89 protein-coding genes and 6 tRNA genes (1 of these 95 running past the window's edge) are annotated in these 115,343 nt (G+C 64.9%); 19 read left to right on the top strand and 76 right to left on the bottom strand.

Annotation, left to right across the window (positions count from 1 at the left end; all coding sequences use genetic code 11):
- From VIN30_RS05530 to VIN30_RS05450, 17 genes are all read right to left on the bottom strand, one after another.
- On the bottom strand, positions 1–304 hold the 5' portion of the coding sequence (locus VIN30_RS05530; protein ID WP_326424648.1) for an indolepyruvate oxidoreductase subunit beta. It extends 290 nt beyond the left edge of the window; only the first 304 of its 594 coding nucleotides appear in the window; it begins with the start codon at positions 302–304; its stop codon lies off the left edge, out of view.
- Positions 305–315: 11 nt separating this feature from the next.
- Positions 316–2,040 (bottom strand): thiamine pyrophosphate-dependent enzyme, encoded by a 1,725-nt coding sequence (locus VIN30_RS05525; protein WP_338209954.1) that lies wholly within the window; start codon positions 2,038–2,040, stop codon positions 316–318.
- 69 nt (positions 2,041–2,109) lie between these two features.
- The gene (locus VIN30_RS05520; RefSeq protein WP_338209952.1) at positions 2,110–2,550 is read right to left on the bottom strand and encodes an FHA domain-containing protein; all 441 of its coding nucleotides are present in this window, start codon (positions 2,548–2,550) and stop codon (positions 2,110–2,112) included.
- Between the two features lie 2 nt (positions 2,551–2,552).
- Entirely contained in the window at positions 2,553–4,046 is a 1,494-nt protein-coding gene (locus tag VIN30_RS05515) for a D-alanyl-D-alanine carboxypeptidase family protein (RefSeq protein WP_338209950.1), read from the bottom strand.
- Positions 4,030–4,461 carry an amino acid-binding protein gene (locus VIN30_RS05510; RefSeq protein ID WP_338209948.1) on the bottom strand — a complete coding sequence of 144 codons (432 nt, stop codon included), beginning with the start codon at positions 4,459–4,461 and terminating at the stop codon, positions 4,030–4,032. The genes VIN30_RS05515 and VIN30_RS05510 overlap by 17 nt, the downstream gene beginning before the upstream one ends.
- The gene (locus VIN30_RS05505; protein ID WP_326424679.1) at positions 4,461–5,741 is read right to left on the bottom strand and encodes a phenylacetate--CoA ligase family protein; all 1,281 of its coding nucleotides are present in this window, start codon (positions 5,739–5,741) and stop codon (positions 4,461–4,463) included. Before VIN30_RS05505 ends, VIN30_RS05510 begins: the two co-directional genes overlap by 1 nt.
- Before the next feature lie 4 nt (positions 5,742–5,745).
- Positions 5,746–7,719, bottom strand: coding sequence for a VanW family protein (locus tag VIN30_RS05500; protein WP_338209946.1), 1,974 nt, complete (start codon positions 7,717–7,719; stop codon positions 5,746–5,748).
- A 397-nt stretch (positions 7,720–8,116) separates the two neighbouring features.
- Positions 8,117–8,788, bottom strand: a complete 672-nt coding sequence (locus VIN30_RS05495) for a CDP-alcohol phosphatidyltransferase family protein (RefSeq protein WP_326424654.1) — start codon at positions 8,786–8,788, stop codon at positions 8,117–8,119.
- Positions 8,789–8,921: 133 nt separating this feature from the next.
- Positions 8,922–9,287 carry a 4Fe-4S dicluster domain-containing protein gene (locus VIN30_RS05490; protein ID WP_326424655.1) on the bottom strand — a complete coding sequence of 122 codons (366 nt, stop codon included), beginning with the start codon at positions 9,285–9,287 and terminating at the stop codon, positions 8,922–8,924.
- Positions 9,288–9,293: 6 nt separating this feature from the next.
- Entirely contained in the window at positions 9,294–10,382 is a 1,089-nt protein-coding gene (locus tag VIN30_RS05485; RefSeq protein ID WP_338209944.1) for a hydrogenase large subunit, read from the bottom strand.
- A 1-nt stretch (position 10,383) separates the two neighbouring features.
- The gene (locus VIN30_RS05480; RefSeq protein WP_338209942.1) at positions 10,384–11,109 is read right to left on the bottom strand and encodes an NADH-quinone oxidoreductase subunit C; all 726 of its coding nucleotides are present in this window, start codon (positions 11,107–11,109) and stop codon (positions 10,384–10,386) included.
- A 7-nt stretch (positions 11,110–11,116) separates the two neighbouring features.
- Positions 11,117–11,560 (bottom strand): NADH-quinone oxidoreductase subunit B family protein, encoded by a 444-nt coding sequence (locus VIN30_RS05475; protein ID WP_326424658.1) that lies wholly within the window; start codon positions 11,558–11,560, stop codon positions 11,117–11,119.
- 12 nt (positions 11,561–11,572) lie between these two features.
- Positions 11,573–12,442: an NADH-quinone oxidoreductase subunit H gene (locus VIN30_RS05470; RefSeq protein WP_326424659.1), complete on the bottom strand. Its 870-nt coding sequence runs from the start codon at positions 12,440–12,442 to the stop codon at positions 11,573–11,575.
- 15 nt (positions 12,443–12,457) lie between these two features.
- Positions 12,458–14,392, bottom strand: coding sequence for an NADH-quinone oxidoreductase subunit 5 family protein (locus VIN30_RS05465; protein WP_338209938.1), 1,935 nt, complete (start codon positions 14,390–14,392; stop codon positions 12,458–12,460).
- Between the two features lie 157 nt (positions 14,393–14,549).
- The gene (gene brnQ / locus VIN30_RS05460; RefSeq protein ID WP_338209936.1) at positions 14,550–15,836 is read right to left on the bottom strand and encodes a branched-chain amino acid transport system II carrier protein; all 1,287 of its coding nucleotides are present in this window, start codon (positions 15,834–15,836) and stop codon (positions 14,550–14,552) included.
- Between the two features lie 198 nt (positions 15,837–16,034).
- Positions 16,035–16,928 carry a coproporphyrinogen III oxidase gene (locus tag VIN30_RS05455; RefSeq protein ID WP_338209934.1) on the bottom strand — a complete coding sequence of 298 codons (894 nt, stop codon included), beginning with the start codon at positions 16,926–16,928 and terminating at the stop codon, positions 16,035–16,037.
- A gap of 116 nt (positions 16,929–17,044) precedes the next feature.
- The gene (locus tag VIN30_RS05450) at positions 17,045–18,991 is read right to left on the bottom strand and encodes an FAD-binding protein (protein ID WP_338209932.1); all 1,947 of its coding nucleotides are present in this window, start codon (positions 18,989–18,991) and stop codon (positions 17,045–17,047) included.
- A 238-nt stretch (positions 18,992–19,229) separates the two neighbouring features.
- On the opposite strand from VIN30_RS05450, the gene VIN30_RS05445 reads away from it, so the two are divergent.
- Positions 19,230–20,696, top strand: a complete 1,467-nt coding sequence (locus VIN30_RS05445) for a helix-turn-helix transcriptional regulator (protein ID WP_338209930.1) — start codon at positions 19,230–19,232, stop codon at positions 20,694–20,696.
- Between the two features lie 11 nt (positions 20,697–20,707).
- Here VIN30_RS05445 and VIN30_RS05440 read toward each other — a convergent pair whose 3' ends face one another.
- On the bottom strand, positions 20,708–21,139 hold the full coding sequence (locus VIN30_RS05440) for a hypothetical protein (RefSeq protein WP_338209929.1): 432 nt from the start codon (positions 21,137–21,139) through the stop codon (positions 20,708–20,710).
- A 203-nt stretch (positions 21,140–21,342) separates the two neighbouring features.
- Here VIN30_RS05440 and VIN30_RS05435 point away from each other — a divergent pair, with 203 nt between their 5' ends.
- Together VIN30_RS05435 and VIN30_RS05430 are read left to right on the top strand one after the other, a co-directional pair.
- The gene (locus VIN30_RS05435; protein WP_338209927.1) at positions 21,343–22,824 is read left to right on the top strand and encodes a helix-turn-helix transcriptional regulator; all 1,482 of its coding nucleotides are present in this window, start codon (positions 21,343–21,345) and stop codon (positions 22,822–22,824) included.
- A gap of 119 nt (positions 22,825–22,943) precedes the next feature.
- Positions 22,944–24,722, top strand: a complete 1,779-nt coding sequence (locus VIN30_RS05430) for an FAD-binding protein (protein ID WP_338209925.1) — start codon at positions 22,944–22,946, stop codon at positions 24,720–24,722.
- Between the two features lie 111 nt (positions 24,723–24,833).
- Here VIN30_RS05430 and VIN30_RS05425 read toward each other — a convergent pair.
- From VIN30_RS05425 to VIN30_RS05415, 3 genes are all read right to left on the bottom strand, one after another.
- Positions 24,834–24,910: transfer RNA gene (locus tag VIN30_RS05425), tRNA-Pro, on the bottom strand.
- A 143-nt stretch (positions 24,911–25,053) separates the two neighbouring features.
- A complete protein-coding gene (locus tag VIN30_RS05420; protein WP_338209923.1) occupies positions 25,054–26,382 on the bottom strand; it encodes a coproporphyrinogen III oxidase family protein in 1,329 nt (442 codons plus the stop codon).
- A 187-nt stretch (positions 26,383–26,569) separates the two neighbouring features.
- Positions 26,570–28,006 carry a helix-turn-helix transcriptional regulator gene (locus VIN30_RS05415; RefSeq protein ID WP_338209921.1) on the bottom strand — a complete coding sequence of 479 codons (1,437 nt, stop codon included), beginning with the start codon at positions 28,004–28,006 and terminating at the stop codon, positions 26,570–26,572.
- Positions 28,007–28,270: 264 nt separating this feature from the next.
- On the opposite strand from VIN30_RS05415, the gene VIN30_RS05410 reads away from it, so the two are divergent.
- Positions 28,271–29,932 carry an FAD-dependent oxidoreductase gene (locus VIN30_RS05410; RefSeq protein WP_326424670.1) on the top strand — a complete coding sequence of 554 codons (1,662 nt, stop codon included), beginning with the start codon at positions 28,271–28,273 and terminating at the stop codon, positions 29,930–29,932.
- Positions 29,933–30,140: 208 nt separating this feature from the next.
- On the opposite strand, the gene VIN30_RS05405 is transcribed toward VIN30_RS05410, so the two are convergent.
- Positions 30,141–31,829: an FAD-dependent oxidoreductase gene (locus VIN30_RS05405; RefSeq protein ID WP_338209919.1), complete on the bottom strand. Its 1,689-nt coding sequence runs from the start codon at positions 31,827–31,829 to the stop codon at positions 30,141–30,143.
- A 204-nt stretch (positions 31,830–32,033) separates the two neighbouring features.
- Here VIN30_RS05405 and VIN30_RS05400 point away from each other — a divergent pair, with 204 nt between their 5' ends.
- Positions 32,034–33,581 (top strand): LuxR C-terminal-related transcriptional regulator, encoded by a 1,548-nt coding sequence (locus tag VIN30_RS05400; protein ID WP_338209916.1) that lies wholly within the window; start codon positions 32,034–32,036, stop codon positions 33,579–33,581.
- Here VIN30_RS05400 and VIN30_RS05395 read toward each other — a convergent pair.
- Positions 33,532–35,016 (bottom strand): response regulator transcription factor, encoded by a 1,485-nt coding sequence (locus tag VIN30_RS05395; protein WP_338209914.1) that lies wholly within the window; start codon positions 35,014–35,016, stop codon positions 33,532–33,534. The two genes, VIN30_RS05400 and VIN30_RS05395, sit on opposite strands and share 50 nt — an antisense overlap.
- Before the next feature lie 199 nt (positions 35,017–35,215).
- On the opposite strand from VIN30_RS05395, the gene VIN30_RS05390 reads away from it, so the two are divergent.
- Positions 35,216–36,880 carry an FAD-dependent oxidoreductase gene (locus tag VIN30_RS05390; RefSeq protein ID WP_338209913.1) on the top strand — a complete coding sequence of 555 codons (1,665 nt, stop codon included), beginning with the start codon at positions 35,216–35,218 and terminating at the stop codon, positions 36,878–36,880.
- Positions 36,881–37,006: 126 nt separating this feature from the next.
- Here VIN30_RS05390 and hemH read toward each other — a convergent pair whose 3' ends face one another.
- From hemH to ileS, 4 genes are read right to left on the bottom strand one after another with little or no spacing between them, the layout of a single operon-like run.
- A complete protein-coding gene (gene hemH, locus VIN30_RS05385) occupies positions 37,007–38,194 on the bottom strand; it encodes a ferrochelatase (RefSeq protein WP_338209911.1) in 1,188 nt (395 codons plus the stop codon).
- Positions 38,187–39,245, bottom strand: coding sequence for an RluA family pseudouridine synthase (locus VIN30_RS05380; RefSeq protein ID WP_338209909.1), 1,059 nt, complete (start codon positions 39,243–39,245; stop codon positions 38,187–38,189). The genes hemH and VIN30_RS05380 overlap by 8 nt, the downstream gene beginning before the upstream one ends.
- Complete coding sequence (lspA, locus tag VIN30_RS05375; protein WP_326424682.1) at positions 39,246–39,791, bottom strand: signal peptidase II; 546 nt, start codon at positions 39,789–39,791, stop codon at positions 39,246–39,248.
- A 3-nt stretch (positions 39,792–39,794) separates the two neighbouring features.
- On the bottom strand, positions 39,795–42,635 hold the full coding sequence (gene ileS, locus VIN30_RS05370; protein ID WP_338209906.1) for an isoleucine--tRNA ligase: 2,841 nt from the start codon (positions 42,633–42,635) through the stop codon (positions 39,795–39,797).
- Positions 42,636–42,965: 330 nt separating this feature from the next.
- On the opposite strand from ileS, the gene VIN30_RS05365 reads away from it, so the two are divergent.
- Together VIN30_RS05365 and dinB are read left to right on the top strand one after the other, a co-directional pair.
- Positions 42,966–43,838 (top strand): DegV family protein, encoded by an 873-nt coding sequence (locus VIN30_RS05365; protein WP_338209905.1) that lies wholly within the window; start codon positions 42,966–42,968, stop codon positions 43,836–43,838.
- 103 nt (positions 43,839–43,941) lie between these two features.
- Positions 43,942–45,240 (top strand): DNA polymerase IV, encoded by a 1,299-nt coding sequence (gene dinB / locus VIN30_RS05360; RefSeq protein ID WP_338209903.1) that lies wholly within the window; start codon positions 43,942–43,944, stop codon positions 45,238–45,240.
- Between the two features lie 210 nt (positions 45,241–45,450).
- Here dinB and VIN30_RS05355 read toward each other — a convergent pair whose 3' ends face one another.
- The 3 genes from VIN30_RS05355 to glf are packed head-to-tail and all read right to left on the bottom strand — an operon-like array spanning position 45,451 to position 48,618.
- Positions 45,451–46,287 carry a type III pantothenate kinase gene (locus VIN30_RS05355; protein WP_338209901.1) on the bottom strand — a complete coding sequence of 279 codons (837 nt, stop codon included), beginning with the start codon at positions 46,285–46,287 and terminating at the stop codon, positions 45,451–45,453.
- A gap of 54 nt (positions 46,288–46,341) precedes the next feature.
- A complete protein-coding gene (locus VIN30_RS05350; RefSeq protein WP_338209900.1) occupies positions 46,342–47,361 on the bottom strand; it encodes a glycosyltransferase family 2 protein in 1,020 nt (339 codons plus the stop codon).
- Between the two features lie 9 nt (positions 47,362–47,370).
- Positions 47,371–48,618, bottom strand: a complete 1,248-nt coding sequence (gene glf / locus VIN30_RS05345) for a UDP-galactopyranose mutase (protein WP_338209898.1) — start codon at positions 48,616–48,618, stop codon at positions 47,371–47,373.
- A 225-nt stretch (positions 48,619–48,843) separates the two neighbouring features.
- Here glf and pta point away from each other — a divergent pair, with 225 nt between their 5' ends.
- The gene (gene pta, locus VIN30_RS05340) at positions 48,844–49,836 is read left to right on the top strand and encodes a phosphate acetyltransferase (RefSeq protein WP_338209896.1); all 993 of its coding nucleotides are present in this window, start codon (positions 48,844–48,846) and stop codon (positions 49,834–49,836) included.
- A 40-nt stretch (positions 49,837–49,876) separates the two neighbouring features.
- Here pta and VIN30_RS05335 read toward each other — a convergent pair whose 3' ends face one another.
- Positions 49,877–51,340, bottom strand: coding sequence for a response regulator transcription factor (locus tag VIN30_RS05335; RefSeq protein WP_338209894.1), 1,464 nt, complete (start codon positions 51,338–51,340; stop codon positions 49,877–49,879).
- Between the two features lie 266 nt (positions 51,341–51,606).
- Here VIN30_RS05335 and VIN30_RS05330 point away from each other — a divergent pair, with 266 nt between their 5' ends.
- Entirely contained in the window at positions 51,607–53,559 is a 1,953-nt protein-coding gene (locus VIN30_RS05330; RefSeq protein WP_338209892.1) for an FAD-dependent oxidoreductase, read from the top strand.
- 108 nt (positions 53,560–53,667) lie between these two features.
- Here VIN30_RS05330 and VIN30_RS05325 read toward each other — a convergent pair whose 3' ends face one another.
- The 5 genes from VIN30_RS05325 to rnd all read right to left on the bottom strand — a co-directional run bounded on the left by VIN30_RS05325 (position 53,668) and on the right by rnd (position 58,716).
- Positions 53,668–54,888 (bottom strand): acetate/propionate family kinase, encoded by a 1,221-nt coding sequence (locus tag VIN30_RS05325; protein ID WP_338209890.1) that lies wholly within the window; start codon positions 54,886–54,888, stop codon positions 53,668–53,670.
- A 139-nt stretch (positions 54,889–55,027) separates the two neighbouring features.
- Positions 55,028–55,291, bottom strand: a complete 264-nt coding sequence (gene xseB, locus VIN30_RS05320) for an exodeoxyribonuclease VII small subunit (protein WP_326423550.1) — start codon at positions 55,289–55,291, stop codon at positions 55,028–55,030.
- Entirely contained in the window at positions 55,288–56,754 is a 1,467-nt protein-coding gene (xseA, locus tag VIN30_RS05315) for an exodeoxyribonuclease VII large subunit (protein WP_338209887.1), read from the bottom strand. Before xseA ends, xseB begins: the two co-directional genes overlap by 4 nt.
- A 15-nt stretch (positions 56,755–56,769) precedes the next feature.
- Positions 56,770–57,435, bottom strand: a complete 666-nt coding sequence (locus tag VIN30_RS05310; RefSeq protein WP_338209885.1) for a zinc metallopeptidase — start codon at positions 57,433–57,435, stop codon at positions 56,770–56,772.
- Positions 57,436–57,564: 129 nt separating this feature from the next.
- The gene (rnd, locus tag VIN30_RS05305) at positions 57,565–58,716 is read right to left on the bottom strand and encodes a ribonuclease D (RefSeq protein ID WP_338209883.1); all 1,152 of its coding nucleotides are present in this window, start codon (positions 58,714–58,716) and stop codon (positions 57,565–57,567) included.
- A 67-nt stretch (positions 58,717–58,783) separates the two neighbouring features.
- Here rnd and VIN30_RS05300 point away from each other — a divergent pair, with 67 nt between their 5' ends.
- Positions 58,784–59,722 carry a diacylglycerol/lipid kinase family protein gene (locus VIN30_RS05300; protein ID WP_338209881.1) on the top strand — a complete coding sequence of 313 codons (939 nt, stop codon included), beginning with the start codon at positions 58,784–58,786 and terminating at the stop codon, positions 59,720–59,722.
- A 110-nt stretch (positions 59,723–59,832) separates the two neighbouring features.
- On the opposite strand, the gene VIN30_RS05295 is transcribed toward VIN30_RS05300, so the two are convergent.
- From VIN30_RS05295 to VIN30_RS05265, 7 genes are all read right to left on the bottom strand, one after another.
- Positions 59,833–61,317, bottom strand: a complete 1,485-nt coding sequence (locus VIN30_RS05295) for a basic amino acid/polyamine antiporter (protein ID WP_420915318.1) — start codon at positions 61,315–61,317, stop codon at positions 59,833–59,835.
- Positions 61,318–61,558: 241 nt separating this feature from the next.
- Positions 61,559–61,633: transfer RNA gene (locus tag VIN30_RS05290), tRNA-Val, on the bottom strand.
- Positions 61,634–61,722: 89 nt separating this feature from the next.
- Positions 61,723–62,136 (bottom strand): hypothetical protein, encoded by a 414-nt coding sequence (locus VIN30_RS05285; RefSeq protein WP_326423556.1) that lies wholly within the window; start codon positions 62,134–62,136, stop codon positions 61,723–61,725.
- 139 nt (positions 62,137–62,275) lie between these two features.
- Positions 62,276–62,351, bottom strand: a tRNA-Gly gene (locus VIN30_RS05280).
- 15 nt (positions 62,352–62,366) lie between these two features.
- Positions 62,367–62,440: transfer RNA gene (locus VIN30_RS05275), tRNA-Cys, on the bottom strand.
- Positions 62,441–62,505: 65 nt separating this feature from the next.
- Positions 62,506–62,581, bottom strand: a tRNA-Gly gene (locus tag VIN30_RS05270).
- A gap of 106 nt (positions 62,582–62,687) precedes the next feature.
- Positions 62,688–63,611: a TerC family protein gene (locus VIN30_RS05265; RefSeq protein ID WP_338209877.1), complete on the bottom strand. Its 924-nt coding sequence runs from the start codon at positions 63,609–63,611 to the stop codon at positions 62,688–62,690.
- A 292-nt stretch (positions 63,612–63,903) separates the two neighbouring features.
- Here VIN30_RS05265 and VIN30_RS05260 point away from each other — a divergent pair, with 292 nt between their 5' ends.
- Positions 63,904–64,812 (top strand): teichoic acid transporter, encoded by a 909-nt coding sequence (locus VIN30_RS05260; RefSeq protein ID WP_326423558.1) that lies wholly within the window; start codon positions 63,904–63,906, stop codon positions 64,810–64,812.
- Here the strand turns inward: VIN30_RS05260 and VIN30_RS05255 are convergent.
- The 11 genes from VIN30_RS05255 to uvrC form a co-directional block, all read right to left on the bottom strand.
- The gene (locus tag VIN30_RS05255) at positions 64,809–65,717 is read right to left on the bottom strand and encodes a cation diffusion facilitator family transporter (RefSeq protein WP_338209874.1); all 909 of its coding nucleotides are present in this window, start codon (positions 65,715–65,717) and stop codon (positions 64,809–64,811) included. The two genes, VIN30_RS05260 and VIN30_RS05255, sit on opposite strands and share 4 nt — an antisense overlap.
- Positions 65,718–65,827: 110 nt before the next feature.
- Positions 65,828–65,916: transfer RNA gene (locus VIN30_RS05250), tRNA-Leu, on the bottom strand.
- 64 nt (positions 65,917–65,980) lie between these two features.
- Positions 65,981–66,235 (bottom strand): preprotein translocase subunit SecG, encoded by a 255-nt coding sequence (gene secG, locus VIN30_RS05245; protein ID WP_326423560.1) that lies wholly within the window; start codon positions 66,233–66,235, stop codon positions 65,981–65,983.
- Positions 66,236–66,295: 60 nt separating this feature from the next.
- Positions 66,296–67,861 carry a 2,3-bisphosphoglycerate-independent phosphoglycerate mutase gene (gene gpmI / locus VIN30_RS05240; RefSeq protein ID WP_338209872.1) on the bottom strand — a complete coding sequence of 522 codons (1,566 nt, stop codon included), beginning with the start codon at positions 67,859–67,861 and terminating at the stop codon, positions 66,296–66,298.
- Position 67,862: 1 nt separating this feature from the next.
- The gene (gene tpiA, locus VIN30_RS05235; protein WP_338209870.1) at positions 67,863–68,633 is read right to left on the bottom strand and encodes a triose-phosphate isomerase; all 771 of its coding nucleotides are present in this window, start codon (positions 68,631–68,633) and stop codon (positions 67,863–67,865) included.
- A 69-nt stretch (positions 68,634–68,702) separates the two neighbouring features.
- A complete protein-coding gene (locus VIN30_RS05230; protein ID WP_338209868.1) occupies positions 68,703–69,890 on the bottom strand; it encodes a phosphoglycerate kinase in 1,188 nt (395 codons plus the stop codon).
- A 235-nt stretch (positions 69,891–70,125) separates the two neighbouring features.
- Complete coding sequence (gene gap / locus VIN30_RS05225) at positions 70,126–71,130, bottom strand: type I glyceraldehyde-3-phosphate dehydrogenase (protein WP_326423564.1); 1,005 nt, start codon at positions 71,128–71,130, stop codon at positions 70,126–70,128.
- Positions 71,131–71,437: 307 nt separating this feature from the next.
- Positions 71,438–72,376, bottom strand: coding sequence for a DNA-binding protein WhiA (whiA, locus tag VIN30_RS05220; RefSeq protein ID WP_338209865.1), 939 nt, complete (start codon positions 72,374–72,376; stop codon positions 71,438–71,440).
- A gap of 2 nt (positions 72,377–72,378) precedes the next feature.
- The gene (locus VIN30_RS05215) at positions 72,379–73,530 is read right to left on the bottom strand and encodes a gluconeogenesis factor YvcK family protein (RefSeq protein WP_338209863.1); all 1,152 of its coding nucleotides are present in this window, start codon (positions 73,528–73,530) and stop codon (positions 72,379–72,381) included.
- A 4-nt stretch (positions 73,531–73,534) separates the two neighbouring features.
- Positions 73,535–74,506, bottom strand: a complete 972-nt coding sequence (gene rapZ / locus VIN30_RS05210) for an RNase adapter RapZ (protein WP_326423567.1) — start codon at positions 74,504–74,506, stop codon at positions 73,535–73,537.
- Positions 74,499–76,445, bottom strand: coding sequence for an excinuclease ABC subunit UvrC (gene uvrC, locus VIN30_RS05205; RefSeq protein ID WP_338209860.1), 1,947 nt, complete (start codon positions 76,443–76,445; stop codon positions 74,499–74,501). Before uvrC ends, rapZ begins: the two co-directional genes overlap by 8 nt.
- A gap of 242 nt (positions 76,446–76,687) precedes the next feature.
- Between uvrC and VIN30_RS05200 the strand changes: the two genes are divergently transcribed.
- Complete coding sequence (locus tag VIN30_RS05200; protein WP_338209858.1) at positions 76,688–78,574, top strand: LTA synthase family protein; 1,887 nt, start codon at positions 76,688–76,690, stop codon at positions 78,572–78,574.
- A gap of 361 nt (positions 78,575–78,935) precedes the next feature.
- On the opposite strand, the gene ribF is transcribed toward VIN30_RS05200, so the two are convergent.
- From ribF to VIN30_RS05145, 11 genes are all read right to left on the bottom strand, one after another.
- The gene (ribF, locus tag VIN30_RS05195) at positions 78,936–79,862 is read right to left on the bottom strand and encodes a riboflavin biosynthesis protein RibF (protein WP_326423570.1); all 927 of its coding nucleotides are present in this window, start codon (positions 79,860–79,862) and stop codon (positions 78,936–78,938) included.
- Positions 79,843–80,865 (bottom strand): tRNA pseudouridine(55) synthase TruB, encoded by a 1,023-nt coding sequence (gene truB / locus VIN30_RS05190; protein ID WP_338209856.1) that lies wholly within the window; start codon positions 80,863–80,865, stop codon positions 79,843–79,845. Before truB ends, ribF begins: the two co-directional genes overlap by 20 nt.
- Positions 80,865–81,875 (bottom strand): DHH family phosphoesterase, encoded by a 1,011-nt coding sequence (locus VIN30_RS05185; RefSeq protein WP_338209854.1) that lies wholly within the window; start codon positions 81,873–81,875, stop codon positions 80,865–80,867. The genes truB and VIN30_RS05185 overlap by 1 nt, the downstream gene beginning before the upstream one ends.
- Before the next feature lie 4 nt (positions 81,876–81,879).
- Positions 81,880–82,269, bottom strand: coding sequence for a 30S ribosome-binding factor RbfA (gene rbfA, locus VIN30_RS05180; RefSeq protein WP_338209852.1), 390 nt, complete (start codon positions 82,267–82,269; stop codon positions 81,880–81,882).
- A 228-nt stretch (positions 82,270–82,497) separates the two neighbouring features.
- Complete coding sequence (infB, locus tag VIN30_RS05175) at positions 82,498–85,242, bottom strand: translation initiation factor IF-2 (RefSeq protein WP_338209850.1); 2,745 nt, start codon at positions 85,240–85,242, stop codon at positions 82,498–82,500.
- Positions 85,243–85,245: 3 nt separating this feature from the next.
- Complete coding sequence (rnpM, locus tag VIN30_RS05170; protein WP_326423575.1) at positions 85,246–85,536, bottom strand: RNase P modulator RnpM; 291 nt, start codon at positions 85,534–85,536, stop codon at positions 85,246–85,248.
- A gap of 28 nt (positions 85,537–85,564) precedes the next feature.
- Complete coding sequence (gene nusA / locus VIN30_RS05165) at positions 85,565–86,761, bottom strand: transcription termination factor NusA (RefSeq protein ID WP_326423576.1); 1,197 nt, start codon at positions 86,759–86,761, stop codon at positions 85,565–85,567.
- Between the two features lie 18 nt (positions 86,762–86,779).
- Positions 86,780–87,250, bottom strand: coding sequence for a ribosome maturation factor RimP (locus tag VIN30_RS05160; protein WP_326423578.1), 471 nt, complete (start codon positions 87,248–87,250; stop codon positions 86,780–86,782).
- Between the two features lie 217 nt (positions 87,251–87,467).
- On the bottom strand, positions 87,468–88,382 hold the full coding sequence (locus tag VIN30_RS05155; RefSeq protein WP_326423580.1) for a LysR family transcriptional regulator: 915 nt from the start codon (positions 88,380–88,382) through the stop codon (positions 87,468–87,470).
- A gap of 213 nt (positions 88,383–88,595) precedes the next feature.
- A complete protein-coding gene (locus VIN30_RS05150) occupies positions 88,596–89,846 on the bottom strand; it encodes an MFS transporter (protein WP_338209845.1) in 1,251 nt (416 codons plus the stop codon).
- A 477-nt stretch (positions 89,847–90,323) separates the two neighbouring features.
- Positions 90,324–91,484: an acyl-CoA dehydrogenase family protein gene (locus tag VIN30_RS05145; RefSeq protein WP_326423583.1), complete on the bottom strand. Its 1,161-nt coding sequence runs from the start codon at positions 91,482–91,484 to the stop codon at positions 90,324–90,326.
- 336 nt (positions 91,485–91,820) lie between these two features.
- Here VIN30_RS05145 and VIN30_RS05140 point away from each other — a divergent pair, with 336 nt between their 5' ends.
- Together VIN30_RS05140 and VIN30_RS05135 are read left to right on the top strand one after the other, a co-directional pair.
- On the top strand, positions 91,821–93,131 hold the full coding sequence (locus VIN30_RS05140) for a CaiB/BaiF CoA transferase family protein (RefSeq protein WP_326423584.1): 1,311 nt from the start codon (positions 91,821–91,823) through the stop codon (positions 93,129–93,131).
- A 998-nt stretch (positions 93,132–94,129) separates the two neighbouring features.
- Complete coding sequence (locus VIN30_RS05135; RefSeq protein WP_338209843.1) at positions 94,130–96,001, top strand: flavocytochrome c; 1,872 nt, start codon at positions 94,130–94,132, stop codon at positions 95,999–96,001.
- A gap of 148 nt (positions 96,002–96,149) precedes the next feature.
- On the opposite strand, the gene VIN30_RS05130 is transcribed toward VIN30_RS05135, so the two are convergent.
- Positions 96,150–96,767 (bottom strand): flavodoxin family protein, encoded by a 618-nt coding sequence (locus VIN30_RS05130; RefSeq protein ID WP_338209841.1) that lies wholly within the window; start codon positions 96,765–96,767, stop codon positions 96,150–96,152.
- Between the two features lie 242 nt (positions 96,768–97,009).
- A complete protein-coding gene (locus VIN30_RS05125; RefSeq protein WP_326423588.1) occupies positions 97,010–97,888 on the bottom strand; it encodes an enoyl-CoA hydratase/isomerase family protein in 879 nt (292 codons plus the stop codon).
- Positions 97,889–98,441: 553 nt separating this feature from the next.
- On the opposite strand from VIN30_RS05125, the gene fadK reads away from it, so the two are divergent.
- On the top strand, positions 98,442–100,079 hold the full coding sequence (gene fadK, locus VIN30_RS05120) for a medium-chain fatty-acid--CoA ligase (protein ID WP_326423589.1): 1,638 nt from the start codon (positions 98,442–98,444) through the stop codon (positions 100,077–100,079).
- Positions 100,080–100,213: 134 nt separating this feature from the next.
- Here the strand turns inward: fadK and VIN30_RS05115 are convergent, their stop codons facing one another.
- From VIN30_RS05115 to coaD, 7 genes are all read right to left on the bottom strand, one after another.
- A complete protein-coding gene (locus VIN30_RS05115) occupies positions 100,214–101,356 on the bottom strand; it encodes an acyl-CoA dehydrogenase family protein (RefSeq protein WP_326423590.1) in 1,143 nt (380 codons plus the stop codon).
- A gap of 84 nt (positions 101,357–101,440) precedes the next feature.
- A complete protein-coding gene (locus VIN30_RS05110; protein ID WP_326423591.1) occupies positions 101,441–102,262 on the bottom strand; it encodes an MBL fold metallo-hydrolase in 822 nt (273 codons plus the stop codon).
- Positions 102,262–103,218 (bottom strand): NUDIX hydrolase, encoded by a 957-nt coding sequence (locus VIN30_RS05105; RefSeq protein ID WP_338209837.1) that lies wholly within the window; start codon positions 103,216–103,218, stop codon positions 102,262–102,264. The genes VIN30_RS05110 and VIN30_RS05105 overlap by 1 nt, the downstream gene beginning before the upstream one ends.
- On the bottom strand, positions 103,211–105,304 hold the full coding sequence (locus VIN30_RS05100) for a heterodisulfide reductase-related iron-sulfur binding cluster (protein WP_338209835.1): 2,094 nt from the start codon (positions 105,302–105,304) through the stop codon (positions 103,211–103,213). The genes VIN30_RS05105 and VIN30_RS05100 overlap by 8 nt, the downstream gene beginning before the upstream one ends.
- A 24-nt stretch (positions 105,305–105,328) precedes the next feature.
- The gene (locus VIN30_RS05095; protein WP_338209833.1) at positions 105,329–106,312 is read right to left on the bottom strand and encodes an electron transfer flavoprotein subunit alpha/FixB family protein; all 984 of its coding nucleotides are present in this window, start codon (positions 106,310–106,312) and stop codon (positions 105,329–105,331) included.
- Positions 106,313–106,342: 30 nt separating this feature from the next.
- Positions 106,343–107,098, bottom strand: a complete 756-nt coding sequence (locus tag VIN30_RS05090; RefSeq protein WP_326423597.1) for an electron transfer flavoprotein subunit beta/FixA family protein — start codon at positions 107,096–107,098, stop codon at positions 106,343–106,345.
- 216 nt (positions 107,099–107,314) lie between these two features.
- Complete coding sequence (gene coaD / locus VIN30_RS05085) at positions 107,315–107,809, bottom strand: pantetheine-phosphate adenylyltransferase (protein ID WP_326423599.1); 495 nt, start codon at positions 107,807–107,809, stop codon at positions 107,315–107,317.
- Between the two features lie 294 nt (positions 107,810–108,103).
- Here coaD and VIN30_RS05080 point away from each other — a divergent pair, with 294 nt between their 5' ends.
- Entirely contained in the window at positions 108,104–108,880 is a 777-nt protein-coding gene (locus VIN30_RS05080) for a phage tail protein (protein WP_338209831.1), read from the top strand.
- A 343-nt stretch (positions 108,881–109,223) separates the two neighbouring features.
- On the opposite strand, the gene VIN30_RS05075 is transcribed toward VIN30_RS05080, so the two are convergent.
- Both VIN30_RS05075 and VIN30_RS05070 read right to left on the bottom strand, forming a co-directional pair.
- Positions 109,224–110,408, bottom strand: coding sequence for an acyl-CoA dehydrogenase family protein (locus VIN30_RS05075; RefSeq protein ID WP_326423602.1), 1,185 nt, complete (start codon positions 110,406–110,408; stop codon positions 109,224–109,226).
- A 120-nt stretch (positions 110,409–110,528) separates the two neighbouring features.
- Positions 110,529–112,610 carry an oxidoreductase gene (locus VIN30_RS05070; RefSeq protein WP_326423603.1) on the bottom strand — a complete coding sequence of 694 codons (2,082 nt, stop codon included), beginning with the start codon at positions 112,608–112,610 and terminating at the stop codon, positions 110,529–110,531.
- Between the two features lie 462 nt (positions 112,611–113,072).
- Here VIN30_RS05070 and VIN30_RS05065 point away from each other — a divergent pair, with 462 nt between their 5' ends.
- Both VIN30_RS05065 and VIN30_RS05060 read left to right on the top strand, forming a co-directional pair.
- Positions 113,073–113,726, top strand: a complete 654-nt coding sequence (locus VIN30_RS05065; RefSeq protein WP_326423604.1) for a TetR/AcrR family transcriptional regulator — start codon at positions 113,073–113,075, stop codon at positions 113,724–113,726.
- Positions 113,727–113,861: 135 nt separating this feature from the next.
- Positions 113,862–115,076 (top strand): acyl-CoA dehydrogenase family protein, encoded by a 1,215-nt coding sequence (locus tag VIN30_RS05060; protein WP_338209826.1) that lies wholly within the window; start codon positions 113,862–113,864, stop codon positions 115,074–115,076.
- Positions 115,077–115,343: the final 267 nt, after the last annotated feature.

Genomic DNA, 115,343 nt, shown 5'->3' with positions numbered 1-115,343 from the left:
TGGCCTCGTCGTTCACGATGAGCGCCCCGCCCTCGGCCAGCTGGGGCAGGTTGCGCAGGGCCTCGGTGGTCTCGAAGGCCACCACGATGTCGGCACAGCCCAAATCGGACACCATGGACTCCACTTTCTCGCCGATGCGCACCACCGTGGTCACGGCGCCGCCGCGTTGGGCCATGCCGTGGATTTCCGACACCTTCACATCCAGGCCGGCCTCCAGGCACCCGAAGGCCAGAAGATCGGCGGCGAGGATGGTGCCCTGGCCGCCGACGCCGCACAGCAGCACGGTTTTAGTTGCTTGCTCCATATTCGCCTCCCCTATTCCGGAACGATCGCGTTGAAACGGCAGTACTGGGTGCACTGGCCGCAGCCGATGCACAGGGCCGCGTCGATGGCGGCCACGCCCGACTCGTCCCGGGAGATGGCCGGGCAGCCGAGGGTCGCGCAGGAGCCGCAGGCCGTGCACGAGGCGTTCACCCACAGCGGGCGCGTCTTCTTCCGCTCCAGCAGCACGCAGGGCGAGCGGAACACGATAACCGAGATGTCGTCGAGCGCCGTGGTCTCCTTCAGGGCGGCACGTACGGCGGCGGCATCGTTGGGATCCACCGTGCGCACGTCCTCCACGCCGATGGCCCGCACCACCGCCTCGATGTTCAGCTCGCGGCTGGGGCGGTTCTGCAGGGTGACGCCGTTGAAGGGGTTGCCCTGGCGTCCCGTCATGGCCGTGGTGCGGTTGTCCAGCACGCACACGGTGCCGGCTCCGCGGTTGTACACGGTGGAGATGAGCGAGGAGAGGCCCGAATGGGCGAAGGTGGAGTCGCCGATGACGGCCACCACCGGCTTGTGATCGGTGCCGGAAAGCGCCAGTTCGAAGCCGTGGGCCATGGACACCGACGCGCCCATGTCCACTGTGGTGTCCATGGCGGAAAGGGGCGGCAGAGCGCCCAGGGTGTAGCAGCCGATGTCGCCGGTGACGATGGCCTTCATGCGGGCCAGCTCCTTGAACACCAGACGGTGCGGGCAGCCCGGGCATAGCGCCGGCGGGCGGCCCGGCAGCGTCTCGGACAGCTCGGTGTAGGGCGGCACGGGCAGCCCGAAGGCCTCGCGCACCAGCCGCGGCGAGAGCTCTCCGGCCCGCGGCAGGGGCGCCGGCGGCTCGCTCACGGCGATTCCGCAGGCGCGCACGGCGGCGCTCAGGTACTCCGAGCCCTCCTCCATCACGTACAGGCGCTCGACGCTGGCGGCGAATTCCCGCAGCTTGCGGGCCGGCAGGGGCCAGGTGACGCCCAGTTTCAGCACCGATGCCTCGGGCAGCGCCTCCGCCACATGCTGGTAGACGGCCCCGGCGCACACGACGCCGATGTCGCCGCCGCGGCGCACCACCTCATTGTAGGGGCATGTCTCCACCCATTCCCGCAAAGCGTCGATGCGCTGCAGCTGAACGGCGCGCCGCGGCTTCGCGAAGGCGGGCATCATCACCCACTTCGCGGGATCCTTCCGATAGGGAACGAGCTCGTGCTCGGTGCGCTCACCGGGTTCCACGGGGGTTTTCGTGTGCGAGACGCGCACCGAGGAGCGCAGCATCACCGGCACGTCGAAGCGCTCGGAGATGGCGAAGGCGTCGCGCGTGAAGCTCAGCGCCTCGGCCGAGTCGGCCGGATCGAGGCAGGGCACCGCGGCGGCCTGGGCGTAGTAGCGGGAATCCTGCTCGTTCTGGGACGAGTACATGCCCGGGTCGTCGGCCGCCAGAATGACGAAGCCGCCGCCCACGCCGGTGTAGGCGGCCGTGAACAGCGGATCGGCCGCCACGTTCACGCCTACGTGCTTCATGGTGGCGAGCACCCGGGCGCCTGCGGCCGAGGCCCCGGTGCCCACCTCCACCGCCACCTTCTCGTTGACGCACCACTCGGCGTACACGCCGTCCTTGCGCGCGAACGCCTCCAACGTCTCAGTGGAGGGCGTGCCCGGATAGGCCACGCCGATGGTGCAACCGGCCTCCCAGGCGCCCTGGGCGATGGCCTCGTTTCCCGACATCAGTTCCATAGATGATCTTATCCTCTCTCCCCGCTCGTATCCCCTCTGCCTCTGCTCGCCCGATGGCGCGGGCGGTTTCTAGCTCTCCTCGTAGCGCATGCAGAACGTGCCGATTTGGATGAGGTCGCCCGGTCGCAGCGCGCGAGCCTCGACGACCTCGTTGTTCACCCACACGCCGTTGAACGAGTTCTGGTCGCGGATGACGTAGCAGCCAGCTTCAGGTTCGATGACCGCGTGCATGCGCGAGACGGTCATGTCGTTCAGGAAGATGGAGCACTGCGGGCTGCGTCCCACGGTCAGCGGCTCGCCTCCCAGCTGGAAGGTGATGCCCACCTGGGGGCCGCGCACCACGTTCAAGGTGGCGCAGGTGGGGGCAGCCTCGGGGACCGCCGCCGCGGCGCCGTCCAGGGCCACCGGCTTGAAGGCCTGGGTGGTGCCCAGCAGCTTGAACCCGCAGGTGGGGCAAGCGGTATCGGCGGGCGATACGGGATGGGAGCAAACGGGACAGGTTTCGCTCATGGTTATTCCTCCTCGTCGGCGCCGTCGGACGCCGAATCGTCGTCAGGTACAACGTCATCGCCGGCGGCAATGGCGCGGATATCCTCGATGCTCTGGCCGGTGGACGCCTTGCTGTAGATGAGCGGCGTCTGGTTCACCACCACGGGGGCGGCCACCAGTTCCCGGCCGCCGAAGCCGGCCCACAGGCGCTCCCACCAAAAGCCGATCCCCTGCAGGAAGTCGGGCGCGGGAGAATCTTCCACGGCCACCAGGTCCTGAGAGGCGATCAGCTCGTTGCCCTGGTAGAAGTTCATGGTGCCCACCACGTCGCCCGCATGCACGGCGCCGGGCAGGTCGCGGGTTACCAGTTCCTGGCTCACGTTGCCCTCAGGGGCGAACACCTCAACCGAGGCGCCGGGGTCGGCGAAAGTCGCCTTCACGCGCTTGTCGAGCCAAGCGGTATGGGGCACCTCGGCGATCAGGGGCACCTTGGCGGAGGTGCCGTCCTCATCGGCGGTCACCCATTGGTCGCTGTGGGCGAGCGCGTAGGTCATGCGGTTGTCGTACACCCAGTTGAACAGGGCCTTCGCATCTTCGAAACGGGCGCTTTCGGAGGGCGCGCCGAGCACGATGGCGTACAGGTCGCCGTCGCCCCGGTTGCAGGCACCCGCAAAGGAGTTGCCGGCGGCCTCGGTGTAGCCGGTCTTGATGCCGCAAGCGCCCTCGTAGACGCCCAGCAGCAAATCGGTGGAGGTCAGCTCGATGGTGGCCGTGGAGCCGTCGGGTTTCGTGACCGCCAGCTGCGCCTTGTCCTGAGCCACGATGGAGCGGAACGTCTCGTTCTTCATGGCGTAGGCGCACATGAGGCCCACGTCGTGGGCCGTGGAGTACATCTCGTTGTCGTACTCGCCGATATCCAGCCCGTGGGGATTGGCGAACAGCGAGTCGTTCATGCCCAGCTCGGCCGCCTTCGCGTTCATGGCCGCCACGAAGGCCTCGTTGGCGTCCTGCCCGTCGGCGGCCAAGGTGGCGCCCACGGTTTCGGCGATGGCGATGGCGGCGTCGTTGCCCGACGACACCATGAGGCCGGTCAGCGCCGCCTTCAGCGACAGCTTGTCGCCCATGCGCAGATCGGCCGACGACTCGCCGACGGTGGCAGCCTTCTCGCCCACGGTTATAACGGTGTCCATGGGCATCCCCGAATCCAGGGCCACGATGGCTGTCATCACCTTGGTGATAGAGGCGATGTGGCTCTGCACGTCGGCTTCGCGGGAAAAGTAGACGGTGCCCGCCGCGTCCATGACGAAGGCGTAGCGCGCCGTGACGTTCGGGCAGGCCACGGCCGGCAGCCCGCGTTCCGCCACTGTGGTGCCCAGCAGCTGGTCGGTGCCGCGCACGTCGGCAAACGCCGGGGCGGGCAGCAGCACCGACGCCGCGAGCGCGGCGGCCAGCAGGGCGCGCAGGGCGCGGCGGCCGGTGCCGCGCCCTGCGGCGGTGAAGTTAGCTCGGATCGACAACGTAGACCTCTTCAGGTGCGAGAATCTTGAATCCGGCGTCGGCCAGGGCTGTCTCGGCACCGTCGCCCTCGATCTTCAGCACGTCGATGGCGGTGCCTCCGGCCGTGGAGAAACAGTAGCCGTACTCCACGTTCATGGCCTCCTCGTTGCAGAATTCCAGAAGGCGCGCCAGGGTGCCGGGCTCGTCGGCCACCGACACGGCGATAACCGGCGTCAGCGTGGCGCGGAAGTTCGCCTCGGCCAGCACGGCGGCGGCGCGGGCGGGCGTGTCGCAGAAGATGCGCACGATGCCGAAATCGGCGGTGTCGGCGATGAACAGCGCCTGCATGTTGATGTCGGCGTCGGCCAGCGTGCGGCAGGCCGCGGCCAGGCGGCCCTTCTCGTTGGTGAGGAACACCGTCAGCTGAGAAATCATTAGTTGGTCTCCCCTCTCAGGTCGATGACGCGCTTGGCCTTGCCCTCCGAGCGCGCGATGGTCTTCGGTTCCACGAACTTGATGTCCACGGCCACCTGCAGGTTGCTCTTGAGAGCCGCGGCCAGGCGGCTGCGCAAATCCTCGAGCGCGCGCACCTCGTCGATGGGGAAATCAGGCTCGGTTTCCACCTGCAGCTCCACATGGTCGAGCGGCCCGCGCGTCGTGAGGATGATCTGGTACTGGGTGGCGATCTCCGGGAACTCCGTGATGACCTGCTCGATCTGGGACGGGAACACGTTCACGCCGCGGATGATGAGCATGTCGTCGGTGCGGCCCAGCAGGCGGCCGATCTTGCGGTGGGTGCGGCCGCAGGGGCACATCTCCGCGTTGATGGTGGTGACGTCGCGGGTGCGGTAGCGGATCATCGGCGAGCACTCGCGGGTGAGCGTGGTGATGACCAGCTCGCCCACTTCCCCGTCGGGCAGCACCTCCAGGGTCTCGGGGTCGATGATCTCGCAGAAGAACTGGTCCTCGGCGATGTGGAGGCCGCCGCGCTCGGCGCACTCCATGGCCACGCCCGGGCCCATGATTTCCGACAGGCCGTACACGTCGCAGTACTGCAGGCCCAGCTTGTCGGCGATTTCCTGCCGCATGTTCTCGGAGCAGGGCTCGGCGCCGAAGATGCCGCCGGAGATCTTGAACTCGGTGGCCGGGTCGTAGCCCATCTCGATGGCCGTGTCGGCGATCAGCAGCGCGTAGGAGGGGGTGCAGGCCAGGATGTCGGTGCCGCAGTCCTTCAGCATCTGCACCTGGCGCTTGGTGTTGCCCGACGAGGTGGGGATGACGGTGCAGCCCATGGCCTCGCCGCCGGCATGGGCCCCCAGACCGCCCGTGAACAGGCCGTAGCCGTAGGACACCTGGATGGTGGAGTTCTCGTCGCCGCCCACCATGGCGATGCCGCGGGCGAAGCAGTCGCCCCAGTTCTTCAGGTCGGTGGCGGTGTGCCCCACCACCGTGGCCTGGCCCGTGGTGCCCGACGAGGCGTGGATGCGCGCCACATCGGCGTTCTCGCGGGCGAACATGCCGAAGGGGTAGTTGTCGCGCATGTCCTGCTTCACCACGAAGGGGAACCGCTGCAGGTCCTCCAGGCTGCGGATGTCGTCGGGCGTGACGCCGGCGGCATCGAAGCGCTCGCGGTAGAGCGGCACGTTCTCGTAGGCGTTGCGCACCGATGCGCGCAAGCGCTCAAGCTGCAGTTCGCGAAGCTCCTCACGGGGCATCGCCTCAATCTCCGGTTGAAACACGGGCGTCCTCCTTGTCGTCGTCCTTTTCCTCCGAGTCTTCCTCTTCCCCGGTCGGCGTGTTCGGTCCCACCACGATCACCTCGTTGATGGGCTTGTAGTTCGATTCGAAATCCTCCTCGTGCAGCAGGTTGCCCGACCGGTCGCGCACCGTGCGATGCACGGTGACGCTGCGGCCGTCGGCCCCGCGGGTCTTCACGTAGCGGGTGCCCTCCGACTCCTCCTCGTCCACCTGGTACTTGGTCTTGTAGGCATCGCCCTTCTGCCAATCGCCGGTCTCGGTGCTCACCACGTAGCCCGGATCGATGCCGTACAGCGTGACGGTCAGGGTGCTGTCGGTGTAGCGCGTGCGCAGCAGCACGTCGGAAGTGGTGTCGTTTTCCCACTTGAGGTCAAGATAAGGATACGCGATGGCGGCGTCGCGGCCCGTGGGATAGCTCGAGATGTAAAGGGAGTGGTTGCGCCGCTCGGTCACGGGGTAGCCGCCCTCGTACACGGCGTTGAACACCGTGGTGGCCACCTGGCAGATGCCGCCGCCGATGGCGTCGGTGTACTCGCCGCCGGAGATGACGTGGGCGCCCTTGAATCCCATCTCCTCGTTGGCCTGGCCGCCCATGGTCTCCGTGAACGACCAGATGCCCCCGTTGGCCGGGGTGATGGAGTCGGTGAGCAGGTCGGCCGCCAGATGGATGTTGTGACGGCGGTTGGCCGTGCCGGCCCCGTCGTTGTACTCGGTGGTATAGGAGGATATCTCCCCGATGAGGCCCATGGCCAGCGCGTCGTCGAAGCTGCTCTTGCTGGGCGCCGCACCCCAGCCGATGGCCACGGTGGGCCGCTCGTCCGCGAAGGCGGTGGAGCCGTTGTCGCGGAAGGCGCCGAACACCCCCGCATCGGCGGCCGACACCGCGTCGGCGGTCAGCGGGTAGCGCGAGCCGTCCTGGGCGTACACCCATACCTCGCCGCCCTCGATGCGGAAGTTCACCGTAGTGGCCGACACGAAGCCGGCCTCGCGGATGAGGGCCAGCAGGTCGGCGCAGGCCGTCTTCTCGTCGAGGACGGGCACCAGGCGCGCTCCCCCCTCGGATTCGGCCACGGTGGTGGTGACCCACGACCCGATGGTCGCGCCGTCCAGGTCCCACTGATCGCCCTCGAAGGTGAACGTGAGGCCGCGGTCGAGCACGCCCTGGATAAAGGCGCGGCACGTCTCCGCCGCCGCGCTATCGATGCGCGAGGGGGCGAAGGCCGTATGGGCGACGAAGGAGAAGTCGTCGGGTGTGGCGCCCAGGAAGCCCTCGGCTATCTTGCTGCGGAACTCGTCGCGGTCGACGATGGTGCCGTCATGGCCCTCCACCACCGTTGCGACGCCGTCCTCGATCTGCACGTTCGAGTCCACCCGGGGCTCGCCGATGGTCTCATCGATTTCGGCGGCCAGCGCCTCCAGGGCATCTTCGTCGAAATCCAGGCGCATTGGAATGCTCACCGTGCTCGTGGCCGCCTCGATGCGCTGGGCCAGTCCGCCCGCGTCGCGGCCCACGGCGAAGGCCTCCTCGGCCAGGTCGGCTGTGGGAACGTGGGCGCCCAGCACGCCGGCCTCGGCCACCCACAGCTTTTTGTCGGCGCGGGCCTCCTCCACCGACAGCTGCTCGGCCTGGGCCGCGTCCTCGGTCATCTCGGTGTCCACGTCCACGGTCTGGGCCGCCTCGTCGCTGGCGAAGACGATGCCCAGACCCGACGCCACGGCGTCACTGTAGGCGGCATCGAGGGCGTTGGCCGCCTCCTCGCGGGTCATACCCGACACGTCGACGGAGCCCACGCTGACGCCCTGGTAGATGCGGTTGCCGTTCATCAGCTGGTCGAAGCCGACGCCGCCGGCGATCACGGCCACCACCAATGCCGCCGCGGCCGCGACAAGGGGCAGCTTCGGCGAGCGGGGCCGGCCCGGGGCGACGGGCTTCATGCGCGATGTGCCGCGCCGCGTGCCTCCTTCAGCCGCAAGGCCGGGACCGGGCCGCGTCTCCATGCGCCCCGGTCCCGCGAAGCTGCGGTCGGTCGCGCGGCGGGCAGATGCGGTCGGGCGCGGCTGGGTTGCGCGGCGATTGGCGCCCCGGTCCTCGGCGCGGCCGACAGGGCGGCTCGCGGTGCGACGGGAGGGGTGATCGCCGCGGGTTTTCGACGGCGAGGCCGATCGCTGGGCGGAACGGCTTGCGGACGCGGCGGAGCGGGATACGGGCTGCGAGGCTCTGGCCGGGCGCCCCGCGGGCTTCCGATCGGGGCGGGGGCGGGGCGCACGTTCCGTCGGGGCTGCCGCACGCGATCGCGCACGAGAAGAGGGGCTGCCGTCCGAGCGCGGCTTTCTAGGCCGCGTCATGGGCGCATCCTTCCCGCGAACGCTCTGCCAATGCCGCGCGCAGGGCGCGGGCCGCAGCCACCGAATAGTAGATCGTCACCCCCAGCGACAGCACGAGGCCGGCGTAGATGAACCAGATGCCCCACGACACGGCATCGCCGTTGAAGCCGGGCAGCCACGATACATCGCACAGGCCGAGTCCCGGAACAAGGGGCCAGTTCAGCAGCAGCCCCGCGAAGCCGACGAACAGGAACGTGGTCGCGAACTTGCCCGGGTACACGACGGGCACGCGGATATGGAAGCGGCTGAGCAGCACGCCGCCGCCGATGAGCAGGTAGGCGTCGCGCACCACCACGAGCACGATGACCCACAGGGGAATGCGGCCCACCAGAAACACGCCGAGCACGCCGGTGATCATGAGGATGCGGTCGATGGCCGGATCGAGCAGCTGCCCCAGCCGCGACACGGTGTGGGTGCGCCGCGCGATCTGCCCGTCGAGGAAATCGGTGGCCGCGGCCGTGGCGAACACCAGCGTGGCCGCCAGGTTGCAGCCGTTCAAGAGCAGGATAAGGTAGAGGGGCACCATCAGCAGGCGCACGAAGGAAACGATGTTGGCCAGCGTGAAGATCTGGTACGACACCTCTTCGGCGCCCGACGCATTCCTCATCTTCTCGGCCATAAAACGAAGCCTTCCCTTTCCCAAAAAGTCCGGACCCCAACGCGGAGCCCGGACTGTCATGCCAGCTTGTGCAATTCTACCAGATAGCGACGGCCTTCAAACCGTCCCCATGAAACTTAACGGAGCGTTCACCTTACGATTCCGTCACCGCGGCCTTGGGGTCGGGAACCGGCACCACCGTGCACGATTGCGCCGTGGCAACCGGCGTGTAGGCGGGCTCCATGGCAAGGCAGGCTTTCGGGCAGGCGCGCACGCAGCTGCCGCACTGCACGCAGCGGAACGGGTCGAGCGACCAGGTGCGCTCTTTCTTCTCCACCACCAAGGCTCCTGCCGGGCAGGTTTTGGCGCAGATGCCGCACAGGATGCACCGATCGGGGTCGAGGGCGATATGCCCCTTCAGCCCCGCCGGCGCCGGTTTGGTCTCGAAGGGGTACAGCACGGTCTCGGGCTTCTTGAACAGCGAGCCGAGGGTCATGCCCCCCAGTTTGAAGCTTCCCATGAGCGCCTACCTTTCCGTGCAGCTGATGCAGGGGTCGATGGTCAGGATGATCATGTTCACGTCGGCCAGATCGCACCCCTTCAGGGCCACGGTCATGCCGGCGAGGTTCTGAGAGGTGGGTGTGCGCATGCGCATGCGCTCCAGGTTCTTGGAGCCGTTGCCGCGGGCGTAGTAGTAGCACTCGCCGCGGGGCTGTTCCAGCACGTTGGAGGCCTGGGCACCGGCTGCCGGCGCGCCCTTCACCGCCACCTCGATGTCGCCGGCGGGCATCTTGGCCGCCAGCTCCTTCACGATGTCGATGGACTGCAGCACTTCCAGGCAGCGCACCTTCACGCGGGCGTAGCAGTCGCCCTCGGTGGCCACGATGGGCTGGAAATCGGCCAGGTCGCCGTAGGCGCCGCGCCCGAAGGAGCGCACGTCGTAGGGCAGGTTGGAGGCACGGGCGAAAGGCCCCACCATGGACAGCGCATGGGCGTCCTCGGTGGACAGGTAGCCCACGCCCACGGTGCGGTTCTTCACCGAGGTGTCGGTGAGCAGGGTGTTCATGATCTTGGTGTAGTCGTCCTTGATGCTGTCCAGCACTGCGACGACCTCGGCCATCTGGGTGGCGTCGATGTCGCGCACGACACCGCCCACCTTCACCACCGACAGGATGACGCGGCCGCCGGTGGTCTTCTCGAAGATGTCCAGCACGCGCTCGCGCAGGCGCCAGCAGTGCATGAACATGCTCTCGAAGCCGAAGGCGTCGGCGGCCAGGCCCAGCCACAGAAGGTGCGAGTGCACGCGGGACAGCTCGTGCCAGATGACGCGCAGGTACTCGGCGCGTTTGGGCACCTCCACCCCCATGAGCGACTCCACCGTCTCGGCGTAGCCGAGCGAATGGCCCATGGCGCAGATGCCGCAGATGCGCTCAGCGATGTAGATGAACTGGTTGTAGTCGCGGGTTTCCACGAGCTTCTCCAGGCCGCGGTGCACGAACCCGATCTGCGGGAGCACGTCCACCACCGTTTCGTCCTGCACCACCAAATCGAGGTGCAGAGGCTCCGGCAGCACCGGGTGCTGCGGGCCGAAGGGAATGACGGTCGCCTTGCCCATGCTACTCCCCCTTCCCTTCCGTCTTCGCGGCCTTCCTGGCCTTGGCTTCCAGCGCGGCGCGCACCTTGGCGGCCTTCTCGGGATCGAGCCCGGCGATCTTCGCCTGGATCTCCTCCTCGGTGGGGCCGGCCGGGGCGGGGGCCGTCGGCGCGACCTCGGATGCTTGGGCAGCCGCCTTCTTGGCCTTGGCCTCCATGGCCGCCCGCACCTTCGCCGCCTTGTCGGGGTCGAGCCCCGCTATTTTGGCCTGGATCTCCTCCTCGGTGGGGCCGGCCGGGGTCGCGGGCGCCGCTGCGGCTGTCTTCGCAGCCGCTTCCTTGGCGGCCTTGGCGGCGGCGATCTTCTTCGCCTTCTCGCGGGCGGCCAGCTGCTCGGGGCTCACCACCGTCATGGGCGCCTTCTGCGACAGCTGGTAGAACATGCCGCCGAAATCGATGGCGATGTCGCGAATGGTCACGCCGTACAGGTCGTGGATCTCGTTCTCGCAGACGAAGGCCTCCAGGAACAGGTCGGTGATGGAGGGCACCTCGTCGGCTTCCTTCACGCCGGCGACGGTCAAGTTCTCCAGCAGGCCGTCCTTCATGAAGGAGTACACCAGATCGACGCCGTCCTCGGTGTTCACGGCCAGGATCTGCACGTAGCGCCAGCCGTCGGCGGCACGACGCGCCGCCGCGTCGTGGATCTGGCTCAGGCCCAGGGGCTCGAAAGTTTGGCTCAACGTGGTCATGGGCGCCTCACGCTCCCTTCCGCGCGGCCTTCAGGGCGGCCGCTTTCTCGTCCAGCTTGGCCACTCCGGCCACGATGGCGTCGATGAGCTGCTCGGGGCGCACGGCGCAGCCGGGAGCGTACACGTCCACCGGAATGGCCTTGTCCACGCCGCCGATGACGTTGTAGCAATCGTGGAACACGCCGCCGGAGCAGGCGCAGATACCGCAGGCCACCACCACCTTGGGCTCGAGCATCTGATTGTAGATCTCGCGCACGACCTCGATGTTCTGCTCGTTCACCGAGCCGGTGACCAGGAAGATGTCGGCATGCTTGGGGTTGCCGGTGTTGATGACGCCGAACCGCTCGCCGTCGAAACCGGGGCAGAGCGTGGCCAGCACCTCGATATCGCAGCCGTTGCAGCTGGATCCGTCGTAGTGGATCACCCAAGGTGATTTCGATGCGAATGCCATGGGGGCACCTCCTTACAGAAACGCGAGCAGGGCGATGTTCACGCCGCCGGCGATAAGGGCCACAAGCCACGCCGACTTGAACATGAACTGCCACTTCACGCGGGCGAAGTTGTTGTCGATCCAGATTTCAAGGAAGTACGTGATCACTACCGCCAGCGCCACCACTACGGCCGACACGGGGCTCCCCCACACGAAGAACAGGCCGATCCAGCCCATGAACAGCACGTTCTCGCACCAGTGCATGATCTCCACCAGGCCGAGGGTGGGACCGCTCATCTCGGTGGTCACGCCGCGGACGATTTCCTGATGGGCGTGGTGCGACAGCGCCAGGTCGAAGGGCGACTTGCGCAGCTTGATGGTGAGGATGAACAGCACTCCCAAAAACACCAGGCCGATGGTGCACACGATGGGATGGGGCATTGCGAGGGCAGCGGCCACGTCGAACGAGCCGGTGGCCTGGAAGAAGGCCACGGCCATCAGCAGCACCATGGGCTCGTAGGCCATCACCTGCAGCGTCTCGCGGGCCGCGCCCACCTCGGCGTAGGGGCTGCGGGTGGAATAGGCGGCCATAATGAAGAACAGGCTCGACAGCGTGATGACGAACACGCACAGGAGCAGGTTGCCGCCGGAGAAGAACACGCCGCCGGCCAGCAGGGCGAACAGCAGCGCCGCGGCCACGTACACCGACTCCACGGAGTTCACGCTGACGCGCTCCTTCTCGAAGAGCTTGCGCACATCGTAGTAGGGCTGCAGAAGCGGCGGCCCCACGCGGCCCTGCATGCGGGCGCTCACGATGCGGTCGAGACCGGCCAGAAGACAGCCGACCACCGGCGCCGCAATGGCGAACAGGATGGTGCCGATAAGCGTTGAGAGCAAAGACATAGCGAGCCACCCTTCCTAGAAGAACATCGGGGTCACGACGAAGGCCACGACGAAGGCGACCACCATGATGATGGAGTTGAACACCACGCCCACCGGCGCGATGCGCTTCTCTCCGAACACCTCGTCCATGTACCAGTTGCGGGCCGTGGCCACCGCGGTGCCCGACAGCGCGTTCTGGAACGCGCGGGAGTCGTCGTCGCGGCTGACGCCGGCCAGATACACGCTCACCTTGCGGCTCTTCTGCTGGCGACCCACGCCGGCGAACAGCACCAGCACCACGATAACGGTGCAGATGGAGGCCAGCCACAGATTGTCGGTGGAAATGTCCTGGCCGAAGGAACCGTACACCGACAGCAGGTAGGGCTCCACGTTGAGGGCGGAGATAAAGGGCATGAACACGCAGCTGAGCACCAGCAGCACGGCCATCAGCAGAAGCGACGCCCACTCGGTGGGCTTCACAGTCAGCTCCACGTTCTCCGGCGAGCCCGCCACGCCGGCCAGCTTGCCGAGCCACTTGGCCCAGAACATGAAGGTGGCGGCGCTGCCGAAGGCCAGGATGAGAATGAGTGCCACCTGGCGGGTGTCCACGAAGGACACGAGCGTGGCCCATTTCGCCATCAGCATGCCGAAGGGCGCGATGAACATGCACATGATGCCCAGCATCATGAAGCGGGCCAGGCGCGGCATGCGGTCGAACAGCAGGTCCATGTCCTCGATGTCGCGGCTGCCGATGTGGTGCTCGGCGGTGCCGACGCACAGGAACAGCAGCGACTTGGCGATGGCGTGGAACAGCACCAGGAAGCAGGCCGCCCACACCGCCTCCGGCGTTCCCACGCCGGCGCAGGCGGTGATGAGGCCCAGGTTCGCGATGGTGGAGTAGGCCAGCACGCGCTTGGCATTCGACTGCGAGATGGCCATGAACGAGCAGAGGGCGAAGGTGATGCCGCCCACCAGCATGACCATGATGGCCGGGGCGGGAGCTCCGTGCAGCACCGGCGCCAGCTTGATGAGCATGAACACGCCGGCCTTCACCATCGTGGACGAGTGCAGGAGCGCGCTCGTGGGCGTGGGGGCCACCATGGCACCCAGAAGCCAGGTCTGGAAGGGCATCTGGGCGGCCTTCGTGATGCCGGCGAAGGCCAGGGCCGTCACGGCCAGGGTCACGAGCGCCGGGTTGCTGGCGCCGATGGCGAGGAACTCGTAGAACGAGAAGGTGCCCACGGTGATCGCGCAGGAGTACAACGCTAACAAAAAGCCGATGCCGCCGGCCAGGTTCATGATGATCTGGCGGAAGGCGTTGCGGATGGCCTCTTCGGTGCGGGTGTAGCCGATGAGCAGGAAGGAGCACAGCGTGGTGACCTCCCAGCCGGTGAACATCCACTCCATGTTGTTCGAGAACACGATGACGAACATGGCGGACAGGAACACGAACATCAGCGCGAAGAACAGCGGGCGCCGATCGGGGGCGCCGGCGGGCTCATGGGCTTGGAAGTCCTCCATGTAGCCCACGGCGTAGATGCAGATGCCGCTGCCCACCACGCCGATGATAAGGGTCATCAGCAGCGACAGCGAGTCGAAGTACAGCCCGTAGGGCACCTCGATGGCATGGGCGAAGGCGAATTCCAGCACCAACGTGCCCACGATCTGCACCACGGCCAGCACGCCGGCCCACACGTTGCGGTAGCGCACCGCGAAGCCGATGATGATCGCGGCGATGGCCGTGGAGATGGCGGTGCACAGGAAGTCGATCGCCTCGCTGCGGAATTCGAACAGCGTGCACGACGCGCCCAGGTTCATCACCACCAGCGCGACAGATGCCACCCCGATGATGATCCCGGCAGCGCACACGATGACGCGACGCGGGGCCTCGTGCCGCACGAACAGCAGAATCGCGGCGACAACAAGGGGGAACACGATGAGGAAGCCGAGCAGACCAAAGCTGAGTTCCATGCAGGTCCTCCTTACCCTTCTATCGGCCCTGCGCGGCAATGGACATCACCCGCATAGGCGAGATCGCGATGATCTTCGCTCTACCATAGCAAAGAAAGCGGTGCGTCCGTGCCCCCCTTCCCTGATGGGGGGACGAATGCTCGGTAAAAGGGTAAGGCTAATTGTGCGCTTGCAATAAATTCTGATCGAAACGACGCCCCAGCAGCGCGCCCCCAGCGGCCCCGACAACAGCGGGAATGAGCCAGCTGAAGCCGTAGCTGTACAATGGCGCGGCCTGCACGAAGGCGAAAGCTCCCGTCACGTCGTGCAGGGTCAGCAGCAGGCTGGCCGCGGTGGCCATCAACGCGGCCCCTTTGAACGTCCACGTGGAGCGGATGCGCTTGCGGAACAGCAGCAGCACGACGGTGATCATGAAAGGCGGGCAGATGACCGACAGCACGGGTGCCGCCAGGTTGATGATGTTGGTGAGGCCCAGGTTGCAGATGAGCAGGGCGATAACCACCACCGCGATGAGCGCCGTGCGGTAGCCCACGCGTCGGCCGGTGATGCGCTCGATATAGGCGGCCGTGGCGCCGCAGAGGCCCACGGCGGTGGTGAGGCACGCGAAGCCCACCACGACGCCCAAGACGATGAGTCCGGCACGGCCCATGAGCTGCTCGGTGATAAGCGTGATGAGGGTGGCCTGGTTCACATCGTGAGATACCACCGTGGCCGCCGTCGCGCCCAGGTAGGTCAGGCCGCCGTAGACGAGGGTGAGCAGCACGCAGGCCACCAGACTTGCGCGCGCCGTCACCGACAACTGGCTTTTCGCATCGGCGTAGCCGGCGGCGCGCACCGACTCCTGCACGATGATGGCAAAGCCCACCACGGCCAGGATGTCCATGGTCTGGTAGCCCGCCGAGATGCCGTCGGCCACCACCGTGGCCGATTCGGGGGCGACCACCGGCCCCAAGGGCGACACGACGCCCGCGACCACCATGATGACGATGCCCGCGACCAGCACCGGGGTGAGCACCTTCCCCACGATGTCGACGATGCGCGTGGGCCGCAGCGTGAACAGCAGCACCACGGCGAAGAACAGCAGCGAGAACGGCAAGAGCCCGATCCAGTCGCCCAGCAAGGGGGCGATGGACATCTCGTAGGTGGTGGCGGCGGTGCGCGGGCTGGCGATAATCACGCCGGTGCACAAGATGGCGGCGGTGTTCAGCACCAGGGCCGCCCGCTTGCCCAACACGCCTTCGATGGAAAGGATGGAGCCGCCCGCACGGTTGATGGCCACGATGCCGATGCAGGAGATGACCACGTCCACGAAGACGAAGCAGGCCAGGCCGAGCGGCCATTCCCAGCCCGATTCCATGCCCAGAAACGGCGGGAAGATGAGGTTGCCCGCGCCGAAGAACATGGCGAACAGCGCCAACCCCACGACCAGCGCGTCTTTGTTCATAGATCCTCCCTCGCCACGGTAACAGCATCTGCTGCGGGCGTTTCGCCCACGAAAAGGCTCATGATGACGCATCGCCCAGTTGGTTGTCGGCACAGGGGCAAAGCGCCATAAAATCGTCAAGCGTCTGTTGTGCGCGGCGGTGCAGGGCGAGAATGCGGGGAACCGACGCACGGCGAAACCCGATCTGACCCGCCTTGCTCAGTCGACGGTGCCCACCTGCTCGGTGATGAGGGCGTAATCGGCCGCATGGACGCAATAGCGCTCGAAATCGGCGGTGTTGCGGCTGGTTGCGCCGTCGATGCGCGTCAGCGCCCCGGCGCCGAAGCCGATGCGGGGGCAGCCGGCGGCATCCATCAGGGCGAAGCGGTCCTCGGCGCCCGGGCGGGCGAAGAGGCCGGGCAGGTACTCGGCGAGCCCGTGGCCCTCGAGGGCGTCGGCCATGGCGCGCCGCTGATCCTCGCAGGCGACCCCGTCGGCGGCGAGGGCGGGACCGACGGGGGCCAGGCGCACGTGGGCCGTATGGGTGCGGGCGGCGGCCAGAGCCGATCGGCGCATCGCCGTTATCTGCTCGTCCGCGTCCTTCCCCGCCGCGCCAAAGGCCAGCACCACGCCAAGCGATTTGTTGGCGTAGGCGTGTAGGAAATGGTCGCAGACCACCGGGAAATCGGCCAGGTTGTCAGTTTGGTTCAGGCGGGTGAAGTTGGCCGGCACGAGCGACATCATCTCGAAGTCGAAACGGTTCACGCCGGCGCGCCGGAAGAACGGGAAGGTGGCTCCCGAGATGTTGGCCACCGCGGCCGTGGCGCTGACGAACGCGTCGTCGGCCACCGGGCAGCTGCGCCGCAGTGCGGCCATCACCGTCGCCATATCGCGGCCGAGCATGGTAGCCACTCCCCCGCCCAGCGCTACGGCGCGTACCATACAATCGTCGAACTGGCCGGCATTGGCTTCGATCTCGGCCACGAGGGCCGCGGCGTAGCGGCGGGACCGCTCGCTGTTCCAGCCGAGTTGCATTCCCGGGCGCTCGAGGGCATCGCCGTTCAAGGCGAGGGGAACATCGATGGCCACGATGGCATCGCGCCGTTCGGTCATGGGACTTCCTTTCAATCGCAGAAACGACGGCGGCCGATTCCGGGCCGCCGTCGCAAAGAACGGTTCGCGCGCCTGCGGGGAGGGGCGCGGCGCGCGAACGCGAGGCTGGCGTTAGGCTAGGCCAGATCGGCGATGACGCTGTCGGCGGCGCAGAAGCCGGAGGTCAGCGCGCTGCCGCAGGAGTTGCCGGCCGTGGGCGTGGCGTACTGGATGCCGTAGCGCTGGCCGCAGTTGTTGCCGGCGGCGTACAGGCCGGCGATGGGGGCCTTGGCGCCCGTCAGCACGCGGTAGCCGCCGTCGGTGCACACGGCCGCATGCTGGCACAGGCCGCCGGAGGGGTTGCCGCCCGTCGTGGAGAACGACGCGAAGAAGGGGGCGTCCTTGATGGGGAACAGGCTTTGCGGATCGCAGCCCCAATCGTCGTCGTGGCCCTTGGCGCACAGCTCGTTGTAGCGCTCCACCTCGGCCAGGAAGTTCTGCTTCGCCTCGCCGGCATACCCGATGATGTCGGCCAGCTCGTCCAGCGTGTCGGCGGCGTACACCGTGGAGTACTCCTTGCCGAAGCGCGAGAAGGCGCGCACGTCGAAGCCGTCGGGGCCGGTCACGTAAGCATCCATGTTGGCGCGCACCTCGGCCACCATGTAGTCGGAGGAGCGGTCCATGGTCTCGTGGCCGAAGCCCTGGTAGCTCAGGTAGGTCTCCCAGTTCGCGTCGGTGACGTTGGCCATCAAGAAGCCCTCGGGCAGCATGTCCAAAAAGCCGTTGGAGCCGTGCTTCACCACGTTCTCGTTCATGAAGCGCTTGCCGTCGTTGCCGAAGCAGGGCCAGTTGCCGCCGAAGGCGAAGCCGGGCACGCCGTTCACGCCGGCAGCCTGACCGGCGCGCGGGCCGCCCTCCATGGTAGCGCCGGCCCACAGGCACATCTTGATGCCGGAGCCGTCGCGGCCCATGCCGCCGATAGCGGACACGTCGGTGCGGTCGGCACCGTAGGACCAGGCCAGATTGCGCATCTGGTCGGACAGATCGAGGCGCATGTCGGGGTTGCCGCCGAAGTCGCCGGCGCACATGATGACGGCCTTGGCGTCGATCTGGTGGTAGGTGCCGTCCACGTCCTGGAAGATGGCGCCGGTCACAGCCTCGCCGTCCTTCACCAGCACCACGCCCTGGTAGCCCCAGCGCATCTGGCCGCCGGCGTTCTCGAAGGCGCTGTGCACCGAGCGGATGACGAAGGGCCACATGTTGATGTTGGTCTCCTCGTCGCGCCACTGCACCATCGCGGGCCACGACCACTGGCCGCAGCAGTTGCCGTTGAAGTTCTCGTTGCCCTTGTAGTTGGAGGTCTTGGCGTACTTCTCGACGTACTCGGCGGGGATGTGGGTGCACATCCAGTCGAACATCTCGCCGGAACGCGTGGCGTAGTCGCGCACCAGCTGCTGGTGGGCATGGCCGCGCGAGAGGCGCATGTACTCGTTGAACACGTCCATGGCGTCCACCTCGGGCGTGCCCTTCTGCAGGAACAGGCTGTTGTTGTAGCAGGCCATGTCGCAGGCGTACTCGTCGTACTCGTCGTAGGTCTGCATCTCAGCCAGGATGACCGACTTGCCGGCCTCGGCGCAGCGCAGGGCGGCCACGGTGCCCGCATTGCCGGCGCCCACCACCAGCACGTCGCAGCTCTCGGTGTCGGCCACGTTGTCGACAACCGGGGCCTCGCCGAGCCATGCCGGGGTGTTCAGCATGAAATCGGCGGGGGTGATGCCCAGCGGATCGCAGCCGCCGCCGGCCGACAGCACGCCGTCGCCCTTGGAGATGATGTACTCCTCGGCGGTCGTGGCGGCCACCTTGTCGGGCGCCTCGCCGCGATTGAAGGTGGACAGCTGGCCCATCACGTCGTAGCTGCTGCCTTCGGCAGCGGCCTCGCCGGTGGAGGCCATGGTCTTGGCGGCCTCGCCGCCCGCGGGCGCGCAGCCCGCCAAGGCGCCGAGCGCCGCGATGGACATGGTGCCCGCGGCAGCCCCCTTTAGGAAGTCGCGACGCGAGAAGCCGTTTGCGGAGGTTTCCTTCATAACCCTCTCCCTTTCTTTCAACCTTAATCGGTGAACAGATGCGCGGGCCGCAGGGGCGGAACTTTCTCCGACGCGGCGGCCTGCGATTGGCTAGAATAGGCACCGAAGCGCCTGCCGCCTATCGCTGAAATCGATGAAAAGGGCGGAAAACGCAGAGCCATTCGTATCGCCGCCCATCAATGGAATTGGTGATTCGAAGATTTGACCAGGCGTTATGATAAAAACCTTGGGAGGGGTTATGGGAGCTGGAACACAAGAAAACGCGGCAGCCGAGGGCTCGTGCCGGCGTTTGCGAGCGCCCTTCTGGGGCGTCGGCTGCGCTTGGGCGGCCTTCCTCTGCGCCGTCCGTTTCACGGATTTGGGAGGCGTTGCGCTGCCTGTGGCGCTGCTCTCCGATGTGACGGCCATGGCCTTGGGGGCCGCCGTGGCTGCCGCTGCCATGGTCGCAGGCGCCGTTCGCGGTCGGATCGGTGCCGGCTTCGCGATGCCCTCGCGCGGGCTGCTGGTCGGATCGGGCGGTGCGGCCGCGGTCGGCAGCATCGGGCTCTTCGGGTGGTACGACGGCTTTGCGGCGGTTCCTGCGAGTGCCGCCCTCGCTCTCTGCGTGCTTTTCGGGGCGGCGCTGATGCTCGTCGCCATCGGCTGGGGATCGCTCTATGCGCATCTGGAACCCGAGCAGCTGCTGCCCAACGGCGCCGTAGCCCTGGTCATCGCCAGCTTGTGCCACGCTGCGCACGAGGCAGCCGGGTTCGGCACGGCGGCATGGCTCATCGTCGTCGTCCTGATTGTCGCCAGCACCGGCTGCGCGCTGGCGGCGCAAAAGCGCGTGTCGCCGATCGTCCCCGTCGACAACGAGGTGACGCGGGATGGAGGCCGCACCGTGCTGCGGGCCCTGCGCGTGCTGTGGATGCCCCTGGCGGGAGCGTGCCTCAGCTGCTTCATCTTCGGGCTCACGTGGGATCCGATCGTCTCGTCGGAGCAGGACATGCGCGTAGCCCATCAGGTGTGGGGAGCCATGGTGGCGGGGCCGCTCATCATGGGGCTGGCCGTGGCCGCGGTGTCGGCGCGCAGCCGCGGCACTTCGCCGTTGCGCCTGTTCGACCAGACGGTGTACCCGGTGGCTGTGATGCTGCTGCTCGTTATCCCCGTGATCAACCAGGCGTTTCCCGATCTGCGCTTCGCGGGCAACATCCTGTCGTCGGGCAGCTTCGCCGTGGTGGCCCTCTGTATGTGGAGCAACATGGCGGCTGCTGTGCGCACTGTGCCCATCGCGCCGCGCCTGGTGTTCTCCGCCGCCTTCGTGCTGTTCGCCTTGTGTTTCGTCGCCGGACTGCAGTCCATCGCCGTCGTGGGCACCGACGGGCGCACTCTCTGCCTGGTGATGTTCGCCGTGTACCTGGGGCTGATGGCCGTGTCCTTCGCCCTGGACAATCGCGAGGAGAAGGCATCTCTGGTGCCCGAGCGCGCCGCCGACGACACGCGCAGCTACATCCATCGCCGCTGCGATGAGATTGCCCAGAGCGGGGGTCTGTCGCCCCGGGAAATCGATGTGCTGTACTATCTGGCGCGCGGCTACAACCACGCCTATATTGCCAAGAAGCTCTATATTTCCGAGAACACCGTGCGCACCCACGTGCGCCACATCTACGGCAAGCTGAACCTGTCGTCGCGCGAAGACCTCATCGATCTCGTCGACGGCGCCTGAGGGCGCCGGGCCTATGCGTCCGCCGCTTCCAGGGCCTGAGGCGAGAGGGCGATGAGGACGGCGTCGTCCTTTGCCGTTTTCAGCAAGTTCGGCAGCGACACTTCCCCGTAGAACGCATCGCGCACCTCGTCCGCCCCGTCGGCGAGCACGATGACGTCGGCTCCCGGAATCAGCTGGGCGGCCACCGAGGCCGTCTCAGCCTCGAGAACGCGAACCTCCCCTACCGCAAGCCCCGCCTTCACCAACGCGGAGGCCAGATCCAGCGCCAGGTTCTCCGTGAGCGTGTCGTCGTCGGGATCGGCGGCCACCATGAGCAGCCGCGGATTCTCGGGCCACGCGTCGCGCACCTCGTCGACCAAGGTCGCATCTTCCTTGAGCGTGGCGAAGCGGTACATTCCACGAATCTCATAATCCAGCGGATCCTGGGCAACAACCTTCTTCATGGGACTCCCCTCTCGTCGTTTTCCCGAAGCGTACCACGAGGCAAAGATGTCGAGAATACTTGCCTCATCGACGATTCCTATAAAACCATTGACGTTGGCGTTGCGAGCAAGAAAGCAAGCGGAGAAGCCCCCCCGTCGGACAAAGCGAAAAGGAGTACAATACCAACTTGCGAAAAAGCCGTGCATAGGGAGAGGGTGAGTGGGTGCTGAAGCTCTCGCAGACATCGCCAGCACATACTGCTTCAGCGAAGGAGGGGTCGCTTCACTCGCTGAAACAATTTTTTTCCTGCAATATTCTTCTTATTCTTGGCAGTATGTTCTGGTGGGGAAGCCATTATTTGCTTCTCTGGAACACTGGGGTTGCGTCGGCCGATTCACTGGTCGATGGGTACGACGGGCGATTTCTTCTTACCGTTGGGGGCACTGTGATCGCCCTCGGGGCAGCAGGGATTTTCTCATCGCGCAAGCCTGGATGTGAAATTTCAGATCACCGTCTCCCTTTCTTTTTGTTTGCGGTGCTCTCGGTCGTCGCGCTGGGAATGCTGGCTGCGCCTCTCGTTTCGCATGCCTACCTGCCTTTAGGCGAATGCGGCGCTGTGCTCTCTGGCATTGGAAATAGCTTTGCCCTGATCATGTACGGCGAACTTCATGCGCGAGTCGATCTGCGCTGCATGCCCCTTGTTTGTGCTGTCGAAATCGTTGCCGGTGTCGTCCTCTTTTTCGCCTTCATGCTTTTTCCCGCTCATTTCGCCTTGCTTTTCTCGGCTGCTTTTGTGGTCGCATCCGCATGCTGCTGGTTCGTTTTCTCGCGCAAGCCCCTAGGACACGGCCGAGCCGCCGGGACCGCGCAGGTCGACATCGGCCTGAGGACGCTGCTGCTCTTGGCGGTTCTCACGGGGTTGGGCTATGGTCTCGTACGGACATTCGCATTTGGAAACCCCAATACTTCCGCGATGGTCATTGGACTCATATCGGAATGCATTGGTACGTTGTGCTCGGCTTTGCTGCTAGCTGTTGTATTCATTTTCCAAAGACGTCTCTCCCTCTTTGATATCTGTCTTCTCTTCGTGGTTCCTCTTGTGGCAACGGGCCTTCTGCTCGTTGCTCTGCGCAGTCCTCTTGCTATTGTGCCCGCCGCCATTAACCAAGGAGGGTTCGCCTGCTTCTTTGTGCTTATGTGGTACTTCGCGGCAACGCTGTCTTCGGCCGACGATTTTCGCACGCTGACGCGCGACATATCCTTCCTTTTTCTCGTGAGTCAGCTTGGCCAGCTTATAGGGGCTCTCACGCCTCCTCATCTCTCCCACGAACTGGTGACGAGCCTTGTGTACCTCATTCTGATCGCCTCGATGCTCTTGCTTTACTGGCGCTCAAAGCGTTCGCCGGCCGATCGAAAGGACGCTGGGACGGCCGTAAGCGCACATCGCAAGACAGAAGCATCGTGCGCATCTTCCCAAAACCATTGGGGTGAAATCTATGACTTCAGCCCTCGGGAAATGGAAATCGTGCTCCTTCTGGCGGAGAGAACTCCCTATAGGCAGATTGCGGAGAAGCTTTTCATATCGGAAAACACCGTCAAGACCCATGTGCGCAACATCTACAAAAAGGCTGGTGTTACCTCTCGGGAGAGTCTCCTCGAAGCACTTGACACATCGCGAAAAAAGGGTGAGGAAACCTTTTCATAAGGTAATTTCCCTGATCAACAGTTTAAAAATATTTCACACTTTATTCGCGATTGATTACGCAACGCCCTCCTTACTACCATGGGGCCGTCTTAGCAACCGGCCACAAGGAGGGATTGTCCATGAACGAGATTTCCGCGAATTTCGACCGTCGCACGTTTTTGAAGGGAGGCCTTGCCGCCGCGACGGCGGCAGCGGCAGGCTCCATGCTTGCCGCTTGCTCTCCGCAATCGCCCACATCAACAGCAACCAATAATGCCGACCGACAGGATTCTGAGAATATCGACGGAGCCGTCGAGGGAGCAGGCCGAGTATCTCCCGGCTATAGCAACCCCGACGCCATCGCTATTCCCGTCGATCCCGATGCGGTGGAAGATGTGGATGTGGTGGTCATCGGTTCTGGCATGGGTGGCTTCGCCGCCTCCATGTTGACGAAGGAGCAGGCTCCCGATGCCCACGTGGTTATGTTGGAAAAGCAGAACACGCTCGGAGGCAATACGAGTTTCGCGGAAGGCGGTGGAGGCTTTCTCAACATGACACCTGCCGAGGCCGTGAAAGCCGTTCAGGCCGAAGTCATCCAGCGCAATTTCGTGGTCGACCCCTCTCTGTTCTATGCTTTGAAGATACAGCAGGGCGATTGCGCCGACTGGTTGTTCGGCAAACACCATGTGGTGGTAAAAGACTACGGCTCGGGGCAGCCTCTTTACGACGGCGGCACCGGCGCCTCTATGATCGCCACCCTCACTCCTCAAGCCGAGGAGCTTGGGGTCGACATTCGTATGGAATCGCGAGCTACGGCTCTGGTGCTCGAGGACGAGTACAATGTTACCGGCGTGCAGTACCGTGACAAGGACGGAAAGGTGACGCAGCTCAATGCGAAAGCCGTTGTCATCGCCTCGGGTGGCATGAACACCAATCCCGAGCTCTTAGAACTCTACTCCAATGTCGATCTCAACAAGATCATGCCCCTCGGTATCGGGCAGGACGGCGACGGACACCTCATGGCCGAGCAAACCGCTCATGGGAGGACGGGTCTCCAGACGATCGACGGCTTTTTCGCGGGCATCGGCACTGCAGAAGATCCCTGCGGATTCGACTCAGATCTCAACACCGCGGCGGGATTCCAGTTCTCTGATTGCTTTGTGAACGAGTACGGTAATCGGTTCTACGACGAGTCCTTCTCGTTCAACACTGGTTCCCAGCTGTTCTTCACTTGCATTCCCCAGATGGTGCTCTCTCAAAGCCAGGCATACTCGATCTTCGACGCTTCTTACATCCAGCGCTGGGAGGCTGGCGAGTGGCAGAATGGCCACAACGGTTTTGATTCCGCCACGAAGCAGGGGCAGCCGCTCACGGTTCAGCCGGAAATCGAACGCGTAAGCGGCAGCTCCTGGTTCCATCAGGCCGATAGTATTGAGGCGCTCGGAGAGGCTCTCGCTGAAACCGTCCCTGGCTTCAGCGTGGAAAACTTCGTTGCGACCATCAATGCCTACAACGCTGCCGCGGCCGGAGAGCAACCTGACGAATTCGGCAAGCCCCAGGAGTTTATCTGGGCGCTTCAGACGCCGCCTTTCTATGCAGCAAAGCTGGGCGTGAACGCCTATAACACCAACGGAGGCATTCACATAAGCAAAGACGCGCAGGTGATAGACCCCGACGGCAAACCCATTGTCGGTCTTTATGCCTCGGGAATCGCTACTCATGGCTGGGACAGCCAGGTGTATGGAGGCGGAACCAACCAGCCCGTTGCGCTTTGGTGCTCTTGCGTCGCGGCACGTCATATTGTCGAGAACCAACTCGGCGGCACCTTCGCTGAGGATTGGATGGGCGATGTTCCGATGAGCTCTATTCTGGGCAGCGATTACGCCAACGGCAACCCCTTGGGCCACGGAGACGAATAGTCCTTCGCGGCAGCCGAGTTCACCCTCCCTATTGTGGCACCCCGGCATCATGTCGGGGCGCCTTGCGTTTAATGCAAAAAAGAGCCGGCGGAAAGCCGGCTCTTTTGTTTCTGGTCGGGTTGACAGGATTTGAACCTGCGGCCCCTTGACCCCCAGTCAAGTGCGCTACCAAACTGCGCCACAACCCGTTGGTGCTTTCAGGCTTGCGCCCAAACAGCTTGCTTATAATACCCTTACCGTTCGCGCTTTGCAAGAAGAATTTTCCCAATTTCGCCCCAGCGGCAGACAACGGCCCGAAAAGCGCGATCGCCACCTCGACCTGCGCGCCGGCCTAGGCGGCGGGACGGCCGTCGCCGAACAGCAGCTCGCGCTCGGGGCCGGCCAGGTTGGCCCGGGCCTGCTCGCGCAGGTTGTTCAAGCCGGCCAGGAACTGGCGGTACATCACCACGGTGAGGTACCGCCCGCGCGGCGTGAGGGTGAGCTCGGCATCGTCGTCGGTGGCGAAGGCGCCATTCAGGCGCAGGAACGCCATCTCCACGGGCAGGCCGGCATCCACGCTGCAGCCGAAATCCTCCTTGAACTGGCGCTTGTCGAAGCGCAGTCCGTACAGCTGCAGCAGGAAGCGGTAGCGCATCAGATCGTGACGCGACAGGGCCGTCTTGCCCAGCAGGGGCAGCCGCCCCTCGGCGATGGCGGTGCGGTACTCCCCCAGCCCGAAGCTGTTCACGTACAAATCGCCGCCCAGATGCGTGATGGAACCCGAGCCCACGCCCACGCATTCCTCGTAGGCCACGGCATACTCGTCCACTTCCAGGTTCTCTTGAGGGCGTGCATGGTCGTCCAGCCGGTTGAAGGTCCACAGCGTGCGGCGCTCGAACAGCGGGCGTTCGCCGCCAGCCAGCACCCCGTCCACTATCTGGTAGAAGCGGTGCTCGCGGTCGTAGCTCATGGGGCCCAGAGTCGCGGCCATCTTCTTCATGGTGGCGTTCGATTGGTACAGGGGCGAGAATGTGGTCTGCTGGCAGCCGCAGGTGGCGATGCGCTCCAAATCGCGCAGCAGGATATCCTCGGTCTGCGACGGGAAATCGAAGATCATGTCCACGTTCAGCGACTCGAAGTACCCCGCCGCCTCGCCGATGCGCCCGAATATCTCGTCGCCGGAGCCGTACTTGTCATAGCGGTCCATCTGCCTCAGCAGGCCGTCGTCGAAGCTCTGCACCCCCACCGACAGGCGCTGGACGCGTCCCTTCAGCTTATCCAGATAGAAGGGCGTCAGGTGGTTGGGGTTCGTCTCGGAGTTCACCTCGCGCACCGAGAACAGCTCGCGGGCCAAGTCGATGGTCTCGCACAGCTCGTCGATCATCACCGTGGGCGTGCCGCCGCCCACGTACATGCTCTCGAAGTCGTAGCCGCGCTCGGCCAGCATGCGCATCTCGCGGCGCATGGCCTTGAAGTAGGGCCGCGCCACCTCGGCGCGGAACGGATAGCGGTTGAAGCTGCAGTAGGGGCACAGCCGCTCGCAGAACGGCACGTGGGCATACAAGGTGTACACATGCCCGGGCACCGGGTCGGGCAGGGTGATGTTCGGCACCGGGTTCAGCGCCAGCTGGTCTTTGGTCATCGTGCGAACCACGGTGGTGAGGAATCTCTCGGAAAGCATCGCCGCCTCCTTGGGCATCGGAACCGAATGCGAGCCGGAAGCGGGGGCTCCTCTCAACTGCCGTGCCCGCGCCGACCTCTGCATGCGGCCATGCTAGCATCGCCCGGTAAGGCAAACCTGATGTTCCCTCTCATCGTTAACATCAGGTCATCTTCCCGCAGCCAACCGTCAACTTTCCCGCGGCGATCTACTCCCAACCGGGCTTGCCCACGCCTCCCTGCTCGATGGCATCCAACAGTCCCTGGCGATCGGCCACGCCCAGCTTCCGGTAGATGTTGCTCACATGGTGCTTCGCCGTGCCCTGGGCGATGGAGAGCTCGTCGCAGATATAGGGCACCGAGCGGCCGCGGGCCAGCAGCACCAGCACCTCGCTCTCGCGGTTCGTCAGACGCCCCATCGCCGCGATGGCGGCGCACTTCTCCTCCAAGCTGGCATCGGGCACCCCCGTGCGCGGCGTCACGTAGAGCCGCTGCACATCGGCGATGGTGAAGAACAGCATGCCGATGATGGCCAGCGTCAGCACGCTGAGCAGGAAGGTGTCGTTGTGCAGCTGGGGCGACCAGAAGGGGGCGCCGGTCAGAGCATCGGCCAGTGCCGTTCCGACCAGAGTGCCCGTGCGCGCGATGAGAATGGTGACGCCGAAGGACATGGCCACGGAAATGCGCCCGCGGAAGGCCACGTCGGTGGAGACGAGCATCATCAGCATGTCCAGGCAGTAGATGCCCATGATGACCAGGCCGCTGCCGAGGAACGGGTAGAGCGCCGGCTGGAGCAGCAGCAGGATGAGCCCGATGACCACGGCGGGGATGACGGGCCGGTACAGGGCCGTGGCCTCGTCCGGTTCCTGGGACAGCATCATGGACAAGGTGATGGCGCCGATGCCGCCGCCGGCCAGCAGCATCGCCTTGGCGATGAAGTGCTCGTCGCCGGCGGCGTAGGGATCGAGCATTCCCTGGCTGGTGCCCCACACCACGCTGATGAGGAACACGCAGACGAGCAGACGGGCCACCGGCACGGTCTTGATATCCAGCGGGATGACCGAGGGCTCGCGGCGCGGCTCGCTCTTGCAGGCGAACAGGATGAGGGCCGACGCGATGGGCAGCAGGGCCGTGTAGGCCATGGCCGCGAGCGCCGGCAGGGCGTAGGCGACGAAGAACAGCACGAAGGAGAACGTGTAGGAGGCGTACAGGTGCCGTCCCACGCGGCCCGTGGCCAAAGCGCTCCACAGCTCGCCCCACATAATAATAAGCAGGGCGTTGCCCAACGATGCCGCAGCTGCACCGATAGCGAAGACAACCGGGGCGATGGAGATGGCGCCCGTAAGCCCCACGGGCATCAGCAGCGTTCCGACCGCCGTCAGGCCGCCTGCCAGCACGAAAGAGTCGCGTCGCCCCAAGAAGGGGGCAAAGCGCCGCGACAGCAGCACGACGAGCGCATAGCTGGCCGTCATCAGCGCCAGCAGCACCAACGTCGGGTTCCCGAACGGCATAGCGTCGGCATTTCCCGTCACGATAAACGGGGTGCACAGCACCACCATCTGCCACGCCTGCCAGAATCCCAGACCCAGCAGACGCCCGTCGGCGAAGCGCCCCGAACGGAGCGGCTCCCCTTTTTCTGCAGCCATCTTGGCACCCTCCCTTTCCCTTGCCAAGCGCGTCTACACAATCTAGCTCAAAGCCTATTTCTCCACAAGAAGTGTGAGGAAAACTCCTATGGGCCATTTCGGCCCATTTTGTTCTCATGTGGGGAAATGAACCGATTCGCCAGATGATTGACATCGCGCAAACAACGAACATGCGCCATGGGAGGGAACGCGGACCGCTTTGGTTCGCGGATCCCCGAAGGAAAGGTGCGGGGCATGCGTCCCCGCGTAACGGAAGGGGTTTCAATGTCTGAAATCACGAACAAGGGAATGTCCCGCCGCGCGTTCTTCGGCTTGGGCGCCACGGCCGCCGTGGCCGCGGGTGCCGCGGGTCTGGCCGGTTGCGCTCCGGCTGCCGAGCAGAAGGCCGCCGAGGGCAGCGCCATGGCCGCCACGGGCGCGGCTACCTATGAGTGGGAGATCGCTCCCGAGCCCATCACCGACATCGCCTCCACCGTGGACACCGACATCCTGGTGATCGGCGCGGGCCTGGCCGGTTGCGCCTGCGCCGCGGCCGCGGCCGAGAAGGGCGGCAAGGTGACCGTCGTGGAGAAGTCGGCCAGCTGGAACGGCCGCGGCGGCGGATTCGGCGCCATCAACTCCCGCTACATGGACGAGCTGGGCATCAAGGTGGACAAGGTGAACGCCAAGCAGCACTGGATCGCCCAGTGCGCCAGCCGCACCAACGAGGATCTCATCGTGAAGTTCTTCAACAACTCCGAGGAGGCCTCCAACTGGCTCATCGACAAGTGCGAGGCCCTGGGCGGCTCCGCCATGGTGGGCGCCTTCTACAGCCACGACGACGTGTACGCCGAGCAGCCGGGCTACCACATGTTCATGATTCCCGAGGAGGCCGGTCTAGAGTCCACGGGCTTCGCCGGTGCCGAGCTGTGCTACCGCGATGCCGTGGAAGACGGCGCCGAGTTCGTGTTCAACTCCCCCGCCGTGCAGCTCGTAAAGGACGAGTCGGGCCGTGTGACCGGCTGCATCTGCGAGACCGACGAGGGTTACGTGCAGTACAACGCCGCCAAGGGCGTGGTGCTGGCCACCGGCGACATCGGAGGCAACCCGGAGATGTGCGAGGCCTACGCCCCCATCTGCGTGGAGTACGGTCAGCCCCGCAGCCAGTACACTCCTGCCGGCGTGAATACCGGCGACGGCCACAAGATGGGCATGTGGGTGGGCGCCCAGCTGCAGGACCTGCCCTTCCCCACCATGATGCATCCCCAGGCCTTCTGCTGGTTCCACGGCCCCTTCCTGTTCGTGAACGACAACGGCGAGCGCTTCATGTGCGAGGATACCTGGGTGCAGGGCAAGTCGCTGGCCATCAACCGCCAGCCCAACGGCGAGGCCTGGTCGGTGTTCGACGCCAATTGGCCGACCGATCTGGTGAACGGCCTGCCCTACGGCGGCGGCATGTTCTGGGACAGCTTCCGCCCCTACGGCAGCGATCTGCAGCTGGCTCCCGACTACTTCCAGACCCAGATCCCGCTGTACATCGAGCAGGGTATCGCCTATGAGGCCGACACCATCGAGGAGCTGGCCGAGAAGATCGGCTGCGACGCCGCGACCCTGACCGCCACCGTCGACCGCTACAACGGCATGTGCGAGGCCGGCGAGGACACCGACTACTACAAGAAGCCCGTGTTCCTCACCCCTGTGAAGGAGGGCCCGTTCTACGCCCTGAAGGTCGGTCCCGCGCTGCTCGCCGTGACCGGCGGCCTGAAGTGCAACAACGACTTCCAGTGCCTGGATGCCGACGGCAACGTCATCGAGGGCCTGTATGTGCTCGGCAACATCATGGGCGACATCACCGCGGTGGACTACCCCATCAACGTGGCCGGCAACAGCCACGGCCGCTGCATCACCTTCGGCTACATGCTCGGCCACGAGCTGGCCGAGGCCTAAGCCCCGCAAACCAACCCGATCGTTCGCAGCCCCCTCCCTTCTGCGAACGGCTCATCCAACAGGAAGGACCCCTCGTGACAGGGGTCCTTCCTTCTTTCTACGAACGGGTTAACGTCTCAATAAGCCGGGGCCTCCTAAAGGAGGCCCCGGTACTTCCAGCCCATAGGGAGGGGGCAGGACTGGCACAATGGCGCAACAGGCCGTCGGGTTATTCCAAGCCCGCCAGCTGGCGTCCCACCAGATAGCCGAAGGTCATGCAGCGCCCCAGGCTGTTGCCGGCAAAGCGGGTGCTGTACTGGTTGGCATAGAAATCGCCGGCCGCCAGGCCGATGGCGTACAGGCCCTCGATGGGCTCGCTTTGAGCCGTCAGCACCTGGGACTGCGCGTTCACATGCAAGCCGCCCATGCAAGCAAGCGATGCGGGAACATCGTACTTGGTGGCGAAATAGGGGCCGGTCAGCTCGTGAAGTGTCGCGGGATCCTTATGAAACTCCAGGTCCTCGCCCGCAGCGCAGTAGCCGTTGTAGGTGTCCACAGTCTGCTGCAACACGTCGGCAGGAAGCTCGTAGGCGGCGGCAATCTCGTCGAGGGAATCGGCCTTCATGAAGATGCCCTCTTCTACCAGGGCGTTCCATTTGGCCAGCAGCTCCTCGGGTTTCGCAGCCCACGAAGGATCATCGGCGCGGTAGGAGATGGCGGGCAGCTGCTCGGCATAGGCGTCGTTCCATAGCGCCACCATGGTCGAGCCAGGTTGGTTGAACTGGGCTGCGGCCATATTGGACTGACCGGCGTTCTCGTCGATGAAGCGTTTGCCAGTGGCGTTCACCATAACGTTCTTAATGCAGTTGGTGGCTCCCCAGAACATCATCGGCGGGTGGTCGCCGTTGTTCTGCATAGCGCCGCCCGCCCACAGCGACTGCTTGATACCCGAACCATCGCCCATGTTGAACTGCGCAACCTTATCGCCGTTAGGATTATGGGTGACCATGGGGCAGAAATAGTTGAGCATATCAGCGTCCTGGCTGTAGGAGCCCGTGGCCACGACGATGCCCTTGGTGCCGACGAACTTCTTGTAGGCGCCAGACTCGTCGGTGGCGATGACCGCCGTCACACGGCCGCCCTCCTCACGCACAAGCTGCTGGGAAGTGTGCTTGAAGCGTACATCGGCCCCCTTGCCCTGAATGTGCTCGAGCAGCGTACCCAGAAGATCGACCTCTGGAACGAACCCGAGGCCCAAATCGCCATTGTAGGGATCCTGGTCGATGGCAGAAGTAGGCTCGTTGGCGCCGCCGATGAACAGGATGGTGCCCGGATAAATCTTCTCGATCACCACGTCATCGGAATGCTGGAGAACGGGATGCAGGCCGTAGGGTTCTACGACATCGGCAAACCAATCGGCTGCCTCGCCAGAGCGGTTGGCCCAGGCCCATACCGCGCTTCCATCCATCTTATAATTGCCGATGTTCAGGAAGTCCTTAACGGCAACGGCCGTATCCACCGCCTCGCCCTGTTCGAGCTGGCACTTCGAATTGAACATGAAATGGGATCCGCCGTTCGCATTGAACGTGTCGTTGCGCTCGAGCACGGTGACCGACAGGCCGTTCTCGATAGCCGAAGTGGCCGCATAGGTGCCCGATGCGCCCAAGCCGATGATGACCACGTCGCTCTCGATGGTCTCAGCGATCTCGGCCTCGGCGATAGGAGCCGGGGCGACCTCCCACGGCTTGTCGCTCGCGGTGGCAGTCATCTGAGAGCCCTCGCCCTTCGAGGCGCCCCCTTCGGAGCCGCCCGCAGTTTTCGGCGTCGACGGCGCGCAGCCAGTCAGGGCCGCAAGGCCGAGCATGCTGGCGGCAGCACCGCCCGCGAGGAAATTGCGACGAGACAGATTCTTTTCCATGATTCCCTCCTAATGTGAATCGGTTGGTCGTCCGAGAGGCTCCTTCGCCCCTCGCGACGGACCCTACCTTACGTCGCCAAGCGGCTTCTGCCTATCGTGCATATCCCCCGAATAAAGCACTCTTTTGCGATATCACGTGATTCACGTGATACGGCTCTGGGCATATCCGATGCCCATCGCGTACAATAAAGCGAGGAGGTTTTCATGAGCAAAGACCGCACTTCCCTCTCACAGATACCACAGGACACTTCGGGCGGTTCCTGGCGTGAAATTGCGCCCTATGCCGGGTGGGGCCTCATCGTGGCCTGGGGCCTCATCGCCGTTTTCTCCAACCTTTTCGCTGCCGAAGGCGAAGTCAACCTCGGCTCCTTCTGGCTCGCTTCCATGGTGGGAGCGCCGGCTGGTCTCCTCGCTTTCTTCTTTTTCGGAAGGGAAACACCTGACGAGCGAACAGAACAGCTTCTCGATATCGTCGCTGCCGCGGCCATGATCTTTGGGGTCCTGCTTCTTGAGGCGGCCAGCGGAATAGAGGGTGAGAGCCGAGAGCCCATCTGCATCCTGGCGGGCCTCGTCTCCTCCTTTGGCACCGCAGCGTTCACTGTGGCTTGGGGCGCCCAGTACGTGAAGCTCGACATGGGAGCCATCGAGCGTATGGCAGCTCTCTCGCTCCTTGTCTCCTTCGCCTGCTATGGCCTCGTCCTCATCCTACCCCGCCTCGCCGCCCTCGGCGTCATCTTAGTGCTTCCCGTGCTTTCCCTGCTGTGCCTGCGCGCCATTCGAAAACGCGAGGAGGTGCGCGAGGATGCGTCCGCCCCGGCAGGCGACCCGAAGGTGCCTGCTACCTTCAAGCCGGGTGCCTTCACCCGCCTCGGGCTTGGCATCGTGGGAACCACTACGGTGGTGTCGTTATTCTGGGGCATGGCAACCCAGCAGGCTATTCCCCTTCCCGGCCCTGTGTTCAGCGCATCGGTGCTGTCGGGATCGGTCATTGCCGTAGCGCTCATGGCCTATCTCTCCCGTTTCTCCCGCTCCCTCAATCTGGGAACGCTCTATCGTTGGATGCTCCCCCTCATCGCAGTGGCCTTCAGCACGCTGCTCTTCGAGGGGAGTATCGTCGTCATAGTAGCGGCGTTGCTCGTCTTTGCGACCCAGGCGCTGCTCAACTTGATTACCTTCGTCTATTTCGCAGAGCTCTCACAGCGTACGGGAGCATCGCCCGTGCGCGTCTTCGGTCTTGGGCGCTTCTTCGTCGAGTTCGGCTTCCTGATAGGATCGCTTCTCGTGCCGTGGGCCCTCCAGTTGATGCCCTTCGTTGCAGGCGGCTACCGAGGAGTGCTGCTCATCGCCCTCACGTTCATGGCGATGGCCGTCATGGCCTCAATAGCTTCCCAAGATCGCATCGCCTTCAGCCTCGCGGACGATGCGCAAGCGACGCCAGCCGACAACACCATCCCCGATACGGCAAGTGGGGGAAATCGCGCGGATCGCCCGCTTCCCGACGCCGATCTCTTCCAAGAGGCCTGCGTCCACACGGCTGCTGCGTTTGGCCTCACGAAGCGCGAGAGCGAGATCCTCCCCTACCTTGCCCAGGGGTATTCGCTTCCCTATATCCGCAACGAGCTCTACATTTCGCAATCGACTATCGACACCCATGTGCGCCACATCTACAAGAAGATGGGCCTCCATTCGAAAGAGGAAGTCATCACCTCAGTGCGCCAGACCGCCCAGCAGCTGGGTCGAAATCCTCGATAAGCTCGATTAGTTCATCGCGGCTGTGCACGCCTAGTTTCTGGTAGATGTTTCTGACATGGGAATTTACCGTACCCTGAGCAATGGTGAGGGCCTGCTGGATCTTCTTGGAACTGTAGCCCTGCGCAAGAAGCCCGAGCACATCCGTCTCACGCTCCGTGAGGAAATGCTCCGTGGCGAGCTGACTCACGACGTCATCGTGGGCACCTCGCCCCTTCTTCTCGGTATCGTTGCGCCGATTGCTCGTCGATGCGCCTTCCTTGCCCAGCGGGAAGGTGAAGGGAACAACCACGACGAGCACCATGAGCAGGACGCATGAAGTTACCGTCCAAATCGTGCCCGACTGCTGCCCCGCAAGGCCCTCGCCCACGACAGAGCCGAAGATGCCACCCAGACCGCTGCCCGCCGCTGTCATGGCAAGGCCGATGGCAAAGACCCCGATAAGCGACGGAAGATCAGCCCGACTGTGACGGGCAAGCGATATCCAGATGAACACGCTGAACACCACATGACCGACGAAAACGAAGCAATTTGCGAGCTTGCCGCCCTCTTCAAACCCGCTGACGGCCAAGACCGAGAGCCCAGCCGTCATGAAGGGCAGCACGCCGAAATAAGCCATAACAGCCGAAGGAAGCCGCTTCGCGATCGCAAACGCAACAAGCAGGATAACGAGCGCGCCCCCGGCCACGGCGAGCCAAAGCGCCTGTATCGAGTCGAAGGACGAATCCTGAGCGTTCACGAACAGGCTTCGAATCAGCGTGCTCACAAACTGGAACAGGAAAATGCCGACAAGTAATCCTGGACGCAGCCGAGCAACACTTGCTTGTGCGCCAGCCATCTCAAACGGTCCTGCATTATATAGAAGAAGCGGTGAAGCCAGTGGGACGAGCACGACAACCACAACTGCGAGCGTGCTCACCAGGCCCAGGGCCACAACCAGATATACAACGATGGCGAACAAGAACGCCAGAAGAGCGGTCGCCGTTATCTGGCGGTTTTCCAGCTGTGCAAGGCGCACGCCCCATTGCAGCTGCATGAACGTCGATCCAAGCCCGCAAAACAGGGCGGCAACGAGAACGATGATGTCCGGGGAGACGAGCGCAAGGGGGCACACAGCCATGAGCAGAGTACCGCCCGATAGGAGCGCTCCTGCAAGAACGTAGAATCTCCCTTGCGTGACGATGCCGACCAGTCGCGTCCTCAGCCCTGCGCATACGCCGAAGAGCAGTGCGGCCATGACCATAGAGGCAATCCAGGCGAGACGAGGCAGAGACCCCTCGCCGGCAAGGAAGAAGATCTTCGAACTGAAAAAGGCGAGGTATGCCCACGCCCAATGCACGCCTAAGCCGGCGGCGGTTCCGAGAACCGCCTTCTGAAAAAGGGACGCATCGAGGAACGGCGGCGCGCCCGTCTGCGCATACTTGCTATTAGGCTCCATGAATTCCCTGCTCAATGGTCTCATATCTTTTTTATTAGGTTATTGTGCGCAGGACTGACGCGAGCCAATTCCATAAAACCATACGAAAATGGGATTTGCGCGACGTCTGGACCCAGGCATGATGTCCCCAGCTCGCTTGGAGCAATCCTCCCTCGCTCCAAGCGTGCCCAAAAGGCATTATAGAGGATTGGAGAAGGACATGGCTACGATTTTGAATCGAAGGGACTTCATCGCCGGAGGGGCGATTGCCGGCGCGACGGCTCTCTTGGCGACCGCTACGGGGTGCGCGCCAAAAGCGCCCGAGGCGAGCACTGCCTCGTTGGCAGCAACAGGCGCGACGAGCGCTGATGCGGGCAAGCGCTCATGGGAAATCGCGCCCGAGCCCATAACCGACATCGCCGAGGTACGCGACTTCGACGTCATTGTCATCGGCGCAGGCATCGCGGGCATCAACGCCGCCCAGGCAGCTGCGAGCGACGGAGCGACCGTTGCCGTCATCGAGCAGTCCGATCAGTGGACGGCCCATGGATCGGACATCGGAGCTATCGGCTCTTCCTATCAGAAGGCCGAGGGTATCGAAATCGATGCGCCGAAGATCGTCAACGAGCTTGTGCAGTACGGGCATTCCTGGGTGTCTGGCAACCTCATTAACATCTGGGCTCGCCGAAGCGGCGAGATGATGGACGAGGTCATCGCCATCGGAAACGAGGCAGGAGTGGAGACGACGGCCTCCAAGGGCGAGGAAACCCGTACCGAGGTTGAAGCCTATTACAAGCAGTACCCCACCTCCCATTCCTTCGGAACGGGCAGCATCACCGACGACGTATGGCCAACGGGCCAGATTCTTCGCCCCATCGTCAAAAAAGCGGAAGCCCAGGGCGCCGAGTTTGTGTATAACACTCATGCAGAGCAACTGGTGCAAGAGACAGACGGTACGGTCACCGGCGTTGTCGTGACCGCCGAGGACGGAAGCTTCGTGCAGTACAACGCTGCCAAAGCCGTTGTCCTCGCCACGGGCGACATCGGAGGAAACGAGGAAATGCTCGAAGCGTGGTGTCCCCGCTTTCTGCGCACGATGCCGACCATGTACAACCCTATCGAGGGAAACATGGGCGACGGTCTGAAAATGGGGCTGTGGGCCGGAGGCAAGACCCAGGAAGGTCCCGCTGCCATGATGGTTCACGCCGCTGGCCCCAACTCTCCCCTGCAGCCCACCACCATCGGCTGGATGCAGTTCAATGCGCATGGCAAGCGCTTCTACAACGAGACCCCGAGCAACGTGGCCACCACCAACGCCATGGTCGCCCAGCCACTTCACAAGTCCTGGTACCTCTTCGACGGCGATTTCCGCGATAAGGTGCTGGCCATGATCCCCGAAAATGAAGACAATTTCGGCCCGCTCGTGGGCGAGGACATCGATTCGGTGCTCGATAAGGCCATCGAGGGCGGCTTCCTCTTCCGTGGGGAAAGCCTCGAAGATCTTGCCGCCCAGCTCGATGTGCCTGCGGATACCCTCAAGGCCAGTGTCGAGCGATACAACGAATTGTGCAGCAAAGGGGTCGACGAGGACTTCTCCAAGGATCCACGCTGGCTCGAGCATACAAGCGTGGAAAAGGCGCCCTTCTATGCCGGCGTCGTTCCTTTCGGCGCCTTCGTGTGCATCTTCGGCTTATCGGTCAACGACGAGTGCCAGGTTCTTCGCGAGGATGGAACTGCCATCCCCGGCCTCTACGCCATCGGAAACGTGCAAGGTGATTTCTTCGCCAGCGACTACCCGCTCCTGTGCCCCGGTCTCAGCCACGGGCGCGCCATGACGTTCGGACGTCTCGTCGGACACAGCGTGGCTCAGGGCAAGCAGATCTAGGGCTCGTATATTCCTCGTCGTCAACCGGGGTGACTGCCTGATGAGCAGTCACCCCTCTTCTGTTTCCAAAGATTGTCCATTCCGCTCGTCGAGGCGCTAACAAAAGCTCCGATGTCATTCCCGTCGCTAGACGGGCTCCTCGCCCACGTAGGGGGCGAGCACGTGGGCGAGCACCTTCAGGTGGGCGCGCGACTTGTTCAGGCAGGGCACGTACACGAAGGGCTCGTCGGCGCTTGGCTGGCGATGGGCGCCGCGGCGGAAATCCTCGGCGACACGCTTCATGCGCACGGTTTTCGCGATGTCGCGATGCGCCTTCAAGTGCGCGTCGCAATGGGCGGCGCGCTTGCCGGTGTTCTCCAGGGCGCCGGGTTCCTCTTCGGCGTCCACCAACTCGCCGGCCAGGGCCGCCCGGTAGATGGGTTCCAGCTCGTACGGCACGTCGTAGAGCGTTTCCAGGCAGTCCACCGCGAAATTCGGGCACACCACGAACAGGCGGCTGCCCGGCTCGGCGGCTTGGGCCAGGCGCACGAGCGTGGGACGCGTGAAGGGCGATAGCCATGTACGGCCCTTGTCGAAGCGGCTCTGATAGCTGATGGTCCAGCTGCGGCGGTCGAGTCCCAGCTCGCCGGCCACGGCCAGGCTGGTGGCGCCGGTCTGCAGCTCGTAAGTGTCCCCCGCCTCGATGTCCTTCAGCGGGATGGAATGGTACGAGAACAGCAGGCGGTCGCCCCGTTCCTCGGAGAAGCCCGCATTGCGCACCGATGCGGCGATGGCGCGCACGTACACCGGGTCCTCGCCGTACTCGTCGATGAAGTCGACCGCGCCCTTCCAGCGGGCGCGGCGCACGGCCCGGGCCGTGCCGTCGGCTACGGATGCTGTGGTGGACAACGCCGACTGCGGGTACATGGGCAGCACCACGAGCCGCTCGCAACCGGCCTCCTTCAGCTCGCGCACCGCCCGCTTCAGCGACGGCTTGCCGTAGCTCATGGCGGAGCGCACCTCGACGGGAAGCCCGCAATTGCGGTAGTAGTCGGCAAGCCCGCGCTCTAAGGCCGCGTAGGCCACGGCCATGGGCGAGCCGCCGGTCGTCCAGATGGCGCGGTACTTCTCGGCCGACGCCCGCGCGCGCTTGCGCAGGATGACCGTGTGCAGCAGCAGCCACCACACCGGACGCGGCATGGGGCAGATGCGCGGATCCATGAGGAACTGGGACAGGTACTTCTTCACGGCCTTGGCCGTGGGGGCCGCGGGCGTGCCCGTGTTCGCGATGATGACGCCCACCTTGCCCGGTACGGGCGCAACCTTCTTACTCATGGGGCACTGTTCCCTCCACCGAAGGTACGGGAGATGCCTCCATGAGGGCGAACACCTCGCGGCCGGCATCCGTCACCCCGACCGAGCGCTCGCGCAGGGCCGCCAGCGCCTCGGCCAAGTCGCGCGGCAGCTGGTCGGCGAAGGCCATGGGCTCGCCTGTGACGGGATGCTCGAAGGCAATGCTGTAGGAATGCAGGAACTGTCGATCAAGTCCCAGCTGGGCGCGCGCGTCGCGCGGCCCGTGGGCGTTGTACACCGGATCGCCCACGATGGGGTGGCGCGTGTACTGCATGTGCACGCGAATCTGATGGGTGCGCCCGGTGAACAGCTTGCACTCGATGAGGCTGTAGCCGTCGTCCTTCGGGCCCGCCTCGAAACGCTCCAGCACACGGAAGGTGGTGATGGCCTCGCGGGCCGAAGGCACGTCGCGCACGGCCATGCGGCAGCGCTCGTCGGCCGAGCGCGCGATGGGGGCGTCGATCATGCCGGTGTCGTGGGCCACGATGCCGTGCACAAGGGCCAGGTAGTGGCGATCCACCGCCCGCTCCTGAATTTGGGCCATCAGCTCGCGGCCTGCCTCGTCGGTCTTGGCGGCCAGCATGAGGCCCGAGGTGTCGCGGTCGAGCCGGTGCACAATGCCGAGGCGGTCGGCTTCCTCGCCTTGCACATTGCAGAGATTCTCCTCGCCGCAGTGCCAGATGAGCGCGTTCACCAGCGTGCCGTGGGCATGGTCGACGGAAGGATGGCACACCAGGCCCACCTGCTTGGAGATGACGAGCATGTCCTCGTCCTCGTAGCGGATGTCCAAGTCGATGGGCTCGCCGTACACGACGACGGACTCGGGCTCGTCGTCCACCTCGTAGACGACGGTGTCGCCGGCGGCCACCGCATGCTTTTTGGACACCGTGGCGCCATTCACGAACACGCGGCCCTCCTCGATGGCCCGGGCCGCTGCCGAGCGCGAGGCGTACAGACCGCGCGCGGCGCACAGGGCATCCAGGCGGCATCCGGCGTCGTCGGCGGAAACGATATGGCAGAGGGAACGTGGCATCTACAGATCCTTCGATTCCGCGCGACGCGTCGACCACAGCATGCCCGCGAAAAACAGCACGAATCCGCAGGTCACACCAATATCAGCCACATTGAACGTGGGAAAGCTGATGAACGTGGTGTCGATGAAGTCCACTACGTAGCCCAAGGTGAAGCGATCCACTGCGTTGCCCAGGCCGCCGGCGAATACGAGGGCCACGCCTACCACCTCGAGCACCGAGGCGCGGCGCGCCGTGATAAGCAGGTATGCCAGCAGTGCGGCGCACACGAGCAGCGACATGATACCCAAGGCGAAGGTGGAATCGCCGAACATGCCCCAGGCCGCTCCCGTGTTGTGGGCCAGGCGGAATTGGAGCAGCCCCAGGAAGGGGCCGCCGGCCACCGCGCCCACGGGAAACGTGTTGAAATAGGCCTTCGTGGCCATATCCAGCGCGAACCATGCCACGGCCAAGGGCGCGAAAATGGCGAGGTTGCGCCCACGCAGGGAGGGGCACGCCGTCGCAGACCGCGCCTCCTCCCCTTCCGCGCGCTTGTCTTCCAAGGTCATGAGCTACTCGCCCGCAAAGCCGATGGCGTCCAGCGCGGCGGCGCAGCGCTCGCACACATCCGGATGGTCCGGATTCCCGCCGAGTGTGCGGATGTTCCAGCAGCGCGGGCACTTCTCGCCCTCGGCCACCGCCACCGTCGCCACAATCTCGTCGCCGGCGCCCTCCTCGAAGGCCACCGAGGCCACGATGAACAGCTCCTCGAACACGGCGGCGTCGAAGGCGCGCGCCGTAGCCACCACGGCGGCCGGTGCGGTAACCGTCACGGCGGCCTCCTGGCTCTTGCCGATGATCTTCGCCGTACGGGCGTCCTCGAGGGCCTTGGTGACCACCTCGCGCACCGCCATCATCTCCTCGAAGGCGGCCGTCGAAGCTGCGGCGTCAGCGGGCACCGCGGGCGTGAAGTCGGCGGGCACGGGCCAGCCGGCCAGCTGCACCGATACGGGACGGCCTGGCTCCTCGCGCAGCGCGGGCGGGTAGCAGTCCCATACCTCGTCGGTAGTGAACGACAGGATGGGGCTCATGACGCGCACGAGCACCTCCAGGATGTTCATGAGCACCGTCTGCACGGCGCGGCGGCGCACCGAGTTAGGCGCCTCGGCGTACAGGCGGTCCTTCGTCACATCCATGTACACGGCCGACAGGTCGTTCACGTAGTCGTAGAGCGCGCGGTACACGGCGTTGAACTTCAACGCCTCGTAGGAGGCCTCCACGTCGGCCAGAAGCTGCAGGGTGCGCACCATCTGCCACTGGTCGATGGGCTCCAGCTCCTCCCACGCCACGTAGTCGTCGGCGCCGAAGTCGTCCAGGTTGCCCAGAAGGAAGCGGAAGCTGTTGCGGAAGCGGCGGTAGGCGTCGGACACCTGCTTCAGGATGCCGTCGGAGATGGACACGTCCTGGGAGTAGTCGCAGGAGGACACCCACAGGCGCAGCACGTCGGCGCCGAACTTCTCGCACATCTCCACCGGATCGATGCCGTTGCCGAGCGACTTCGACATCTTGCGGCCCTCCTCGTCCACGGTGAAGCCGCAGTGCATGACCGATCGGTACGGCGGCACGCCGTAGGCGCCGATGGAGGTGAGCAGCGACGACTGGAACCAGCCGCGGTGCTGGTCGGAGCCCTCCAGGTACAGGTCGGCCGGGAAGCGCATGCCCTCGGCGGAGCGATGGCGGCACACGCTCGTGTGCGACACGCCGGACTCCCACCACACGTCCAGGATGTCCTTCTCGGGCAGAAGCTCGGTGCAGCCGCACACCTCGCACTTAGTGCCGCGGGGCAGGTACTCGGAGGGTTCCATGGTGAACCAGGCGTCGGCGCCCTTGGTGTTGAACAGCTCGATGACCGCGTCGAAGGTTTCCTCGGTGGCCACGGTGGAGCCGCATTTCGCGCATTTGAACACGGGAATGGGCACGCCCCAGCTGCGCTGGCGCGAGATGCACCAGTCGGGACGGTCGGCCACCATGGCGCCGATGCGGTTCTTCGCCCAGGCCGGCACGAAGTTCACCTCGGAGTTGATGGCCGCAAGCGCGCGCTCGCGCAGGGAGTTCTTGTCCATGGACACGAACCACTGATCGGTGGCGCGGAAGATGACCGGCTGGTGGCAGCGCCAGCAGTGCGGGTAGGAGTGGTTGATCTTCTTCTCGGCCACGAGCGTGCCCTGCTCGCGCAGCCATTCGATGATGACGGGATTCGCCTCGTCGGTGGACAGCCCCGCGAAGCGGCCGGCCTCGTCGGTGAACACGCCGTTGTCGTCCACGGGCATAAGCAGCGGGATGTCGAACTCCAGGGCCACCAGGTAGTCGTCCTGGCCGTGGCCGGGAGCCGTGTGCACGGCACCGGTGCCGGTGTCCAGGGTGACGTGGTCGCCGTAGATGACCGTGCCCTTGATGTCGTGGCGCACGGGCGCGGTGTAGGTGAGGCCGAACAGCTGCTTGCCCTTGATGGCCACGGGCTCGCCGGCGCTATCGGCCACGAGCGCGTAGTCCTCCCAGCCGGCCACCTCGGCCACGGTCTCCACCAGCTCCTTCGCCATGACGAGGTTGTCGCCGCCCACCTGCACCATCACGTAGTCGGCCTCGGGCGCGAGCGACACGGCGGTGTTGGCCGGCAGCGTCCAGGGCGTGGTGGTCCAGATGAGGATGAAGGCGTCGCCGGCGGCCCCGGCGGCCTCGAAGATGCCGGGCATGGCGTCCAGCTTGAACTTCACGTAGATGGAGGGCGACACCTCATCGCCGTACTCGATCTCGGCTTCGGCCAGGGCGGTGTGGCAGTTCGTGCACCAGTGGATGGGCTTGCGGCCGCGGTAGACCGACCCCTTCAGGTACAGGTCCTTGAAGATCTCCACGTTGCCGGCCTCGTAGTTCGGGATGAAGGTGAGGTAGGGATGCTCCCAATCGGCGTTCACGCCGAGGCGCTTGAAGCCCTCGCGCTGGATGTCGACGTACTTCTCGGCCCACTCGCGGCACAGCTGGCGCAGCTCGGGCTGGGAGATGGCCGCCATCTTCTCGGGTCCCAAGGTGACCTCCACCATGTGCTCGATGGGCTGGCCGTGGCAGTCCCAGCCGGGGATGTAGGGGCTGAAGTAGCCGCGCTGGGCGTGGCTTTTCACCACGAAGTCCTTCAGGATCTTGTTGAAGGAGTGACCGATGTGGATGGGACCGTTGGCGTAGGGCGGTCCGTCGTGCAGGACGAAGGGCTTGCCGTCGACGTTCTTCTCGAGCACGCGGCGGTAGATGTCCTCGCGCTGCCACTTCTCCAGGCGACGGGGCTCCTGCTGCGGCAGGTTGCCGCGCATGGGGAAATCGGTGCTGGGCAGGTTCATCGTGTCCTTGTAGTTGTTTGCCACGGTGGGTCCTTCTCCTTCTCGTCCTCGCGTTCGGTCTATGGTCAGGCCGTGCACAGCGCGGCCCTTGGGTGCAGTTGGTTCAGTATACGTCAAGCCGCCGCGGCCGTGAACGGGGCTCGCGGCGGCTGCGTGTAAAAACCGCGGACGGAAGGCCCGCGCGACGGGGCGGCAGCCGCGGGGCCGAAGCAAGGCCACGCGGCGGAAAACGGCCTGGGTTACAGTTCTCCTCCCAGCTCCTGCGCACGCCGCGGCTGCGCTAGAATAGCGCCAGCGATAAAACGGCGGCCCACCCTGCGCGGAACGCGGCCGCTACACCGAATAGGAGCGCCCATGAGCTTTGCCATCGTCACCGATTCCTCCAGCAACCTGCCCGAGGACATCATCGACCAGTACGACCTGGCTGTGCTGCCCCTCACCTTCATGGTGGACGGCGAGGAGTACCGCAGCTATCTGAAAGGCGAGAAGACCGATCTGTCGCAGTTCTACACCATGATGCGCGACGGCAAGGTGATCACCACCTCGCTGCCGAACCTGAAGGAGTCGCGCGAGACCATCGAGGCGTTGCTGAAAGAGGGCCGCGATGTGCTGTACCTGGGATTTTCCAGCGGCCTTTCCGGCACCTACCAGGCCATCGAGCTTCTGCTGACCGAGCTTGGCGGCCTGTACCCCGACCGCACGGTATGCGCCGTGGACACGCTGGCCGCCTCCCTCGGCGAGGGTTTGCTCGTGTACTATGCGGCGAGGATGCGCGATGAGGGCAAGAGCATCCAGGAGGTGCGCAACTGGGTGGAGGAGCACAAGCTGCACCTGGCCCACTGGTTCACCGTGGACGACCTCATGTTCCTGTTCCGCGGCGGGCGCGTGTCGCGCACGAGCGCCTGGGCCGGCACGCTGCTGAACATCAAGCCGGTCATGCACGTGGACGACGAGGGGCACCTCATTCCGCTGGAGAAGGTGCGCGGGCGCAAGAAGTCGCTCAAGGCCCTCGTGGACCATATGGAGCAGACGGCTAACGCGCCCGTAGCCGAGCAGACGGTGTTCATCACCCACGGCGATTGCCTGGAGGATGCCGAGTATGTGGCCGATCTCGTGCGCGAGCGCTTCGGTGTGACCGACATCCTCATCAACTGGGTGGACCCGGTCATCGGCGCGCACTCGGGCCCGGGTACCATGGCCCTGTTCTTTCTGGCGAGCGAACGCTAGGGGGTCCTTCCCGATTCTGCGGGCGGCCTTGGGGGCCGCCCTTTTTATCCCATTATTCAGAACAGATGTTTCATAAGAAGGCTCCTTGCGATACAATGCGGCCATGAACGAAGAGAACGACATACCGCTTCTGCCCTGGGAGGGGCCGGCCATTCTGCTCGTCGACCTGGACGCCTTCTTCGCCTCGGTGGAGCAGCTGGACCATCCCGGCTGGCGCGGCAAGCCCGTTATCGTGGGCGGCGATCCGCAAGCCCACGGGGTGGTGTCCACCTGCTCCTACGAGGCCCGCGCCTTCGGGGTGCGCAGCGCCATGGCCGCATCCCTGGCGCGCCAGCTGTGCCCCGATGCCATCTGGACTCATGGTCATTTCCATCGCTATCGCGAGATGTCGGCAGCCATCATGGCCATCCTGCGCGACGAGACGCCTCATGTGCAGCAGGTTTCCATCGACGAGGCCTTCATGGACGTGTCCCCCACTGCCGTGAACACCGAGCATCCCGCCGTGGTGGCCCAGCGCATCCAGCGACGCGTGGCCGAGCTCGGCGTCACCTGCTCCATTGGCGTGGGCGCGTCGAAGTCGGTGGCGAAGATCGCCTCGGACATGGACAAGCCGCGAGGACTCACCGTGGTGTACCCCGGCACCGAGGCATCCTTCCTGGGGCCGTTGCCCGTGCGCACCTTAAGCGGCGTGGGCGCGGCGGCTGAGCGGGCGCTGACAGGTCACGGGGTGCGCACCCTGGCCGACCTGGGGGCGGCCGAGCCGTCGCTTCTGCGCCGGGTGTTCGGGAAGAACGGCGAGATGATGCGCGATCGCGCACTGGGTCGCGACCGGTCGCCCGTACGGGAAGACAACGAAGTGAAGTCGGTGTCCAACGAGGTCACCTTCGCCGAAGACCTCACGGATCGGGGCGATATCGAGGCGGCGCTGTCCACCATCGCCGCCAAAGTGGGGCGCCGCTTGCGGCGCAAGGGGCTGACCGGTCGCACCGTGGCCGTGAAGGTGCGCTTCGCCGACCGCACCACCCACTCGGTGCAGCGGCGCCTGCCCGCCCCCACCAATGACGACATCGCCTTCGCTCCGCTGCTGCACGCGATGATCGACGACATCTGGGTGCCCGGCGCGAAGGTACGCCTGCTCGGCGTGGCCGTCACCCACTTCGAGCATCGGGAGGAGCCGGTGCAGGAGAGCCTGTTCGATGCCGCGGCCTTCGAAGAGCCTTGTCCCGCGCGCGGCGAGGGGGCACCCCTCATCGAGGACGACGGCAAGCGTCGCCAGCTGCTGGCGGCCACCGACGCCCTGCGCGACCGCTTCGGCGACGATACCGTACGGTTCGGATTCGAGTTGAGAAACGCCGGCAACACCACCGGCAGCTCTTCCAAGAACGTGGAAGATTATAAATAGCGGAACGGTGGATCGTACCGCGAGGCGCATCCGCCCGAGCGGGCGGGCTGAAGCCCGCCCCTACGAGGGGCAAGAACAGAGAGGGATGCCCATGCCTGGAAGGTCTCGGGCGGGCTGAAGCCCGCCCCTACGGGATCGGGGACGGAAATCGCGCTCGATCGAAACGACCTCGTAGGGGCGGCCTTCAGGCCGCCCGCAGCCCGCATTGCCCTAGCGGCGGTTCAGGGCATGCAGCTCCACCAGGCCCCGCAGGCCCAGGGTCTGATCCACCACCGCGTCATGCGCCATCAGTGCGGCGATGCCCTCGGCGCCGCGGCCCGTCAGCACCACCGGCGTGGTGTAGCCGGCATCGTCCCAAATCATGTCGATGAGCCCGTCGATGCGGGCCACTTCCCCCATCACGATGCCCGACTGCATGGCGGCCTCGGTGGTGCGTCCCAGAAGCGAGCGCGGGGCCCGCAGCTCTACCGAGGGCAGCTGGGCCGCCCCGCGGGCCAGGGCCGCCGCTCCCAGGCGCATACCGGGCGCGATGATGCCTCCCTTGAACGAGCCCTCGCGATCGAGCAGCTCGAAAGTGGTGGAAGTGCCCAGATCCACCACGAGCACGGGGGCCCCGTAGGCCGTCTTCGCGGCCACCATCTCGGCCACCCGGTCGGCCCCCACCGAGGCCGGGTCGGAAAACGCCATCTTGAGGCCGCTCTTTAAGCCGGGTCCCACGGTAAGGGGGCGCGTGCCGGTCACGCGCCGAGCCGCCTCCACCCATACCTCGGTCAGCGAGGGGAACACCGAGGCGATGATGGCTCCGTCGGCCAGGGGCGCGCAGGAGGGCAGATCGATCGCCGCGAGCGCCGCCTCGGGTGCCAGCGGCGTCAGGCCGCAGTCCACGGCGTCGAAGAACGTCGCCACGCAGGCCACCGCCTCGTCGGCCGTGCAGCCTGCATCCGTTCCCACCGACCACTGGGCCGCGAGCACGCCGTCGGCAGCCAGGCCGAGGCGGGTGTGGGTGTTCCGAATATCGATGGCCAGTACCAGGTTCAACGCTCTCACCTCACGCCTCTCGAATGCCCGATGCGCCGCGTGCGGGGCCGCATCGAGTTTCCGCTAGTTGAACTTGAAGATCTTCTGGGCGATCTGATAGCCCGCCAGGCCGATCTTCTCCCCCGCCTCGGTGGGCAGGTTCGTGGCCAGGTTCAGGGCGTTGGTGCGCACCCGCCGGTACAGCGAGGGATTGCGCTCCTTCAGATAGCTCCAAATGCCCTTCAGATCCTCCTCGTCCTCTTCCCCGCCGCGCATGCGCAGAAACACCGAGCAGATGCACATCATCATGGACAGATAGTTGCGCAGATAGTGGCGCAGATGGCGGTTGCGCACCGCCTGCGGGTCTACGTTGTCGATCATCTGGCGGGTGACGCGCAGCTGCTGGTCCATGCGGCCCATCATCACCTTCTCGTTCACCGACTGGTCCTCGCGGCCGATGAAGTAGCGATAGGCATCCACGTTGAAGTAGCGCATGGTGCGCACGTACACCAAAGGCTCGTACACGAAGATGTTGTCCACGTAGAAAGTGTGCTCGGGCAGCGTCAGGTGCATCTTGCGCAGCATGTCGGTGCGGTAGTACACCGAGTGCATCAACAGGTACTGGCTCGGTAGGAAGGTGCCCACCTCGTCCCAGCCGAACTCGTAGCCCTCGGGCAGCACGTTGGCGTAGCCCATCACCTTCTGCACGCCCTCGTCCACTTTCTCGTACACGTAGTTGGCCACCACCATGTCGCAGGGCACCGGCGCCTCCACCTGGGAGCGCATGTACTCCATGAGGGGGAACATGGCCGCGTCGTCCAGCCAGTCGTCGGAGTCGACCACCTTGAAGTAGAAGCCGGTCGCGTTCGCCAGCCCCGTGTTCACCGCTCCGCCATGGCCCTTGTTGGGCTGGTGGATGGCCCGCACGGTGCCCGGATGCTCGCGTTCCCACCGATCGGCGATGGCGGCGGTGTCGTCCTTGGTGGAGCCGTCGTCCACCAGCAGTATCTCGATGTCGTCGCCGCAGGCCAGAAGCGTTTCCACGCAGTGGTCCATGTAGGCGGCGGAATTGTAGCAGGGTACGGCGAAGGTAATGGTCTTCACGGAAACCTCCTAGGACGGGGAGCCGGTGCTGGCTGCCTCGCCCGACGCCAGGATGCGGCGACTGGCCGCGAGGGCGTCGGCCACCACCTTGTCCATGTTGAAGTAGCGGTACTGGGCCAAACGTCCCAGCGGGTGGAAGTTCGGCAGGGCGTCGGTCAGGCGCCGATAGCGCTCGTAGCGGGCATCGTTGTCGTCGTCGATGATGGCGTAGTAGGGAATCTGGGAGGACGGGTCGTCGTAGGGCCGCGGATACTCCTTCATAATGGTGGTGCGCGAGCCGGTCTGGCCGGTCAGCCACTTGAACTCGGTGATGCGCGTGTAGTCCTCGCTCACCGTGTAGTTCACAGTGCCGCAGGGCAGGTGGTGGTCCTCGTCGAAGGTCTCGTACACGAAATCGAGGGAGCGGTAGGGCAGCCGCCCGAAGCGGGCCAGGAACAGCTCGTCCAGCGGGCCCGTGTACACGATGGGGCCGGTGAAGTCCTCGTCTTTGATACGGATGGCAGAAAGCGGCGCGTCCTCGTCGCCGCTGGCGAACACCAGCTCGAACACGCTCTCCGCCTCGGTATCCAGGCACACGGTGATGTTGTCGTGGCCCAACAGGTTCTCGAACAGGCGCGTGTAGCCCTCGGCGGGCATTCCCTGGAACTCGTCTTGGAAGTAGCGGTCGTCCCGCGAGATGAACACGGGCACGCGCGCCGTCACCGACGGGTCCACCTCTTCGGGGGTGAGCCCCCACTGCTTCTGGGTGTAGTACAGAAACACGTTCTCGTACACGAAATCGGCCACCTCGGCCAGTTCCGGATCGGCCTGGGCACGCAGCTCGTTGATGGTCACCTTGCGCTCGTCGCCGAAGGTGGCGATGAGCTTCTCGATGAGGCGCGCGGCCTTCTCGTCGCCAAAGGCGATCTCCAGCGAGGTCTTGTTCACGGGCACGGGCAGATAGGTGCCGTACCAGTCGGCCAGCACGCGGTGCTGGTAGGACGTCCACGGCGAGAACCGGCTCACATAGTCGAACACCGCCCGGTCGTTGGTGTGAAAGATGTGGGGCCCGTAGCGGTGCACGAGAATGCCCGCACGGTCGTACTCGTCGTACATATTGCCGCCGATATGCCCGCGCTTCTCGATGACAAGCACGTTCATGGCGTCCTGCTCGGCCAGCTCGCGGGCGCAGACGGCGCCGGCGAAGCCCGAGCCCACCACCACGGCGTCGAAGTCGGCGATGGCGATGTCGCGGAAATCAGCGTAGCGAACTGTCATGGCGGATGACTCCCCCTGTCTCGTTTTGTCGCACAATCAGAGAAACGGCGGCAAGGATGCCGCCTTTTCAAGTGCTGCCTATTGTACCGACTCGCCCCCGTCGGGCGGCAAATCCCATATAAACCGAATAATTGGCCTCATCGACCGCAACGCGGGCCCCTGCCGGCGCAGGAGGCCCTATCATGGGGTGCGACGCACCAGCCACGCCCACGAAAGGACAAGCCCATGAGTGCATTTCTGGAAACCATGATCGCCCGCGCCAAGGCCGACAAGCAGACCATCGTGCTGCCCGAGGGCAACGACGAGCGCACCCTGGCGGCCGCCGAGCAGATTCACGCCGACAACCTGGCCGACCTCATCATCCTGGGCAACCCCGACGCCATCGCCGCCGCCGGCTACCAGCTGGAAGGCGCCCGCATCATCGATCCCCTCACTTCCGAGCTGCGCGAGCCCTATGCCGAGAAGCTGGCCGAGCTGCGCGCCTCTAAGGGCATGACCGTCGATGAGGCGCGCGCGCTCATGGACAACGAGCTGTACTTCGGCATGATGATGGTGAAGGAGGGCGAGGCCGCCGGCCTGGTCTCCGGCGCCTGCCATTCCACCGGCGACGTGCTGCGCCCGGCTCTGCAGATTTTGAAGACGGCTCCCGGGGCGCAGATGGTCAGCTCCTTCTTCATCATGAACGTGCCCGACTGCGATCTGGGGCACAACGGCACCTTCCTGTTCAGCGACTGCGGTCTGGAGGTGCAGCCCGATGCCGACCGCCTGGCGCAGATCGCCCTGAACGCCGACGCGGCCTGGCATTCGCTGATCGACGACGCCGAGCCCGTCATCGCCATGCTGTCCCACTCCTCCTACGGCTCGGCCAAAAACGACGACGCCGGCAAGGTGGTGGCCGCCACGGCCAAGGTAAAGGAGCTGGCACCCGAGCTCGCCGTGGATGGCGAGCTGCAGCTCGACGCCGCCATCGTGCCCGAGATCGGCGCCGCGAAGGCCCCCGACTCCCCTGTCGCCGGCCGCGCCAACGTGCTGGTGTTCCCCGATATCGACGCCGGCAACATCGGCTACAAGCTGGTGCAGCGCCTGGCGAAGGCCGAGGCCTACGGGCCCATCCTCCAGGGCATCGCCGCACCGGTGAACGACCTGTCCCGCGGATGCTCGGCCGACGACATCGTGGGCGTGGTAGCCATCACCGCCGTCCAGGCCCAGGGGAAGTAAGGCGCGCCATGCGGAAAAGCCGGCCTCCGGGCCGGCTTTTTTACGTAAGGGACCGCGTGGGAGAAGCAGCGCGGGCCTCGTCGAACATCTCGAACAGCTCGTCGCGGCTGTGGATGCCCAGTTTCTTGTACACGTGGCGAATGTGCGATTTCGCCGTTCCGTTCGCCACCACCAGCGCCCGGGCCACCTCGCTGGCCGACTTGCCCTCCAAAAGCAGCACGAGTACCTCCTTCTCGCGCTCGCCCAGATTGGCCTTGGCCGCAACCCGGTCGATCTCGGCGGCGCGCCGCGACTGGACGACCTGCTCCAGGGGCTCTTCCTCCCCTGCCGCGAACACCTCTCCCGAGCGACGCAGCACCGCGCCGCGGCGAATCAAGATGACCATGGCCGCATTGGCCGCCACCACCGACAGCAGCACCAGGATATCGGAGGCGAAGTCGCCGGCGAACTGGAAGCACAGCGCCATGCACACGCGCCCGACAATGCAGCCGGCAGTGAACGCCACCATCAGGCGCAGCAGCGCCACGGCGGCCCCGCGCACGTTCCCGCGCAGCGCGCCGCACAGCAGCACCACGGCATAGGCCAGAAACAGGAACATGCCCAACGCCGCCAGGTCGAAGGACAGGGCCGGGTCGATGTGCAGCGACGAGGTGGCGATGGTGGCCATCACGATGGCCGGCACCGCGATGCTGGCCAGGGGGAAAGACGACACGTTCACCAGCAGCGCCAGCACGCAGATCAGCAACATGGGGGCGAAGAAGGCCCCGGTGGCAAAGGAGGCGGTATCGCCCGCGATGCCCGCGAAGGAGATGGCGGTGATGAAGGCGAAGCTGAACAGGAAGGTGGCCGAGGCGGAATAGCGGAAGGCCTCCACGTCGGCACCGTCCGAAAGCGCCTCGCCCGGCACGCCGGCACGGACGGCCTTCAGCTTGCGCGTCAGCACAAAGGTGGCGATGAACAGCAGCAACGCCATGCAGGCGCAGATCTTCACGCCCACCAACCCCGAGAACACCCAGATGGCGAACGATGCGAACAGCGCCGACAACATGATGTTCCATACCACCGACGAGGCATCCAGATCCATGTGCACCTCGAGCCACGACACCATAGCCAAGGGGAGGTACACGCCGAATACGCCGCCGAACAGCCAGTTCACCGCATCGGGTGCATCGATGCCCAACTCGAACATGATGCAGTACGCCACCAGCGTAGCCAGCACCAGAAGCGCCGCGGCCCACAGGATGCGACCCGATACCCAGGGGCCGCCGCCGCGCCCTAGGCGCACGCCCAGTGCCAGCGCGCACAGGAACTCGGCGATGTAGGTGGCATCGGTGTAGGACAGCGCGAAGGCCGAGGTGTGCCACAGCGCCGGCCAGAAATACACCTGCCCCACGAAGGCCAGGTTGCAGGCGAGGCCCACGAACAGACTCGCCGACCCGGTGCTTCGGAACTGCCTCTCGAAGCCCGAGCGCAGCGTTTCGGCCGCCCCTTGCAAACGATTCATAGATACCCCTCCCTTGCTCAGCGCTCCCATCAAATCACAAAGGACAGGCGAATGCCACCCTTGACTTTCAACGTCGTTTTGACGGGTGAGTAGGTGGGTTAGCGCCCCGGGTTAGCGAATTCTACCTGCCATTACCCCCGGCTTACCCATCACGCTAACCGCAAGCGCCTCGCTATAGTGGCACCTGTCACCGAGGGCACGGCGCTCTCGATCGGCCGCATCCCTTGGGAGGGGCGACCGAAAGCAACGAACGTAAGGGAGTGGAAATGGGAAAGTTTACCCGCCGACAGTTTATTACCGGTACCGCCGGCGTGGCGGCCATCGCGGGCCTTGGCCTGGCTGGCTGCGCGCCGAAGGGCGCCAATGACACTCAGCTGAGTGCCACCGGCGACGGCACCACCTTCGCCGACACCATCGCCTGGGACGGCGAGTACGACGTGGTCGTCATCGGCTTCGGCGCCGCCGGTGCCGTGGCCGCCTGCTATGCCGCCGACGCTGGCGCCAAGGTGCTGCTGCTCGACAAGGCCCCCCAGGGCATGGAGGGCGGCAACTCGCGCTTCTGCGGCCAGATCATCCTGAACTCCGACAGCAAGGAGGCCATGTTCGCCTACAACAAGGCCATGGCCGGCGACTTCGAGATCGACGAGGAGCTCTTCGACGTGTACGCCGAGGGCCTCACCCAGACGAAGACCATGCTGCGCGACTTCTTCGGCGTGCCCGAGGAGAACTTCATGGACTGGAAGTACGACTCCTCTCCGCAGCCCCTCATCGGCATGTTCTGCCCCGAGTACCCCGAGCTGGAGGGCGGCGACCAGCTGCACGTGCTGACCGTGAGCGATAACGTGTGCAACTCCGCCCTGTGGAAGGTGTACCGCAACAAGGTCATGTCCCTGTCCGACAACATCGATGTGTGGTACATGGCCCCCGGCGTGAGCCTGTTCCAGGATCCCGTGAGCAAGGCCGTCATCGGCGTCGAAGTCGATAAGAACGGCGACACCGTGAACGTGCGCGCCAAGAACGGCGTCGTCATGACCATGGGCGGCTTCGAGAACAACAAGCAGATGGTGGAGGACTTCCTGGGCCTGACCAAGAGCTCCCCGGCCGGCACGCTGTTCAACACCGGCGACGGCGTGAAGATGGCCATGGGCGTGGGTGCCGACCTGTGGCACATGGAGGCCTTCGAAGGCAACTGCTTCGCCCTGGGCGGCATCTCCTTCGTGGTGGAAGAGGACCAGCACGCCAAGACCTTCAACGACCTGCGCAACCTGTCGGGCAGCGTCGTGGTCGTGGGCAACGGCGGCGAGCGCTACCTGCGCGAGGACGTGTACAACCGCCACGGCCATGTGCCGAGCAACGGCGACTGGGTCAGCCCGAAGCGCCCGCGCAACACCTATATGGTGTGGGATGCGGCCCAGAACGAGGCCATCGCCGAGTACCATGGCATCCCCGAGGGCTTCGAGGACCAGGTCGTGACCGCCAACTCCATCGCCGAGCTGGAGAGCGCCCTGGGCATCCCCGCCGGCAAGCTTGAGCAGACCATCACCGACTTCAACAAGATGGCCAACGAGGGCTACGACCCGGCCTTCTACCGCGCTGCCGACACCATGCGCGCCTTCGGCGACGGCCCCTTCTACGCCATTGAGATGATCCAGGCCTTCCTGAACACTCAGGGCGGCGCCCGCCGCAACGCCCGTGCCGAGGTCGTGGGCACCGACGGCGAGCCCATCCCGCACCTGTACTCCGCCGGCGAGTTCGGCGGCATGACCCCCTACCAGTACAACGGCGGCGGCAACATGGCCGAGTGCCTGATCTTCGGCGCGCTGGCCGGCGCCAATGCGGCTGTGGAGAAGGATCCGCTGCCGGCGCTTCCCATGGGCGTGGTGTCCGAGATCGTGTACACCCAGGGCAGCGGCAGCCACGAGGTCGACCCCGACCCGACCCAGGCCGCGCAGCTGGGCGCCAACGAGTACCTGGGCACCTCGCGCCTGTGCATGGGCAACGAGCTGGCCGTGAAGGTGACCATGGACGGCGACAAGATCGCTGCCATCGACATCGTGCAGCAGCAAGAGACCGCCGGCGTGGGCAGCAAGGCCCTCGACGCCCTGCCCGCCAAGATCATCGAGGCCCAGTCCACCGAGGTTGACGCCGTTGCCGGCGCCACCGTTTCCAGCGGCGCCCTGAAGGATGCCGTGAATAACGCCCTCGCCCAGGTGAAGTAAGTAGCCTGATGCGATACGGGACGGGAAACCGTCCCCCCCCCTCCCCAAAAAGAGGCGGCCCTTATCGGAGCCGCCTCTTTTTTATATATGACGGGAATGAGGGGGAAGCTAGGAGAGCTCCGATATCTCCAACGAGCCCTCCTTCACCAGCTGGTAGGTGTCGCGGGCGATCATGTACTCCTCGTTGGTGGGGATGACCACGATGCGCACCAGGGAGTCGTCGGTGGAGATCTCGCGCTCGGAGCCGCGCAGCTTGTTCTTCTCGGGATCGATCTTGATGCCGAGGGGCTGCAGGCCCGCGAAGATCATACGGCGCATCTTCTCGCAGTTCTCGCCCACGCCGGCCGTCAGCACAATGGCGTCCACACCGCCCATGACGGCGATGTACTGGCCGATGTACTTCTTTGCGGAGTTCGAGTACATCTCGTAGGCCAGCTGGGCACGCGCATCACCAGCCTCGGAGGCCTCCTTCACGCTGCGCAGGTCGTTGGAGATGCCGGAGATGCCCAGAAGGCCGCTCTTCTTGTTCATGAGGTCGTTCACCTCGGCCGTGGTGAGCCCCTCCTTCTCCATGATGAAGGGGACGATGGCCGGGTCGATGGCGCCGCAGCGGGTGCCCATCATGAGGCCGTCCAGCGGCGTGAGGCCCATGGAGGTGTCCACGGCCACGCCGTGGTCGATGGCCGAGATGGAGCAGCCGTTGCCCAAGTGGCAGGTGATGAGCTTCAGATCCTCGATGGGCTCGTCCATGAAGGCCGCCGCGCGCTCGGAGATGTAGCGGTGCGAGGTGCCGTGGGCCCCGTACTTGCGGATGGCGTACTTCTCGTACAGCTCGTAGGGCAGCGGGTACATGTAGGCCTTCGGCGGGATGGACTGGAAAAACGAGGTGTCGAACACGGCCACCATGGGCTTGCCCGGCATCTGCTCCTGGCAGGCCTTGATGCCCATGAGGGCGGCCTTGTTGTGCAAAGGCGCAAGCTCGGCCAGCTCGTCGATCTTCGCGATGACATCGTCGTCGATCACGACGGAGCGGTCGAAGTACTTGCCGCCCTGCACCACGCGGTGCCCGATGGCGTCGATGTCGTCGAGGGAGTCGATGGCCGCGTTCGGACCCGTGGTGAGGGATTCCAGCACCACGGCCATGGCGGCGTTGTGGTCTTCCATGGGCTCGTCGATGACCAGTTCGTTCTCATCGATGCCATGCTTGTGGAAGGCCTCGGCGGAACCGACGCGCTCGCAGATTCCCTTGGCGAGCACATCCTGGGTTTCGACATTGACGAGTTGGTACTTCAGCGAGGAAGAACCGGCGTTGATAACGAGGACGTTCAAGACTTACCTCCTAATCAATGAGTATTGATTCATTGTAGGAGTGCCCGCGCGTGCCGCCCGTCCGCGGGGGCCGCCTCATCGGCGAACGGGCCGCCGCTTGCCGATTGCCAGACGCGCGGCGTCGGCTGGCGGCAGGGCCCTAGGACAGCGTGGTGTCGCGCTCCTCGTCGTCAGGGGCAGCGGCCAGCTCGCCCATCAGCACCTCCACCTGCTGCTCGGCCGAGGCCAGGCGCCGCTGCAGCGAGCCCAGCAGCACCACGCCGCGCTCGTAGCGGGCCAGGCTGTCCTCCAGCTCCAGCGTGTTGCTCTCGAGCACGGTCACGATGGACTCCAACTCGGCCAGGGCCTCGCGGAACGTCAGCTCGTCCACAGGGGTCAAGGGCATCTCGGCGGTGTCGCTCATAGGTCTTCCTTCCAGTCCTCGATTGCCGCATCGATGCGGCGGGTCTTCTCGACGGTGCAGTCTATCTCGCCGTCGGCCACAGCCACGGTGAGGGCGCCTCCGGCCCGCACCTGGCCCACCGAGCGCACCACGGTGCCGGAGGCGTCGCGGGCGACGGAGAAGCCGCGGCCGATGACGGTGAGGGGCGACAGATCGTGCAGGCGCGCCGCGTTCACGGCAACGTCGTTGCGGAACCGATCGGTCAGGTGCTCGCCCACAGCCCGCAGGCGCTGGCCGTCGCGGGCGCAGGCGGCGGCCGGGCGATCGGTCAGCATCGGCCCGCGCATCGCGAGCCGCGATTGGGCCAGCGATACCTGGGAAGCGGGGCGCGCCAGGGTGGCGGGCAGCATGCGCGCCACGGCCTCGGCCAAAAGCCCCACCCGGTGCTGCCGCTCGCGCAGGGCGTCGGGCAGCGCCCGGCCCAGGCGATCGGACAAGTCGTCGATGGCCAGGGCCTCGGCATCGAACAGGCGCGCGGGCTCCCGGAACAGCGGCAGCGACTCCAGGCGCTCGAGGGCGCGGGAGGCTCCCTCCAGGCGACGCGCCTCGGCGCGGTGCAGCGCCTGGCCGAGCGCGTCCAGCCGGCCTTCGGTCTGGGCGCGCGCCGGTGCCACGGCCTCGGCGGCGGCCGTAGGCGTGCTCGCCCGCACGTCGGCCACCATATCGGCGATGGTGGTGTCGGTCTCGTGCCCGATGCCGGTGACCACGGGCACAGGGCACGCGGCTATGGTGCGGGCGAGCCGCCGGTCGTTGAAGGGCATCAAATCCTCGAAGGAGCCGCCGCCGCGGCCGATCAGCACCATCTCGGCGCCGGCGAACACCACCTTGGCCAAACCGTCCACCAGCCCGTCGGCCGCGCCGGGGCCCTCCACCGGCACGCCGGCCACCAGAACGCGGGCCAGGGGATAGCGCCGCCGCAATGTGCGCAGCATATCGTGGATAACCGAGCCGCGCGGCGATGTGACGATGCCGATGACCTCGGGATACACCGGCAGCGAACGCTTGCGCTCGGCAGCCATGAGCCCCATGGCCTCCAGCTCGCGGGCCACATTGGCCACCTGCAGGCGCAGCAGCCCCTCGCCGGCGAGCGTCACCGAGAACACATCGAAGTTCATGCGGCCCTTCGCCGCGTACAGCGAGAAGCGGCCCGTCAGCTCTACCAGGGCGCCCACGGAAAGCGGCACGCCGGCGGCCTGGTAGCGGTTCATCCACATCATGCAGGGCAGCGACGCCTTCTCGTCTTTCACCGTGAAGTACACGGCCTTGTAGCCGGGCTTGTCGCTGACCTCTGACACCTCGCCCATCAGACGCACGACCACGCCCTCCAGGGCGTCTTTGGCAAGCCCCATGGCCGCCGACACCGACAGCGCCGGTTCGGCCTCCTCGTTATCGGCCGGCATCGCGGGGGCAACGTCCTTCCCCATAGCGCGCCGTGCCGCCTAGTCCTCGCGCTGGTTCAGCAGCCACAGCAGCTGCAGAATGGAGGTGAGCGCAGCGGCCAAGTAAGTGAAAGCGCAGGCGCGCAGCACGTCGAAGGCGCCCTTGCGCTCAGCAGCCGGCAGGCCGATCTGACCCATGTACACCATGGCGCGCTGGGAGGCGTTGAACTCCACGGGCAGCGTGACCAGCTGGAACAGCACCACCACGGCGTACATGATAATGGCGGCCGTGGTCAGCCCCGAGATATGCAGGAAGATGCCGGCCATGAGCAGGAAGACCCACGCGTTGGAGGCCAGGTTCACCGCGGGCACGATGGCTCCGCGCACCTTCATGGGCGTGTAGTCCTGGGCATACTGGCATGCATGGCCCACCTCGTGGCAGGCGGTGGCCGTGGCCGTGATGGTGCGTCCGTCGTAGGCCTCGGGCGACAGCGTCACCGAGTTGCTGCGCGGGTCGAAGAAGTCCTGGCCCGGGCCGCCGCGGAACACCTGCACGTTCGTGATGCCGTAGTAGGCGAGCATCTGACGGGCGGCCTCGGCACCGGTGAGCCCCGTGGAATTCGCCACATGGTTGTAGGTCTTCAGCTTGTGGTTCACATACCACTGGGCGCCCAGACCGATGATCAGGGTCACCACCACGAGCATCAGATAACTGTTGGAAATCATCGTCTCTCACTCCTTGGAACATGCGTTTCCGAAAATGTTTGGGGGCTATTATAGTCAAGGGGCGCGCAGGTTCGCACCCGCCGCGGCGAATGCGTGAAAGATACGTAAGATTGCCGGTGACAGGAGAGGCTACTCCCCCCTTCGCGTCACCACCAGGCCCTCGGGCCCCAGCGACAGCGAGATGCGGCCGGCCAGCAGCTCCAGCAGCTCTTCGCCGATGAGCGCGCGCCGCCATCCTTTCAGCACGTCCACGTCGTCGCGGTAGCCCCGGGCAACCCGGCACAGCTCGTTGTGGCTCGCCAGGGTCTGCATGGCGATGTCGTTCTCGCGGGCCCGCAGGCGCACGAGCGCCTCCATCAGGTCCAGCTCCGCGTCCACGTTCGGCTCGCTCTTCGACGGCTTGTCCAACTCGGGCCACGAATCGGGCGGGGCGTCCATGCCGCGCACCATCGCCGCCACCACGGCCCGCGCATCGCGCGTGCCCAGCTTCTCGCGCACGCCGCGCACCATGAACAACTCGTCAATGGTGCGGGCCTCGCGCCGGCACGCCTCTACGATCTGCTCGTCGGTGAGCACCCACTTGCGGGGCAGGTCGCGATCTTGGGCGGTCAGCTCGCGCCAGCAAGCTACCTCGCGGGCCGCCGCCAGCTGGCGGCGACTCAGCTGCCCCACCCGCTTCAGGCGCCTGAAGCGGGTGCTGGCATCGCTCACGTAATTCGCCGGGTCGCTCAGTGCCGCGAAGTCGTTGTCGAGCCACGAAAGACGTCCCTTAGCCTGAAGCCGCTCCACCATGATACGGTGCATCTTCGGCAAATAGATCACGTCATCGGCCGCGTATTCCAGCTGCGATTGCGACAAAGGCCGGCGCGACCAGTCGGTGAACGAATCGCTTTTCTTCAAATTCACGCCGCACAGGCTGTGCACCAGAGGACCGTAGCCGATCTGCTGGGTGTGGCCCAGCAGCGTGGCCGCCACCTGGGTGTCGAACACCGGCGCGGGCAGCACGCCCAGTTCGCGGTAGATGATCTCCAGGTCTTGGCCGGCGGCGTGGAACAGCTTCATGATGGACGGATCTTCCAGAAGCGGCGCCAACACCCCCAAATCGTCCACGGCGAAGGGGTCGATGATGGCCACCTCGGTGTCGGTGGCCAGCTGAAGCAGGCACAACTTCGCGTAATAGGTCTTCTCGCGCAGGAATTCCGTATCGATGGCCAAGACCGACGACGAGGCGGCGCGGCGGACGAAGGCCTCGAGGTTTTCTTGGTTCGCAATGTATTCCACGTTGGTCCTTGTTCCTTGGGGTCTGCGTTGTAGTACCATCCCATGATAGCAAAGGGAAAGGAATTATGTGAAACTGCTCATCGTCAACAATCTGTCCTCGGGCTTCCGCGACGGCGCCATCTACGACTTCGTGCGCGCCTTCGCCGACGACGGCGACGAGATATGCATGCGCTGTACCAACGGCTGCACCGACTTGGCCGGTTTTCTGCAGGACGCCGAGGAATTCGACGCGGTGGTAGCCGCCGGGGGCGACGGCACTGTGGCCACCGCGGCCTACCTGCTGGCCGAAACGGGCATCCCGCTGCTGCCCTTCCCCGCCGGCACCGCCAACCTGCTGGCCCTGAATTTGGCATCGCCGGCCGAGCCCCACGCCCTGGCGAAGATCATGCGGCGCAACCTGCTGATGGACTTCGACATCGGCGAGATCGAGCTGTCCGATGGGCAGCATTTTGGGTTCACCATGATCGCCGGGGCCGGCTACGACGCCACCATCATGCAGGGAGCCGAGGCCAGCAAGCGGCTGCTGGGCCCCATGGCCTACTTCACCTCGGCCTTCGCGAACCCAGCGCCTCAATTCTCGCAGATCACGCTCACCATCGACGGCGAGACGGTGCGCACCCAGGGCGTGGGGGTGCTGGTGGTGAACTTCTCGAAGCTGCAGTTCGACATCTCGGTGGTGCACGAGAACAAGCCGCGCGACGGCATGTTCGATGTCGTAGTCATGAACACCCACGACGCCGTGGGCCTCATTCCGGCTCTGCTCAGCTGCATGCTGGATCGTACCGGCGAGTTCCCCACCCGCCCGGGCAGCTTGGAGGTGCACCGCGGCTGCGAGGTGACGGTTCAGGCCGACCCGCCTCTGGCCGTGCAGTACGACGGCGAGGTGACCGGCACTACAACCCCCTTCACGGCGCGCCTTCTGCCCGAGGCCGCCCGCTTCGTGGTCAGCGAGGAGTGCCTGGCCCTCTACGACGAGGAGAGCGCCGAGCCCCTGCGACTGGACTAACCGCCGGCCGTCGCGTCTCCGAAAGCTCAAGCAAAGAGGCCCGGAGCAATTCCGGGCCTCTTGTCGTTTTGCGGGCTTTAAGCGGCGCCGCTGCGGGGGTAGCTGCGAGCCTACACCAAACCGGGGGTGGTGAGCAGCAGGTAGATGGACAGGCACGCCGCCAGGATGATGATGGCGAGCACCACCTTGTCGCGCGTCTTCTGGAAGCACTTCTCGCCACGCTCCTTCTTGCCCCACACGTACATGGCCACGCCGGGCAGATACAGAAGGCACATGAGGATAAGCCCCAGCACGCCTGCCGCCCACGACAGGAACAAGCTGTAGATGACGCCCACGATGCCGAGGATGCGCCAGAACCACAGGGGTGCGCTCAGCTTGTCGCGGAACGCCTCGGGCTCCTTGAAGGCCACCTTGGCGAAGTAGGCCGCCGACAGCAGGTAGGGCAACAGGATCATGCCGGCCGACAGGGTGTAGAAGAACTGGTAGGTGGAGTCGGTGAACAGCCACGTGATGAGGAAGAGCTCGATGATGCAGTTCGTCACCACCAGCGTGACCACCGGAGCGCCCTTCTTGTTCGTCTTGGCGAAAGCCTTGATGAACACGCCCTCCTCGGCCGCCTCGTAGGGCGACTCGCTGGCGAGCACCGTGTAGCCCAGCATGGCGCCGATAAGCGACAGCGACACGGCGAAGTTGATGAGGATGGCGCCCCAATCGCCCACGGCCGCCTGCATCACGTAGGCCAGCGCCGGGTTCTCCAGACCGGCCAGCTCGGACAGGGGCATGACGCCCATGGACAAGAGCGACACCATCATATACAGCGTGAGCACGCACACGAAGGCGATGATGGTGGCCTTGCCCACGTCCTTCGACTTCTTCGCGCGCCCGGAGATGGCCACAGCGCCCTCGACGCCGATGAACACCCAGATAGTCACCATCATAGCCGACTGCACCTGGTCGAAGAAAGCCAGGCTGGGGTCGGCACCCGTCTGCATGTTGGCCATGAAGATGGCCGGATCGAAGGCGCCCAGGAAGATGATGGCGATGATGGCGATGAGCAGCGGCACGAACTTCGAGATGGTGATGACCGCGTTCACGAGGGTCACCTCGCTGATGCCGCGGCTCACGAGGAAGGCGTAGAACCAGATGATCACCGACGCGCCGATGACGGCCGCCAGATCGGTGCCACCGCCGAAGATCGGGAAGAAGTAGGACAGGGCACCGAACAGCAGGGCCGAGAAGCTGACCGTGCACAGCAACGCCGAGATCCAGTAGCCCCACGCGGAGTTGAAGCCGAGAAAGTCGCCGAATCCGGCCGAGGCGTAGGTGTAGATGCCGCCCTTCAGATCGGGCTTCACGCGGGACAGGGCGAAGAACGTCATGACGAGGCAGAACACGCCCACCGCCGAGATGGACCAGGCGGTGATGATGGCCGCACCGCTCGCGCCGCCAGCGGCCTGGTCACCCGCCAAGGTGAACACGCCGGCGCCGACGATGAGGGTGATAACCGTGGTGACCAGGCGGAACAATCCGATGCCGTTGGGATTGGTAACGCCGTCCTGCCCGGCCTTGGAGGCCGCGGCCCCCGTCGTGGTCATGGATTCATTGCTCATGGGAAGACCAACTCCTCGGTAGGGAAACATTGCTGACCATGATACCCCAGCCGCCGCCCTCCCATCCCCACAATTTGCCCACGTAACGGCTGCGTTACAAAGAGCGGTTCCAGCGGGCGAACCGATAATGGTGTGGCGGGAGCGGATTCTGAGTCCATTTCGCATCCATTTGGACTCGGAAAATAAAGAAGGTCGGAAGCCCTCAGGCCTCCGACCTTAGAATTCATGGTGCGCGATACAAGATTTGAACTTGTGACCCCCACCGTGTCAAGGTGGTGCTCTCCCCCTGAGCTAATCGCGCATTCAAGGTGCTGCCGTCTCCGTAGCAGCGAGTTAGTAGTTTAACAGAAAGAATCTCGCTGTCAAAGGAATTTTCGGCAAATTTCAGACTCAGTGCTTCTCGGCGGCGTCCCCGGCCCCGGGCAGCTCGGCGGGGGTCGGAGCGGGGGCAATGCGATCGTAGTCCCAATCATTGGCGTACTTGGGCGGCAAGGTGACCGCATAGCGGGCACCGCACTTGTCGCAGATGACCACCTTCCCCGCCTTGGGGCGCACCATCCACCAGACCACGGCCGCCGTTGCGGCCGTCACGGCCACGGCCAGAACGATCAGCATGTCCATGAAGCCCGCCTCGGCTCCATCGCCCGTCGTCAGGCCGGCCAGGGCCACCAGCACCCACAGCCCCGCCACGTAGATGGCAATGCCGGCCACCAGCACCTTGGCGATGCCGGCCGTGGGGAGCTGCCCCTCGTACTGGGTCGCCCGGGCCTTGCACTCCCGGCATTTCACCTTGCTCGTTTCCATCAGGCACCGCCTCTCACGGCCGAATTGCACGCATGCCGCCATGGTACCACAGGGCCGCTCCCATTTTGCGCATATGCACAACGAAGTTTCCGAGAGACGCTGGCAAAGAAAAAGCTCCCGTTCAGGAGCTTGGAAGTTCTGGAGCGGACAACGGGATTCGAACCCGCGACCCTCACCTTGGCAAGGTGATGCTCTACCAGCTGAGCCATGTCCGCAATTATGTTCCAGGTTGGAGGCGACGCCCGGATTCGAACCGGGGGTGAAGGCTTTGCAGGCCTCTGCCTTACCACTTGGCCACGTCGCCAATCCCTGGCGGCTGTCATTATAAAGGCCGGTCAAACAAGCGCCTGACCGGCCTTCTGATGACAATGGAGCGGACAACGGGATTCGAACCCGCGACCCTCACCTTGGCAAGGTGATGCTCTACCAGCTGAGCCATGTCCGCATCGCGAGGAAGTACTATACGGGATATCAAGCAGTCGCGCAAGCCCCTTTTTCAAAAATTTTGAGAAAAGGGGCACCGCGGCCGGCGACCGCCTGCCAACGACGGGCTACGCGGACAGATCCCCGTCGGACCGCTCGCCGTTCTGGATGGCGGCGTCCACGCGCACGCGGGCGCGCTCGCCCACCGCCGCCGGAGCCGCACCCTGCTCGGCCTCGGCCACGGCCTTCGCGATGGCCTCGTCGGCCAGCTGCTTCTTCCAGGCCGTCAGGTTCGTGTTGAAGCGCATCTGCACCAGCTCCAGCACCACGGCGAAGATCATCGCGAAGTACACCATGATCTTCTCGAGGTGCATGTCCAGCACCTCGATGCCCGTGGTGATGCCCGCGGAGTCCAGCACCAGCAACACGCCGATGGCCGCGATGAACACCAGGGCGAGGATCTTCATCTCGGGATGGGAGTTGATGAAGTTCGAAATGGGGTCGATGAAGACCATCATCAGGATCACGGCGATCATCACCGCCAGGATCATGATGATGAGGTGCTCGGCCAGGCCCACCGCCGTAATGACCGAGTCGATGGAGAACACCAGATCCATCACCATGATGGTGCCCACGGCCTGGGGCAATCCGATAGCGTGCAGCGCCTTGTGGGCCTCGGAGGTCTGGGCCTTGATCTCGGTGAGGGCCAGCACGTCCACCAGCTCGCGGATGCCCTTGTAGATAAGGTAGCCGCCGCCGACCAGCATGACGATGTCGCGCACCGAGAAGCCATGGGCGAAAAATCCCACGTCGATGGAGAACAGCGGCGTGGTCATGTGCACCAGGTACGAGGCGAAGCAGAGGAACAGGATGCGCATGACCAGGGCGCCGGCCAAACCCAGCTTGCGACCGATATGCTGCTTCTCGGCGGGCAGCCGGTTGGTGGTGATGGATATGAACACCAGGTTGTCAACGCCCAGCACGATTTCCAGGAAGATCAGGGTCAGCAAGCTGATCCACGCCTCCGGTGTGGCGAAAATGGACAGATCCACGAACGTCTCCTCGTCTCCTCGGGGCCCGCAGGCCCAACAAAAAAAGACCCATAGTGCAGGCCGGGCCGCGTCGGCCTTCCAGTCTGCACCATGAGTCTCGCTATTTCAGGCTCGCCAGGCCACCGTCACCGACCGCGCGGAAAACCGTGACCACGATGTTGAACGAGCCGCGCACCGCCGCGCCAGCTACTCCCCCATGGGGTTTGACCATCCTAACAAAGTGGGAACCCCGCTGCAATGGTATAATCGGTGGGCTATCGTGATTACCGAAGAGCTGCACAGGAGAGCTTTCATGACCGTCGACGCCGAAACCACCGAATCCGCGACCGAAGAGCGCCGCGGCCGCCATTCCCACGCCGCGGACGGCGCACACCACGCGCCTGGCCATGGCAAGACGGCGCGCCCCACGTTCCGCAACGCGCTGACCGAGCTGTTCGGACGCCGCAAGAGCACCGTTACCATCGGCGATGTGCGCTACTTCGACGGAGCCGAGCTGTCGCGTCCGCTGGAGATGCCGCCGGCCGTGCGCTACGTCGCCCTCGGGGCCATGGCGGTGGCGGCCATCTTGGGCGGTATCCTTCTGTTCCACTGGGTCGACCAGATCACCAACGAGCCTTTGCGCCAGCAAGAGGCACTGCAGCAGAACCTCACTCGCGAGGTGTCCCTCGACCTGCCGTCGCTGGCCGCGCTGATGCCGCAGAGCGACGAGGAGGTCATGGCCACGCTCACCGAGGCCGGCTACACCCTCTACGAGCGCACTCCCGTGGGCACCAACCCCGATGGCGGCTTCGAGGTCATCAAGCTGCCCGCCGACGTCTCGCTGGAGGAGGCCGGCCTTATGTACGTGAAGGGCATCGACAAGCTGTCGGCCCCCGATGCCGTGCGCCTGCTGAAGGGCGCTTGGACCCTCACCGTGTCGCGCAAGAACGGCACCGACATGCGCGTGCGCTACGCCGATTTCGAGTCGGGCACCATCGAGAAGGCCATCCAGAACGCCATGGTGTCCGAGGGTCTCGAGAACGCGAACGTCACCGATTCGGGCGTGGACGACTCGGGCAACACCTACCAGACGGGCACCGTGGCCACCGAGGACGGCACTACCTACACGTGGCGCGTGTCGGTCATCGACCTGTCGAAGGTGTACTCCATCTCGGGACTGCCCAACACCGCCTACTACGTGGGCATCCGCTTCAGCGCCTAGGACGATCCCTCGGCGCGCTCGGCGACGGTGTCGGGCTCGATGTGCACCAGCACCTCTTTCACCGCGGGAAACGCCGCCTTCACGGCGCGTTCCACCTCGTCGCCCAGATCGTGGGCCGCAAGCACCGTCATCTGGGGATCGACCAGCACGTGCATATCGCAGTACACCTCGGCCTCGGTGCCCCGGGTGCGCACGGCGTGCACCTGGCGAATCCCCGGCACCTTCTCGGCTGCGGCCGCCACCTCGTCGGAGGGGATGCGCGCATGGTCCGACAACGTGCGCAGGCCCGCGCGGAACACGCTCACCGCCGAGAAGAGGATGGCCACGGTTACCAGCAGGGCCATGATGGGGTCGGCCACGGGATAGCCGGCGGCCACGAAGGCGAGTCCCGCGATGACGCCGATGGACACGAATGCGTCCGATAGTGTATGGGCCGCATCGGCGGCGAGGATCTCGCTGTGCAGGCGGCGACCGGCGCGCCGCTCGTACAGGGTCACACCCAGATTCACCGCCAGCGTTCCCACCATTACCACGAACGACACAGGGGTCACCTGCGCGGTGTAGCTCTGGCTCGCCAGCTTGGCCACGGCGCCCGAGCCCACCTCGAAGGCCGCGACCAGCAGCAGCACGCCGATGGCAAGCGAGCCGTAGGTTTCGAACTTCGAGTGGCCGTAGGGGTGCTCCGTGTCGGCGGGGCGCGCCGCCACTGCGATGCCGATGAGCCCGATGACGTTGCCGAGGGAGTCGAACACCGAGTGGATGCCATCGGCCTGCATGGATGCCGACCCCGACGCCAGGCCGTAGAAGAACTTCGCCGCGGCCACGGCCATGTTCAGCAGAAGCACGATCCACAGAACCCGCTCCACCTGCCGCCCGTGGACAGAAGCCGCCCTCATTGCCACCATGTTCTGCCTCCTGCCATGCCGTGGGCTTATGCGTTCGCGGGCGGCCTTCAGGCCGCCCATTCATTCTCACCAATACAAAAGGGAGCCCTTCGGGCTCCCTCGCGTTTCTCTGGTGTCGGAGGCGGGATTTGAACCCGCACACCCGGTAAATGGGCACTAGCACCTCAAGCTAGCGTGTCTGCCGTTCCACCACTCCGACATGCAAATTGCAGCGACGATTATTCTAACAGAACGCACTATCGTTGCAAGGGGTAATTTTCCCTTTACTGGGAAATGGTGCCGTGGGGGTAGATGATCATCAGCACCAGCAGCGACACCAGGAACACCACGGCGCAGCCGATGGTGATGCGGTCGAGATTCTTCTCGATGATGCTCGTACCCGTCTGAGTGGAGTACATGGAGCTGGCGATCATATCGGAGATGCCCGTGCCCTTGCCCGAGTGCATGAGGATGAAGATGATCAGGCCCACGCCCGACAGCACCAGCAGAACCAAGAACACGATTACCAGGGGATTCAAGATGTCACGCTTCCTTCATTAATTGGTATGAGTACGCAAGTTGTTCAGTATAGCGGAAACCTAGGAGGCCAGCAAGTTCTTTCCCGTCATCTCCGCAGGCGGCGTCAGGCCGATCATGGCCAGCAGCGTGGGCGCAATGTCGGCCAGGCACCCCTCCTCGCCCGAGAGGGTCATTCCAACACCGCTCGCATCCACCAGCACCAGCGGCACCGGCGCGGTGGTGTGGGCGGTGAAGGCTCCCCCGTCCTCGGCGATCATCTTGTCGGCGTTGCCGTGATCGGCGGTGACCAGCGCCACGCCTCCCTTGGCGCGAATGGCCGACAGCACGCGGCCCACGCCGTCGTCCACAGCCTCCACGGCGGCTCGGGCGGCGTCCACCACGCCGGTATGCCCCACCATGTCGCAGTTCGCGAAGTTCACGATGTACACATCGGCCTCGTCGGCCCGGATGGCGTCCACGAGCGCATCGGCCACCGCCGGCTCGCTCATCTCGGGCTGCAGATCGTAGGTGGCCACCTTGGGGCTGGCGATGAGCTTGCGGCTCTCCCCCGCCTTCTCGGCCTCCACGCCGCCGTTGAGGAAGAACGTCACATGGGCGTACTTCTCGGTCTCGGCGATGTGGTACTGCGACAGCCCCGCCGCGGCCAGCACGTCGGCCAGCACGTTTTCGGGGAACTCCTTCGGGAAGGCCACCGGCGCGGGAATGGCCGGGTCGTACTCGGTCAGGCACACGAAGCGCACCTGCGGGAACCGGTCGCGCTTAAAGCCAGCGAAATCGGGGTCCACCATGGCCCGGGTCAGCTCGCGGGCGCGGTCGGGCCGGAAGTTGAAGAACACCACCGCATCGCCGTCGCGCATACCGCGGTCGACAAGCGCCACCGGTTCCACGAACTCGTCGGTGATGCCGGCAGCGTAGGACGACTCCATGGCCGCCACGGCAGAGGCCTCGGTCAGCGGACGGGCATTCGCCACGGCATCCCAGGCGCGCCGCACCCGCTCCCAGCGATTGTCGCGGTCCATGGCGAAATAGCGGCCCTCCACCGATGCCACCTCCACCACCGCGCCGTGCGCGGCCCGCGAGGCGGCGCGCTCGAGGTAGTCCACCAGCTCGGCCATGTAGCCGGCGCCGCTTGAGGGCGGCACGTCGCGGCCGTCCATGAAGCAGTGGATCATGATGTGCCCCACGCCGGCGGCCAGGGCGGCATCCACCAAGGCGTACAGGTGCTCGTTAGAGGAATGCACGCCGCCGTCGGACAGAAGGCCCATCAGGTGCAGCGCCGAGCCGGGACGACTTGCGGCTTCGAAGGCGTCCCTCAGCACGGGATTGCCGGCCAGCTCGCCTGCGCGGCAGGCGCGGTTGATACGGGTGAGCTCCTGGAACACCACGCGCCCGGCGCCGATGTTCAAGTGCCCCACCTCCGAATTGCCCATCTGCCCCTCGGGAAGCCCCACAGCCTCACCGGAGGCGGCCAGGCGCGTCCACGACTCGTTGGCGAACAAGGAGTCCAGCTGGGGCGTGTCGGCCAGGGATATGGCGTTGCCCGGACCGGCCGCATCCAGCCCGAAGCCGTCCATGATGATCAGGCAGGCCGGCAGCCGCAGCCCCGCGCGGGGCTTCCCGGCCATCTTAGCGCGCCGCCTTCACGATCTCGATGAACGAGACGGCCTTCAACGCCGCGCCGCCGATAAGGCCGCCGTCGATGTCGGGCTGGACCAGCAGAAGCGCCGCGTTGCCCTCGTTCATGGAGCCGCCGTACAGCACACGCACCTGCTGGGCCACATCGTCGCCGAACAGCTCGGCCAAGGTCGCGCGGATGGCGGCGCACACCTCCTCGGCCTGCTCGGGAGTGGCGGTGCGCCCGGTGCCGATGGCCCACACCGGCTCATAGGCCACCACCGCGCGCACGGCGTCCTCGGCGTCCATGCCGGCGAAGGCCGCGCGCACCTGGGAGGTCACGAAGTCGAGGTAGACGCCCTCGTCGCGCACCGACAGCGACTCACCCACGCAGACGATGGGCGCGATGCCCGCCTCGATGAGTGCGCGGGCCTTCAGGTTCACGCCCTCGTTTGTCTCGCCGAACAGGTTCCGGCGCTCGGAGTGCCCCACGATGCAGTACGTGCAGCCGATCTCCTTGATCATGGGAATCGAGATCTCGCCGGTGAAGGCGCCGGCGGGCTCCCAGTATACGTTCTGGGCGCCCAGGGCGATGTTGACCCGGTCGAACTCGAGCACGGTTTTCACCGGCTTCAGATCGACGAAGGGCGGGCACACGGCCACGTCGACCGCGTCCAAGGCGGCCGGATCGGCCAAATTCGAGATCTCCTGGGCCAGTACCACGGCCTCGGGAATCGTCTCGTTCATCTTCCAGTTGCCGGCAATCAGCTTCTTGCGGGTCATGTTCTTTCCTTTCTTGACAAGATCCTTCGACTTCGCGCTGCGCGCTCCGCTCAGGATGACAGGGAGCGCTTAACGCAGCGCTTCCACGCCGGGCAGCTGCTCGCCCTGCACCAGCTCCATGGAGGCGCCCCCGCCCGTGGATATGAAGGTCATGGCATCGGCCAGGTCGAACTTGTTCACAGCGGCCACCGAGTCGCCGCCGCCGATGATGGTATCGGCCGCCTCATTGGCCGCCACGGCCTCGGCCACCTTACGGGTGCCCGCCTCGAAGGACGGCATCTCGAACACGCCCATGGGACCGTTCCAGAACACGCTCTTGGCCATGCCGATGGCCTCGGCGTACAGCTCCACCGTGGCCGGGCCGATATCGAGGCCCATCATATCAGCGGGAATGGCGTCCACCGAGACCGTTTCGATGGCGGCATCGTTGGCGAAGGCGTCGGCCACCACCACGTCCACGGGCAGAAGCAGGCTCACGCCGCGCTCGCGGGCCTTCTCGATCATGGCCGCGGCGCGATCGACCCAGTCCTCTTCCTTCAGGGAGGTGCCCACGGCGTGGCCCTGGGCCAGCAGGAAGGTGAAGCACATGCCGCCGCCGATGATGAGGGTGTCGGCCTTGTCCAGCAGCGCGTCGATCACCTTGATCTTGTCGGACACCTTGGACCCACCGAGGATGGCCACGAAGGGGCGCTTGGGCTCGTCCAGCATACCCGTGAGCGTGCCCACTTCGCGCTCCATGAGATAACCCGCGTACGAGGGCAAGAATTCCGCCACACCCGCCGTGGAGGCATGGGCGCGATGCGCGGTGCCGAAGGCGTCGTTCACGTAGGCGTCCGCCAGATCGGCCAGCTCGCGGGCGAAGGCAGGGTCGTTCTTCTTCTCGCGTGCATCAAAGCGGATGTTCTCCAGCAGCACCACGTCGCCGTCCGCCATCGCGTCCACCACCTCGGCGACCGCAGGACCGGTCAGGTCGCGGGTGAGCACGATGTCGCGGCCGATGAGCTCCTGCAGGCGCCGGGCAATGGGATCCAGGCTGAAGGCCTCTTCGAATCCCTCGCCCGCCGGACGCCCACGATGGCTCGTGAGGATCACCTTGGCGCCATCATCGATGAGCTTGTTGATGGTGGGCAGCGCCGCGCGGATGCGCGTGTCGTCGGTCACGTTGCCCTCGCCGTCCACCGGCGCGTTGAAATCGACGCGCACGAGCACCTTCTTGCCCGCGAAATTTTCGTCGTCGATGGTCTTGATATCGGCCATGTTGTTCCTTTCCAAAGAGAAAACCCGGTTCATCAAGGGAACCGGGATTCTCAAAATACTAATTATTTTGCCTCACTGGTTCGCCCAAGGAAGTCAGCGAGGTTTCGACCGGTGCCTGGAATTGCCCCGCCTTGGGGCCAAGCGGCCTTCGCGCCGCGCCGTGCCCCAAACAAGGGGCAAGGCCAGGTGCCTGTCGGAACCGCAGCGTCGGCGATCTTGATTAAGATTCTTACTCCTACGGAAGAAGAATCTTAACAAGATCCTTGACGCGGTTGGAGTAGCCCCACTCGTTGTCGTACCAGCTGATGCACTTGACGAAATTGCCCTCGCCGCCCAGGCACATGGTCAACTGCGAGTCGAAAATGGAGGAGTGCGGGTTGCCCACGATGTCGATGGACACGATGGGATCCTCGGTGTACTCCAGGATGCCCTTCAAGGGGCCCTCGGCCGCGGCCTTCATGGCGGCGTTGATCTCCTCGGCGGTCACGGATTTCTCCAGCTCCACCGTGAGGTCCACCATGGACCCGTCGGGGGTGGGAACGCGAGTGGCGAAGCCGTCCAGGCGACCCTGCAGCTCGGGAAGCACGAGGGACACGGCACGGGCGGCACCGGTGGTGGTGGGGATCATGGACACGGCAGCCGCGCGCGCACGACGCAGGTCGCTGTGGGGCAAATCCAGGATCTTCTGGTCATTGGTGTAGGAGTGGATGGTGTTCATGTAGCCGCGCTTGATACCGAAGTTCTCCAGCAGCACCTTGGCGAAGGGGGCCAGGCAGTTGGTGGTGCAGGAAGCGTTCGAGATGATGTTGTGCACCGCGGGATCGTACTGGTCGTCGTTCACGCCCATGACGATGGTGATGTCCTCGCCCTTGGCCGGGCAGGTGATGACCACCTTCTTGGCGCCGGCGTCCAGGTGCTTCTGCGCCAGCTCGCCGGTCTTGAAGATGCCCGTGGCCTCCACGACCACGTCGACGCCCAGATCGCCCCAGGGCAGGTTCGCCGGATCGCGGTCGGAGAGCATGGTCACGTGCTTGCCGTCCACGATGAGGCCGTCGTCCACCACCTCGATGTCGAAGTTGCGAATACCGTGGATGGAGTCGTACTTCAGCAGGTGAGCGGCAGTGGCCTTTTCGCCCAGGTCGTTGACGGCGACGACCTCGACCTCGGGATCGTCGGCCATGGCGCGGAACACGAGGCGACCGATGCGGCCGAATCCGTTGATGCCTACCTTGGTTGTCATGCGTATCTCCTTTCACAAGATACTCGCGATGCCCATGCAGGGACGTACAGTAAATGCTAAGTAGCTTCGTTAGTGTACTACGAACAGGCCCGCTGCGGCCACTCTCTTAGGCGAGCAGCCGAAGAAAGCGTCACACCTGCACAAAGCGGTGAAACGGAAATGAGACGCGCTAAGAGGCTGCCCCCCCCTTTTTTCAGCAGGCGCACGTCGGCAGGAAGGGGTCGGGGACGAGAGAGCGCTATCGGGCTGGGGCGGGAGGGCTGAAGCCCTCCCCTACGAACCGCCCCGGGCACCCCCGGTCCTTCCCCTACACCTCTTCGGAGGCCTCTTGGGCCATCGACTCGATGCGGCGGACGCGGTGGTACACGGCGCTCTTGGAAAGCGGCGGGTTGGCGCGCTCCCCCAGCTCCTTCAGCGACGCCTCGGGATAGGTCACCCGCAGGCGGATGAAGTCCTGCAGGGCCGGCGGCAGGTTCTCCATGCCGTAGTGCTCCACCACCGCGCGGATGGCGTAGATCTGGTCCACGGCGGCCCCGGCGGCCTTGGCCTGATTGGCCATCTCGGCGTTGATCATGCGATTCACGTCGTTGCGCACGCTCTTCACCACGCGCTCCTCTTCCATGGACAGCGCCGCCTGGTGCGCGCCCGTCCAGGCGAGGAACTCCAGGATGGAGGCGCCGCTCTTCAGGTACACCATGTACGAGCTGCGTCGCTGCATGATGCGGGCGCCGATGTCCTTGCGGGCCATCAGCCCTACCAGCCCCTCGGCCAGAGGCTCGGTCTCCACGGTGATCTCGAAGTGGAAATCGCTCTTGGGGTTGGAGATAAAGCCCGATCCCAGAAAGGCGCCGCGCAGGTAGGCAGCCGCGCAGCAGGGCCGCGCCACCAGGTCGGGCTTGATGCCCATCTCCAGGCCGCCCTCCTCCGACAGCACGCCCATGTCGCGCAGGGCGTCGGCCAAATGGGGTTGGGCGGGCACCTCGATGAGGTAGTTCGGCGTTTTGTGCAGCACCGAGCGGCGCATGGTGAGGTTCGTCTTCAGCGCGTAGATGGAGTGCAGCAGCCGCACCACCAGCCGCGCCACGGCCGGGGCGTCGGTGGCCACCTCCACACGGTAGCGGGCCGGCCCGCTGACGAACAAGGTGCCCTCGATGCGCACCAGGGCCGCCAGGGTAGCCTTCTCGCAGGCGGCGCAGCCCGGCGCCACGCGAGCCAGCTCGTCCTTCACTTCGGCGGTGAACGACATGGCTAGCTCCGGCGCGCCCGCGACAGCTTGATGACGCTCTGGAAGGCGTCGCGCAGGGCGAAGGGCGAGTGCCACGTGGGGCGCTCGGCGTCCACCAGGTTGCGGCTGATGACGATGGGCCCCCGCGACTGGATGGCCAGCATATCGCCGTAGGAAATGGAGATGGGCCGCACGCCGCGCGTCAGCTGCGTGTCGTTCAGATCCGACGTGGAGGCGTGCTCCAGCTCGGCGCCCGAGATGGCTGCGAAGCTGCCGGTGGCGGGACTCTCCGCCCGCAGGGGCACCTTGGAGTGCACGAGCATATAGTCGATGAGCCCCTCCATGCCATGGGCGGCCAGGGCCTCGAAGTGCTCGCGGGCCGTAAGTCCCCAGGTCTCCCCCTGCACGTCGGCCAGGGCGCACACGAACAGCACCCGCCCGCGGCTCGCGCGGATGGCGTCCACCACCCCCGGGATGAGCAGGTTCGGAATGATGGAGGTGAACAGCGACCCGGGGCCCAGCACGATGAGATCGGCCTCGCGGATGGCCTGAAGCGCCGGCTCGTAGGGCCGCGGCACCCGGCCGTCCTCGGCGGCCAGCCACACCGATTCCAGCGCCGTCTTGGAATGACAGGCCACCGCCTGGCCGTCCAGCACGCGCCCGTCGCAGGTGCGCGCCGACAGCACCACGTGATCCAGCGTGGACGGGTACACATGGCCCTGGGCGTCCACCAGCCGCTCGCACACGGCGATGGCCTCGGGAAACGACCCGCAGGCGTCTTCCAAAGCCGTCAGCAGCAGGTTTCCCAACGCGTGGTCGCGGGCCACCGAGAAGCGGTACTTCAACACCCGCACCAGCGGGTCGGAGGGATCCTTCGCGAAGGCCACCAGGCACTTGCGGATGTCACCGGGCGGCGTGGCGTCGGCCTCCTCGCGCAGCACGCCGGTGGAACCGCCGTCGTCGGCCATGGCCACCACCGCGCTCGTGCTCACGCCGAGCGACAGCAGCGTGCGGATGGACACGGGCGCACCGGTGCCCCCGCCGATGACCACGGCGCGCAGAGCCCGGTCATCCTCGTCGAGCCCCCGCAGGTTCGGCAGCGCGCTCTTCAGGGCTGAGAAGGCCGCGGTGGCCGCCGGGTCCACGCGGAAGGCGTCGGTTTTCCGAATGGCCATGGACTCACGCGTCCTTCCCGGCGTTCGCCCGTGCATCCAGCACGTTGTCGCTCTCGCGCCGCACATCGTGGCCGCGCTCGGCCAGGCGCAGATCGCGATGGGCCACGCTCACCCGGTAGCCCTTCGACTTCAGGTAGTCGCCCGTGGCCTCGGCCAGCGCCACCGACCGGTGTTGGCCGCCGGTGCAGCCCACGCCGATGGCCAGCTGCTGCTTGCCCTCGGCCACATAGCCCGGCATCACCACATCCAGCAGGTCATGCCACTTCTGCTCGAACTCGATGGTCTCCTCGCGCATGCGCACGAAGTCGCGCACCGGCGCGTCCAGCCCCGTGAGCGGCCGCAGCTCGGGATCGTAGTAGGGATTCGGCAGGAAGCGCACGTCCATCACCAAGTCGGCGTCGAAGGGCGCGCCGTGCTTGAAGCCGAAGGAGTACACCGTCACCGCCAGCCCCTTGCGCTCGCTGCCCGTGGAGAACAAGCCGCGGATGGTGGTGCGCAGCTTCTGGGGCAGCATGTCGGTGGTGTCGATGACAAAGTCGGCGCGGTCGCGCAGCCCCATCAGCAGATGGCGCTCGCGTTGGATGCCCTGCCAGATGGTGGTGCCGTCGGTGCACAGGGGGTGCCGGCGTCGGCTCGACTTGTAGCGGGCGATCAGCTTGTCGTCGGCCGCATCCAGAAACAGCGTCTTGTAGGAGATGCCGGCCTCGGCCATGGCCGCCAGCTCGGCTTCCAAGTCACCGAAAAAGTCGCCGTTGCGCGAGTCGCACACCACGGCCAGGCGGCGACGGCCGCCCTCGGCATCGGTTTTTTCGTTCACGCGCACCAGCTCGCCGAGCAGGCTGGAGGGCAGGTTGTCCACGCAGAAATAGCCCAGGTCCTCGAATACGTGCATGGCCTCGGTGCGGCCTGCCCCCGACATGCCGGTCACGATCACGAAATCGGGCATCTGCTCCGTCTGTTGCGTCTCGTCAGCCATTCAGCTCCTCCTCTGCCTCGGTTTTCCGCTCATTATACTGCGCCAGCACGCGCACCAACTCCTCGGCCACCTCTTCGGGAATCACCTTCGCAGCCTTTATCTCGTCCAGCGTGGCGGCCTTCAGGTTCTTGAACGACTTGAAATGCGCCATCAGCGCCTTCTTGCGCACCGGCCCCATGCCGGCCACCTCGTCCAAGATGCTCGCCGTCATGCCCTTGCCGCGCAGCTCGCGGTGGAAGGTGATGGCGAAGCGGTGAGCCTCGTCGCGCACCTGCTTCACCAAATACAGCGAGGCCGAACCGCCGGGCAGCACCACCGGACCGGTGTCCTGCCAGGGCACGAACAGCTCCTCGTCGCGCTTGGCCAGACCGCACACGGCGATGTCACGCACGCCCATCTCCTCGAACATGGCGAGCACCGCGGTCAGCTGCGGCTTGCCGCCGTCCAGGATGATGAGGTCGGGCTTGCTGCCGAAGCGCTCGTCGGCCATACGCTCGGGCGCGTAGCGGCGACGCATCACCTCCTGCATGCTCAGGAAGTCGTTCGCCTCGTCCAGCGGGGTCTTTATCTTGAAGCGGCGGTACTGGTTCTTGTCAGGCTTGCCGTTGGTGAACACCACCATGGAGGCCACCGTGTAGGAGCCGTGGATGGTGGAGATGTCGAAGCACTCGATGCGCAGGGGCGGCTCGTCCAGAGCCAGGGCGCTTTCCAGCTGCAAAAGCGCGTTGTTGATGCGCTTGTCGTCGTAGTTCGTGCGCACCTTGTAGCGCATGAGCGCGTGGCGCGCGTTGGTCTCGGCCATGGCCAGAAGATCGGCCTTCTCGCCCTTCTGCGGCGCCGTGAAGCGCACTTTCGCCCCGTGGGCCGAGTCCAGCTTGCCGGTGAGCCACGCTTCCATGGCGCCCGCGTCCTCGGGCAGCACGGCCGCCACTACCTCGCGCGGCACCGAGGTGGTCACATCGTAGTAGCGGAACAGGAAGTTGCGCAGCAGGTCCTGGTCGGGCACGTCGGTGCCGCGGTTCAGCACGAACTCGTTGGAGTTCACGATGCGCCCCTCGCGGATGACCAGCACGTGCACGCCGGCCACCGTCTCCTCGCGGAAAAATCCGATCACATCGGCGTTCAGATCGCGCGACGACACGGCGTGCTGCTTGTCGGCGAGCGAGTTGATGGTGTCGATGCGGGCCTTGCACCGGGCCGCACGCTCGAAATCGAGCTCGGCGGCGGCATCCTGCATCTCGGATGCCAGCTCGTCGACGAACTCACGGTGGTGGCCGGCCAGGAAGCGCTCGATGCGACGTACGTTCTCGGCATAGGCCTCGGGGGTGATCTGCCCGCAACAGGCGCCCGGGCCGAGCCCCACATGGCAGTCGAAGCAGGGCCGCGCATCGCGTTTCAAGAAGGCAAGCGGGTCTTTCTCGAGCATCCGGGTGAGCCCTCGCCAGTCGGCGCAGGTGGCGGCGCACAACGGCACCACCCGCCGCGCGATATCGATCATGGCGCGCGCCGCCCGCGCATCGGTGAAGGGGCCGAAGTACTTCGTACCGGGGCGCCGCTTCTCGCGGGTGTACTTGATGGCGGGAAACACGTCGCCCTTGGTCAGCGCTATGAACGGATAGCTCTTGTTGTCCTTGAAGTCGGCGTTGAAAAACGGGCTGTACTGGTTGATGAGATTCTTCTCCAGCACCAGCGCCTCGTGCTCGTTGTCCACCACCAGGTAGTCGAAGCTGGCGATAGACTCCACCAGCCGAGGTATCTTCGCACGATCGTCCTGGAAGTTCACATACTGGCGCATGCGGGCGCGCAGCTGCTTGGCCTTGCCCACGTAGATCACCTCGCCGGCGGCGTCCTTCCACAGGTACACGCCGGGCAACGTGGGCACCGCTTCCAGCTCGCGCTTGATGCGGGCGATTTTCTCTTGTTGCGTCTCTTGTTCCATGAAGCCAGTATAGCCGCTCAGGCGCGCTTTTCCCCGCTGCCCGAATCGCACCTGCCAATTCTTCACGAGAGGGCTCGAACTGGTTGCGTGAAGCGCCTCCTCGAACGTCTCCTCTTAAACATCTTGGAGAATTTCAGCGATATGCGGGGAGTTGTTGCGCAGAATGAGGCCATCGGGCACGAGGAAGGTCCGCACCGTGCTAGGGTATGGGGCTGCATTTTTTCATCACAAGGGAGGGTTTCTTGACCGAATCGCAGACCGCGCCCGAACGGCGCGAGAAAGACGCCCGCATCGGCGGGGCCGCCACCGCCGTGCGCGCCGGCTTCTTCGTTCTGGCCGTGGTCCTCGGCTATGTGCTGATAGCGCTGCCGTGGGGCGACGGGCCGTTTTCCATGAACGCGGCCTACGTGCTGCCGAACCTGCTCATCGCGACGCTGGCGGCAGGCGTGGTGTTCCTGGCAGGACAGCGCACGCGGGCCAGCCTGGCCGTGTTCGTGGGGCTGTGCCTGCTCGTGGGCACTGCCAACTTCTTCATCATCGAGTTCAAGGGGCAGCCGATCGTCCCCGCCGACTTGTTCGCGCTTTCCACGGCCGCCTCGGTGGCCGGGGGCTACACGTTGTTCCTCACTCCCCGGCTCGTGCTGTGCCTGGGGTTGTTCGCCGCCTTCTGCGTGGCCCTGGTCCTCTGGTGCCCCAAGCGGCCCCTGACGGGACGCGCCGTCGCGGTGAACTGCATTGCCGCCGTGGCCCTGGCCGCCTGCGGCGTGGTGCAGTACCAGACGGTGGATCTGAAGGAGGCGTTTCAGGTGAAGGTGGACGTGTGGGACGTGCGCGGCTCCTACGCTTCCCAGGGCACCCTGCTGTGCTTCCTCTCTCGCGCCCAGGAGCTCACGCCGCGGCCGCCCGCGGGCTACTCCGCCGAAGCCGCCGCCGACGTGCTGGCCCCCTTCGCCGCCGAGGGCGACGGCGTTCCGGCCGACCAGACCCTGGCCGCCGTGGCCGAGGGGGCTCCCTACGACGGGCCCAACGTCATCGCCATCATGAACGAGACGTTCTCCGACTTGTCCGCGTATCCGGGTATGGAGAACGCCGCGCGCGTGACCGAGCAGTTCCGCGCTGTGGCGGCCGACTCCCTGGCCGCCGGCGACGTGTACGTGTCGGCCATGGGCGGAGGCACCTGCAACAGTGAGTTCGAGTTCCTCACCGGCGCCTCCATGGGCAACATGGGCGGCGGCGTGTACCCCTACGTGCTCTACGACGTGGACGGCGTGGACAACTTGGCGTCGTACTTCCGCGACTTGGGCTACGGCACCCACGCCATCCACCCGGCCGAGGCGTCCAACTGGCGTCGCGACCGCATCTACGAGCAGCTGGGCTTCGACGAGTTCGACGACATCACCACCATGGAGGACGCCGACACCTTCCGCGACCTCGTGACCGACCGGGCCACCTATGAGCGCGCCCTGCAGAAGATCGACGAAGAAGACGGACCGCAGTTCGTGTTCGACGTGACCATCCAGAATCACGGCGGCTACGACACGGGACTCGTGCCTCCCGAGGACGCAGTGCGCTTGGAGAGCGAGACGGTGGACAACCCCGAGGTGAACGAGTTCCTGGCCGCCATCAAACGCTCCGATGACGACCTGCGCTGGCTCGTGGACGAGCTGAACGCCCGCGACGAGCCCACCATCGTGGTGTTCTTCGGCGACCATCAGCCCGGGTTCGCCGACTGGCTGTTCGAGACCACCTTCGGGAAATCGGTGGACGACGCCAGCTTGGAAGAAGTGCAGCAGCGCTACCGCACCCCCTATTTCATCTGGGTGAACGAGGCTGCCCGCCAGCAGTACGGCAACCGCCTGCAGGCTATCGCCGATGCCGATGCCACCAGCTTGAACTATCTGCGCAGCCTGCTGGTAGAGGCCGCGGGACTTCCCGCCGATGCTGCGGAACGCTACCGCGAGAACCTGCGCGAGGCGCTGCCGGCCATGAACCTGAACGGCTACTGCGATGCCGAAGGCATGTGGCACTGGTTCGGCGAAGACGTGACGAGCGACGCCCAGCAGCAGGCCGAGACAGCCCGTGAAGGCTACGCCATCGTCCAGTACGACCAGCTGTTCGGAAAGCAGTAGACCGCCTTGACGGTCTATCGGCGAGGAGCTCTCCGCCGAGAAAGAGGTCTTGCCGAAAAGCGGCCTCTACGGTGACAAGCTTGCGCGATTTTCCCTTCTGGCCACAAAAGCCACGATGTCTATGGGCTTTCGATCAAATCCCCTCCTTTTCGGTCAAAAAGAGGGGATTTATAAAGATCTGAACGGCTTCTTCGCATGAATTCGGCCACAAAAGCCACGATGTCTATGCTCGATGCTCTCCGTTTCGCTCATATCGCGTCAATCGGCATAGACATCGTGGCTTTTATGGCCAGAATCTGCCGTGCAAGGGCTCAACGCTTATAAAACCTGTTGTTTTCGACCACCGGGGAAGGCTCGCGCTCTATAAATTCTCCCGCACCCAGGCGATGTTGCCCATGACAGTGGCAATGAGCTCGTCGGTGCTGTCGAAGGCGCGCATGGGGCGCAGCCACTCCACGAACTCGACCTCGATGGGCTGCCCGTAGATGTCGCGGGCGAAATCCAGGATGTGCACCTCGATGTTGGCCGTGGAGGCATCGGCGAAGGTAGCCGGCACGCCCACGTTCACGGCAGCCTTGTAGCGCACGCCCTCCACCAGGGCGTAGGCGGCGTACACGCCCTCGCCGATGGCCAGCATCAAAGGCTCCACTTCCAGGTTCGCCGTGGCGAAGCCGAAGTCGGCGCCCTCGCCGCGACCCGGGCGCACCGTGCCGGAAAGGGCATACGGCCGCCCCAGCAGATCGTCGGCCTCGCGCACCTTTCCCTCGCCGAGCAGGCCGCGGATGCGCGTGGCCGTCACCGGCACGCCCCCCTCGGCTAGAAGCTCGTGTCCGTGCACCGTCATGCCGCGCTCGGCCCCCCAGGCGCGCAGGCTCTCCACGTTGCCGGCAGCCCTTCGGCCGAAATGAAAGTCGCTGCCGATGTGGATATGGCTCGGCACCCCACCGCCAAAGCAGGCGTCCAGGAAGGCCTCGGGACTCTGGGCCGCGAACTCCCGCGAGAACGGGAGGACCACCACCGCATCCACGTCCAGTTCGGCCAGCTTCACGATGCGGGCCTCGTTGCTCATCAGCTTTTTCAGGCGATCGGGGGCGAATATCTCATCGGGATCGATGTCGAAGGTGATCACGGCGCTGCGGGAGCCTTCCTCGCGGGCCGTGTTCGCGGCCTCGCCGATGATAAAGCGGTGGCCCTCGTGCACGCCGTCGAACACGCCGAAAGCCACGGAGGCGCCGGCCAGAAAAGCCTCGTCGTAGGCGGGATCGGCCTTAGAGATCACTATAGCCACGGATGACTCCAATCGGGAACACGCACCGCGGGGCGAACTGCCCGCGGGAGACACGGTACTCGTACAGGGCGATGACGCGATTATCATACACCAAGGCGACGGTCTCGCCATCGCTCGGCGGCTCGCAGCTCTCGCGCACGCCAGCGGTGCACGCGCACAGCTCGGATACGGCCGACGCGGCCCGGCGCTCGCACAGGGAAAGCGAGGCGGCATCCAGGAAGGCGCCGTTGCGCACCCGGGCAGCGGCCGCGTCGTCCAGATAGGCGAAGCGGCATCCGAGCGCCCGTAGCGGGTCCAAGGCCGCGCGCTGCCCGATGTCTTCCAGGGTTTCCAGGCTCACGCACTCGTCCAGCGCAACGGATCCCACCGCCGTGCGGCGAAGCGCGCCCACATGGGCGGGGCATCCCAGCGTGTTTCCCATATCGCGGGCAAGCGAGCGGATGTAGGTGCCGGCCGACACAGCGAAGGCCACGTCCCAACGGGCCGGCTCGGTGCCGTCGGCGCCCCAAATGCCCAGAAGCTCGGCGGAGAACACCTCGATGTCGCGTGGTTTCAAATCGATCACGCGACCGGCGCGGGCCTCGTCGCAGGCCTTCTTGCCGCCCACCTTGATGGCCGAGTACACCGGCGGCAGCTGCTTCGACTTCCCCACCAGGCTCGCCACGAAGGTGCTGGCGAAAAAGGGGTCGAACACCTCGTCGGGCACCTCGCCCGTGCGGATGGGCGCGCCCTCGGCATCGTCGGTGTCGGTGGCGGTACCGAACACGACGGACACCACGTAGGACTTGTCGTGGCCTACCAGGTAATGGTCCAGCCGCGTGGCCGGACCGATGCACACCGGAAGCACCCCCGAGGCAAGCGGGTCCAACGTGCCGGTGTGCCCCACGCGACGCTCGCCGAAAATGCGCCGCACCCGATTTACCACATCGTGGGAGGTCATACCCGACGGCTTATCCACCCCCACGATAAGGGACAGATCGGTCGTCCCGCGCTTCTTCGCCATCAGCGGGCCGCCTCCGCGGGACGGCACGGATGCTCAATGCCCAAACGGGCGGCCAGGGCATCCACCGCCTCTGCCAGCGTGCCGTGGAAGGTAAAACCTGCGGCAGCCGTGTGGCCTCCCCCGCCGAACTCGCGGGCGATGGCCGCCACGTCCACAGCGTCCTTGGCGCGCAAGCTGCCGCGCACCTCGCCCTCTTGCTCGCGTAGCATGCAGGCCACCTGCACGCCCTCGATGCAGCGCAGCACGTCCACCATGGGCTCGGCGTCGGCCTTCACCGCGCCGCATGCGCTGAAGTCGGCCAGCGACAGCCACGAGAGCACCGCGGTGCCGTCCTCGGAAATCGCCATGTGATCCACGTTGCGGCCCTCCAGCTGAATGGAGGCCAACGTGCGGCTCTGGTAAATAGGCCGCGCAATCACATGCGGCTCGGCACCGGCAGCCACCATCTCGGCCGCGCCGACGAAAGCAGCGGGGCTGGTATTTTGGTACTGGAAGCGACCCGTATCGGTCATCAACCCCGTGTAACAGCAAGTGGCGACAATACGGTCGCGCTCAGCCCCGAGCAGAGCCGCCAGTTCCCAGATGAGCAGCGACGTGGAAGCCGCATCTGGATCGGTGTAGCTGAGCTGGCTCATAACGCCGGACACCGCATGATGGTCGATGGTGACCGTCAGCGACGCCTGCTCTTGCAGACGCGCGGCATCGCCGATGCGCTCGACGGTAGGCACATCCACCGCAATGAACACCTCGCAGGGCCCCTCGTAGCGGGCCGCGGGCACGAGGCCGCCGAAGCCGGGCAGGAAGGACAGGTCGTGCGGGGGCTCCTCGTCGCGAGCCAGCACGCAGGCGCACTCCTTCCCCGCCTGACGCAGAGCGGCCGCCAGGGCCAGTTGCGAGCCCAGGCAGTCGCCATCGGGGCTCACATGACCGCCGATGACGAAATGGTCGCGGCCGCGCAGCGCCTCGGCGATGGCGACCAGGGTGGTGTTGGTCTGGGGGGTTACCGCCATGAAACTAGAACTCCGTATCGGTGCCGATGGTGTCTTCCACGATGCGCTGCTGCTGATGCTCGCGCTCAGAGGCCAATGCCTGGCCGATAGCCTCGGCCTGATCCACCGACTTGTCGCGATGGAAACGCAGCTCGGGGGCCACACGCCACGACAGCTTCTTGGCCATGAGCGAGCGGATGTGCCCGGCAGCCTGCTCGAAGGCGGCCTGCACCTCTGGATAGCGCTCCGGGTCGGTGGTGTAGTACACGTTGCAGGCCGAACGGTCGTAGCTGACCTCGCAGCCGGTGATCGTCACCAAGTGCAGGCGCGGATCGGACACGTCGAACAGGAGGATGCCCGCGATGACCTCGCGGGCCTGCTCGTTCACCTTGCGGTTAGATGCGCTCTGTTTCATAACGCCATCTCCTCAATCGAGGCTGATAGATAGTTTCAGTATAGGGAAACTTCAATTTTCGCGGCCATCAACGCCGCGATATAAGCGAAATTGTAAGAGTAGGCGGCGGACAGGGGGTGTGCCTCCACGCGCAGTTCCGCAGCGAACGGGAATGTCCAGTGGACATTCCCGCCGAGCGAGGACTGTCTGAGCATGGAGGTATGCCCCCTGGCCGTCGCCGGGCCGGCGCTATTCGGTGCGCTCGACTTCCTTGATCTGGTAGCCCTCGATGGTGTCGCCCACCTTCAGGTCCTGGAACTTCTCGATGCCGATACCGCACTCGTAGCCCTGCTTCACGCTCTTCACGTCGTCCTTGAAGCGGCGCAAGCTGGCCATGGTGCCCTCGAAGATGACCGTGCCGTCACGCACGATGCGCACCTTGTCGTCGCGATTGATCTCGCCTTCCACGATGTAGCAGCCGGCGATGGTGCCCACCTTCGGCACCTTGAAGGTCTCGCGGACCTCGGCGATGCCGGTGTCCTCCTCCACGATATCGGGCGACAGCAGGCCCACACGCGCGGCGTTGATATCCTCGATGGCCTGGTAGATAACACGATACAGGCGGATGTCCACCTTCTCCTTCTCGGCCTGCACGCGGCTCTTGCCCGTGGGACGCACGTTGAAGCCGATGATGATGGCATCGGAGGCGGCCGCCAGGGTGACGTCGGTCTCGGTGATGCCGCCCACGGCCGAGTGCACGATGTTGATGCGCACCTCGGACTGGTCCATCTTATCGAAGGCATCGCGCAGCGCCTCGATGGAGCCCTGCACGTCGGCCTTCACGATGAGGTTCAAATCGGTGGTCTTGCCGTCCTCGATGCGGCTGAACAAGTCGTCCAGGCTCATATGGCTCTTGGTCTCCTGGGCAGCCAGGCGGGCGCGCAGGGCACGCTCCTCGGCCAGCTTGCGGGCGTCGCGCTCGTCCTCGAACACGCGGAACTCGTCGCCGGCGGTGGGCACCGAGTTCAGGCCCAGAATCTCCACCGGATCGGCGGGACGCGCCTCGGCCACATGCTCGCCGTGCGGGTTCACCAGCGCACGCACGCGGCCGTAGCTCGTGCCGGCCACCACCACGTCGCCCGTGTGCAGGGTGCCGCGCTGAATGAGCACCGTGGCCACCGGACCGCGGCCCTTGTCCAGGTTCGCCTCGATGACGAAGCCCGAGGCCTCGGCGTCGGGGTTGGCCTTCAGCTCCAGCACGTCGGCCTGCAGAATGATGGTCTCCAACAGGTCGTCGATGTGCAGGTTCTTCTTGGCCGACACCTCCACGAACATGTTGGAGCCGCCCCATTCCTCGGGGATGACGCCGTACTCGGTCAGCTCCTGGCGCACGCGATCGGGGTTGGCACCGGGTTTGTCGATCTTGTTCACGGCCACCACGATGGGCACCTCGGCGGCCTTGGCGTGGTTGATGGCCTCGATGGTCTGCGGCATGACGCCGTCATCGGCGGCCACCACCAGCACGATGACGTCGGTCACCTGGGCGCCGCGGGCGCGCATGGCGGTGAAGGCCTCGTGGCCCGGGGTGTCGATGAAGGTGATCTGGCGGTCTCCGATGTTCACCACGGAGGCGCCGATGTGCTGGGTGATGCCGCCGGCCTCGCTGGCCACCACGCCGGTGTGGCGGATGGCATCCAGCAGGCTCGTCTTGCCGTGGTCGACGTGACCCATGACGGTGACTACCGGCGGACGCGGCTTCAGGTCGGCCTCGGAGTCGTTGTACACCACGGCGTACTCCTCCTCGGGCGACACCACGCGCACCTTGCGGCCCATGTCGTCGGCGATGAGCTCCATGGTCTCGTCGTTCATCGACTGGGTGAGCGTAAGCACCTGGCCCAGCATGAACAGACGCTTGATGACGTCGTTGGGCTGCACGCCCAGAAGCTCGGCGAACTTCGCCACGGTCGCGCCCTGGGGAATCTCCACCACGGAGTCGTCCAGCACGAGCGACGGGTCGAGCCCGCGCTCGATGGCCTCAAGCTCGGCGCGCTCGCGGGCCTCGGCCTCGCGCTTCTCCTTGCGCTTCTTGCGACGGCCCTCGCCCTCGTGGGTGTTGGCAGCCTCAACGGCGGCCCGAGCCTCGGCCAGCACCTTGTCGCGCTGCAGCTTCTCGGCCTGCACGGCCATCTGAGCGTAGCGGTCCTCGGGCGTGGCAGACTGGACCTCCAGCTCGGGCACCACCTGGTGTCCGCCCTTCTTGCCCTTCTTGCCGGCGCCGCGGCCGGCCTTGCGGGCGGCGTCCATGGCGCTCTTCTGGGCCTCCATGCGCTGCTTCTCCGCCTCGATCTGCGACAGCAGCGAGTCGAAGTTGGCCTTGCGGGCCGCAGGCGCGGGGGCCGGTGCCGGCGCGGCCTTGGGAGCCTCGGGAGCCACTGCGGCCTTCGCGGGCTTCTTGTGGCCGCGGCGCAGAGCCTCCTCCACCGCGCGCTTCTTGGCCACCTCGGCAGCGGCCTTCTCGGCACGGGCCCGGGCGCGGGCGGCCTCGCGTTCGCGCTCGACGCGCTCCTTCTCGGAGGCAATCTGCTGCTCCAGGCTGGCGAAAGCCGACGGGGTAGTCGGAGCCTTGCGCACGGTGCGCGCCTCGCCCTCGGCGTCGGCCTCGTCGGCGCGGGCGCTCTCGCGCTGGGCGCGGGCGGCCTCGCGCTCGGCCAGCTCCTTCTCGCGGGCGGCCTTGCGGGCGGCCTCCTCCTCGGCGCGCAGGCGGGCGGCCTCTTCCTGCTCGGCCTTCAGCGCCGCCTCCTCCTCGGCGGCCAGAGCGCCGGCGCGGGCGCGGATCTCCGGCTCCAGGTTCTTGCGAATCTTGTCCACATAGGCCTCGTTGAGCATGCTCGCATGGGACTTCGCGGGGATCTTCATATCTTTCAGGCGGTCGAGCAGATCCGCGCTCGACATATCGAATTCCTTCGCCAACTCATGTACACGCATGCTGGCCATAAATCACTCCTCATTCTTTCCCGGTGCCTCCACGAGAGCTATCTCGCGCGCAAGCCGCTCGTAATCCCGGTCGCTCACCTTGCAGCGCAGGGCGCGCTCAAGTTTCTTAGATTTACCTGCCGCGGCGAGGCACGCGCTCGAGCAGACATAGGCCCCGCGGCCCGCCCTGCGGCCCGTGGGGTCGAACACGGCGCCCTCGGCGGTGCGCACGATGCGCCGCAGGCCGCCCTTGGTCTGGGTGCCGCCGCACCCGATGCAGGTGCGCTGGCGTTTCGTTGTCTGCTGCTCGGGCATCGGTCGTGCTGCTTTCTCGCGACTCGTCTTATTCCTCGGCAGCATGGACGCCGCAGTACTGGCTGCCCGGACGGGCGTGGTTACGGCAACGCGTGCCGTCCTCGCCGACGAACACGCAGAAGTCGCCGTCGTCCTCCACCTCGTCGATGAGGTCGTCGTCAACCAGCGAGGCGCCCTCGTAGCTGACCGGCTTGATGTCGATGTGCCAACCGGTCAGGCGGGCCGCCAGACGCGCGTTCTGGCCCTCCTTGCCGATGGCCAGCGACAGCTGGTCGTCGGGCACGATCACCGTGGCGTAGTTGTTCTCCTCGTCGATGCTGACGCGGTTCACCTTCGCCGGCGACAGGGCGTTGGCCACGTACACCGCCGGGTCCGCGCTCCACTGGATCACGTCCACGCGCTCGTTGCGCAGCTCTTCCACCACCATGCGCACGCGGCTGCCCTTCGGGCCCACGCAGGCACCCACCGGATCCAGATTCGACTCGCGGGAGAACACGGCCACCTTGGAACGGGCGCCGGGCTCGCGGGCCACCGACTTGATCTCCACCACGCCCTCGTAGATCTCCGGCACCTCGATCTCGAAGAGGCGGCGGATGAGGTCGGGATGGGTGCGCGACACCACGATGGCGGGACGGGCCTGCTCGCCGCGGGCGCGCGGGGTGTCGGCGTTCGGATCGCGCACCTCGATGATCAGCACCTTCAGGCGCTGGTTATGGCGGTAGTGCTCGCCGGCGGGACGCTCGTTGCGCTCGTTGGGGTTGCGCTTGGCATCGTAATGGGGCAGCTCGGCCTCCACGCCGTCGCGAATCTTGATGATGGTGAAGTCGGGCGTGCCCTGCAGCACCGTGCCCGTCACCAGATCGCCCACGCGTCCGGCGAACTCCTCGTAGATGGACTGGCGACCGGCCTCGCGCACCAGCGAGGAAATGACGCCCTTGGCGTTCTGCGCGGCGATGCGGCTCACATCGTCGGGGGTCACATCGCGCTCCTCGAACTCGCTGTACTCGCCGGTCTCCTCGTCGGGCTCGCCCACGGGCACCAGCTCGTACACGTAGATCTTGCCCGTCTGGCGATCGATGGTCACGCGGGCATCCCACTCCAGATCCAGGATACGCTCGTAGCTCTTCGCCAGCGACTGCTCCAAGCGCTCGATGAGGTAGAACTCGTCGATCTTGCGCTCATGGGCCAGCGCCTGCAATGCCTCGATCAACTCTGAACTTGCCACTTTTCCTCTGTCCTTTCCCTAGGAGCTGAAATCAACGGTGCCCTTGACGCGGGCCTTCTTTATCTGATCGTACGGAATCGCCACGGGGCTTCCGTCCACCTCCAGCAGCACCGCGCCGTCGGAGAAGCCGGTCAGCGTGCCGGTGAACGAGCTGCGGCCCTCCACGGGCCCGCGGGTCTTCACCACGGCCGTCTCGCCCGCCGCGCGTTGGAAGTGCTCGGGGGTGCGCAGAGGCCGGTCGATACCGGGCGACGACACCTCCAGCATGTAGGCGCCGGGGAAGGGGTCCATCTCGTCCATCATCTCCCCCACCCAGGCCTGGGTGCGCGCCAGCTCGTCGAAGCTGACGCCGCCGGGCGCGTCGATGTACACGCGGATGGTGGGTGCCTTCTTCGAGCCCACGATCTCCACGGTGACGATCTCCACCCCCTCGGAGGCGGCACGGGGCTCCATGGCCTCAAGCAGGCTCTTTTCCTTGCCCGTCAGCACAAAACCTCCTCGTAAGCTCGTCGTCCTTTTCGTATCTTCCGCGCGGGCTTTAGGCCCCTACATAAAAAGAAAGCGGGACATGCCCACTTTCTCGAACGCGAAAGTATGTCTGCGCGGCTCTTTGCGCAGTGGTCAATTTATACCATACGCGGGCGCTGTTGACCAGCCTCACCCGCAATTTCCCCACTCAAGGCCCAAAACTGCCGCTGGCGGAGCCCTATTCCGCCTCCGGAACGGCGGGGTCGTTGCCCGGATAGGCCTTCACGAAGTCGATGAAATCGGACACGGCCCGCGAATGGACGTGCTTCTTGTGGCAGGCCAGGTACACCGTGTAGAAACGGTCGGGGATGCCCTCCACGCGCACCTGGCGCAAGTTGCTGAACAGCTGGGCTCCCAGGGAATCCAACATCAGCGCGCCGGCATTACCGCCGTTGTAGGACAGAAACGAGCCCATGGACACATCGTCGTCGTAGTTCAGGTTGGCGCCGATCACGTCGGCTTCCTCCAGCATCTTCGAAACGCGGTTGCCGATAGGGGTGCCGCGGCGGTAGGTGTGCAGCTCCACGTCGTTCAAGGTGGCGAAGGGCACCGACTCCTCCTGGGCCAGGGGATGGTCCTCGCGCACGTACAGGGCCAGCTCGCAGTACTTCACCGGAAAGTACTCGATGTCGGTCTCGTTGTCGCGCTTCCCGCAGAAGGCCACGTCCAGCGTGCCGCGATGCAGGGCCTCGGTAAGGTAGTTGGTGAAACCCTGGGACACCTTCACCACCACGCGCTTGTCGAAGGCCTCCTCGAAGCTCTTGATGAGCGTGGGAAGGTAATGATCCTGCGTGGTGAACGTAGTGCCGAGGTTCACGGTGCCGAACGATGCGCTCGACCGGGCCGACACCGCCGCCACGCCGTCGTCGATGGCGCGCAGGGCCAGGCACACGTGCTCGTAGAACACCTCGCCGTAGGGCGTCAGCATCACCGACCGCCCGTTGCGCTCGAACAGCGGCGCGCCCAGCTCCTTCTCCAGCGAGGAAATGGCCCCCGACAAGGTGGGCTGGGTGATGAACAGCTCCTGGGCAGCGCGGGTGTAGTGCAAAACCTCGGCCAATTTCTTGAAGTAGTTCAACTGGGACAGGTTCATAGTTCCCCCTTGAAAGGCGCGAGGCGCGGCGGGCATTTCTCTTCACGTGATCGAGACAGTGCAGTATACGCGGAAGGGTAGCATGCGATGGTCGTTTCCCTTGATGCTAGCCCATTTTCACGTTGCTTGGAAATTGGTATTTCCTATATCTGGAAAAGCGGGGAGTTCGCACTCCCCGCTTTCCGTTCGTGATATAGAGCAGACTGTTGGAGCTTACTCCGTGGTCCAATCCTTCTTGTACTTGGCAGCCTGGCCGAAGATGTAGAAGCCGAGCAGCAGGATGACCACCAGCATGGCGAGAGCCACGATGAAGGCCACGGTGAAGCCGAAGGAGGAGCCGATCCAAGCCCAGATCATAGCGGCGAAGGCGGCGATGAGGTTGAACACCGTAGACACGCGGGAGTAGATGACCGAGTACTCGCGGGTGCCGAAGGACTGGCGGCACACAACCGGCACGAGCACCACGGCGGTGGCGTAGCAGCCGCCGAAGATGAAGGCGCCCACGTACATCAGCATGTCGGAGAAGGTGCACAGCCAGCACAGCAGGATGCCCACAACGCCAGCGGTGAAGGCGAAGATCAGAGCGCCCTTGGCGTTCTTGTCGGCGGCAGCGCCCAGCACCACCTTGAAGATGGCCTGGCCCACCATCATGACGGTGGACATCACGCCGCCCACGACCACCACGTCGAAGGCCACGTCGGTCAGCGACTTGGTGTAGGTGGGGAACTGCATGGCGATGAGGATGGCGATGTTGATCAGACCGGCGAACACGCAGATGGCGTAGAACATGGGGGTCTTCATGACGAACTTGGCGGACAGGCCGGAGGGCTTGGCAGCCGTGGCACCGTCAGCCGAGGTCTGCATGGAGGCGCCGTAAGGAGCCAGGCCGCAATCCTCGGGAGAGTTGCGCACGCAGAACAGGGTGAAGGGCAGGCCGGTCACCAGGGCGATGACACCCCAGATGAGGTACAGGGTGTGGAAGTCGAAGCCGTTGGTGATGAGCGCCGTGAACACCGCGTTCCAGATGGCGCCGCCGATGCCGGTGAAGGCCATGCACAGGCCGATGAAGAAGCCGGCGCGCTCGACGAACCAGCGGTTGATGAGCGTGGGGATGGCCAGCCACAGGATGGTGATCTCACCGAGGCCGAGCATCACGGCGGCAACGTAGAACAGCACGATGGTGTTCGAGAAGCTCATGAGCAGGAAGGCGCAGCCGACGAGGGCCACGGACACGGACAGCAGGATGCGGATGTCCATGCTCTGCAGCAGCTTGCCCGCGAAGGGCGAGGCCACGGTCATGGTGAGGTACATCACCGTAACGTACATGGCGAAGGCCGTGGTGGGAACCCCCAGGCTCTCGGCCACGACGGGCTGGAACATACCCCAGGTGGAGAAGCACAGCGCCGAGCATCCAAACGTGATCATGATGCCGGTCAGCACGACGAGAAGATGGCGGATGCTCATCTTCTCCTTAGTAGCGGTCGCACTCAAGGTAAACCTCCTCAGTCGATTGATTGAACCGTGTGCAAACGTCGAACCCCTGAAAGAACTTCATCGACGGGCTCTCTCTATACCCGCCAAGCTAGTTTTACCCCAAAAAGCCCTTCGTGGGCACGGACAATATCAAGCGAGTTGTCCGTATTTTGTCTCAATTATTGGACAATATATTAGATTATGTCCCAATTATCGGAATGACTTATGATTAATAGGTTTCATGAATAGCGTGTTTCGCCAACCGCCATCCCCCAATTCAGGACAATGGGGTAATAGATGGGCATCTGCAGAAGGAAGGCCCCGCTGCGCTCCCCTCGCCTTTCCCGCCTCCGGCACGCGGGGGGCGTGCGCGGTTGGGACGGGAGCGAAACGAGCGCGGCGGGGCCCCTCGCGACCTATCGGCTGCACCCGCCGCACCCGCTGCCTGCAGGCGCGGCGGGACCCGAATCAGAAACTCCGGTACTTCTCCATGATGAGCGGTGCGGCGATGTAGACCATCACCTGGTCGGTGCCCTCGGCGATCTGGTTGCCGCGGCAGTCCTCCCAGATACGGCTCACGCGCGAGCCCTCGGTGTAGCCCAGGCCGCCCAATATCTGCATGGCGTCCGAGGCCACCTCCACGGCCGCCCGCGGCACATACCGCTTCATGAGGGCCACTTCCAGCCGCTCCTCGTCGTCGGCCGTCTCCACCGCCCAAGCCGCGCGGTATACCATGGAGCGCATGTTGCGCAGCCGCACCTCCATGTCGGTGAGCATGGTCTCTATCTGCTGGAACCGCCCCACCTGCATGCCGAAGGCCTTGCGGCTGCGGGCGTGCTCCACCGCGTCGTCCATGGCCGCCTGGGCCATGCCGAGGCTCGAGGCGCACAGCAGCACGCGCCCGTACTCCAAAAGCCCGAACAGGCGACGGAACCCGCCTTGGGCGTCGTCCAGCCGCCAGGCCGGATCCAGCTCCACGTCGTCGAAGGAGATGAGGGCGAAGGGCAGCATCGACTGGCCGATCTTGCTGATAGGCACGGCGTTGATTCCCGGCGCATGGCGCGGAATGAGCCAGAACGACAGCGGCGGGTACTTTCCCTCCCCCGCGTCGTCGCGGTCGATGGCGGCCGTCAGAATATAGGGCGCGTACTCGCCGTTGTTCACGTAGGACTTGCGGCCGTTCAGCAGCAGACGCCCGTCCACCGTCTGGCACGAGGTCTTCATGGCCATGGAATCGGAGCCCCCGTCGGGCTCGGAAATGGCCAGGGCGAACATGAGGCGCCCGGCGGCGCGGTAGTCCTCCACGATGGAGGCCGCCTCGCCGTCGCCGGCGAACCCGCGCATGATCTGCAGGTTGAACAGATCGGTCTGGAAGGGCAAGCTGGTGCCCGCGCAACGGGACAGCTCCTCCACGATGAGGGCCTGGGACAGAAGCGAGTGGGCCACGTCGGCCGGCACATCGTCCTCGGCGGTATCGTAGTACAGGTCGACGAACTCCTTCATCACCGTGTCGGGCAGACCCTGGTCGCGGCACCACTTGGCCACCCGCTCGGGGGTGAAGGTCTCCATGCCGAAGGCGCGAAAGGCGCCGATGAGCTTATTCTGGTCCTCGTTCAACGCGAAATCCACGATTGCGTCTCCTCCCTTTATATATAGTAGGAAACGGCGCGGGATGCACTCTGTCGCGCCCGGCGCCGCAGCCAACCTTGCGCCCGCATCGCGCCCCCATCGCGACGGGGACCCCGCGGGCGGCCATCTCCTTCCTTGGTTGGAAACATTTTAATCTTCTTGTCCTGTTTGCATAGGAAGAATCTTCAAACCAACGGGATTTTTTTCAACAAATTCGTGCCATTTTTACCCATTTTTTTCTTTTTATCCGTAGATTACGGTCAATAACCCTGAGAAGATAGGTTTGCAAACAAACGAACCGCCCGACTAACCACACAGGAAAGGAGTGTTGTCGCCATGACCGTTACCGAAAAGCTCAACGGCTACGGCCCCCTCGCCGGGATCAAGGTCGTCGAGATGTGCACCTACGTGGCCGCCCCGGCTACCGTCCGCGTGCTGTCCGAGATGGGCGCCGAGGTCATCAAGATCGAGTCCTTCGCCGGTGACACCCAGCGCACCCAGGGCCCCGGCTTCGGCTGCGAACTGACCGACACCGAGGATCCCACGATCGACCTGAACAACACCAACAAGAACTGGGTCTCCCTGAATCTGAAGGATCCCGAGGGCCTGGCCATTGCCAAGAAGATGATCGGCGAGGCCGACATTTTCATGAACAACATGCGCACCGCTGCCCTGCAGAAGCTGGGTCTGGACTACGAGACCCTGCACAAGGAGTTCCCGGGCCTCATCTGGGGCCAGATGCGCGGTTACGGCGAGTTCGGCGAGTTCGCCCATTCGCCCGGATACGACGCCGTGTGCTGGGCTGCCCGCGGCGGCGTGGCCGGTACCTTCCCCGAGAAGGACACCTCCCCCGCGATTCCGCCCCAGGCTTTCGGCGACTACAACACCGCCATCATGATGGCTGCCGGCCTGCTCGGCGCGCTGGTGAACAAGCTGCGCACCGGTGAGGGCGACAAGGTGGTCGTGAACCTGTACCACTCCGCCATCTGGGGCGGCTCCATCGGCCTGTGCGCCCAGCAGTTCGGCGCGGACTACCCGAAGTCCCGCACGAACGTGCCGAACCCCTTCAACAACACCTACAAGACGGCGGACGACAAGTGGCTGTACATCTGCCAGCCGCAGCACAACCGCTACTACAACGACATGATGAAGATCATCGGTCGCGACGACCTGGTGGACGATCCGCGCTTCGCCACGATCGAGAACGTGAAGGCCGAGCATCGTCAGCCCGAGCTGATCACCATCCTCGACGAGGGCTTCGCCAAGAAGGACCTGGAGGAGTGGCTGAAGATCCTGGCCGAGTGGGAAGTGCCGAGCCAGAAGGTGTTCCGCTTCACCGACATTCTGAAGGACGACGAGGCCTACGTGAACGACGCCATCCGCAAGGTGAAGTACGACGCGTTTGGCGAGCATGCGCTGCCCACCACGCCCATCCGCTTCGCCGGCTACGGTGACCCGCCGATCATCCTCTCCAAGCCCATCGGCTACCACACCGCCGAATACCTGGAGAAGTTCGGCTACACCCCCGAGCAGATCGCCGAGCTGGAGGAAAAGGGCGCTGTGAAGTGCTACCACGGCGAGGAGGTGCCCGACACCATCTTCAAGTCCGAGCGCCAGGAGAAGGGCGAGGCCGCCTGCAACTGGTAAGCCCAACGTGCTTCCTATCTCTGAAAGGAGTCGCTTCGGCGGCTCCTTTTTCGTTCTCCTTCCCGCTTATCACGCGCCGTATGTACCGACCATGTCCGAGTCGCCTTTGAGTGCCCCTTCTTTTTAACACTCTGGACTCGTTAGTCAAATCGCAAAACCCAAGTCGTAGATGGAACCCCCATGCGTTCCGGCGCCGTTGGCCAAAACCTATCCCTATCTTCTCCCCAGCAGTTACCAAGCGCTACAGCAGCAAGGGGCAATGGTCGCAAATCAGTGGATTTCTATAAGCTTTTTACCCCTTTGGAAGGTTTCTGGCCACAAATGAACCGATATCTAAGATCGCTGCACCTCAAAACGGGACATGAGCCTCGTCCTTCCAAAAGAAAGGCCATATTTTCAGAGATTTATAAGGATGTGAGAGTATGATTCCCGCTAGGCCCTTATAAAGCAGCAGATTTGTGGCCAGAATTAGACTAGAACACGCTGGAAATCCTTATACATCTTGATCTTCGTGACCACAATCGAAATGATCATCGTGATGACAGTCGAAAGCATGAATCGGAACGTCGGCACCACGCATGCAGGCGACATAGCGTGCTACGAGGTGGTGTCGCGCAACAACGGAGCTGGCATGGAATGGACGCGATCGTCCGCGACGACGCACCGGAGAGATTGCAGCCGACGAGCACACCGTACGGCTCGTGCCACCAAACGCAGAGCCCCCCTTCCCTACAGAGCACTGCGGGCGTCGCAATCTGTCAGAATATCGGAGCGGGCCTCGTTCTTTTCGAAACTCCGAGCTAACGTTTCAAAATATCAACACATAATATGCACATGCATAACAGTGAGTTATTGACGCATAGTTACATCCCTCTACCGTACTAAAGTGCAGTCATGGCAATCGCCTGAGCCTCTGGCAGTTCCCGAGACCATCCCGGCCAAATCAACAGCGACTCCCCCGATGCCGATAACCGTCATGCCAGCAAAGGAGGCATACCATGACCCGCACATCTGACAACAACGCGACCAGCGGCATATCCCGCCGCACGTTCTGCAAGGGCGCCGCCGTTCTCGGCGTCTGGGGCGGCCTGGCCAGCTTCGGCCTGACCAGCTGCGCCCCGCACAGCACTTCCGATGGGCTCGCCAGCTCGGCACCCTGGAAGGCGGGCACCTACACCGCCGATGTCACCGGCCATAACGCCCCCTACACCATGACTGTCACGTTCTCCGACAACGCCATCACGGCCATCGACACCTCCGCCAACCAGGAGTCTCTCGGCGTGGGCGCCGACGCCCTGAAGACGCTGACCGACCAGGTGATCGAGAACCAGACCATCAACATCGACACCGTCACCGGCGCGACGCTGTCCTCCATGTCGCTGCAAGAGGGCCTGAAGGAATGTGCCGACCAGGCCGGCGCGCTCGACGCCCTGGAAGAGGCCCCTGCACCGGCCAAGCCCGAAGTGCAGCCCAGCTACGACACCGACGTGTGCGTCGTGGGCGGGGGCGGCTCGGGCCTGGCAGCGGCCATCGCGGCCGTGCAGGCCGGAGCCAGCGTCATCGTTCTGGAGAAGTGCGGCATCACCGGCGGTTCCACCAACGTATCCGAGGGCGCGCTGAACGCCGTGGATCCCGAGCGCCAGGAGAAGCAGGGCATCGAGGACTCAATCGAGACGTTCTACGAGACCACTATGAAGGGCGGTCACGACAAGGGCACGCCCGAGCTCGTGCACTACCTGACCGACAACGCGCTCGATTCCGTCCACTGGCTGGAGAGCCTGGGCGTCGAGTTCAAGGACGAGTGCGGCAGCGCCACTGGCTCCCTCGGCGAGCGCAGCCACTACCCCGCTACCCCGTCGGGCAACACCTACATCCGCTCGTTCCAGCAGTTCGTATCCGATAACGCCGACAAGATCACCATCCTGAACGATATGCAGGCCAAAGAGCTGATCACCGATGCCGGTGGAGCCGTGGTGGGCGTGAAGGCCCTGTACGACGAGACCGAGGACGTGACTGTGAACGCCAAGGCCGTCATCATCGCCACCGGCGGTTTCGGCGCCAACGTGGAGTACCGCCAGTCCGTGAACGATGGCGTGTGGAAGGAAGTCGTGCTGGACGACTCCATCGGCTGCACCAACATCAAGCCCTGCGCCCAGGGCGAGGGCCTGGCGCTGGCCGAGGGCGCCGGCGCCGAGCTGATCGGCCTGTCCGACATCCAGTTGCATCCCTGCGGCACTCCGGGCACGGGTCTGATGGAGGACATCCGCACCTCCGGCCGCAACCGCATCTTCGTGAACAAGGAAGGCAACCGCTTCGTGAACGAGGGCGCCGAGCGCGACGTGCTGTGCAAGAACATCTTCGCCCAGCCCGACGGCACCTACTGGGTGGTCGTGAACAAGCTACGCTACCCCGATCCCGACGAGCCCGACGAGAACGGCGCCACCATCAACAACATGCTGGGGCTGCAGCACATCGTGACGGGTGAGACCGTTGAGGAGCTGGCCAGCGCCATGGACGTGGACGCGGCGAATCTGCAGGCCGCCATCGACGCCTACAACGCCGTAGTGGGCGGCGGCACCGACGAGTTCGGCTTCGTCGCCAACAACACAGCCGACGCCGCCATGACCGAAGGCCCCTGGTACGCCTGCCGCAAGGTGCCCACCGTGCACCACACCATGGGCGGCATCCATGTGAACGTGGAATCCGAGGCCGTCTCGGCCGACGGCGCCGTGATTCCCGGCCTGTATGCCGCAGGCGAGTGCACCGGCGGCATCCACGGCAGCAACCGCCTGGGCGGCAATGCCATCGCCGACTGCATGACCTTCGGACGTAACGCCGGCACCAACGCCGCAGCCTACGCCCTGGCCTAAGGCAACGCCCCAACCGACCGATGTGCGGCTTTGCATGACGGCCGCTGAAAAGCAGGAGGCCCTCCGCCATGGAGGGCCTCCTGCGCTGCGAATACACGTTGCAGCACCGGGCACGCCGGGCACGGCAACGCGTTCAAGACTCGGCCGCTTATCTGCCCAGGCGCTCGCCCAGGGCCACTACGTCGGTGCCGAGTTGGCGGGCGATGGCGAACCCGATGGCATCGCCCTTCACCGAGCGCCACACAGGACGCCCCGCCTCATCAAGCCCCGCGAAACCGGTGGCGATGGCCCCGGGAGCCAGCACCGGACCTTCCGGACGCGCGTGCACGGCCAGCATCTCGTGGGTGGCCAGCCACTGGTCGATGAGCGCCAAAGTGCCCTCGGCCCCGCAGTTGTTCAGGCCGGCCGTGGTCAGACCCGCGCCGATCTTCCCCTTCAGCACGTTCTCCACCATGTGGAAGGGGCGCGTGCGGTCCATGAAGTTCTTGGTGCGGGCGCTCACGGTGCCGAAGTAGTCGGGCGATGCCAGCAAGATGGCGTCGGCGCCGCGCATCTTCTCGTACAGGCCTTCCATATCGTCCGACAGCGTGCAGCTGGTCTGCATGAGGCACTTGTTGCAGCCGATGCAGAACCCGATATTCAGCCTCGAGAGCTCCACCAGCTCGGTTTCAGCCCCAGCCTCGGCCGCCGCGTCCAGCGCCGCCTGCAGCAGCGCCGCCGTACCCTTCCCCGCCCGATGGCTCCCGTTGATTCCCAGTACTTTCATAGCGTCCTCCTCGTCTCAACAACGTTCGATTCGAGAGGAGACGCGGGGTGCCTTGACCGAGCGAGTTCCGCGGCGACTGAAACAGGACTAAATGTCCTGTTTCACCAAGCGAGGACTGTCTGAGCGAATCAAGGTACCGCGCGGCTCCCCTGCGGCGATTTTCTGCCTAGAAAGAGAAAAGGAGCCCCGGCCTTGTGGGCTGCGGGGCTCCCGATACGGTACGGTGGTGCCGTCCCGATCTCTTACATGTTGTGGAAGGCGTACTTCTCGGGGTTGGCCTTCACGTCCTCGCGGTTCTTGGGGTTCATCTTCAGGGTGCCCATGATACCGTCGTTGGTGTTGGAGGCCAGCACCTGGTTGCGGTTCTCCATCTTGATGACGTTCTCGAAGGAGGTGCCGTCCAGCGAGGACTGCAGGCACTCCTTGGTCAGGCGCAGGCCGAACGGAGCGGTCTCGCGGCAGATCTCCTCGGCCAGGGCCACGGCGGTCTCAAGCACGTCGTCGTCGGCCACGACCTGGTTGGCGAAGCCCCACTCGTACAGCTTCTGAGCGTCGAAACGACGGGGGTTCATGAGGATCTCGCAGGCGCGGGCATAGCCCACGATCTTCGGGAGGAAGAAGGCGCCGCCCATGTCGGTGCCGGTGTAGCCGATGGACAGGTAGCCGGCGTTCATCTTGTAGGACTCGCCCAGGATGCGCATGTCGCAAGCGCAGGAGATGGACAAGCCGCCGCCCACGGCGAAGCCCTTCAGGGCGCCGATGATGGGCTGCTCGCAGCGGCGCATGTTCACGATCTGGTCGGAGCACATACGCTGCATGATGTAGAAGTCGCGCTGAATGCGGCCCATGTCCTCCGGGGGATCAAGCGCCAGGTCGTTCAGGTTGAAGCCGGCGCAGAAGGACTTGCCCTCGCCGGTCAGCACGATAACGCGGCAATCCTTGTCCATGCGCACCTTGATGAGGAAGTCGTTGAACTCCGCCATCTGGGCGTAGGACATGGCGTTCAGGTTGCCGGCGTCGTTGAAGGAGCAGATGTAGACCGGGCCGCGCTGCTCGATCTTCAGCTTCTCGTAGTCGTAGGTGAACTCGGGCAGATGGTAGGCCTCCTGGTAAACACTCATGACGCAAACCCCTTTCGTACAATGTACTCAAGTTTTAACTTTTAGCCCATTGGAATTTCCATCCTCTTGGCTTTGTCCTCATGTTGCGCCATGGTATTTCAAATTTCTACGGACAAATTTACTCTTTTGTCTATTTTATTACACAAATACTCAGTTTTGTGGGTAACAATTTAGATACATATTATTACCACCTATATCATCATTGGATATTCCGATTATCTTTTCTCAATTTGTTCTTCTTGTCCGATATGCATCTTTGTATGCTAGAAGCAAGGGTTTTTCGGCGAAGTATCGACCGATGGCTTCGATGCCAGGGGAAAGGAATGCCTATGGACCATGCTCCAGGGTGCGCCGCGCCACGGAGGCGACGATGTCGCCGTCCGCGCGGGGCAAGGCGGGAACAGCCAAACAGGAAAGGGGACATCGATAGGTCTTTCCGATATATGCGCGGTTCTTGCTATGACATGCCGTCAATGACGGACGGTATGATGATGCTATCGAGATTGGTCGCCGTACGGGGAAAGACGGCGGAGTGCACAGCAAAGGGGTTTGCATGATCACGGATCTCAAAATCAACGAGGAGCAGAAGAAGAAGTACTACGACCATGGCTACTGGACGGCCGACTCCATCCGCGAGGTGTGGCACGACCAGGTGGCCCGTCACGGTGAGCGCGAGTACGTGTGCGACGACACCGGCAGCCGCTACACCTACCGCGAGATCGACGAGCGCGCAGGGCGTCTGGCTGCATGGCTCGCCAGCGAGGGAGTGCAGGTGGGCGACGTGGTCACCGTGCAGTTCCCCACTTGGGCCGAGTTCTGCATCGCCTACGTGGCCGTCATGAAGCTGGGCGCCGTGATGCACCCGGTGCCGCGCAACTACAACGACATGGATCTGGAATACGCCATGAACCTAGTGGGAAGCCGGGCGTTTCTGTGTCCCACGTTCTCCCACAACGTGGACTACGAGGCCCAGATCGCCTCGGTGCGCGAGTCCATCCCCACCCTGGGGCCCATCGCGGTGCTGGACAAGCAGGCGCCCAGCCACACCGAGTTCCCCACCTTCGACGACATCTACGGCCGCTTCGAGCCGATGAGCGCGTTCGCGCCCGTATCGGCCGACTCGGTGGCCTGCATCCTGCCCACCTCGGGCACCACGGGCAAGCCGAAGCAGGCCATGCTCACCCACAACAACATCCTGTTCTCCGAGCGCGTGTTCACCCGCGAGCTGGGACGCACCGAGGACGACGTCATGTTCATGCCCTCGCCGCTGAACCACGCCACGGGCTTCTTCCACGGCCTCATCTCGCCCATGTTGCTGGGCGGCCGCGCCGTGCTGCAGCAGGACTTCCACGCTCGCGAGGCCATCGAGCTGATGAACGAGGAGGGCGTCACCTGGTCCATGTCGGCCACGCCCTTCATCTTCGACATGCTGAACGTGCTGGAGGCCTCCGACGACGGCCTGGCCTTCAAGACGCTGAACCTGTTCTGCTGCGGCGGCGCTCCCCTGCCCCCGGCGCTCATCGAGCGGGCGCATCGCCACGGCATTCTGCTGTGCGAGATCTACGGATCCACGGAAAGCTGCCCGCACGTGTACGTGCCGCCCGAGAAGTGCCTGGAATGGAACGGCGCCTGGTCGGGCGTGCCCTTCGAGGGCATCGAGGTGCGTGTCATCGACGCCGAGGGCAATGAGCTGCCGGCCGGCGAGCAGGGCGAGGAGCTGTCCCGCGGGCCGCACATGTTCGTGGGCTACCTGAACGAGCGCGACCGCACCGACCGTGCCCTGGACGATGACGGCTGGTTCTACAGCGGCGACTTGTGCTATCAGGATGACGAGGGCCGCATCCGCATCAACGGCCGCAAGAAGGAGGTCATCATCCGCGGCGGCGAGAACATCTCGGCCCGCGAAATCGACGACGACCTCATCGGCTGCCCGGGCTTGGCCACCTCGGCCACCATCGGCATGCCCGACGAGCGCCTGGGCGAGCGCATCTGCACCTTCGTGGTGGCCACCGATCCCGACAACCCGCCCACCCAAGCCGACCTCATCGACTACCTGACGAGCCGTCATGTGGCCAAGCGCCTGTGGCCCGAGCGCGTGGAAGTGATCGACGAGATTCCCGTCACCGCCACCGGCAAGGTGAAGCGTTTCATCCTGTCCCAGGTGCTGAAGGAGCGCATGGCCGCGGAATAGGCGGACAGGTTCGCAATCGAGGCCCAGGAAGAGAAACCCCCGACGTTTTTGCAGGCGTCGGGGGTTTCTTGTTGATGCTTGTTTACTGGCATGCGTCCGGTCCGGGGCGGACGGACGGAAACCGGGAAAGGCCGCTACTTGTACTCGCGGTCGAGCTCGCGGGCGATGGTCATGCGCTGGATCTGGTTTGAGCCCTCGAATATCTGGAAGATCTTCGCGTCGCGCATCAGCTTCTCCACCGGATACTCCTTAGAATAGCCGTAGCCGCCGAACACCTGCACGGCATTGCTGACCACCTCCTGCATGGCATCGGTGACGAAGGTCTTCACAATGGCACCGTCCTTGCGAACCATCTCGCCGGCATCCATCTGACGCATGCAGTTGTTCACCACCACGCGGGCGCACTCGGTCTTGATGGCCATGTCGGCCAGCATTGTCTGCACCATGGGCATGTCGATCAGACGGGTGCCGAACTGCTTGCGCTGCTTGGCGTAGGCCACGGCCTCGTCCACCGCGCGCTGCATGATGCCCACGGCCAAAGTGGAGATGAAGGCACGAGACAGGTTCAGCGCGTTCAGCGCCACGCTCATGCCGCGGCCCTCCTCGCCGATGACGGCGCTGGCGGGCACGCGCACGTTGTCAAGCACCACCTCGCTCGTGTCCGACAGGCGGAAGCCCATCTTGTGCTCCTTGGCACCGGCGGAAAGGCCGGGGGTGTCGCCGTCGATGAGGAAGCCCGTAATGCCGTGGGCACCGGCCGCGGGGTCGGTCTTGGCGAACACCACGTAGATATCCGAGATGGAGCCGTTGGTGATGAAGGTTTTGGTGCCGTTCAGCACGTACTCGTCGCCCTCGCGCACGGCGGTGGTGCGCATGGCGGCCACATCCGAGCCCGCGCACGACTCCGACAGGCAGAAGGCCGCGAAGCCCCCGTTCTCGGTCTTCTCAACGAAATGGCGTGCCTGCTCGGGCGTGCCGTTCAGCATGATGTTGCGAAAGGCCACGAAGTTGGTGACGAAAGTGTCGGCGTAGGCGGCGTCCACCTTGGCCAGCTCCTCGAACATCATGGCGCAGGTCTCGTAGGACAATCCCATTCCACCGTATTCCTCGGGAATCTCAACCATATGAAGACCCAGGTCGAAGCCCCACTGGAAAAGCTCCGGCGGGCACTCCCCTGCCTCGTCGGCTGCCGCCACATGGGGCAAGATCTCGTTTTGGGCCACATCGCGCACCAGCGCGATCAGCTCTTTCTGCTCGTCGGTGTAGGCAATGGCCATGGGACGTCCTTTCTCTCGGGCAGAACTTCTTCTCTCGGCATATCTCGCAGGCTGCGCGCCCTGGCAGGGCGCGGGCCGGATATATCACAGGGTGCCGCGCTCCTGCAGCAGGCCCTCGTCGTAGGCGTAGCGCAGCTGGGCGTTCACACTGCGCACCGCGGCATCGTGCAGGTCGGGGGCCACGTCGTTGTAGATGGCCTCCACCAACGCCGGCGCGTCGGCGGGAATGCCGCTGCGCACGGCGGCGACCACCTGGTTCAGCCGGCGCGTGCGATGGGCCCGCGCCGCCTCGATGCGCTGGCGCGGGTCCTCGATGACAGCACCGTGGGCCGTGCACAACCGCTGCACGCCCTGCGCGACCACGAAATGAGCCAGCGCATCGAGGCTGGCCAGATAGTCGCCCATACGGCCGTCGGGCCAGCACACCATGGTGGGGCTCTGGGCGAACAGCACGTCGCCGGTGACGATCAGATCGCCATCGGGCACGTAGAATCCGACCGAGTCGCTGGAATGGCCGGGCAGCGCCAGCACCTCCATGGGCAGGTCGACGCCGTCGATGGCGAGCGGCCCCGGCCGCAGGCTTCCGTCTCGCAGGCCCAGCACCGGCGCGCCGAACCGCTCCCCCGCGGCTGCGGCGCAACCGGCATGGTCGGCATGATCGTGGGTGAGCAGCACCGCGCGCACCTCCAAGCCCCGCTGCTCGCAGGCCCGGACAATGTGCTCGAGGCAGCCCGCCTCGTCGGGACCCGGGTCCACCACCACGCCCGTGCACTCAGCCGGATTCGCCAGCACCCAGGTGTTGGTGCCCCGATAGGTAAGCGGAGACGCGTTGTCGTGGCGCACGCACTGGGCGTGACGCCCCACCATGGCGCCGTCTTCGGGGGTATGCGGGCGAACGGGGGCCACTAGGCGCCCTCCACCGTGCAGCCCATGACCACGTCCCCGTTGGCATGGGCCACGGGATGCGGCCTCACATGCCCGTCGAAGGGCAGGTTCCACGCCTCGTCCACTGAAGTGGCGCGCGTCAGCGATGTGAGGTTCGATATCGTGGGCGGCACCAGCTTCAAAAGGCCCGCGTCGAAGCGCGCGAGCGCCTCTCCCGGAGCTATCCAGGCGGCCTCCACCGCCTCGGTGGTGCGCCCGTCGGCATGCTGTCCCTCGGGCAGCCGGGCCAGGAAGAAGTAGGTGTCGTAGCGGCGCGCCTCGCTCTCGGGCGTCACCCAATGGGAGCGCAGGCGCAGCTGGTCGCTGCGCAGCACCAGTCCCGCCTCGGCCAAAAACGCACCGAAGGACAGTGATCGGTCGGCCACGGCCGCGCGCTCGGCGGCCCAATGGTCGCCCCGGGCATCATGGGCAGGCGCCCCGCCCGCATCGGAGGCCAGCAGCACGCCGCTCTCCTCGAACACCTCGCGAGCCGCCGCCGTAATCACCGCGCGGGCCCGTTCGGGAGTGCAGCTCATGGCCCGGGCCCACACCTCGGGGGCAGGGCCGGCCCAGGGCACGTCGCCCTCCAGGTCGCGACGGTCCATGCCACCGCCGGGAAACACCACGGCATCGGGCACGAAGGCCATGGTGGAGCAGCGTCGCAACATGAACACGTCCACCGGGGCCGCCTCCACCGTCTCCTCGATCACCGCGCCGCCGGGCAGCGGGCTCTCGAAGCGCCGGTAATGCGACTTGCCCGCGCTCACCAGCATCACCGTAGCCGCCAACCGCGGCTCTACCACCTCGCCGGCGGCAGGGTGCGCCAGATAGGCGCGGGCGCGCTCCACCAGGCCCGGCTGGTCGTCCACGGCGTATTCCACATGACATCCGGGCGTCAGCGCCTCGCGCACGCTCTGGATGCGGACATTATCACTCATCGTAGGCTCCTGCGAGAATCTCGGCGATATCCCTCACCGGCACATCGGCATCTTCCGACACCATACCATCGGAGAGCATCGTGAGGCAGAAGGGGCACGCCGTTGCCACCATATCGGGAGATGCGGCCAGGGCCTGCTGCGCCCTCGCCACATTCACACGCTCGCCGGCGTCCTCCTCGAGCCACATACGCCCGCCGCCGGCACCGCAGCAGAAGCTGTGGGCGCCATGGCGCTCCATCTCCACCACGGCACCGCCTGCGGCGCGCACCACGGCGCGCGGCTCGTCGTACACGTCCTGGTAGCGTCCCAGATAGCACGAATCGTGCACGCACACGCGCTCGGCAGCGGACCGCTCGGCAGCGCGGGGCAGGCGCCCCTCGGCCACCAGCTGCGCCAGCAGCGCGCTGTGGTGAATCACCTCGTAATGGCCGCCCAACTGCGGATAGTCCCGCGCCAGGGCCTGGTAGCAGTGCGGGCACTGCACGATGATCTTCTTCACCCCGCAGGCATCCAGCGTGGCGATGTTCTCGCTGGCCAGCATGAAGTACACGAACTCGTTGCCCATGCGCCGGGCGGAGTCGCCGCAGCATTTCTCGTCGTTGCCTAGAATGGCGAAGCTGACGTTCGCCTCCTTCAGCAGCCGCACCAATGCGGCCGACACCTTGCGGTTACGCGTGTCAAAGGCGCCGGAGCAGCCGGGCCAGTACAGGTACTCGGCATCGGGGTTGTCGGCCAGCGTGGGCACATCCAGCCCTTCGGTCCACTTCGTACGCGTCTGCCAGCCGAGGCCCCACGGGTTGCCGTTGTTCTCCATGTTGCGGAACGTGGCCTGGGCCTCAGAGGGGAACGCGCTTTCCATGGACACCTGATAGGTGCGCATCTTCACGATCTTGGGCACGTGCTCGAGACGAGCCGGGCACACCTCCATGCAGGCGCCGCAGGTGGTGCACGACCACAGGGCCTCGGGCGCCACCACATCGCCCACCAGCGTGCGGTCGACCACCGCCCGCTCGGCATCGGTCAGGTCGGCGGCAGCCACCAAGTCGGCTGCCGTGGCGGGCGCATCGATCGCGGCGCGGTCGGCCCCGTCGACATCCTTGGCAGCCTCGTGCTGCAGACGGTAGATGATGGATCCGCGCTGCTGCAGCTCGGCGCCGAGGTCCTGCATGAGCGCCTTGGGGCTGAGCGGTTTTCCGCAGGCGAAGGCCGGGCAGGCCTCCTGGCAGCGGTTGCAGCGGATGCACGCCTGGGTGTCGAACAGGTCTTTCCAGGTGAGCTCCTCCAACGTGCCCGCGCCCATGGTCAGCAAGCCCTCGTCCTCCATATCGATGAAGGGCAGCTCGCCTTTGGGAGCCAGGGAGCGGCTGTACACGGCGCGGGGCACCAGCAGCACGTGCACCAGCTTGCTGTAGGTCCACCAGGCGATGAGCCCGAAGGCCAGCACCATGTGGAAGTACCACAGCCCCTGGTGCAGGGCGCTGATCTGCCCGGCGCTCCAGCCGACGAACAGCTGGGCGAACAGGTCGCCCACCGGCGACCAGGCGCTCCACGGGTCGTCGGTGCCGGCGATGCGCAGGCCCTCCAGTACGAAGCCCGTCACGCCGATGGTCAGCAGCAGCCCCAACACGACGAAGTCCTCGGGCTTGGAGTCGAGGCTCTTGTTCGCCAGCCGTCGCACGATGCAGGCCACCATGGCGATGCAGAACGCCGCGCCGGCGATATCGACGGTCAGCGAGAGAAAGTACAGGTAGAAATCGCCCTGCACGAACGGCAGCCCCAGGTCGGCCTGGGCGGCCACCGTCACCGTGGCGACGAGCAAGATGATCATGGCCGTGTACATGGCCACGTGCACCAAGCCCGGGCCACGCCGTTCGGCCACCTTCACCTGCAGCAGCGCGTCGCGGACCATGCCGGCCAGACGCTCCTTCGGGTGATCGGAGCGGTTCTCGGGCTGACCTATCTTCCACAGGCGCCAGCGGCGCACGAAGAAGAACACCGCACAGCCCAGGGCCAGCAGGAAAAGCGGATAGATGATCCAGTGCGCGGACACGTTCCACAGCACTTCGCGAGTGGGCACCTCTCCCATGGGGCCGACCTTTCTCGAGATACTTTACGCGCGGGAGGCCAGCTCGGCCTCCAGCAGGGGCACGGCCTCGAAGAGATCGGCCACGATGCCGTAGTCGGCCAAAGCGAAGATCTCCGCCTCGGGGTCTTTGTTGATGGCCACCACGCACTTCGAGGCGGCCATGCCGGCGGCATGCTGAATGGAGCCGGAAATGCCGCAGGCGATGTAGAGAGTCGGAGCCACCGTCTTGCCAGTTTGGCCCACCTGGTACTGGATGTCGATCCAGCCGCCGTCCACGGCGGGGCGCGAGGCGCCGATGGCGGCACCCAGCTTATCGGCCAGCGACTCGATGACGGCGAAGCCCTCCGGGCCGCCCAGGCCGCGGCCGCCCGACACCACAATGTCGGCCTCGGTCAGATCGACGCGACCCGAGGTGGCGCGCACCACCTCGGCGATGGCGCGGGCCAGGGCGGCGGAATCGGCGGGCACGCGCACGACCTCCGCCGTGCGGGCCACATCGGCCGCGGCAGCGGGCATCGCAGCGCGACGCACGGTGGCCACCACGGTGGCCGTGCCGGGAGCGGCCTGGGCGCGCTCCACCACCTTGGCGGTGTAGGGCTCGCGCACGAACACCGGCGCAGCGCCGGCGGCGGCTTCCACGGCCACCACGTCCGAGAACAGCGGCGCACCCAGCGTCTGGGCCAGGGCCGGTGCGGCGGCGCGGGCCTCCGCACCGTCGGCCAGCAGCACCACCGCCGGCGGCTCGGCGGCATCGGCAGCCATGCGCGCCAAGGTGCGGGCCAGGGTCTCGGGGGGCAGCGGCGCGCCCTCCGCCTCCACCACGGCCACCCGGTCGGCGCCCAGCGCCGCCAGCGCGTCGGCGTGGCGCCCTGCGGCGTCGTTGTAAAGCACGGCGGTCACCGAGGCGCCGGCCGCATCGGCCAGCTGGCGCGCCGCGCCCATCAGTTCCGCATTCACCTGGCGCAGCGCCTCTTCGGCACCGTTCACGCCCACCCACATATCAGCCATAGCTCTATCCCTTCTCCGGTGAAATCGTCTTTACAGCACCTTCGCCTCTTCGGCCAGCAGGCGCACGGTCTCGGCCACGGCCTCGGCCGGCGCGCCCTCCACGATGCGGCCGCCCGTGCGCGCCGGCTTCAGCTCGCGCGACAGCACGACCACGCCGGAGCCATCGGGCACCGCCGCCGGACGCGTATCGATCTTCTTGCGGCGTGCGCCCATCACGTCGCGCACCGAGGGGTAGCGCGGCTCGGCCAGGCCCTGCTGCGCAGCCACCACGGCCGGCAGGGGCAGATCGGAGGCCTCCACGCCGTCGTCCACCTCGCACAGAACGCGAATACCGCCGTCAACGACCTCGCAGGAGGTGGCCATGTTGGCCAGCGGAAGGTCGAGCAGCGTCGCCACGCGCCCCATCACCTGGGCCGCCGCCGTGTCGCCCGACTTCCAGCCGCCCATGATCAGATCGGCACCCAGCGGGCGGATGGCCTCGGCCAGGGCGGCGGCCACCTCGGCCGCATCGCGCGCGAGCCAACCGTCGTCCTCCAGCAGCACGGCCTCCGAGGCGCCCATGGCCAGGCCGTGGCGCAGCGCCGATGCGCAGCCCGCGTCGCCGAGGCACACCAGCGTGACGGTGCCGCCCTGCTCCTCGGTGATCTGCACGGCCCGCTCTACGGCGAACTCGCTGTAGGGATCGATGACCAGGGTCTGGCCCTCCAGGCTCACGGCCCCCTCCCCGTCCAGCTCGATAACGGCCTCGGTGTCTATTACCTGCTTCACGCACACGACGATGTTCATCTCTCACCTTTCCGCTCTGAAAACGGTCTCTTTCCCTATTTTAGATAAGCAGGTGCCGATGAAACATACATACTCAATCGCTTTTGACCATCATTGATGGACGGTAATTCACTTTTGTCCAAATAAGTGAAAGGCTGCTTCCTGCCTCAACGGGACAGAATGCAGCCTTTTGTTTACTATTGGAATTTCTTATTCCCTAATAAGGGAAATTTTGTCCTACTTTTCCGCTGCCAGCTCTGCATAACGGCGGCGCAGCGCATCCTCCACGCAGGGGCTCACGAACTGCGAAACGTCGCCACCGAGCGACGCGATCTCGCGCACGATGGACGACGACAGGTACATGTGCTGGGGCGTGGACATGATGAACAACGTCTCCAGCTCTTTGTCCAGCTGGTAGTTGAGCGCCGTCATCTGGAACTCGTACTCGAAGTCGGTGATGGCCCGCAGGCCCTTCACGACGGCCTGGGCGTCCATCCGCCGGGCGAAGTCGACCAGCAGCTCGTCGAAGGGTTCCACGCGCACGTTGGGCAGATCGCGTGTGGCCTCCTCCACCAGCGCCACCCGCTCTTCCAGCGAGAACAGCGGCTTCTTCTTCGCCGATACGGCCACGGCCACCACAACCTCGTCCACCAGCTGCGCCGCGCGGCTGATAACGTCCAGATGCCCGACGGTGATGGGATCGAAAGTGCCGGGGGTAAGCGCACGTTTCACGAAAGCTCCTTTTCCCTCAAAGGTCGCCCGCGCCGATCGGCGCGGTGTTCCCGACGAGTGTACACGATGCGCGCGCGGCCGTCCCTCATTCCCCTCAGGCGGCACGCGAACTCCTTTTCTGATTGTAGGCAAGAATGCTCGCGACAGATATAGACATAAACTGTCTTATGTCCCATAAATAAACCCCGTGCATCTATTTTTCCTCTCGATAACGCGCCATCGGCGCTCCATTTACACGGATTCATTGCTAGAATGTGTCCCATAAGGAAGAGCTGATCGAGAATCGAGGCAGCCATGCAAGTGCACACTATCCACGGGATCGATTGCGCGGTGGAGAAGATCGACCCCGCCGTCGTCGAGGCATTCCTCGACGCCGCCCTGTGCGACGACCCCATGCTGGGCGATTCCATCTGCGCCATGGCCGACGCCATGAGCGCCGAGCTGCACCCCCGGGGCGTGTACAAGCTGTTCAACCCCGCCACCTGCACCCTTCCGCCGAAGTACACCGAACCGGCCATCAAATTGGTGGGCACGCTCGCCGTGCTCTACGGCGAGGCCGCCTACGAGCGCATGAGCGAGGCCGAGCACACCGCCATGGCCGTATCCACCGTGGGCACCGACGAGCAGATCGCCCGACTGCGCGACCGCCTGGTGCACAGCGACATGGAAAGCCTGCTGTTCGACGCCTGCCTGGAGGCCATGACTTCGCTGGCCGCCGACAAGCTGGCCGCCGCCATCGCCGACGACGCCCACGAGCGCGGGCTGCACCGCGGCAGCACCCTGGAATGCGGCACCGAGGACTTCCCCCTTACCATGAACAAGACGCTGTCGTTCTTCGTGCAAACGGAGAAGCGCCTGGGCCTTACGGCCGACGAGGACGGCACGCCATCGGATCGCTGGAGCACCTGGGGCGTTATCGGCCTGTACAACGAGACCCAGAAGAAGCGCCGCGGCTGCGCCTACTGTCACAACGTGCGTACCTGCACCATCCGCAAAGTGGGCATGACCTGCCATGGCCGCCGCACCAGAAAGAAGGCGAAGGCCCCCAAGCCGGCGCAGGACCAAGCATAGCCGAAACGATCGAAGGGCGCCCGCGGGCGCCCTTTTCGTATGCCCTCATTCGCATCTGTCCCAGATCGGAAACGGTGCCCCGGAGGGCGCTACCCGCCGACCTCTGATCGCCCCGCGGAGAGCGCGGCTGTTAAGAATCAGCTTCTACTTCAGCAGCAACGATGCTGGGATGGTACCGACTCATGTGCGTCATCTTCGCTGATTCCGTAGCCGCGTTCGCAGCGGGAAAAGCGATCAGCGGGCGGCGGGCGGCGCCCTCCGGGGCGCCCCACCACCGCCAACAAAGAAAGGGACCCGCTTTCGCGGGTCCCTTTGCTTCCGAGTTGGAAATCGCAGAGGCGATTTAGATGGTCCAGAGGTAATCCGGATCCTCGGCAGCCTTGGCGTACTCCTTGAGGATGCCACGGCCGGAGATGTGCACCATGATCTCCACGGTGCCGCCACCGATCTGGAAGCCACGGCAGTCCAGCATGAGGCGGGACACGCGGGTCTCGTCGGTGAAGCCCAGGCCGCCCATGAGCTGCAGGGCGCGAGAGCACACGTCGGTGAGCGCCGGGGCGCCGTAGCGCTTCAGCATGGCGGCGTCGTTGTTCACCGGAATGCCGTTGTCCATCTTCCAGCAGGTGCGATACAGGAAGTTACGGGTGTTGGTCAGAGCGATCTGCATCTCGACGATGTGCTCCTGCACGAGCTGGAAGGTCTTGATGCCCTTGCCGAACTGCTGACGCTCGTTAACCCAAGCGCAAGCGTCGTCCATGGCAGCCTGAGCCTCGCCGAGGAGCTCGGCCAGCAGCACGCAGCGCTCCCACTCGAAGTTCTTCATCAGCTGCAGGAAGCCCTTGCCCTTGATGCCCAGCAGAGCGCTCTCGTCCACCACGACGTCGTCGAAGATGATCTTCGAGAAGGGCATGATCTGCATGCCGATCTTGTTCAGCGGCTCGATGGTGACGCCCTTGGAGTTGGCGGGCACCAGGTACATGGACATCTCCTTGTTCTCACGGGAGGGGTCCTCGTCCTTGCACACCACGATGAAGCCGTCGGAGTTCTCACCAGAGGTCACCCAGGTCTTCGTGCCGTTGATGTGGATCTTGCCGTCGGCGTCGCGGGTGGCGCAGGTGGTCATGCCCTGGTTGTCGGAGCCGGCGCCGGGCTCGGAGATGGCCAGGCAGTACGGCGGGTAGCCGTTCTCCTTGTAGTAGTCCATGGCGTACTGGATCTGCTCGGGGGTGCCGAACTCAGCCATGTCGAACATGATGAGCAGGTTGGGAGCCATGGGGATGTTGCCGCCGCAGTGGTTCAGCTCCTCGATGATCATGGCCATGGTCTGCTTGTCGACCGGCTTTCCACCGTACTCCTCGGGCAGACCGTAGAGACCCCAACCCTCGTCAACCCAGGACTTGGCAACCTCGGGGGCGATGCCACGGTTCTTGTAACCGGCGGCGATGACCTCCTCGGTCAGGTGCTTCTTGCCCCACTCGCGGATGCCGCGCTTGATCTCGAGCTGCTGCTGGGAATAGCTGAAATCCATTTCTTCCTCCTTTAAGGCTTTGACTTTATTCAAAACGCTGCTGCGTTTGAACCGAAATTGGAAAGCGGGGCGCCGCGCCGACGGGGTGCGGCGCCCTGATTATCGGGGTTAAGGCCCGATTTAGATGGCCATCGAGGCCTCGTAGCCGCCCTTGACGGCCTCGAGGGTGCGGTACACCTTGCCGGCCGGGGTGGTGGCGTCGCCGATGAGCTTGGCATGCGGCCACACCTTCACGACCTCGTCGTACAGGGTGGTGTTGGCCTCGACGCCCACCGAGGTGAGCACGGTATCGCACTCGAGCAGCTGCTCCTCGCCCGTTTCCACGTTCTTCACCTTGGCGCCCTTCTTGGTCACCTCGATGAGCTCGGTGGAGGGCATCAGCTTCACGCCCTTCTTCTTGAGCAGGTTGATGGTGGGGTTCTTGTCGATGATGCCGATGCCGTTGCCCATCTTCTTGGCCGGATCGATCACCGTGATCTCGCGGTTGTCGCACATGGCCTCGGCCACTTCCAGGCCGGCGAAGCCGCCGCCCACGACCACCACGCGCTTGCCCACGATGGCCGTGGGGCCGGTGGCCATGTTCAGGCCCATGCGCATGAACCCGACGGTGCCGCCCTGGGCCTTGATGGCGGCCACAGCGGCCTTCCACAGCATGCCCTTGCCCTCGGGAACCACGCCGTTGCACATGGCCTTGATGTCCTCGGACTTCACGACGTTCTTGCCGTCGATGCCGGGCACGTCGATGGGGATGATGCCGCCGCCGGGCGAGAGGATCACCTGGTCGGGGTTCAGAGACTTCAGGTAGTCGACGTCGACGTCCTGCTTCAGCACCACCTTGATGTTGTCATGCAGGCCGGCCTCGCCCTGCCAGTAGGACACCAGAGGCTCGATGTTGGCGTTCAGCACCTGGGCCATGTTCAGCAGGCCGCCCACACGGTCGGAGTGATCCACCACGGTCACCTTGTGGCCGCGCAGAGCCGCCACGCGAGCCGCCTCCATGCCGCCGGGGCCGGCGCCCACGACGACCACGTGCTGCTGCTCGGTCGCCGGATGATCCTCGGGCAGGCCCACTTCCACGCCCTGCCACACGTTGGCGTTCACCGAGCACTGGCACGGCTTGCCGATGAAGATGTTGTCCAGGCAGCGCGAGCACACGATGCAGGGACGAACCTGCTCGGGATGGCCCGCGGCCACCTTGCCGGCCGTGGCCGGGTCGGCGATGAACTGACGGGCCATGCCCACCGCGTCGCCATAGCCCTCGTTGACCACCTTGTCGCACATGTCCAGCGTGTTGATGCGGGTGCCGGGGAACACGGGCTTGCTGGTCACGGTCTTGCACTGCTTGGCCAGGCCGATGAACTCGCCCTCGGGAACGATCTGGTTGGCCACGGGGCGCGGAGCCTCATGGAAGCCGGCCTGGATGGACCAGGCGTCCACACCGTGGGCCTCGATGATCGGGATGAGCTCGAGGGTGTCCTCGATGCGGTTGCCGTCGGGCATCAGGTCGTCGGCGGAGATGCGCACCAGGATGGGCATGTCGTCGCCGCAGGTCTTGTGGATCTCGTCGATGATCTCGGTCAGCAGGCGAGCGCGGTTCTCCGGGCTTCCGCCGTACTCGTCGGTACGGTGGTTGGAGTACTTGGACAAGAAGCGCATCACCATGTAGCCGATGCCGGCGTGAATCTCGATGATGTCGATGCCGGCGTCCTTGCAGCGACGGGCAGCCTCGCCGTACTGCTTCACGACCTGGGCGATCTCCTCTTTGGTGTACTCGCGCTCGGGCATGCCCACGAACGGGCCGGAGGGCACGTCGGCGGAAGGCGCGTAGGACAGCAGCGGGTCATCGCCGGAGGCGCGCCACTCGTAGCACAGCTGCAGCTGGGCGGCAACCTTGGCGCCATGAGGATGGCACACGTCGGCGATGCGCTTGAAGCCGGGGATGAACTCGTCGTCCCAGCAGCCGCAGGCGCCGGTGGTCGTATGGTACTTGGGCTCGGTGCCGAAGCAGTCGCACACATAGCAGGAGCCGATCTCGATCAGGCCGACGCCGCCCTTGGCGCGCTGCTCGTAGAAGTCGACCAGGTCGTCGGTCACGTGGTAGTTGTCCACCTTCTCGATGGTCATCGGGAGCATGATGAAGCGATTCTTCAGCTCCACATTGCCGATCTTGAGCGGCTCCAGCAATTTCTGGTACTTTGCCACAGCGTAACTCCTTTCCTTATTCCCCATAGAACGTAAAGGATATCGGGCAGTTTCACCGTACTGCGTAGGATGAATCCCCAGGTTCGTGATCCTGTCCCACGCGGTGTGGCGCTTGCCACCCAATGCGACCCGTCTTGACCGGTACTGTGAGCAACCCGTCTTCCCAAGTCTCCTCTTGGCTCCTTATTCTACGGACTTCAGTTTCTTTTTCGATGGACAGATATTTATAATTGTGTAGTCAAGTATCGGTAATTCCTTTCCCACCATAGGCAATTCATTGATTTTTCCTTTCATTTGACCCTCAAAACCATCAAATTTAGTGGTCTGTTATCCGCTCAAATTGCCCACTCTCGGAAAAATGACCGCATTTTGACCGGAAAAGGCCTTTATAATAGGTGCATCGTTTAACGCTGGGGCGCTTCCGTCCCGCAAGGTTTTCGGCCATACGAGGGAGGGGCCCGCATGAATGCCCTCAACACCATGCTGTTGATCTCCGACGCCTTTGTGTCGCTGTGCGACGAGATACCGCTGCGCAAGGTGTCAATCAGCGACATCGTCGCGAAGACGGGCAAGAACCGCAAGACGTTCTACTACCACTTCGAGAACAAGGACAAGCTCATCATCTGGATCTTCCGCTACGATCTGGGGCAGGTGCTGAAGCAGCACTTCTCCGAGTCGGTATTGCTGTACGAGGAGCCCAGCGACGACCCGGTGGCGCGCTTCCCCTACTACATCACCCAGAAATCCGGCGTGCGCTCGCTCGACCACGCCGAGTTCTTCCAGTGCTTCGCCGAGGTGCTGCAGGGACGCCGCAACTTCTACCGCCAGGCGCTGGTGGACAACGGCCCCTACTCGCTGCGCAACTACCTGTACGCGCTGTACCTGGCCGCCATGAAGCGCGACATCGACATTATCCTGTCGAACCGCTACCTGCCCCGCGAGAACATCGACTTCCTCGCCGAGTTCTACACCTGCGCGTTCCTGTACTACTACATCCGCCGCTGCGACCAAAACGGCGTGGAGAACCTGGCCGCAGACTGCGGTCCTTTCGCCAACATCATCCACAGCTCGCTGGAAAATGAGATCAAGGAAGCCCAGATGCGGCGGAACCTGTAGGCGCGGCCTTTCATCGTTTGTTCCTATTTCGCGGTTTATTTTTTCGATGCATTCCTATTGGACTTCGTTCTCGGCGGCCTGTCAAACTGGCTCCAGGGAACACGCGCGCACGCGCACGAGCGAACAGGAGGATTCATGGGTAAGCTTTCCGAGGAAGAGTTCCGCGCCTTTTTGAAGCAGGTTCGCGAATTGGCTGAAGGGCCGTTCGAGGAGATGCAGAAAGAGGTGGAGGTCACCAATAAATTCCCGCAGGAATTCATCGACATGGCCATCGCCAACAACCTGTACCGCTACGCCCTGCCCGAGCAGTACGGCGGCTGGGGCTTCACCGAGAAGGAGATCCTGCAGGTGCAGGAGGAGTTCTCGCGTGGCCCGGGCGGCATGCGCATGCATCTGCACTACGCCGCCGACCTGAACTGGCGCATCCTGGATGACTACGGCTGCGACGAGCTGAAGGCCGAGTTCATGCCCCAGTTCGCCGACAAGTCGGTGTTCACCTGCTTTGCCCTGACCGAGCAGACCGGCGGCACCGGCGCCGACGTGCACACCACCGCCGTGAAGGATGCCGACGGCAACTGGGTGCTGAACGGCGAGAAGTGGCTCATCTCCCACACCGACGTGGCCCAGTACGCCTACGTCATCGCCGTGACCGACCCCGAGAAAGAGGGCGACGAGCGCCTGTCGGCCTTCTGGGTGCCCATGGACGCCCCGGGCTTCGAGCTGGTGCCCATGCCGCACATGATGGGCTGCCGCGGCGCGGGCCATGCCGGCTTCCAGATGACCAACGTCACCCTGCCCCCCAAGTGCCTGCTGGGCGAAGAGGGCCAGGGCATGGAAGTGGCGATGCACTCGCTGGCCGTATCGCGCGTGCATATCGCCGACTCGAACCTGGGCATGTGCCAGCGCATGCTGGAGATTTCCATCGCCCGTGCCCGTGACCGCATCACCTTCGGCAAGCCCATCATGGAGCGCCAGGCCATCAAGATGAAACTGGCCAACATGGCCACCATGATCCACGCGCTGCGCTGCATGGTCATCGAATTCGCCGACGAGTACGACCGCGACCCGCACGGCCCCTACATCGCCGAGAAGGCGGCCATGGCGAAGCTGTTCTCCATCGACACCACCCGCGTGGTGTCCGACGAGATGCTTGAGATCTTCGGCGGCGACGGTTACTTCGAGGACTCCCCCTACGGTCCCACCGAGCGCTTGTACCGCGACGTGCGCGCCATGTGGCTGGAGGAGGGCGCTCCCACCATCCAGCGCATCACCATCGCCCGCGAGCTGAACCGCCACAACGGCGTTTTGGAATACCCCGAGCAGAACTGGATCGCCGGCACGAACCTGTAGGCGGCTTCCACACCCCAACGAAAAAGACCCCGACACGGGGTCTTTTTCGTATGCTAGTCTTTTCCGCTTTCGACTCCTGCTGCAGTGGCGGCCCTCAGCCCCTCCGCATCCCGCAGGGGCGGCTTTCAGCTCCTCCGCATCCTGTAGGGGCGGGCTTCAGCCCGCCCTCGGCCGCGGGCAGCGTTTCCGGCAGGAGGGGCGGCTGAAGCCGCCCCCTACGGAGAGCCCGCCCGAAAGGCCCCGCGCGAGGTCCCGCGCGGACGGCCG

Source organism: Adlercreutzia wanghongyangiae, from assembly GCF_035989245.1.
Taxonomy (GTDB): Bacteria; Actinomycetota; Coriobacteriia; order Coriobacteriales; family Eggerthellaceae; genus Adlercreutzia; species Adlercreutzia wanghongyangiae.
The sequence above is the reverse complement of the archived record's forward strand: the minus strand, read 5'-3'. Positions and strand labels throughout refer to the sequence as shown.

Excerpts from the sequence above, each read along its gene's own strand:
- VIN30_RS05525 (WP_338209954.1), bottom strand. The coding sequence starts at position 2,040 with ATGGAACTGATGTCGGGAAACGAGGCCATCGCCCAGGGCGCCTGGGAG.
- VIN30_RS05520 (WP_338209952.1), bottom strand. The coding sequence starts at position 2,550 with ATGAGCGAAACCTGTCCCGTTTGCTCCCATCCCGTATCGCCCGCCGAT.
- VIN30_RS05510 (WP_338209948.1), bottom strand. The coding sequence starts at position 4,461 with ATGATTTCTCAGCTGACGGTGTTCCTCACCAACGAGAAGGGCCGCCTG.
- VIN30_RS05505 (WP_326424679.1), bottom strand. The coding sequence starts at position 5,741 with ATGCCCCGTGAGGAGCTTCGCGAACTGCAGCTTGAGCGCTTGCGCGCA.
- VIN30_RS05500 (WP_338209946.1), bottom strand. The coding sequence starts at position 7,719 with ATGAAGCCCGTCGCCCCGGGCCGGCCCCGCTCGCCGAAGCTGCCCCTT.
- VIN30_RS05495 (WP_326424654.1), bottom strand. The coding sequence starts at position 8,788 with ATGGCCGAGAAGATGAGGAATGCGTCGGGCGCCGAAGAGGTGTCGTAC.
- VIN30_RS05490 (WP_326424655.1), bottom strand. The coding sequence starts at position 9,287 with ATGGGAAGCTTCAAACTGGGGGGCATGACCCTCGGCTCGCTGTTCAAG.
- VIN30_RS05485 (WP_338209944.1), bottom strand. The coding sequence starts at position 10,382 with ATGGGCAAGGCGACCGTCATTCCCTTCGGCCCGCAGCACCCGGTGCTG.
- VIN30_RS05480 (WP_338209942.1), bottom strand. The coding sequence starts at position 11,109 with ATGACCACGTTGAGCCAAACTTTCGAGCCCCTGGGCCTGAGCCAGATC.
- VIN30_RS05475 (WP_326424658.1), bottom strand. The coding sequence starts at position 11,560 with ATGGCATTCGCATCGAAATCACCTTGGGTGATCCACTACGACGGATCC.
- VIN30_RS05470 (WP_326424659.1), bottom strand. The coding sequence starts at position 12,442 with ATGTCTTTGCTCTCAACGCTTATCGGCACCATCCTGTTCGCCATTGCG.
- VIN30_RS05465 (WP_338209938.1), bottom strand. The coding sequence starts at position 14,392 with ATGGAACTCAGCTTTGGTCTGCTCGGCTTCCTCATCGTGTTCCCCCTT.
- brnQ (WP_338209936.1), bottom strand. The coding sequence starts at position 15,836 with ATGAACAAAGACGCGCTGGTCGTGGGGTTGGCGCTGTTCGCCATGTTC.
- VIN30_RS05455 (WP_338209934.1), bottom strand. The coding sequence starts at position 16,928 with ATGACCGAACGGCGCGATGCCATCGTGGCCATCGATGTTCCCCTCGCC.
- VIN30_RS05450 (WP_338209932.1), bottom strand. The coding sequence starts at position 18,991 with ATGAAGGAAACCTCCGCAAACGGCTTCTCGCGTCGCGACTTCCTAAAG.
- VIN30_RS05445 (WP_338209930.1), top strand. The coding sequence starts at position 19,230 with ATGGGAGCTGGAACACAAGAAAACGCGGCAGCCGAGGGCTCGTGCCGG.
- VIN30_RS05440 (WP_338209929.1), bottom strand. The coding sequence starts at position 21,139 with ATGAAGAAGGTTGTTGCCCAGGATCCGCTGGATTATGAGATTCGTGGA.
- VIN30_RS05430 (WP_338209925.1), top strand. The coding sequence starts at position 22,944 with ATGAACGAGATTTCCGCGAATTTCGACCGTCGCACGTTTTTGAAGGGA.
- VIN30_RS05420 (WP_338209923.1), bottom strand. The coding sequence starts at position 26,382 with ATGCTTTCCGAGAGATTCCTCACCACCGTGGTTCGCACGATGACCAAA.
- VIN30_RS05415 (WP_338209921.1), bottom strand. The coding sequence starts at position 28,006 with ATGGCTGCAGAAAAAGGGGAGCCGCTCCGTTCGGGGCGCTTCGCCGAC.
- VIN30_RS05410 (WP_326424670.1), top strand. The coding sequence starts at position 28,271 with ATGTCTGAAATCACGAACAAGGGAATGTCCCGCCGCGCGTTCTTCGGC.
- VIN30_RS05405 (WP_338209919.1), bottom strand. The coding sequence starts at position 31,829 with ATGGAAAAGAATCTGTCTCGTCGCAATTTCCTCGCGGGCGGTGCTGCC.
- VIN30_RS05400 (WP_338209916.1), top strand. The coding sequence starts at position 32,034 with ATGAGCAAAGACCGCACTTCCCTCTCACAGATACCACAGGACACTTCG.
- VIN30_RS05395 (WP_338209914.1), bottom strand. The coding sequence starts at position 35,016 with ATGGAGCCTAATAGCAAGTATGCGCAGACGGGCGCGCCGCCGTTCCTC.
- VIN30_RS05390 (WP_338209913.1), top strand. The coding sequence starts at position 35,216 with ATGGCTACGATTTTGAATCGAAGGGACTTCATCGCCGGAGGGGCGATT.
- hemH (WP_338209911.1), bottom strand. The coding sequence starts at position 38,194 with ATGAGTAAGAAGGTTGCGCCCGTACCGGGCAAGGTGGGCGTCATCATC.
- VIN30_RS05380 (WP_338209909.1), bottom strand. The coding sequence starts at position 39,245 with ATGCCACGTTCCCTCTGCCATATCGTTTCCGCCGACGACGCCGGATGC.
- lspA (WP_326424682.1), bottom strand. The coding sequence starts at position 39,791 with ATGACCTTGGAAGACAAGCGCGCGGAAGGGGAGGAGGCGCGGTCTGCG.
- VIN30_RS05365 (WP_338209905.1), top strand. The coding sequence starts at position 42,966 with ATGAGCTTTGCCATCGTCACCGATTCCTCCAGCAACCTGCCCGAGGAC.
- dinB (WP_338209903.1), top strand. The coding sequence starts at position 43,942 with ATGAACGAAGAGAACGACATACCGCTTCTGCCCTGGGAGGGGCCGGCC.
- glf (WP_338209898.1), bottom strand. The coding sequence starts at position 48,618 with ATGACAGTTCGCTACGCTGATTTCCGCGACATCGCCATCGCCGACTTC.
- pta (WP_338209896.1), top strand. The coding sequence starts at position 48,844 with ATGAGTGCATTTCTGGAAACCATGATCGCCCGCGCCAAGGCCGACAAG.
- VIN30_RS05335 (WP_338209894.1), bottom strand. The coding sequence starts at position 51,340 with ATGAATCGTTTGCAAGGGGCGGCCGAAACGCTGCGCTCGGGCTTCGAG.
- VIN30_RS05330 (WP_338209892.1), top strand. The coding sequence starts at position 51,607 with ATGGGAAAGTTTACCCGCCGACAGTTTATTACCGGTACCGCCGGCGTG.
- xseB (WP_326423550.1), bottom strand. The coding sequence starts at position 55,291 with ATGAGCGACACCGCCGAGATGCCCTTGACCCCTGTGGACGAGCTGACG.
- xseA (WP_338209887.1), bottom strand. The coding sequence starts at position 56,754 with ATGGGGAAGGACGTTGCCCCCGCGATGCCGGCCGATAACGAGGAGGCC.
- VIN30_RS05310 (WP_338209885.1), bottom strand. The coding sequence starts at position 57,435 with ATGATTTCCAACAGTTATCTGATGCTCGTGGTGGTGACCCTGATCATC.
- VIN30_RS05295 (WP_420915318.1), bottom strand. The coding sequence starts at position 61,317 with ATGACCACGACGGGGGCCGCGGCCTCCAAGGCCGGGCAGGACGGCGTT.
- VIN30_RS05285 (WP_326423556.1), bottom strand. The coding sequence starts at position 62,136 with ATGGAAACGAGCAAGGTGAAATGCCGGGAGTGCAAGGCCCGGGCGACC.
- VIN30_RS05260 (WP_326423558.1), top strand. The coding sequence starts at position 63,904 with ATGACCGTCGACGCCGAAACCACCGAATCCGCGACCGAAGAGCGCCGC.
- VIN30_RS05255 (WP_338209874.1), bottom strand. The coding sequence starts at position 65,717 with ATGGTGGCAATGAGGGCGGCTTCTGTCCACGGGCGGCAGGTGGAGCGG.
- gpmI (WP_338209872.1), bottom strand. The coding sequence starts at position 67,861 with ATGGCCGGGAAGCCCCGCGCGGGGCTGCGGCTGCCGGCCTGCCTGATC.
- tpiA (WP_338209870.1), bottom strand. The coding sequence starts at position 68,633 with ATGACCCGCAAGAAGCTGATTGCCGGCAACTGGAAGATGAACGAGACG.
- VIN30_RS05230 (WP_338209868.1), bottom strand. The coding sequence starts at position 69,890 with ATGGCCGATATCAAGACCATCGACGACGAAAATTTCGCGGGCAAGAAG.
- gap (WP_326423564.1), bottom strand. The coding sequence starts at position 71,130 with ATGACAACCAAGGTAGGCATCAACGGATTCGGCCGCATCGGTCGCCTC.
- whiA (WP_338209865.1), bottom strand. The coding sequence starts at position 72,376 with ATGTCGTTCACCGCCGAAGTGAAGGACGAGCTGGCTCGCGTGGCGCCG.
- VIN30_RS05215 (WP_338209863.1), bottom strand. The coding sequence starts at position 73,530 with ATGGCCATTCGGAAAACCGACGCCTTCCGCGTGGACCCGGCGGCCACC.
- rapZ (WP_326423567.1), bottom strand. The coding sequence starts at position 74,506 with ATGGCTGACGAGACGCAACAGACGGAGCAGATGCCCGATTTCGTGATC.
- uvrC (WP_338209860.1), bottom strand. The coding sequence starts at position 76,445 with ATGGAACAAGAGACGCAACAAGAGAAAATCGCCCGCATCAAGCGCGAG.
- truB (WP_338209856.1), bottom strand. The coding sequence starts at position 80,865 with ATGGCGAAGAAGCGCGGGACGACCGATCTGTCCCTTATCGTGGGGGTG.
- VIN30_RS05185 (WP_338209854.1), bottom strand. The coding sequence starts at position 81,875 with ATGGCGGTAACCCCCCAGACCAACACCACCCTGGTCGCCATCGCCGAG.
- rbfA (WP_338209852.1), bottom strand. The coding sequence starts at position 82,269 with ATGAAACAGAGCGCATCTAACCGCAAGGTGAACGAGCAGGCCCGCGAG.
- infB (WP_338209850.1), bottom strand. The coding sequence starts at position 85,242 with ATGGCCAGCATGCGTGTACATGAGTTGGCGAAGGAATTCGATATGTCG.
- rnpM (WP_326423575.1), bottom strand. The coding sequence starts at position 85,536 with ATGCCCGAGCAGCAGACAACGAAACGCCAGCGCACCTGCATCGGGTGC.
- VIN30_RS05155 (WP_326423580.1), bottom strand. The coding sequence starts at position 88,382 with ATGAACCTGTCCCAGTTGAACTACTTCAAGAAATTGGCCGAGGTTTTG.
- VIN30_RS05150 (WP_338209845.1), bottom strand. The coding sequence starts at position 89,846 with ATGAGCATCCGCCATCTTCTCGTCGTGCTGACCGGCATCATGATCACG.
- VIN30_RS05140 (WP_326423584.1), top strand. The coding sequence starts at position 91,821 with ATGACCGTTACCGAAAAGCTCAACGGCTACGGCCCCCTCGCCGGGATC.
- VIN30_RS05135 (WP_338209843.1), top strand. The coding sequence starts at position 94,130 with ATGACCCGCACATCTGACAACAACGCGACCAGCGGCATATCCCGCCGC.
- VIN30_RS05130 (WP_338209841.1), bottom strand. The coding sequence starts at position 96,767 with ATGAAAGTACTGGGAATCAACGGGAGCCATCGGGCGGGGAAGGGTACG.
- VIN30_RS05125 (WP_326423588.1), bottom strand. The coding sequence starts at position 97,888 with ATGAGTGTTTACCAGGAGGCCTACCATCTGCCCGAGTTCACCTACGAC.
- fadK (WP_326423589.1), top strand. The coding sequence starts at position 98,442 with ATGATCACGGATCTCAAAATCAACGAGGAGCAGAAGAAGAAGTACTAC.
- VIN30_RS05115 (WP_326423590.1), bottom strand. The coding sequence starts at position 101,356 with ATGGCCATTGCCTACACCGACGAGCAGAAAGAGCTGATCGCGCTGGTG.
- VIN30_RS05105 (WP_338209837.1), bottom strand. The coding sequence starts at position 103,218 with ATGAGTGATAATGTCCGCATCCAGAGCGTGCGCGAGGCGCTGACGCCC.
- VIN30_RS05100 (WP_338209835.1), bottom strand. The coding sequence starts at position 105,304 with ATGGGAGAGGTGCCCACTCGCGAAGTGCTGTGGAACGTGTCCGCGCAC.
- VIN30_RS05095 (WP_338209833.1), bottom strand. The coding sequence starts at position 106,312 with ATGGCTGATATGTGGGTGGGCGTGAACGGTGCCGAAGAGGCGCTGCGC.
- VIN30_RS05090 (WP_326423597.1), bottom strand. The coding sequence starts at position 107,098 with ATGAACATCGTCGTGTGCGTGAAGCAGGTAATAGACACCGAGGCCGTT.
- VIN30_RS05080 (WP_338209831.1), top strand. The coding sequence starts at position 108,104 with ATGCAAGTGCACACTATCCACGGGATCGATTGCGCGGTGGAGAAGATC.
- VIN30_RS05075 (WP_326423602.1), bottom strand. The coding sequence starts at position 110,408 with ATGGATTTCAGCTATTCCCAGCAGCAGCTCGAGATCAAGCGCGGCATC.
- VIN30_RS05065 (WP_326423604.1), top strand. The coding sequence starts at position 113,073 with ATGAATGCCCTCAACACCATGCTGTTGATCTCCGACGCCTTTGTGTCG.
- VIN30_RS05060 (WP_338209826.1), top strand. The coding sequence starts at position 113,862 with ATGGGTAAGCTTTCCGAGGAAGAGTTCCGCGCCTTTTTGAAGCAGGTT.